Genomic DNA, 115,343 nt, shown 5'->3' on the forward strand with positions numbered 1-115,343 from the left:
ACGCCGAATTCCAGCAGTGGTTAAGCCAGTAATGGGTGTTCAAGGCCGCATCGAATGTCCAAGCATGCCGATGGTGTAGCTGATCAGCGCATCGGCATCGGGTAGATCCGTGGCCTTTTGATCCGGCTGGCGGGCCTCCATGATCACGCCATGCAGTGCACCACGCAGAAAGTAAGCGGTCATAACCGGATCGGCCACGCGCTCTGGGCTCAGGCTTCCGTCAGCGATGCCCTGTTGCAATACCTCCACCATCAACTGCATGACCTGATTGCCGCAGCCCTGCAGCGCCTGGCTTTGATCGTCCTCGTCAAGCAAGTGCGGAAACGTGCCTGATTGGGTCAGCACGTCAAAATAATCAGGTTCCTCGCAGCTGAACGCATAATAAGCCGCGCCCAGTGCTCCGACCTTCTCTATACCCACGGCATCGGACTGGGCTACCGCGACGAATCTGTCACGCAGCGCCTGCACTGAGCGCAACATGATGCCGCGCATGATCGCGGTTTTGTCTTTGAAGTACACATACAGCAATGCGCGGCTGAGCTGCGCTGTGCGGGCAATTTCATCCATTGAGCATTTGTCGAAGCCTTTACTGAAGAAGGCCTTCTCGGCGGCGTCGAGAATGCTGTCCCGGCGCTCCTGTTTTTCCTGCTCACGACGTTGATCTAGGCTCATAGGTGTTCTTTTCAATCCTGTTCTGTTCTCTTTCATGCTACCTGAGGCGCTCTGAAATACGGCACTCCCGATTTGTTTTACTAGTTTGTTGACAAAGTGTCAATTAATGACAATATGTAAAGCATAGGGTTCCCCTGCGGCCGATATTTTGGAGTACATCATGTCAACGGCAACGGTTAAAGCTAATGCTCTCATACTCGCTCTGCTTACTTCCGTCGTTTTTCTGAACGGTTGCGGGCCTGCTGGCAGCGCGGATGCGGCGGTCGGGGAGCAGCCACATGTGGTGCCGGTACGGGCGGTGGAAGTCACCGGTAGTGTCGCCGCGGAGCCACTGCGCTTTGCCGGCTCGGTGCGCGCCAGAGATCGCGCCAGCCTGACCTTTCAGGTGGGTGGCGTGCTGCGTTCAAGGCAGGTGGAAATAGGCCAGCAGGTGCAGGCCGGCGAAGTGTTGGCCGCGCTTTACAATCCAGAACTGGTGCCTGCGCGTGACGCCGCGCGCGCCCGATTGAATGAATTAAAGGCGCAGGCAGAGCAGGCGCGTCGTGAACAGCAGCGTGGTGAGCAACTGTTCGAGCGCGGCGTGCTATCGACCCAGGAGCTGGAACAGCAGAGCGCCCGATTGGCGGCATTGGATGCTAGCGTTAGCAGTGCCAGGGCCGCGTTGAAACAGAGCGAACAATTGAGTGCAGAAAGCCAATTGCGGGCGCCCTTTAGTGGCCGGGTAGAGGCGCTGCTGGTGGAACCAGGGGAGTTTGTCGCGCCTGGTCAGGCGGTCATGCGGCTGGCTTCATCCAACGGGCTGGAAGTCGAGGTCAGAGTACCTGCGCATCTGATAGGCGATCTGGTGGTAGGTCAAACGTTGCCGGTCTGGTCTAGCCTGACCGGGTCTAGCCTGACTGGGTCGAGCCTGACCGGTTCGCAGGCGGACGGGCGGCAGGCTGTAGGGCGGTTGCTGGAGTTGGGGCAGGGTGCTTCGCAAGCGGGGGTTCTGTACCCGATGGTGGTCAGCCTTGACTCGACTCAGTTCCGCTCCGGCGACGCCGTGGAGGTCGGCATCGAGCGCAAGATGGGCGATGCTTTACGGGTGCCGCTGTCAGCGGTGATGCGCTCCGCCGATGGGTTGGCGGTATTTCAGGTCACCGAGGAGGGCAGGGTCAAGCGCGTAGCGGTCAGCGTGAGCGCAATGCAGGGCGAACAGGCGATTTTAAGTAACAGCCCGCTAAAGCAGGGTGACCAGGTTGTATATGCGGGGCTGACACGCTTGGCCGATGGCGATGCCGTGGAGCTGCTGCCATGAATCTTCTCGGGCTGGTACGCCCGCGGCTGATCAGTCTGGTGGTGGTCATGCTGTGCCTGCTCGGCATAGCCTCATACCTGACCATGGCCCGCCAGGAAGACCCGAGCTTTCCGCACCGTGCCGGGCTAATTACGGTGGTTTACCCCGGCGCGACGGCTGAAGCAGTAGAGCGGCTGGTGCTTGAGCCGTTATCAGATGAGCTATCCCAGGTTGAGGAGCTGGAATATTTTACCGCCACCGCGCGCACGGGTGTGGCGCTCATCAGCCTCAATCTCGAAGATGCGATCTACGATACCGACTCCGCCTGGGATCGGGTGCGCCAGGCAATGACGCGCGCCGAACTGGAGTTTCCCGGCGGTGTGGCGCAGATCTCCCTTGACGATCGCATGATCGATATCCCCGCCGTGGTGTTGGCCGTGCGCGGCGATGCCTCGCTGGTGCATCTGGGGCTGGAGGCGGAACGCCTCAAACGCGCGATGCTGGATATTCCCGGTTTGTCGCGTATTGATCTGGAAGGCAAGGCCGACGAGCAGGTCACCATCGCCCTGCGTGATGCGCAGATGAGCCGCCTAGGCATTTCCCCTGCCTATCTGGCATCGATCCTGGCGCAGCGCAACCAGGTTATTCCCGGTGGCTTTGTGGTCTCCGGTGACAAGCGCATGGGCCTGCTACCCAATAGCGAATTTGTCAGTATTGATGCCCTGCGCGGTACTCAGATTCCCTTGCCGGAGGGCGGCGAAATACCGCTGGAGGCCATCGCCGATATCTGGCGAGGCCCTCTGGAGCCTGCCCAGCCGAAAGCCTGGTTCGACGGCGAGCAAGCGGTCATCGTCAGCCTGACAGCGGTCAGGGGTCAGCTCGATGCGATCCGTTTCGGGGAGCAGGTGCGTGAACGCCTCGAGCAGTTGCGGCCCGAGTTTGCGCCGTTGCATATAGAAGAGATGTTCTTTCAGCCGGATCAGGTAAAGGAGCGGCTGGACGGGCTGGAGTGGAACCTGCTCGGCAGTGTGCTGATCATCGTGCTGGTGGTGTTTGTCGGCATGGGCTGGCGCATGGGCATTCTGGTCGCCACCATGCTGCCGATGGTCGCCCTTATCAGCCTGGGCATTTACGATCTGGGCGGCGGCATACTGCATCAGATTGCGGTAATCGGTATGGTCATTTCGCTGGGCATTCTGATTGATAACGCCATCGTCATGGTCGAGAACGTGCAGGATCGGCTCAACCGTGGCGAATCGCGCGCTCAGGCCGTTCGCCATGCCATCGCTGAGCTGGCCGGGCCTTTGGGCGCCTCGACAGCGACAACCCTGGCAGCTTTTACGCCCTTGCTCCTGGCCAAGGGTGGCACAGCCGATTTTACCCGGGGCATTCCGGTGATGATCATGCTGACGCTGACGGTCAGTTACCTTCTGGCGATAGGCGTTGCACCCTTGCTCGCCGGCCGTTTTCTCAAGCCAACGCAAACACGCTCTAGCCGGGTGATGGAAAATATAGGCAATGGCCTTGCCCGACTCAGTACCGGCTCGCCGGTGTGGATGATCCTGCTTGGCGCGGTTATGGTTTGCCTGAGCCTGGCTTTGCTGCCGCAGTTGAAACTGCAATTTTTCCCCAATGCCGATCGGCCGTTGGTGGTGGTCGAACTGTATATGCCGGAAGGCACCGATCAGCAGCGTACTGAACAAGTGGCCGCTGAGCTGGAGAGTCGGATACGTCAACGGCCCCAGGTGACGCAGGTGCATCGGTTCGCCGGGTCTGCCGGTCCGAGCTTCTATTACAACCTGACGCGTGCACCCCAGGCGCCTAACCGGGCGCGCATTGTTATTCATACCGAGGATCTGGCCGCCACTAACGGCATCATCCACTGGGTCCGCGAGCATGTGGCCAATAGCATGCCGGAGCTGGATGTGGTCGCCAGTACCCTGGGCCAGGGTCCGCCGCGGGCGGCGCCGGTCGAGGTGCGGCTCTATCACCCTGACGACAACGTGCGCATAGCCGCCGCCGAACAGGTGTTTGCGCTGCTCAAGGGCAGCGTGGGCGCGGTGGATGTGCGGCATGATATCGATCTGGGTGTGCCAATGTTGCGCGTTGACGTGGACGATGCCCTGGCGGCGCGTTACGGCCTGACCCGGGCTGATGTTGCCCAGGCATTGAATACTCGCAGCCTGGGTCTGACCGTTGAGCAGTATCGCCAGGAGCGCGACCCGCTGCCGCTGGTGCTGCGCTCGCCAGAGGGCACGCGGCAGTCGCTGGAGCGCTTGATGTCAGCCAGCGTATTCAATGACGAGGGCGAGTCGATTCCGTTGACGGCATTGGCGCGTATCCAGCCGGGCTGGCAGCCAGCGGGCATCCGCCAACGCAACGGGGTGCGGGTGTATACCGTTACCGCGGGCCTGGAGGACGGTTACAGTTTCAGTCAGGTGCTTGATCAGATGTATAGCGGGCTGGCCGAAACACCGCTGCCAGCCGGCGTGCGGCTGGAGCTGGGCGGTGACAGCGAGGGCTCCGGTGATGCCAACAGCGCGATCTTCACCACCGCGCCCGTGGGTATGCTGTTACTGCTGTTTTTCCTGCTACTGCAGTTCAACTCCTTTCGCCGTGTCGGCATCATTTTGCTCACTGTACCCCTGGCTGCAGTGGGGGTGTTTCCGGGTCTGGTATTCTCCGGTTCACCGTTCGGCTTCCAGTCGGTACTGGGAATTATCGCGCTGGTGGGGATTGTGGTGAACAATGCCATTGTGCTGATCGATGTGGTGGATCAACGTCTGGCAGAGGGTATGGATATCAAAGAAGCGGTCTACGAGGCGATAGTGCGTCGTACGCGCCCGATCCTGTTGACCACGGCTACGACCATCGCCGGGTTGCTGCCGCTGGCATTCTCCTCCTCCACATTATGGCCGCCGATGGCCTGGGCAATTATTTCCGGTTTGCTGGCCTCTACGGTACTCACCTTGCTGGTTATTCCGGCGGTATGCCGCCTGGTATTGAAGGCGCCCGCGAGTTCGTCATTAGCGATTGAGAGCCATGCTCAGACATCGAATGAATAACTGCGCTAACTGCTTGACTGGCTTCGCAGAATGTTTACAATGCGCGCCTGTTCAGACGGACGGGTTAGATTGAATTGGCGCTTGCGCCAGCCAATTGACCTCAGCCGCTGTACCGATGCGCAGCGGTAGTTCAGTTGGTTAGAATACCGGCCTGTCACGCCGGGGGTCGCGGGTTCGAGTCCCGTCCGCTGCGCCATCTTGTAGAAGCCCCGAGTAGCGATACTCGGGGCTTTTTTTCGTCTTGCCATAAGCCCTCGGGACCCGCCTGGGTATGCATCCGCTAATCCGCAGGCGTAGACTCGTCTGACCTGTCCCCGTGCGAGTGATGCATTGCAAAGCCTTTATATTCTTCAGCTCACAGCAGTTAGCTTCCTGTTCGCCTGGCGCCACTTGCCCGAGCCGTACTTGGGATGGTTGTTGCTGCCGGTCTGGGCGGTGGCTGGCTACTTGATCTTTGCGTCAAGCATCGAAGCCGCACGCCTGCGCCGCAGCGCCTGGTTGAACCAATACCTGATGGCTGATTCGCTATGGCATGTGCGGCTGCGTGGTGGTTGGCTGCTGAGTGGCTGGCATCTGCTGCTGTCATCGGTACTGGCGCTGTTCATGCTGGTCAAGCTGCTGTGGCTGAGCCCCTGGTTATGGCTGATGTTGCTGCTCAGCCTGCCACTGCTGTGGTGGCTGGACATCAACCTCCGACGCCGGCTGCAAAGCCATGTAAAGCCCCCGCTACTTGATGCCGTGAGTCGCCGCCTGCTGGTACCGCTGGGTGCTGCGCTGCTGTTGTGCGGTTATCTGTTGGTGTCGCTCAGTCTCTCGCAGCCGAATATGCAGGGCATGGGCTGGATTGATGCGCTGGGCAGGCATATGCAGGATACCCAGAGCAGTCTGCCGCTGCTCGCGCTCAGTGAAAGAGGCCACCAGGTACTGGAGCTGAGCGTGCAGTGGGCGCTGCAGAATACCCTGGGTGATGCTGATAACAGCGGTATCCTGGGTGTGCTGGCGTGGAGTTTGCTGTTGATCAGTGGTAGCGCCTTCATCTGGGCCTGGATGCGTATGCTTACTGGCATTGCCACGCTTCGCAGCAAGCCCGCTGGCGTGTTGGATGCTGATAACCAAGCCAGCCATAGGCAGGCCGCAACAACGCAGGAGCGAGGGTGAAACGTCTTTCTGCAAGCCGTTGGGTCAAACCGCTGGCCATGCTGGTGATGGTGGCGTTGCTGTTCGCCGGCTTGACTGCGGGCGTGCGTTTGCTGCAGGAGCGGGCCAGCGACAATCAGCTGTTTGCGGTGCTGATCAACGATCAGCAACTGGTCCTCGACGGTGCAACGCTGAGCCGGTTCAACGCCGACCTGTCGCGCCTCAGCACTCAGCAACGCCGCCATGCGGACAGGTATATTCAGCAGTGGCTGGACCGCTGGCTGGATGACAGTTTCGCGTTGGCACATCAGGCGTTGCCCGGTTATCTCGACTGGTATTATTCGATGCCCGGTTCCTACAGTCGTCTTTACTATGCGCTGAGTGGGGATCTGGATGACTATCTGCAACGGCGCCTGAACACTCACTTACTGAAGCAGTCGGGATTGGACGCCAGGCTAGCGGCGCTGGAGTCCGAACTCGATACCGAGCTTTCCCGGGTGTTGGCGGAGCAGGCAGACGTAGTGCGCCGACAGTTGCTGGTTATCTATGCCCAGCAGCAGCCTGCTGCGCCTGCCAGAGAAAGGGCGATTGAGTTTAATCTTAACGTCGATGCTGCGTTGCAGCGTGGCTTCAGCCCTACAGAGGCGGACCGCCAACGCTGGCGAGTCAGTTCCCAGGCGTCCATGGTGACTGGTACCGGCGCCTTTGTATTGCTGGCGCGTCGCGCGCTGGTGCCGAGGCTGATGGCGCTTTCATCCATGCAGGCGGCCCGTCGCGTATTGGCGGGCTTTGCCGTGCGGTTGGCGCCGCGTATGGCCTTGGCGATTACGGCTGGCGGTAGCGCGGCGGCGGTTACTGCGCCTACTGGTCCCGGAGCGCTGGTGGCCGGTGGGGTGGCTTTTGTCACGGCCGCAGGCACCATTGTGATAACCGATTTTGCCCTGCTCAAGGCTGAAGAGATGCTGTTGCGCGATGAGAAGCAGCAACAGATCAGTGATGAGTTGCTCGCCAGTCAGGTAGCACTGCGTGAACAGCTGCGCGCACAACTGGAAGAGGCGGGCAGCGCTTCGCAGGCATTTATTCAGCAGACTCTGGCGCGCAGTTACGATCAGTCCGGTGTCGAACAGCGCTTTCATATTCTCGGTCGTCCCGCCCCGGGCTCCGCCGCCGATCGCTGACAGACCCGAAACCGATACCTCTTCTTTTGGTCCCTTCTTCAGGCATGAAAATTGCCTTGTTTAACCTGAGGTCTTAGCAGCTTAACCGCGTCATCTGGAGGGCAGACATGGCGAGTGCGTTGGATTTCATGCTCGCCGCCCGGCGTAGCGAGATGCAGGGTCTACGCAGTCTGGAGCTGACCTGCGAACTGGTCGGCTGCATCGGCCGTTTGATCCATGCACTGCAACGCGAGCGCGGCTTCTCGAATATTTATCTGGGCAGCCACGAGGAACGTTATCGCGCTGGCCTCGACGACCTGACCGCAGATAGCCAGCGCATGCAGCAACAGGTAGTTGAGTGCTTCGCCCGTATTGATCTGGAGTCTGGCTGCGGGGCTGACAAGGCGCGGCTGTTCAACCATATCGCTTATGTACTGCACTATTTCGAGAGTTTTGCGGAATTACGCCGGCGGATTCGCTTGCAGCAGATTCTGCCCATGGACGCGACCCGCGCCTTTAGCCGGCCTATAAAGGGGCTGTTGAATGTGGTGTTCGAGGCAGCCGATACGGCCGTCGATCCGCAAATTACCCGCCATCTGGTCGCGCTATTCAACTTTATGCAGGGCAAGGAGCTGGCTGGGCAGGAGCGGGCGGCGGGGGTCGCCGGGTTCACGCTGGGCTATTTCGATCCTGCAGCGCAGGCGCATCTGGGCTTTCTGGAGGACGCGCAAAAACGCTGCTTCGAGATTTTCAATGACTATGCAGAGCCGGGTCTGCGCCGGCTATGGCGCAACTTATGCGCCGATCAGACGGTCGTCGAGCTGGGTAAGTTGAGGCAGATTGCTCTGCGCTCTTCGCAGGCTTCTCCCATTGCCCCTGCGCTGGCGGAGATCTGGTTTGAGCTGGCCAGCCAGCGCATTGATGTGATGAAACAACTCGAAGATCAAATGACCGAGCACCTGCACAGCCAGTGTCAGCGCAAGATCCTTCAAGCCCAATCGGATCTGGATAACCATCGGGCGTTGTTGAAACGCCTGGCTAGCCTTGATGAAGACGCCAGCCTCCTGGCCACCCGGGTTTTCAACCTGCAGTCGACCGATCTGGATGCGTCAGACACTCTGGGAGGCCAGCTCAATCGCTCGGTGATGGATGTGTTGCATGCCCAGAACCTGCGTTTGCAGGCGTTAGGCGTCGAGCTAGAAGAAGCTCGCCGGTCGTTGAACGAGCGCAAGCTGATTGATCGCGCCAAGGCGCTGTTGATGAAGCAGCACGGGCTCACCGAAGACGCGGCCTACCGCATGTTGCAGAACGCGGCCATGGAGCGCAGCCAGCGACTTGCTGATGTGGCGCAGCATCTGCTCAATTACGCCGAGCTGCTGCAGGGCAAAGCGAAGCTCTGATTGCAGGTGCTCCCCGCCACCGAAACGCACCTGCTCAGCGCATTCGCAACCCGCTCGCCCCGTTACTGTGCGAGCGACCCGGCACTTTCCGCGATTAGCCCAGGCACTAACCTCTTCGATAACCAGAAGTCTTTGTTTTTGCAATGATTCAGTTTTTTGGCACGCATTCTGCTTTGTACCGGTAGGCCTGAGTTATCGACACTGGCCTCTACATATGAATATGGGCAACGGCGTCCACCCGAGTTTCGAGCTATTTATCGAAACCTGCGTGTACGCCGTTTTTTTTGTGCTTTTTTCAGGGGATTGAGCAATGGATGACAACACCACCAAGGACGCCAAAGGCGCTCCGAGCATGATCAAGCGTCGGGACTTTCTCAAGTACTCCATAGCGGCTGTCAGTGGTGCTGCGCTGTTCAGTTCCTTGCCGCCGGGCATGCGCACAGCGGCTTGGGCCGCCGGCAGCGATGGGGTGGAAACCACCAAGGCGAAATTGGGCTTTATTGCTCTGACCGACGCGGCGCCGCTGTTTGTAGCCGATGAAAAAGGCTTCTTCGCCAAGCACGGCATGACCGATGTAGAGGTGCTCAAGCAGTCTTCCTGGGGTACCACGCGAGACAATCTGGTGCTGGGCTCTGCGCGTAACGGCATCGACGGCGCACACATCCTCACGCCCATGCCGTATCTGATCACCACCGGGGCGATGACCGCGAACAATATCCCCACGCCCATGTATATTCTCGCCCGCCTGAATCTGGGCGGGCAGTGCATATCGGTAGGGCAGGAATACGCAGACCTGAAGCTGGGCGTGGACAGCCAGCCATTCAAGGCGGCTCTGGAGGCTAAGAAGGCCACCGGCAAGCCGGTCAGCGCGGCAATGACCTTCCCCGGGGGAACCCATGATCTGTGGATGCGCTATTGGCTGGCTGCCGGCGGCATCGATCCGAACAGCGACATTTCCACCATCGTCGTGCCCCCAGCGCAGATGGTCGCCAACATGAAAGTTGGCAGCATGGATACCTTCTGCGTCTGCGAGCCGTGGAACGAGCAGTTGATCAACCAGAAGATCGGCTATACCGCGCTGACCACCAGCGAGTTGTGGCATAACCACCCGGAAAAGGCGCTGGGCATGCGCGCCGACTGGGTAGATGCCAACCCCAATGCCGCCCAGGCATTGCTCAAGGCGGTCATGGAAGCGCAGATGTTCTGCGAAGACCCGGCCAACCGCGAAGAAGTGGCGAAGATCTGCTCCAAGCGCCGCTGGATCAATGCACCGTTTAACGACGTGGTTGAACGCATGAAGGGCAACTTCGACTACGGCAACGGCAAGGTGGTCGAGAACAGCGACAACCAGATGCGTTACTGGAAAGACAACGCCTCCTATCCGTACAAGAGCCATGACAAGTGGTTCATCACTGAAGATATCCGCTGGGGTTATCTGCCCCAGGATCTGGACATGGACGCGCTGGTCGACAAGGTCAACCGCGAAGACCTCTGGCGCGCAGCCGCGACCAGTCTGGGGGTGCCGGCGGAGCAGATTCCCACCTCGACCTCGCGCGGCGTTGAAACCTTCTTCGACGGCAAGACCTTCGACCCGGAAAACCCCATGGCCTACCTCGATAGCCTGGCTATCAAGGCCATGAGCTGAACATGACGTCAGATTCAATGAGGGGCTTGCCCATGAACGCCAATGTAAAGATTGATGCTGCTAATGCGCTGGAGCTAAAGCCAGACCCGCGGCATAACGTCGAATTGCCGGCCTGGCTGCAACATTACGGTGGGATTTTCATGCGCCAGGTGTTGCCACCGCTGATCTTCACTGCGGTTCTGCTGATCATCTGGCAGATGCTTTGTTCCATGGAAGGCAGCGCGTTGCCGCCGCCCACGCAGGTGGTGACGGATACCTGGGAGCTGATCATCGACCCGTTCTATGACAATGGCGGCAACGATGTGGGCATGGCCTGGCAGATTCTCGCCAGCCTCGAGCGGGTAGCCTACGGCTATATGCTCGCGGTGGTGGTGGGCATCAGCCTGGGTGTGCTGGTCGGGCAGTCGACCTGGGCCATGCGCGGTCTGGATCCGGTGTTCCAGGTGCTGCGTACCGTGCCGCCGCTGGCCTGGCTGCCGTTGTCATTGGCGGGTTTTCAGGATAGTAACCCCTCGGCGATCTTCGTCATCTTCATTACCGCGATCTGGCCGATCATCATCAATACCTCGGTGGGCGTGCGCAATATTCCCGAGGACTATCGCAACGTTGCGCGGGTACTGCGGCTCAACGGTGCCGAGTACTTCGCCAAGATCATGCTGCCCGCCGCTGCGCCGTACATCTTCTCCGGCCTGCGTATCGGCGTCGGCCTGTCCTGGCTGGCGATCGTCGCCGCGGAGATGCTGATCGGCGGTGTGGGCATTGGTTTCTTCATCTGGGATGCGTGGAACGCGTCACTGATCAGCGACATCATCCTGGCATTGATCTACGTCGGTGTGGTGGGTTTCTTCCTGGATCGCCTGGTGGCCTGGATTGGCCGTCTGGTAACCCGTGGCACCTCTGCCGGTTAAGGAGCAGCATATGAGCCGTTATCTGAATATCGAGAAAGTCTCCAAGACCTTCACCGCCGGCAAGATGTCCACGGAGGTGCTGGTGGACATCAACCTGAGTGTGGCGCGGGGCGAATACATTTCCATCATCGGCCACTCCGGCTGCGGCAAGTCGACAGTGCTGAATATCGTGGCCGGCCTGATTGATTCCACCTCTGGCGGGGTGATTCTGGATGGCAAGGAAGTCAGCGATCCAGGCCCGGACCGCAGCATGGTGTTCCAGAACCATTCGCTGCTGCCCTGGCTGACGGTGTACCAGAACGTCGCTATCGCGGTGAACAAGGTCTGGCGCAGCAAGAATGCCAAGGAGAAGGACGAGTGGGTGCGGCACAATCTGAACATGGTGCATATGAGTCACGCGCTGGACAAACTGCCGAGCGAAATCTCCGGCGGCATGAAGCAGCGTGTGGGTATCGCCCGGGCGTTGGCCATGGAACCCAAGGTGCTGCTGCTGGATGAGCCCTTCGGCGCACTGGATGCATTGACCCGCGCACACCTGCAGGACGAAGTCATGCGCATTCAGAACGATCTGAAAAATACCGTGATCATGATCACGCATGATGTGGACGAGGCGGTGCTGTTGTCCGACCGCATCGTGATGATGACCAACGGGCCGTCGGCAACTATCGGCGAGATTCTGGATATTGATCTGCCGCGTCCGCGGGACCGGATCGCGCTGGCAGACGATCCAAAGTACAACCAGTATCGCCAGGCAGTGCTGCGCTTTTTGTATGAAAAACAGCGCAAGGTCGAGGCGGCTGTCTCGGCTTGATCTGGCAACTGTTGGACAGATACAGGGCGAGAAACGTTGACGCTTTGTTACAAAATCACTAATCTTCACCCCGCTTCAGGTGCCCGCTGATACCTCATCAGCGGGTGAAACTGGGAAGCCGGTGCGTCTGCCAGTTGCAGACAATTCCGGCGCTGCCCCCGCAACGGTAAGCGAGCGTCAGTCGATGTGAATCGGCTGGCACGTCACCGCCATACACCACTGTGCCAACGGCATGGGAAGGTGCGGTGACGGGATCATTGTATCCGCTCGCAAGCCCGGAGACCGGCCTGACGCATATCACAGCAGAGCGGCGGGCTTTGCGGGTGTGCGGTCTCCTGCTGTGCCGGATCCGTCTGCCTTTTTGCTTCGCCGACTGCTACCTCTTAGCAGTGTCGTACGGGTAGGTACGACGGAGCCAAAATTCGCATGACCAGTAACCGTATCAATACCTTTTTTTCCGCTTCTGTAGCGGTGGCCTGCATGGGCCTGTCCTCGTTTTGCCTCGCCAATTCCGTCAACTTGAATGATCAGGTGGTCACCGCCACGCGCTCGTCCTTGTCTGCCAGCCAGGGCATCGCCTCGGTCAGCGTGATTGAGCGCGCGGAGATTGAGCGCTTGCAAGCGACCAGCGTGGCGCAATTGCTGCGCCGGGTGCCGGGCATCAACATCACCAATACCGGCGGCCATGGCAAGAACGAGGCGCTGGGTATTCGCGGTACCAACAGCAATCATGTGCTGGTGTTGATCGACGGCATTCGCCTGGGCTCGGCGACCACGGGCGATGTGGCCATGCAAAATCTGCCGGTGGAGCAGATCGAACGCATCGAGGTGGTGCGCGGCCCGCGCTCCAGCCTGTATGGCTCCGAAGCCATAGGCGGGGTGATTCAGATCTTTACCCGTCGCGGTGAGCAACAGGGCGCCAAGCCCTGGGTTTCGGCAACCGCCGGTAGCCGCAATTATCACGCGGGTAGCGCCGGGGTGTCCGGTGGGCTGGGCAACGCCTGGTACAACCTGGGCGTGACCAGCATGGGTACACGTGGAATCGACGCGCGGCCGCGCGCACCATCTCCTGAGCCGGATAACGACGGCTATCGCGAGTGGTCGGCGAACATGACCGCCGGGTATCGCTTCGATAATGGCCTGGAGCTGGACGGCCATGTGATCGAGGTGCGCTCGCACAATGATTACGACTCCGGCTTCAAGGCCAACGCTGACAATCTGCTGCGTACCCACGGCCTGCGCGCGCGCTTTACCCCGACTGATCCCTGGCTGGTGACCCTGCAGGCAGGCCGCAGCGAAGACAAGGTCGATACCTTCAACGGCAATGTATTCAACACGCGGATTGATACCCGCCGCGACAGCTTCAGCTGGCAGAACGATGTTCAGCTCAAGCCCGGGCAGGTGCTGACACTGGGCTATGACCTGCTGCAGGACTCGGTCAACGGCAGCACTGACTTTGCCGAAGACAGCCGCGATAACCACGGAGCCTACGCCCAGTACCTGGCGCAAACGGGGCGGCACGAACTGCAGCTCAGCGCTCGCCATGACGACAACGAGCAGCATGGCACCTACAACACCGGCAGCATCGGCTATGGCTACAGCATCAGCGATAGCCTGCGTGCCAGTGCCAGCTATGGCAGCGCCTTCAAGGCGCCGACCTTCAACCAGCTCTACCATCCCAGCTTTGGCAATCCGGATATTTCCGAGGAAACCTCGCGCAGCCTGGAACTGGGTCTGGATGGCGCGCACGTCTGGGGCAGCTGGGCGGTAGCGGTGTACCGCAACGAGATCGACGATCTGATCGCCTACTTCAATCAAGGCGCTGGTTTGCGTGCGCAGAATATCGACAAGGCGGTGATCAACGGCGTCGAGCTGTCTCTGGTCAGCCAACTGCTGGGCTGGGATCTGAGCAGCAATCTCACCCTGCAGGACCCGGCCAACGAATCAAACCGAGCAGGCCAGGGCGAGCTGCTGCCGCGGCGGGCCGAGCAGATATTCAATCTGGATCTGGACCGCCGGTTCGGCCGAGTCGGCTTGGGCGCTAGCCTGCACGTGGAGGGCCGGCGCTGGGATAACGCCGCCAATACCACCGAGTTGTCCGGCTACAACACCGTCGATCTGCGCTCGGAATATCAGTTGAGTGATACCTGGCGCCTGCAGGCGCGCATCAGCAACCTGTTCGACACCGACTACGAGACCGCCGCGACGTACCAGCAACAGGGTAGGGCGGGCTATCTGACTTTGCGTTACCAGGCGCTTTAAAGCGCCTGTTTCTTAAAAACCATCCAAGGAGGATGACCCATGTTAGAACTGTCCAGACGTAGCCAGGTGGCTATCGGTATCGTACTTGTGTTGCTGGTCGCCATGACCCGTGGCAGCCATTTCAGCCTGGTCAATCTGCCCAGCGCGTCCTGGGCGGTGTTCTTTCTCGCCGGTGTGTTGCTCAAGCCGCGCTGGGTCTTTCCGCTACTGTTTTTGCAAACCACCTTTATGGATATCATGAGCGTAGGCTGGACCAACGCCGGTCACCACTGCATGACCGTCGCCTATTGGATGCTGTTGCCAGCCTATGCTGCGCTGTGGTTCGGTGGCCGCCTGTACGCGCGCTGGCACCGTGAGCAGCTGAGCTCATTGCTGGTGCTGATACCGACCGTGCTGACCAGCGCGCTGGTGTGCCAGCTGTTTTCCAGCGGCGGCTTCTATTTCTTTTCCGGCCGTTACGACAACCCGACCTTTCCCGGCATGCTTGAGCGCATCGTGACCTACTATCCGCAATACCTGAGCAGTATGGCGCTGTATGTGGGCGCGGCTACGGTGATCTATATCGTTCTGCGGGTTTATGCATTGCGTGAGGCGCAGCAAGGCCGCCAGGCATGAGCGATAGCGCTGAGCGCGACGAACGTCATCGGCTGCGTATGCAGCGCAAGAAGGCGATTGTCGACGAGAAAATTGCCCAGGCTCAGGAAGAGCACGGCTTGCTGCTGGTGCTGACTGGCAACGGCAAGGGCAAGAGCAGTTCGGCCTTCGGTATGGCGGCGCGCAGTCTGGGTCACGGCTTGCAGGTGGGCATCGTGCAGTTCATCAAGGGCGCGCGCAGCACCGGCGAGGAAACCTTCTTTCGGCGCTTTCCCGAACAGGTCCGCTACCACGTCATGGGCGCCGGTTTTACCTGGGAGACCCAGGACCGCCAGGACGATATCGCCAAGGCGCAAGCCGCCTGGGCGGTGGCGGTGGAGTTGATGAGCGATCCAGCGGTGGCGCTGGTGGTGCTGGATGAACTGAATATTGCGCTGAAATACGGGTACCTGTCGCTGGATCAGGTATTACAGGATATCGGCTCGCGGCCCATGGCCCAGCATGTGGTGGTTACCGGGCGTGGCGCGCCACCGGCTCTGATAGACGCTGCCGATACCGTGACCGAGATGGGCGTGGTCAAGCATGCATTCAAATCCGGCATCAAGGCGCAGAAAGGAGTGGAGTTTTGACTGAGTCCAACAGCGCAGAACAGCAATGCCCGGCACTGTTGATCGCCGCCCCGGCCTCGGGCCAGGGCAAGACCACCATCACCGCGGCCCTAGCCCGGCTGCATAGCCGGCAGGGCAAACGGGTGCAGGTATTCAAGTGCGGGCCGGACTTTCTCGATCCCATGATCTTGCAGCGCGCCAGTGGCAGACCGGTCTACCAGATTGATCTGTGGATGATTGGTGAGCAGGAGAGCCGGCGTTTGCTCAGCGCGGCGGCGGCGGAGTGCGACCTGATTCTGATCGAAGGGGTCATGGGGCTGTTTGACGGTACGCCCTCAGCGGCGGATCTAGCGCGCTGCTTTGGCGTGCCGGTGCTGGCGGTGATCGATGGCTCTGGCATGGCCCAAACCTTTGGCGCCATGGCCCACGGCCTGGCCAGCTATCAGGCGGGCTTGCCTTTTGCGGGGGTGCTGGCCAACAAGGTTGGCAGTGCCCGGCATGGCGAGATACTGCGGGACTGCCTGCCTGAGGGTTGTGCCTGGTTCGGCGCGCTGCCGCGCAGTGAAGCCATTGGCTTGCCGAGCCGCCATCTGGGCCTGGTGCAGGCGGACGAGCTGGCGGATCTGGATGCCCGGCTGGATGCGGCGGCTGACGCGCTGCTGGCCAGTGCCGATACTCAGTTACCAGTGCCGATTCGCTTCAGCGCGCCTGAGACTGCTTTAGTCGGCACATCAAGCGCAGCGCTGGCGGGAGTACGTATCGGTGTTGCGCGTGACGCCGCCTTTGCCTTTATCTATCAAGCCAACCTGGATCTGCTGACGCGGCTGGGTGCGGAGCTGCTGTTCTTCTCGCCGCTGAGCGATACGCAGTTGCCCGAGATCGACAGCCTGTATTTGCCGGGCGGTTATCCCGAACTGCATCTGGCCGAGTTGAGCGGCAACCAGGCGATGCAGGCTGCTATCCGCGAGCACCATGATGCTGGCAAGCCGATTCACGCCGAATGCGGCGGCATGCTCTATCTGTGCGAATCACTGACGGATGCCGAAGGGCGGAGCGCCGAGCTGGTCGGCCTGTTGCCGGGCCGCGCGACCATGCAGAAGCGCCTGACTGCGTTAGCGTTGCAGGAAGTCGCGCTGCCGGAAGGCATCTTGCGCGGGCATACCTTTCATCATTCCTCCCTCGAATGTGAGCTGGATCCGCTGGTGCGCGGCGAGTGCCCGAATTACAAGCGCACCGCCGAGGCAGTCTGGCGGATCGGGCGGCTGACAGCGTCTTATATCCACCTGTATCTGCCGGGCAACCCCCAGGCGGCAGCGGCCCTGTTTTGCCCATGAACGGCATGCGCCCATGAGTGCAGCGGATTTCTCCGACGCCGAGCGTGCGGCGGTGTACCGGGCGATTCGAGAACGGCGGGATATGCGCCATTTCAGCGGCGGTGAGGTGCCTGCTGAGCAGTTGTCACGCCTGCTGGAAGCCGCCCATCAGGCGCCCAGTGTCGGGCTGATGCAGCCCTGGCGCTTTGTACGCATTACCCAGCCGGGTTTACGCACCGCCATTCATAAGCTGGTTGAGGAAGAGCGGCAGCGCACCGCACAAGCATTGGGTGAGCGTGCCGAGGATTTTATGCGGCTCAAGGTCGAAGGCATTCTTGACTGCGCCGAGTTGCTGGTCGCCGCCTTGCCGGAGGGCCGCGAGCAACATGTGTTTGGCCGCCGGACCCTGCCGGAAATGGATCTGGCCTCGGTCGCCTGCGCGATTCAGAATCTGTGGCTGGCTGCCCGTGCTGAAGGGCTTGGTCTGGGTTGGGTTTCGTTGTTCGATCCGCGGGCGCTGGCAGATCTGCTCGGCATGCCGGCGGATGCAAAACCGGTGGCGGTGCTGTGCTTGGGTCCAGTTGAGGCGTTCTACGCCGAGCCGATGCTGGTCGAGCAAGGCTGGACCAACCCCAGGCCACTGTCCGAACTGTTATTTACCGATCAATGGGAGCTGTGATGAAAGGCCCGCAACGCATTGTCTGCCTGTCCACCGAAACCTGCGAAGTGCTGTATCGCTTGGGCGAACAGGATCGCATTGTGGGTATTTCCGGGTTTACCGTCCACCCGCCGCAGGCCCGCAAGGAAAAGCCCAAGGTCTCGGCCTTTATCAGTGCCAAGACCGAAAAGATTCTCGCACTCAAGCCGGACCTGGTGCTGGGCTACTGTGATCTGCAGGCCGATATGGCCGCGGAGCTGGCCCGTGAGGGGCTGGAAGTTCACCTGTTCAATCAGCGCGATATCGCCGGCATCCTGCGCATGATCGAAACTCTGGGTGCGTTGGTGCACGCCAGTGATAAAGCCGAGGCTTTGGTAGCTGAGTTGCAGCTGGGCATGGACCGGGTGCGAAAGCAGGCAACGCAATTGTCGCGTCGACCCAAGGTGTATTTCGAGGAGTGGGATGGCCCGTTGATTTCCGGCATTCGCTGGGTCAGCGAGCTGATCGAACTGGCCGGCGGGGAAGACTGCTTTGCCGAGCTCAGCCACCACCCGAAAGCCAAACAGCGCTATATCACTGACCCGCAGGAAGTGGTGCGCCGCGCGCCGGATCTGATTATCGGCTCCTGGTGCGGCAAGCGCTTTCGGCCTGAACATCTGTTTGACCGGCCCGGCTGGCCCAAGATTCCGGCGCTAAGCAATGAGCAGCTGTTCGAAATAAAATCGCCGGATATTCTGCAGCCCGGCATCTCCGCACTGACCATCGGGCTGGAGCAGTTGCATGAGTTGATCCGCCATTGGGATCAGCGTCAGTGCTGAGCGCCGCCGTGTTGAGCGCCCCTTGGCTGATCGGTGCGCTGCTGCTTGATCACGTTCTGGGTGAACCGAAACGCTGGCACCCGCTGGTCGGCTTCGGTCGTTTTGCCGATTACCTGGAAGCCACCTTGAACCGCGATAGCGCGCGGCGTGGTCGCGGGTTGCTGGCCTGGGCCCTGGCGGTGCTGCCGCTGACGCTGGGCGCCTGGGCGCTGGCGAGCTTGCCGATCATTGGCTGGGTTTTCTCATTGCTGCTGCTGTACTTGGCCATCGGACTGCGCAGCTTGGCTGAGCATGCCGAACCGGTCAGTAAGGCGTTGCGCGAGGGTGATTTGGGGGAGGCGCGATTGCGCGTGAGCTATATCGTCAGCCGCCAGACCGATGAGCTGGACGAGGAGGGCATAGCCCGTGCCACTACCGAGTCGGTATTGGAAAACGGCAGCGACGCAGTATTTGCCGCGCTGTTCTGGTTCGCCCTGCTCGGCGCGCCGGGTGTGGTGCTGTACCGCTTGAGCAATACGCTGGACGCGATGTGGGGCTACCGCAATGCGCGGTTTCGCCAGTTTGGCTGGGCCGCGGCGCGGCTGGATGATTCGCTCAATTATCTGCCGGCCAGGCTGGTTGCTCTGACCTATGCCCTGTGCGGGCGTACACGCCAGGCATTGCATTGTTGGCGCATCCAGGCGCCGGCCTGGGACAGCCCCAACGCCGGTCCGGTGATGGCTGCCGGGGCCGGGGCGTTGAATGTCAGCCTGGGTGGGCCGGCAATTTATCAGGGCGAGCTGCACCAGCGGCCCACTTTGGGCGCCGGGCCGCAGGCAAAGGCTGAGGATATTGATCGCGCCGTAAAGCTGGTCCGCCAGGGTGTAGTGCTCTGGTTACTGACACTCGCGGTGCTCTGGGGGCTTTTGTATGCTTGAACACGGCGGTCGGTTACGCCAGGCCGCAGCGCACTACGGTATTGCCGTCGAGGGCTGGCTCGACCTGTCCACCGGGTTGGCGCCTTATGTATGGCCGTTGCCTGCCTTTAGCCACGCCGTCTGGGCACGGTTGCCGGAGGAGAGTGATGGCCTGGAGGCGATTGCCGCGAACTATTATGGTGCCGCCCAAGCGCTGCCGGTGGCAGGCTCACAGGCCGCGATTCAAGCGTTACCTCAGCTGTTTGCATCCGCTCGCGTGGGTTTTATCGAGCCCTGCTATGCGGAACATCGCCACGCTTGGGAGAGAGCAGGGCACGAGACCATCGGTATGGATCAGGCTGACGTAGCCAGCCATCTGGAACGACTTGATGTGCTGGTAGTGGTCAATCCGAATAATCCAACCGGCACTCAGATCGATGTCGAAACGCTGCTGGAGTGGCACGAGCGGTTACACCGACGCGGCGGGTGCCTGATTGTCGATGAAGCCTTTGCGGATATCTCGCCGGAATACAGTCTCGCTGCATTCAGCGACCGTCCTGGGCTGATTGTGCTGCGCTCGCTGGGTAAGTTCTTCGGCCTCGCCGGGGTGCGATTAGGCTTTGTGTTAGGCGAACCGGGAATGCTGGTTGCGTTGCAGCGGCAACTTGGGCCCTGGAGCGTCAGCGGACCCGCTCGGGCAGTTGGCAAGGCTGTGTTGGCCGATCACACAACGCAGACCTTGTGGCGGGCACGTTTGCGGCGTGACGCTCAGCGTCTGACCGATCTGCTCGCCGAGTACGGGCTAAGCCCGGCGGGCGGTTGCGCATTGTTCCAGTGGGTGCCGCATCCCCAGGCCGCGGATATTCATGCGGCGCTGGCCCGCCAGGGCATTCTGCTCAGATTGTTCGACCAGCCAGCGGCGTTGCGTATCGGTCTGCCTGGCAGTGAATCCGCCTGGCAGCGGCTGCATACGGCATTGGCGGACATTCGTTTCAGCACGCCTGCGAGAGCTGACGCATGAGTACGCTGATGATTCAGGGCACCACCTCGGATGCCGGCAAGAGCACGCTGGTCACCGCCTTGTGCCGTTGGCTGCGTCATCAGGACGTCAAGGTGGCACCGTTCAAACCGCAGAATATGGCACTGAACGCAGCGGTAACGGTCGATGGCGGTGAGATCGGCCGCGCCCAGGCGGTGCAGGCCCAGGCAGCGCACCTGGAGCCGCATACCGATATGAACCCGGTGCTGCTCAAACCCAATACCGATGTGGGCGCCCAGGTGATTATTCATGGCCATGCGATTGGCTGCATGGATGCGGTGGCCTATCACGCCTACAAGCCCACGGCGTTGCGCGCGGTGCTGGCGTCTCACCAACGTTTGCTCGCCAGCTACGACACCATAGTGGTCGAGGGTGCAGGCTCGCCGGCAGAGATCAATTTGCGGGCAGGTGATATCGCCAATATGGGCTTTGCCGAGGCGGTGGATTGCCCGGTGATTCTGATTGCCGATATCGACAAGGGCGGGGTGTTTGCCCACCTGGTCGGTACGCTGGCATTGCTCTCGGAGAGCGAGCAAGCGCGGATCAAGGGCTTTGTCATCAATCGTTTTCGCGGCGATATCGCTTTATTGCAGCCCGGCCTGGATTGGTTGGAGGCGCATACCGGCAAGCCGGTGTTGGGCGTATTGCCTTACTTGCATGATCTGCATCTGGAGGCCGAGGATGCGGTCAACGCCCATCAGGGCGCCAAGGCCCTTGATGCGCTGCGGGTGGTGGTGCCGGTACTGCCGCGCATCAGCAATCACACGGATTTTGATCCATTACGTCTGCACCCGCAGGTCGACCTGCAATTCATTGGCCCGGGCCAGCCGATTCCGCCGGCGCATCTGATCATTCTGCCGGGTTCCAAAAGTGTCAGTGCTGATCTGGCTTTTTTGCGCCAGTACGGCTGGGATCAGGCAATTACCCGCCATCTGCGTTATGGCGGCAAGTTGCTGGGAATTTGTGGTGGCCTGCAGATGCTCGGTCAGCGCATTGATGACCCGTTGGGCCTGGAGGGGCCAGCGGGTAGTCAGGCGGCGTTGGGCTTGCTGAACTTTGTCACTACCCTGCAGGCACAGAAGCGGCTCACACGGGTATCGGGGCATTTGCAGCTGGATCAGGCCAGGGTCGGCGGCTATGAAATCCACGCGGGACGCAGTGCAGGGCCGGCGCTGGAGCGCCCGCTACTGTACCTAGACAGCGGCGAAGCCGACGGTGCTCTCAGTGAAGATGGGCAGATTGCCGGGACCTATCTGCACGGCCTGTTCGAATCGCCACAGGCCAGTCAGGCACTACTGCAGTGGGCGGGGCTGGCGCAGGCGCAGGCTCTGGATTACGCTGCGCTGCGTGAACGGGATATCGAGCGTCTGGCACAGAGTGTCGAAGCCCATCTGGATACTGAATTGCTACGGCAATTGTGTGGAGTTCCTGCATGCAAGAATTGATTCTGGGCGGCGCACGTTCCGGCAAGAGCCGGCTGGCCGAACAACTGGCCAAGGACAGCGGTTGGCCGGTGACCTACATTGCTACCAGTCAGGCGCTGGATGGCGAGATGAGCGAGCGCATTCGCCAACACCAGCAAAGTCGCCCGGCCGACTGGGCATTGGTAGAAGAGCCGTTGGCACTGGCTGACGTATTACGCCGCGAGGCCGCCCCCGGGCGTTGCCTGCTGGTCGATTGCCTGACGCTGTGGCTGACCAATCTGCTGCTATGTGAGGACCAATCCCGGCTGGAGACCGAGCGTGAGGCGCTGTTCGATTGCCTCGGTGCGCTGCCGGGCCGGATTATTCTGGTCAGTAATGAAACCGGACTGGGCGTAGTACCCATGGGCGAGCTGAGCCGGCGTTATGTGGACGCGGCGGGCTGGCTGCATCAGGCCCTGGCGCAGCGCTGTGAACGTGTATTGTTTTGCATCGCCGGTTTACCGATGGCCTTGAAGGGGGCCTTACCATGAGCCGGCCATGGTGGAGCGCAGCAGTGGCGCAACTGGATCGGGACGCGATGCTCGAAGCGCAGCAACGTCAGAGCGAATTGACCAAGCCAACAGGTTCTCTCGGGCAATTGGAGGCTTTGGCTGTGCAACTGGCGGCCATGCAAGGCTCGGATCAGCCAGCCATCGAAGCGCCCTGGATCACTATTTTTGCTGCTGATCATGGCGTAATGGCCGAGAACGTGTCTGCCTATCCGCAGTCGGTAACGGGCGAAATGTTGCGCAATTTCTCCCAGGGTGGTGCCGCTATCTGTGTGCTGGCCCGGCACCTGGGCGCGACGCTGAAAGTCATGGATCTGGGCCTGGCAGTGCCGATTCGCTCTTTGAGCAATGTGGAACATCGCTTTATTGCGCCGGGCACCGCCAACTTCTGCCGTGCCCCGGCAATGACGACCGAGCAGTGCCTCGAGGCCATAAACGTCGGCCAGGAGGCAGTGTTGGCAATCAACAAGGCCGACCTGTTTATCGGCGGAGAAATGGGCATTGGTAACAGCACCAGCGCCTGTGCGCTGGCCAGTGCTCTGCTGGGCCGGCCTGCGGCCTTGCTGGTAGGGCCGGGGACCGGCCTGAACAAGTCGGGAATGGAACATAAACTGCGGGTCATCCAGCGTGGATTGTTACGCCACGCGGCGCATCTGCGTGATCCACTTGCGGCGCTGTCACGGCTGGGCGGGCTGGAAATTGCCGCGCTCACGGGCGCGTACCTGGCTGCCGCGCAGCGCGGCATGCCGATGCTGATCGATGGCTATATCAGTTCAGTCGCGGCCCTCTGTGCTACCCGGCTGAATCCCGGCTGCCGCGAATGGATGCTGTTCAGTCACCGCAGTGCCGAGCCCGGGCATACGTTGGTGCTTCAAGCCTTGCAGGCATCGCCGTTACTGGACCTGGGCATGCGCCTGGGCGAGGGTAGCGGCGCAGCGGTGGCAGTACCCTTGCTACGCGCAGCCTGCGCATTGCATAACCAGATGGCGACTTTCGCGCAAGCGGACGTCTCTGATCGTCAGCCGTGCTGATCGAACTGCTGCGCCATGGTGAGACAGCCCTGGCCGGCAGCTTGCGCGGCAGCCTGGATGACGAACTGACGCCCGCCGGCTGGCAACAGATGCACCAGGCCTGTCAGACCCCCGGTGCCTGGCAGCACATCATCAGTTCGCCGCTGCGTCGTTGCGCGGCCTTTGCCGCCGAGCTAGGCGCGCGGCTTAACACGCCGGTAAGCCTGGAGCCCGGTCTCTGCGAGCTGCACTTCGGCGAATGGGAGGGCCAGTACCCGGCTGATCTGATGCGGGAACATGCGGACACCCTGGCGGCTTTCTGGCGGGATCCCTATGCCTGCACACCCCCCGGCGGCGAGTCGGTATTGACGTTTGAGCAGCGGGTGCTGGCAAGTCTGGATGATCTGGCGCTGCGGCATGCCGGCGACAAGGTACTGGTGATAACCCATGGTGGCGTGATGCGGTTGTTGCTGGCCCGGGCGCAGGGCTTGCCGCGCGAACAACTGCTGCAGGTGCAGGTGGCACTGGCCGAACGAGTGCTGCTGCGCCGTCATCCTGATGGTGATTTGGAGCAGTTATGAAATTCCCGCTGGCGCTGATGATTGCCCTGCAATTTCTTACACGCCTCCCGGTGCGCCTGCCTTCTCTTCCTACGGCGCAGGATAATGGCCGCTCGCTGTTGTGGTATCCGCTGGTTGGCGCGCTGATCGGGCTGGTATTGCTATTGGTCCATTGGTTGCTGATGTCGGCTGCGCCCTTGCTGCAGGCCGCGATCATCCTCAGTCTCTGGGTCTGGATCAGCGGTGCGCTGCATCTGGATGGCCTGGCAGATAGCGCCGACGCCTGGGTCGGTGGGCATGGTGATCGCGACCGCACTCTGGCGATCATGAAAGACCCGGCCTGCGGCCCGATCGGTGTGGTGGCTCTGGTGCTGGTGTTACTGCTCAAGTTCGCTGCGCTGGTCAGCTTGCTGGAAAATCAGGCGTGGCTGGCACTATTGCTGGCGCCCTGGATCGGCCGGTTGCTGCTGCCGGCGCTGCTGATCAGTACTCCATACGCACGTCCCGGCGGCCTGGGCGCAGAGTTGGCAACCCACGCACCCGCTTCGCTGAAACCTGCATTACTCGGTCATGCACTGGTGATTGCGCTGTTGGCCCTGCTGGCATGGGGACCAGCCGGCTTACTGCCATTGTTCGGCGTGGTACTTTTTACCTTCTACTGGCGCCGGGTGATAATCAGGCGCCTGGGTGGCACCACCGGAGATACCGCCGGCGCCCTGCTGGAAATGGCTGAAGCCCTGCTGCTGGTCGCTCTCAGCGTAATTTTCTGAACTTTTTTATTTCTGCTTCATCTGACTGTCATACGCGACCTATAGCGTCGGGTAGTGAGCCAGTTGGCTCGACAACAAAAAGAGGAAGCAACAATGAACGACTATGTAGAAGAACTGATGGACAAGCGCGCCCAGGAATGGGATCAGGATGCAGAAGACGCCGAAGAGATGTAACCGCTTCGGCTTTCTTCTGCGGTACCCCTTTCACAGTCACCTCAAGCCGCAACACTCAGCAGTAGCTATTAGCAATAACCCCCTCGCTTGGCCCTTTGGTAATTCCCTTTGCTCCTTTCAGTATTTAACTTCAGCTTGCCGCTCTGCGCTGCTGACGCCTGAATTGTCCCGGCGGTTGCCCGGTCCAACGCTTGAAAGCTCTCTGAAATGCCTCCGGCGACGAAAAGCCCAGCAAAAATGCAATCTCCCCCAACGCCAGCTCCGTATCGCGAATGTAACTCACGGCCAGATCCTGTCGGGTTTCATCGATGATGTCCTGAAACCGCGTCTGCTCTTCCTGCTGCAGGCGGCGGCGAAGGGTCCAGGAGGGTAAGCCCAGCTTGCGCGCGACCTCCGGCAACGAGGGTAAACGCTGGTGCAGTTGTGGCGACAATATCTCCTCGACCTTTTCCCGCAGGCCCCGGTGCCGGTTGAGGTCATGCAACTGGGCTTTGCACAGCGATTGCAGATGAAAAAAACTCGCCGGAGCAGATTGCTCCAACGGCAGATTCAGGCTCGCCGGTTCCCAGAGTAGCTGGTTGTGCTCCTGCTCAAAGAGTACCGGGCAATCGAAGACGCTTTCGTAACGGTCTGCATACGCGGGTGCGGGAAACTCGATATGCACCGCCGAGAGTACCGCCTTGCCGCCGGTCAGGTGGCGGCCAAGTTGCGCGCGGGAGGCCAGGGCCGAGTCGACCACAAACAGGTTGAAGGCGTTGTACGGGCTGATCGAATAGAAGCGCAGCGCAGGTGCGTCAAAGCTGGAGTGGCCACGGTAGTTCTGGCTGGACAAACGCTCGAAGCGCACCAGCGTCTCGAACGCCTGACCCAGATCGGCGGCACATTGGGCGGTCATACCGGCCAAACCCAGATGACTGGCGTGGCTACAACGCCCCATCAACAAGCCGATATCGGCACGGCCGGTCAGTTGGATGGCGGCATTGCCGAGCCGCATAAAGCGCGGAATGCTGATGCGTGCCTGCGGCGTGGCGAGCAAATCGCTGCTGATGCGAAAGCGCTGGAACAGCGGCAGCGGGTCATGACCCAGGCTGAGCAGGGCGGTTTGCAAGCTGTACAGGTAACCGACCGAGATATCGCCGAGCTTCAAGGGTTGAGCTTCATTCAAAGCACTCGCACTTATGGAGAAACACAACTGTAATTCAAAGTTATAAATATGTCATTTCAGGTGATTGAGCGTTGCTCGTCGCGGGCCTATTGTCTTGCCATAGCATTTACCGGGCATGTATCCGGTAAAGACCCTGATGAAGTGATAACCGGAGCAGTCCATGAGCGAAACCTCTCTCTATCCACATTTGTTGGCCCCGTTGGATCTGGGTTTTACCACTCTGCGCAATCGCACCCTGATGGGTTCGATGCACACGGGTCTGGAGGAGAGGCCGCATGGCTTTGAGCGCATGGCTGCCTACTTTGCCGAGCGCGCTCGCGGTGGTGTGGGTCTCATCGTCACCGGCGGGATCGGGCCGAACGAGGAGGGCAGTGTGGCCGCCGGGGCGGCGAAGATGACCACAGCGGAAGAAGCCGAGCACCACAAGGTGGTGACCCGTGCGGTACACGAGGCGGGTGGCAAGATCTGTATGCAGATTCTGCATGCCGGTCGCTACGCCTACAGCCCCAAGCAGGTGTCCGCCAGTGCGGTGAAGGCGCCGATCAACCCCTTCACGCCGAAAGAGCTGGATGAGGACGGTATAGAGAAGCAGATCAACGACTTTGTTACCTGCTCGCAGCTGGCCCAGAGCGCTGGTTATGACGGTGTCGAAATAATGGGTTCGGAAGGTTATTTCATTAACCAGTTTCTGGTCAGCCATGTAAACAAGCGCACCGACCGCTGGGGCGGCAGCTACGAAAACCGCATGCGTTTGCCTGTAGAAATTGTCCGCCGTGTACGTGAGGGCGTAGGCCGGAACTTTATCATCATCTATCGCCTGTCCATGCTCGACCTGATTGAAGGCGGCAGCACCTGGGATGAGGTGGTGATGCTGGCGAAAGCGATTGAAAACGCTGGTGCGACCATCATCAACACCGGCATCGGCTGGCACGAAGCGCGGATTCCAACCATTGCTACCAAAGTGCCGCGCGCTGCGTTCACTAAAGTCACCGCGAAGCTCAAGGGTGAGGTCAGCATCCCGCTGGTCACTACCAACCGGATCAACACTCCAGAAGTAGCAGAGCAGGTGTTGGCAGAGGGCGACGCAGACATGGTCTCCATGGCCCGGCCGTTCCTGGCCGATGCCGACTTCGTCAATAAAGCAGCTGCCGGCAAGGCCGATGAAATCAATACCTGTATTGGTTGTAACCAGGCCTGCCTGGATCACACCTTCGGCGGCAAGCTGACCAGTTGCCTGGTCAACCCGCGCGCCTGTCACGAAACCGAACTGAACTATATTCCGACCGCAGCAGTGAAGAAGATCGCAGTGGTTGGCGCCGGCCCTGCCGGTCTGGCAGCATCTACCGTGGCGGCGCAGCGCGGGCATGAGGTGACGTTGTTCGACTCGGCGGCGGAAATTGGCGGCCAGTTCAATATCGCCAAGCAGGTTCCCGGCAAGGAAGAGTTTTTCGAAACCCTGCGCTACTTTGGCAAGATGATCGACAAGTACGGGGTCAAGCTGGTGCTGAACAAGCGCGTCGAGGCGGCAGATCTGACTGAGTTCGATGAGGTGATTCTGGCTACCGGGATCAAGCCGCGCACGCCGGATATCCCCGGCATTGATCATCCCAAGGTGGTCAGCTATATCGATACCATCCTCAATCACAAGCCGCTGGGTAACAAGGTGGCAGTGATGGGCGCGGGCGGGATCGGCTTCGATGTGTCCGAGTACATTACCCATCAGGGCGGCAACCCGAGCCTGGATACCCAACTGTTCTGGAAAGAATGGGGTATTGATCTGAATATCGAAGCCCGCGGCGGCATCGCCGGTATCACCCCGCAGTCGCATCCGCCAGCGCGTGAGGTCTATCTGCTGCAGCGCAAGACCAGCAAGGTAGGGGATGGCCTGGGCAAGACCACTGGCTGGATTCATCGCACTGGGCTTAAGAACAAGCAGGTTCAGATGCTCAATTCGGTGCAGTACCTCAAGGTTGACGACGCTGGCTTGCATATCCAGATTGGAGAGGGCGAGCCACAGGTCCTGGCGGTCGACAATATTGTTATCTGCGCCGGGCAAGAGCCGCTGCGTGAATTGCAGGCGGGCTTGGAAGCCGCGGGTAAAACCCTGCATCTGATCGGCGGCGCTGATGTGGCAGCCGAGCTGGATGCCAAGCGCGCGATCGACCAGGGGTCACGTCTGGCCGCAGCTATCTGAATTTGCTCTGCACCAGGAGAGCCCGCCCCAGCCAGAGGCTGCGGCGGGCTTTTGCGTAGTTGGGTGGTACGAAAGCGCAGCAGAGGTTGTGCCAAGTGCATCACAGTCCTCAATGGCACTTTTCTCTACACTTGCGCTCCAAAGTGCAATTGCCATAAAAAAGCGTAGGATCATGTTGATCTGGACAAGGCTGGATGGACCCGGCGGGAGCAAGTGATGAATACAGTACGAAAGCCGCTGCTGACCGAAGCGGTGATGTTTTTTTCCGAGCGAGGTATCGCCAAGGAAATGCTCTATCCGGAATTCGAGGCGCTGCTCGACGGCATGGTGTCGTCCCCGGAATTCGCCGATGAAACGGTGGAGGCGGTATTTCTGCAGATCAGCAATCGGCTGCATGTCAGAGGCGCGGTGTTTTTCACTATCGACTTCGATCTGGATGGCAACATCAATAGCCTGTGGAATATGCCCCTGCGCACCATGGCTGAAAAGGCCGGGCGTGGTCCGGATATGGGAGGAGGGCCGATTCGCCTGGTATGTCTGGGCTTTTCCGCCAATCCGAAGTTTCGACCGCACCTGTGGAAGCCCGGCCAACGTGAGGGGCGCTCCGATCTGTTGATGATCAAGGAAGCGGTAACCCGCAACACCCTGGGTATTCTGGGGGATGACGAAGAAGCGCTGACGGTGCTGCAGACGGACCGCCTGCAGATGGCGGCGGAAGATGCCTGGTATGGCGGCAGCAACGTCGTGTCTATCGACTCGTCCAGCGCAGCAGCCAGTGAGAAATCCAGGGCCGTGGCAGAGATGGGTGAGCAGGAGCGTGCCGCACAAGCTGCTCAAATTGCCGAACTGCACGAGCAGATTGATCAATTGGTGCAGCAAAAGCATGCCGAGCTGATCGCCTTGCGTCAGCAACACGAGGATCACCTGGCGATCATTCAAGGAGAGTTAGGCGATATCAAGAACGAGTTGGCCCAACAGCAGAAGCTCAATGCCGCGTTGAAACGGGACATGTCGAAGCTTCAGAGCCGCACGCCGACCGACGTCGAATAACATCCGCCTCACAGGTTTTTACCGGCCTGACACTCCTCTTAACCTCTCCCATTTGCCAGCATCGTGCTGGCTGCGGATAATCATGCTATTCGAATAGTTCAGCATCCGGCTGGGCGGCGTTGTCGCTGCCAGTTGGCTGCAAGAGTGAGGTGGTATGGAGCAGTTCCGTAATGTTGGATTAATCGGACGTCTGGGTAGCGGCAAGGTGGTCGATACCCTCAAACGCCTCAAGCGGTTTCTGCTGGATAATGGCCATAGCGTGATCCTGGAAGATGCGGTGGCTGATCTGTTGCCGGGGCACCAGTTGCAGGTCTGTTCCCGCAAGATGATGGGCGAAATCTGCGATCTGGTCATCGTCGTCGGCGGCGACGGCAGTTTGCTGGGTGCCGCGCGCGCTCTGTGCCGCTACAACGTTCCGGTACTGGGCGTTAACCGCGGTGGGCTCGGGTTTCTTACTGATATTTCCCCTGACGAGCTGGAAAGCCGGGTGGGTGAAGTGCTGGCAGGCCAACACAGTGTAGAGAAGCGCTTCTTGCTGGACGTATTTGTGCGGCGCGGCGATGAGCAACTAGGCACAAGTGAGGCACTGAACGACGTGGTGCTGCACCCTGGCAAATCAGCGCGGATGATCGAGTTTGAGCTGTATATCGACGGCCAGTTCGTCTACAGCCAGAAGTCCGACGGTTTGATCGTTGCTACGCCGACCGGTTCGACCGCCTACTCACTGTCTGCCGGTGGGCCGATCATGCACCCGAAGCTGGATGCCATGGTGCTGGTGCCAATGTTTCCGCACACCTTGTCCAGTCGGCCGATCGTGGTAGATGCCAACAGCGAACTGAAAATCATCATCTCCAAGCAGAACGGCATTTATCCGCAGGTCAGTTGCGATGGCCAGGTGCATATTGCCTGTGCGCCGGGTGACAGCCTGACGATTCGCAAGAAGCCGCAGAAGCTGCGTCTGCTGCACCCACTGGATCACAATTTCTACGCGATTTGTCGCAGCAAGCTCGGCTGGTCAAGTCGTCTGACGGATCAATAATGCTCCCCGGCGATCTTCAAGGTTATGACGTTATTGGCGATGTGCACGGATGTGCGCAGACGCTGACGCAGCTATTGGCTCGTATGGGCTATGCAAAACAGGCAGGGGTGTGGCGGCACCCGACCCGCAAGGCGTTGTTCCTGGGCGATATCATTGATCGGGGGCCGCGTATCCGCGAGGCGCTGCACCTGGTGCATGACATGGTCGAAGCCGGCGCGGCCAGCTGCATCATGGGTAATCACGAAATCAATGCTCTGGCCTGGAGCACGCCGGCTCCGGCGGGTAGCGGCAGGCAGTATATTCGCGAACACACCGAGCGTAACCGGCGGCAGATCCAGGATACGCTCGAGCAGTTCGCCGCTTGGCCTGAAGAGTGGGAATACTTTCTTGACTGGTTTTATACGCTGCCGCTGTTTATGGATATGGGCGAGATTCGCCTGGTACACGCCTGCTGGGACGACAACCTGATCAAACCATTTGCCGCGCAGTACCAGAACGGCTGTATTGATCGGGAGTTTCTTGAAGCCGCCACTGACCATGAGAGCTTTGCCTCCCAGGTGCTGGAACGGCTGCTGCGCGGCATCGATATGCGTTTGCCGCACGGTCAGATCATGACTGGCAGGGACGGCCTGACGCGCCGGGCCTTTCGAACCAAATTCTGGGAAGAACAACCGCAAACCTACGGCGATATTGTTTTTCAGCCCGACGCTTTACCTGATGAGGTTGCCGCTCGTCCTCTGAGTGATGATCAAAAGGCCGAGTTGCTGCTCTATGATACGGATCAGCCGATACTGTTTGTCGGGCACTATTGGCAGCAGGGCAATCCGCACCCGATCAGACCGAATCTTGCCTGCCTGGATTACAGTGCGGTGAAGTATGGCAAACTGGTCGCTTATCGCTGGGAAGGTGAGCACCGCCTGCACCGCGATCATTTTGTCTGGGTCGATGTACCCAGGCTCGCCTGAGGTAAGCATGTACCGCGCATTACAATGTTCTCTGGATGAAGACCTGAGTCGCTTTACCCACTTCCTGCGCAGCCGGGGGGTAGTGCATCGCATTACCGAGGAAGACGGCAAGCAGGTGATCTGGACTCATGACGAAGCCGGAGCGCAGATCGTGCAGGCATTTTACGCCGAAGGCATTCCGGATCAGGCGTTTGACTCGGCCGAGAACGCCAGCCCAGCCGCCGGGAGTTCCAACTGGCCGTTGGTCTGGCGGCGTATCCCGGTCACCCTTATCGTGCTGGCGCTGACCGGTGTCGTTGCGCTGCTGACCGGGATGGGCAGTCGGCCTGAGACTATTGGCCTGTTCACCTTCGTGCCGGTCGACGCCAATGGCTATTTTTCGAGCGAAATGGATCTGAGCCAGTGGTGGCGTCTGGTTGCACCTATATTCCTGCATTTCGGCCTGATGCATCTGGCCTTCAACTCCTTGTGGTACTGGGAGCTGGGGCGGCGCATTGAAATGCGTTCCGGCGGCCTCTGGCTGTTGGGCCTGACACTGCTGTTCGCACTGATTTCCAACACTGCCCAGTGGTGGGTAAGCGGCCATGCGCTCTTTGGTGGCCTTTCGGGTGTGCTTTATGGCTTGCTGGGCTATTGCTGGCTGTATCAATGGCTCGCTCCCAACGTGCATTTCGCCCTGCCCAAGGGGGTAGTGGTACTGATGCTGGTTTGGCTGGCGCTGTGTCTTTCCGGGCTGATTACCATGCTGGGATTCGGTGCCATAGCCAATACCGCGCATGTTAGCGGCTTGCTGGCGGGGTGTGCGGTAGGCCTTGCCGCAGGTGGGCTGGAACGTGCTCGGCGCGGCCGGCAAGAGTGAATAGAATTGAACCAATGACATCGTTTTTTCTGGAGACATCATGACCAGTTTTGCCGAAATGCTGCGCAATATTACCCCCGACGTTTATGCCAGCCTGAAAACGGCGGTCGAGATCGGCAAATGGTCCGATGGGCGCAAGTTGACCCAGGAGCAGAAAGAACTGTGTCTGCAGGCGATGATTGCCTGGGAGCAGGATAATCTGCCAGAAGAGCAGCGCACCGGCTATATGGGCCCGCAGAGCTGCAAATCCGAGGCGAAAACAGTCCCTAAGATCCTCTTTTCCACTGGCTCGGAGACCCTGCACTGATGCCTTATCTGCAAGGCACAGGCAGTATCAGCAAGTTGAAAACGGCGCTGGATTCGCCGGTCAGCTACCATCTGCCGATTGGCGAATCGCGACTACCGTTGAACGAGTGCCTGGGCAAGACCCTACGCCTTGAGTCGCTCGGTCTGATTCATTGCAGCCATTGCGGTCGCCGCACGAAAAAGAGTTACAGCCAGGGCTACTGTTATCCCTGCATGATCAAGCTGGCGTCCTGCGATACCTGTATCATGAGTCCTGAACGGTGCCACCATCACCTGGGTACCTGCCGCGAGCCGGCCTGGGGCGAGCAGTTCTGCATGACCGATCATATTGTCTATCTGGCCAATTCATCCGGCCTCAAGGTGGGGATTACGCGCGCCAGTCAGGTGCCGACTCGCTGGATAGACCAGGGTGCAAGCCAGGCGTTGCCGATCATGCGGGTTTCCACTCGGCTGCAGTCCGGGCTGGTGGAAGATCTGCTGCGCCAGCAGGTGGCAGACAAGACCAATTGGCGCGCGCTGCTCAAGGGTGAGCCGGAACCAGTGGATATGCTCGCCGCGCGTGACCGTCTGCTGGACGGTGCCGCGACAGGCATTATGGCGCTACAGCAACAACATGGTCTGCAAGCCATTCAGCCGCTGCACGCCGACGTCACCGAAATCCGCTACCCGGTGCTGCAATACAGCGCCAAACCGCAATCCGCCAACCTGGACAAGGAACCGGTCCTTGAAGGTACCCTGCTGGGTATCAAGGGCCAGTATCTGATACTCGATACCGGCGTCATCAATATTCGTAAATATACCGCCTATACACTGTCAGTCAGTGTGTCCTGAGGAGAACGCCATGCGTACCGAACAGCCGAAGACCATTTACCTCAAGGACTATGAGCAACCCGATTACTGGATCAGCGAAACCCACCTGACCTTTGATCTGCACGACGATCATGCGCTGGTGCACAGCCGTCTGAGCGTGCAACTGAATGCCGACAAGCACGGGCAGGCGCTGCCGGCGCTGGTACTTGATGGACAGAATCTGGAATTGTTGTCGGTCGCCCTTGATGATCAGACGCTGGAAAGCAGTGATTATCAAGTCGACGCCCACAGCTTGCGCCTGCAACCCGCCTCAGCCTCATTTGACCTGGCGGTTACCACGCGGATCAAACCGCGGGAAAATACCGCACTGGAGGGCCTGTACCAGTCTGGCGCGATGTTCTGTACCCAGTGCGAGGCCGAAGGCTTCCGCAAGATCACCTATTACCTCGACCGTCCGGATGTGATGAGCCGTTTCACCACCACGGTAATCGCCGAGCGTGGCGATTACCCGGTGCTGCTGTCCAACGGCAATCCCGTGGCGTCGGGTGAGCATGAAGGTGGACGGCATTGGGTGACCTGGGAAGATCCCTTCCCCAAACCGGCCTATCTGTTTGCGCTGGTGGCCGGTGATCTGTGTCTGATTCAGGACAGCTTCACTACCATGAGCGGGCGCGAGATTGATCTGCGCATCTATGTTGAACCGGAAAATCGCGAGCAGTGTGCGCACGCGATGGACAGCCTCAAGCGTTCAATGCGCTGGGACGAGGAGGTCTATGGTCGCGAATACGACCTGGATATCTTCATGATCGTTGCGGTCAACGATTTCAATATGGGCGCGATGGAAAACAAGGGGTTGAACATCTTCAACTCCAGCTGTGTGCTGGCGCATGCCGATACCGCTACCGATCTGGCGTTCCAGCGCGTCGAGGCGGTGGTTGCACACGAATACTTTCATAACTGGTCTGGCAACCGGGTGACCTGTCGAGACTGGTTCCAGCTATCGCTCAAGGAAGGTTTCACGGTACTGCGAGACTCGCAGTTTTCCGCTGACATGAATTCAGAGACGGTCAACCGCATAGAGGGCGTGACCTTTTTACGTGCCAATCAATTTGCTGAGGATGCGGGCCCGATGGCCCATCCGGTACGGCCGGATTCTTTTATTGAAATCAGCAACTTCTATACTTTGACTGTGTATGAGAAGGGCGCCGAGGTCGTGCGTATGCTGCATACCCTACTGGGTGCTGAGGGGTTCCGGAAGGGCACGGATCTGTATTTTGATCGACACGATGGCCAGGCGGTGACCTGCGATGATTTCGTCAAGGCTCTGGAAGATGCCAATGGCGCGGATTTCACTCAATTCAAGCGTTGGTATAGTCAGGCGGGCACCCCGCGCCTGGCCGTAGAAGGCACCTACGATGCGTCGGCTCGGACTTTCAGTCTGCTGTTCCGTCAGAGCTGCCCGCCGACGCCGGGGCAGAGCGAGAAGAAGCCGCAGGTGATTCCCGTGCGTATGGCGCTGCTGGATGCCCAGGGGCAGGAAATGCCGCTGCAGTTGTCCGATGAAAGCCGGGCGGAGGGCACCGAGCGGGTTCTGGCGGTGACTGAAGCCGAGCAGATATTTACCTTTACCGGTGTTGCCGAAGAGCCGCTGCCATCGTTGCTGCGTGGTTTTTCTGCGCCGGTGAAGATGACCTATCCCTACAGCCGCGATGACCGGGTCTTTCTGGCCAAGCATGATCCCGACGGGTTCAACCGCTGGGAGGCTTCCCAGGCATTGGCGGTAGAGATTCTTCAAGGCTTGGTCGGGATTCATCGAGCCGGCCGGCCGTTGATGCTCGATCAACGCCTGCTTGATGTGTATCGTACGCTTTTGGCCGACAGCACGCTCGACCCGGCGATGGTCGCGGAGATGTTGCGGCTGCCGTCAGAGGCCTATCTGGTCGAGCTGGCGGATGTGGCCGATATAGACGCCATTCACTACGTGCGGGACTGGGTGCGTCAAGAGTTGGCAGTGGCTCTGGAAGCCGAGATGTGGCCGCTTTACCAAGCGCTCAATGACCAGGTGCCCTACAGCCCTTCGGCTGCCGCCGTAGCGCGCCGTAGCCTGAAAAACACCCTGCTGGGTTATTTGATGCTGTGCCCGTCGGGCAAGGCACTGGATATCTGCGTGCGCCAGTTTGTCGAAGCGAACAACATGACTGACCGTCAGGCGGCGTTGGTCGCCTTGGTCAACTCTTCCCATGAGGAGCAGAAACGGGCTGCGCTGAGTGATTTTGCCGAACGCTGGCAGAGTTTCCCGCTGGTAATGGATCAGTGGTTCAGCATTCAAGCGGCCGCCAGCCAGCCAGGCGCGCTGCAGCGCGTGCAGGAGTTGATGCAGCATCCGGCGTTCAGCATGCGCAACCCGAACAAGATCCGCTCACTGATAGGCGCGTTCGCCAATCAGAATCTGGTCAATTTCCATTTGGCAGACGGCTCCGGCTATCGCTTCCTGGCCGATCGTATCCTGCAGCTGGATCCGCTCAACCCGCAGATCGCTGCGCGACTGCTGACGCCGCTGACACGCTGGCGGAAATATGACGAAGCCCGCCAAGCGCTGATGAAGGCGGAGTTGTCACGCATTATCGCTGCGGAAAACCTGTCGCCTGATGTCTACGAGGTGGTGAGTAAGTCACTGGTTTGATGCGAAGGGTTCCGCTCTGCAATATCACTGCAATGCAGAGCGGAACATCACCACAAGCATGCTTCACAAAAGATAACCATGAACTATTAGTCTAGAGCGTCCATCGACTGTAATATCAGCCGATACGTCATGCGAGCATGGCGCCGAATAACAATAATAGAGGTTGATGTATGGGGACGCCATCTGTCTGGCATGCTTCGTCCGGTTGTTGTGCCAGCCCGTTTGTTCGGGCTATAAGCACTGCTCTCAAGATGTTTTCTTCGGTTTTTCTGCAACTTCCTTCAGGTAGCTATCCTGCCCTGAGTGGGATTTTGCGCCTGGTCGCACGCCCGGTTTCCGGCGCAGGTTTGACCCTTACCCCAGAGTTCTGTCCGTTGCTGGCGGGCAAAAGAAAGTCAGCGCCAAACCTAACAATAAATGATAGATGGCTTGTAGGCCGGGAGAGTCGGGATGTCGAATAATATTCACGAAGCCGAAACCTTTATGGAACGGCTGGTATTCAACAACCGCTTGTTGGTTGTTGCGATATTTGTAGTGATCACCATTTTTCTGGGCTGGCAGGCGTCGCAGATCCGCCCGGATACCAGCTTTGCCAAGATGATCCCGCTTGAGCACCCCTATATTGTCAATATGATCGAACACCAGGATGACCTGGCCGGTCTGGGTAACTCGATCCGTATCGCCGTGTCGATCAAGGATGGCGATATTTTCTCCAGCGAGTACATGGAGACCCTCAAGCGTGTGAACGATGAGGTTTTCTTCCTGCCCGGCGTCAACCGGTCAGGTTTGCGCTCACTGTGGACGCCCAACGTGCGTTGGACCGAAGTAACCGAATACGGCTTTGATGGCGGCCCGGTGGCCAACCATCCTTCCTACGTCGATGAAGGTCAGCTGGAAGATTTGCGCGTCAACGTGCTTAAATCCGGCGAAATTGGTCGTCTGGTGGCCAACAACTTCAAGTCCAGCATCATTGAAGTGCCGCTGCAGGAGTTCTATCCCAACCCGGAGGATCAGTCAGAGCTGATCGCGCTGGACTACGGTGATTTTTCCACCTTGCTGGAAGAAAAAATCCGGGATCAGTTCCAAAACGAAAACCCCAATATCGAGATCCACATCGTCGGCTTTGCGAAAAAAGTGGGTGATCTGATCGAAGGCCTGACCGCAGTGGTTGCCTTCTTCGGTATTGCGTTGTTGATCACACTGGTTCTGCTGTACTGGTTCACCTGGTGCATCCGCAGCACACTCTCGGTTTTGATGACCACGTTGATTGCGGTGGTCTGGCAGCTTGGCCTGATCAATCTGATCGGTTTCGGGTTAGATCCGTATTCCATGCTGGTACCGTTCCTGATTTTCGCCATCGGTATTTCCCATGGCGTGCAGAAGATCAACGGTATTGCATTGCAATCCGGTGAGGCGGACAACGCCCTGATCGCTGCCCGACGCACCTTCCGTCAGCTGTTCCTGCCGGGCATGATCGCGATTCTGGCTGACGCGGTTGGTTTTATCACCCTGCTGGTTATCGATATTGGCGTTATTCACGAACTGGCTATCGGCGCATCTGTAGGTGTAGCGGTCATCGTGTTCACCAACCTGATCATGTTGCCGGTAACCATTTCCTACCTGGGTATCAGCAAAAAGGCTATCGAGCGTAGCAAGCGTGATGCGGTACGTGAGCATCCTTTCTGGCGCGCGCTGTCTTATACCGCGCACCCGAAGCTGGCGCCGGTGCTGGTGCTTATGGCTGTAGTAGGCGGTACAGGTGCGTTCTTCTACCAGAAAGCCAACTTGCAGGTGGGTGACCTGGATCCGGGTGCGCCGGAACTGCGTCCGGATTCGCGTTACAACCTGGACAATGACTTTATTATCTCCAACTACTCGACCAGCTCGGACGTGTTGGTGGTCATGGTCGAGACCGGCCCGGAAATGTGCTCCTCCTATGAAACCATGGCGGCCATCGATCAGCTCGAATGGCACATGGCTAATGTACCTGGTGTGCAATCGGCGGTATCGCTGGTGACCGTGGCCAAACAGGTGTTGATGGGTAATAACGAAGGCAACCTGAAATGGCAGACCCTGTCGCGCAACCAGGACAACCTGAACAGCGCAGTGAGTCGCGCTCCTGAAGGGATGTTCAACAATACCTGTTCGTTGGCTCCGGTGATGATCTTCCTCAACGATCACAAGGCAGAGACCCTGAAGACCGCCACAGCGGCTGTTGAAGAGTTTGCTGCCGAGTACAACACCGAGGATATGAAATTCCTGCTGGCGGCCGGTAATGCCGGTATCGAAGCGGCGACCAACGAAGAGATCGCCAGCTCCGAGCTGTTGATTCTGGTGCTGGTATACACCTGGGTGGGCGTGATGTGTTACTTCACCTTCCGCTCGCTCGCCGCCACCATCTGCGTCGTGCTGCCGCTGGTATTGACGTCGGTACTGGGTAACGCGCTGATGGCCTATCTGGGGATTGGCATGAAGGTAGCAACGCTGCCGGTGATTGCGCTGGGTGTAGGTGTCGGCGTGGATTACGGCATCTATGTGTACAGCCGCCTGGAAACCTTCCTGCGCGCTGGCATGCCTCTGCAGGAAGCCTACTACGAGACGCTGCGCTCTACAGGTAAAGCGGTTCTGTTTACCGGCCTGTGTCTTGCTATCGGTGTGGCTACCTGGGTGTTCTCGGCGATCAAGTTCCAGGCCGATATGGGTCTGATGCTGACCTTTATGTTCCTGGTTAACATGATTGGTGCATTGTTGCTGCTTCCCGCTCTGGCGCGCTTCCTGATCAATCCGGCGAAGATGGCCGACAAGCCGGCGAGCAAGCTTACCCACTGATGTGCAACGGCAAGCCAGCCGGTTTTCGGTTGGCTTGCCGAGGTGGTGAAAGGGTGGTTAAAAGCAGCCTTTTCAGCCCCCTGCATATCATTGTGGTGATTAACAAAAGATAACCGTGGCCGGTTGGCAGGCTCTGTCAAAGGCCGGTACTATTGATTGACCGCTATCGGCGGTTGCCCTGCCTGTACTAATACAGGCACCTATAAGAATAAGGGGGAATGGTGTATGCGTAAGCCCATCGAGCGGCGCGCTTTACTTCTTTGCCAAGCCGGTACTGAAAGCAAACCGGCAGCCAAGAGTCGCAAACAATCTTTGTCTCGTCAGATCCTGACTGCGCTAGGGCTGTCCGCTGCCTTGACCTGTTTGCCTGTTGCTACCGCTATGGCTCAAGGCAGTATTGCTGGCGACGCAAAACCTGCAGTCATCTCCTTCAAGGCCAGCGAAGTACTGTTGCTGGATGTAGAAAAGGTCGGTGATCGGCTGGTGGCTGTCGGCAGCCGTGGCCACATCGTCTATTCCGATGATCAGGGCCTTACCTGGATTCAGGCTCCGGTTCCTACCCGTCAGTTGCTCACAGCTGTGCACTTCGCCGATGAGAAGAATGGCTGGGCTGTGGGTCATGACTCGCTGATTCTGCACACCGCTGATGCCGGTGAGACCTGGGAGCAGCAATACCGTGATCCGGCTCTGGAAGAATCCCGAGACGAGCAGGAAGGCGGTCTTCTGGAGCGTCCGCTGATGGACGTCTGGTTCCGTGATGCCAATACCGGTTTTGCTGCAGGCGCCTATGGTTTGTTCCTGCGTACCGACGACGGTGGCAAGACCTGGGAAGATCTGACTTTCGATGTCGATAACGAAAACGGCTACCACTACAACGCGATCACTGAAGTCGCCGATACCGGCCTGTTCATGGTTGGCGAACTCGGCACCATGTATCGCTCGCCTGATTATGGCGATACCTGGGAAACCCTGACTGACTTGCCCTATGACGGTTCCTTCTTCGGCGCTACCGGTACCGGTGAAGCCGGTGTGGTTCTGGCGTGGGGTCTGCGTGGCAACATGTTCCGTTCGGAAGACTTCGGTGACACCTGGGAACAGGTGAGTCTGGATACGCCGAATAACGGTCCTCTGGAGTCCACCTTGTCCAGCGGTAGCCTGTCGGAAGATGGTCAGATCGTAGTGGTGGGTATCGGCGGAGTAGTGTTGACCAGCGATGATCGCGGCCGCACTTTCAATGTCGCTATTCGCTCAGATCGCGTAGCACTGTCTACCGGTACCTTCCTGGACGATGGCAGCGTTCTCCTCATTGGCCAGCGTGGCGCGGTCAAGGCGGGTGAAAACGGTCTCACAGCCGCTCCCTGAGCGGCTGTATCCGGAATAAAATAAAGCTCCAGGAGAAACTGGATGTCGAAACAGCATCAGCAAACCGCACCATTGATCGAGCGGTTGATCTTCAACAACCGCATGATTGTCTTGCTTATCTTCGCCGTGATAACCGCACTGTTGGGTTATCAGGCCGCACAGGTAAAGCCCGATACCAGCTTCGAGAAGATGATTCCTCTGAAGCATCCCTACATCGTCAATATGATGGAGCATCAAGACGACCTGGCCAACCTGGGTAACTCGATACGTATCGCTGTCGCTATTGAGGATGGTGATATTTTTTCTACCGAGTACATGGAAACCCTCAAGCGCATTAACGACGAGGTGTTCTTCCTTCCTGGTGTTGACCGTTCCAACCTCCGCTCGCTGTGGACCCCAAACGTACGTTGGACTGCGGTGACCGAGTACGGTTTTGATGGTGGGCCCGTTGCCAACCGTCCCGCCTATCTGAACGAGCAGGATCTTGAGCAGTTGCGCGAGAACGTGCTGAAGTCCGGTGAGATCGGCCGCCTGGTGGCGAATAACTTCAAGTCGACGATCATCGAAGTTCCGCTTCAGGAGTACTACCCCAATCCGGATGATCAAGGCGAGCTGCTGCGTCTGGATTACGGGGATTTTTCCCGGCAACTGGAAGAAAAGGTCCGTTCCGAGTTTCAGGCGGAAAACCCGAATATCAGCATTCACATTGTCGGCTTCGCCAAGAAGGTAGGCGATCTGATCGAAGGCATCATGCTGGTCGTGATGTTCTTTGGCGGCGCGCTGGCGATCACTTTTGTGCTGCTGATGATCTTTACCCGCTGCCTGAAGAGCTCACTGACCACTCTGGTGTGCTCGGTCATTGCGGTCATCTGGCAGCTGGGGTTGCTGCGTAGCCTGGGCTTCGGTCTGGATCCCTATTCGATCCTCGTCCCTTTCCTGGTCTTCGCCATTGGTATTTCCCACGGCGTACAGATCATCAATGGCATGGCCATCGAATACGCCCATGCCGATGATGCCAATACCGCTGCCCGGCGGGCATTCCGCTCCTTGTATATTCCGGGCATTGTCGCGCTGATTTCCGACGCGGTGGGCTTCATTACGCTGCTGCTGATCGAGATCGAAGTGATTCGTGAGCTGGGTATTGCGGCTTCGATCGGTGTGGGTGTGATCATTCTCACCAACCTGATGCTGCTGCCGATCCTGATGTCTTACATTGGTATCAGCAAGCGCGCCGTTGAGCGTAACCGTGACATGTCCTCACGGCCGCAGAAGCTGTGGCTGGCTGTGGCCAAATTCGCGCATCCCAAGGTTGCACCCGTGTCGATCGTGCTCGCGGTCATTGCCTTCGGTTTCGGTATTTACCACGGCAAGAACGTCGAGATCGGCGATCTGGATCCGGGTGCTCCGGAGCTGCGGCCGGACTCGCGTTATAACCTGGACAATGACTTCATCATCAGCAACTACTCGACCAGTTCGGACGTGCTGGTGGTGATGGTCAGCACGCCGCCGGAAATGTGTTCGGCCTACGGCACCATGGAAGCCATTGATCAGCTGGAATGGCGCATGCAGAACGTGCCGGGTGTCCAGTCGGCGGTGTCCATGGTGACGGTGGCCAAGCAGGTGATCATGGGCAACAACGAGGGTAACCTCCGTTGGCAAACCCTGTCGCGCAACCAGGATAACCTGAACAACGCGATCAGCCGCGCACCTACCGGCATGTTCAACGCCGCATGTTCCCTGGCGCCCGTCATGTTGTATCTGGAGGACCACAAAGCCGACACATTGTCCCGCGTCACCGCGGAGGTGGAGGAGTTTGCCGCCGAATACAATACTGATGAGCTGGAATTCAAGCTGGCTGCGGGTAACGCCGGTATTGAGGCCGCTACCAACGTGGTGATCGAGGCGTCGCAAACCAAGATGCTGTTGACGGTCTACGCGGTGGTGATTCTGATGTGCCTCGTCACTTTCCGGTCGATCCGCGCGGTGATGTGTATCATCATTCCGCTGGCTTTGACGTCGGTATTGGCCAACGCGCTGATGGCCTTCCTCGGCATTGGCGTCAAGGTCGCAACCTTGCCGGTGATCGCGCTGGGTGTAGGCATCGGGGTCGACTATGGCATCTATATCTACAGTCGGCTGGAGACTTACCTGCGTCAGGGCTTGCCGTTGCAGGAAGCCTACTATGAGACGCTGAAAACCACAGGTAAGGCAGTGACCTTCACTGGCTTCACTCTGGCTATCGGTGTTGCCACCTGGATATTCTCGGCCATCAAGTTCCAGGCCGACATGGGTATCCTGCTGACCTTCATGTTCCTGTGGAACATGTTCGGTGCACTCTGGTTGCTACCGGCTCTGGCGCGCTTCCTGATTCGTCCGGAAAAGTTGCGTGAGTAAGCCTGGCTGCTCTGCAGCTATAACGAGTCAGTTATAGCGAACGCAGTAACAGCGATGTAATCAAGCCGCCCTTCGGGGCGGCTTTTTTATGTCAGCTAGATGAGCGTGGAAGGGGAGGATCTTGTTTGGACGCCAGACCTGTGCTCCCCCGCAGCCTTTTGTCTACCACCTCAGACGTGGGGGTAGAGTGACTCGAGGGTGGTGCTTTCATCCGGGGCTTGGCGTTTCTGGCTTTGCACGACCATTCGCACGGCACGCCAGAGTGGTTTGCCGCGCCAATGGCTCTCGCTTTGCCCAAAAAGGCTGGCATTAAGATCATCCAGAGCCTCGGTCAGCTCGGGGTAGCGCTGAATCACCCCGATCAGACCTTCGGGGTCCTGCTGCCTGGCCCAGCTTTCCAGCGCCTTGCGCGCTTCGGCCGGATGGTTGGCGCGGCAGGCGGTTTGCAGATCCGCCAAGGGATTGCCTTGCACTACGGTATCGAAGATCTCTTCATCGGTTTCCGGTTGGCCGAGCCGTTCCAGGCGCTGCCGCAGGCGGTAAAGCATTAGCAAGCAACCCGCCAGAGCCAAGCTCAGCAGGGCGGTTGCCAATTGCCAGGGCCAGAGCAGCGGCATATCCGCCGCAACCAGGTCACTCGCTTCGGCTGTCTCGGTAGGGGTAGCTCCGGCAGGGAAGCTGTCGCTGCTGATGACATTCAGCGCGGTGGCTTCCAGCTCGATCTGCTGCAGCGCATCTGCCTGGGTGTCCCACCAATACAGCGTCTGCGCAGGGAGCTGGAACTCGCCGGCTTTCTGCACCAGCAACGCGGCGCTGTCCTGACGGACCCCGCGCACACCATTCTCATCAATAACGTTTTCGAGTTTGGGTTGGTCGGCATACTGGCGCAGGCCCTCCACCGGTAGGCCGTCCAGGCTGCCTAGAGCAGGCAACTGACTGGCACTCAAGCCATTCGCTTCCAGGCTTAAAGAGCGGGTCAAGGATTCACCACTGACCAATTCTGTATCCGGCTCGGGTTGCCAGGTTTGCGTCAATGTCACCGATTTGGCCGGTATCCAGGGGGCGTCAGCGGGATAAGTCTCGGGAATCGGCTGCACTTCAAGGCGGATACTCGGCGAGCGCACCTGCACCAGGCGGCCGGTGCGGGCAGAGAAGCGCGACGAGGCGTCACGCGGCTGCAGGATGGTGGCACTGAACAATTGCGAGGGAATTTCCAGATCGCCACTGCGCTGTGGAAACAGGGCGTAGCGCACTTCTATGACGCCATGCCGGACGCCATTGATCACCCGCTCGTACTGCCTGGGGGCGCCCAGGCTCTCAACACGCGCGTCGGGAATATCCAGGCCGGTCAGGTTCGAGTCGTCATACAGCGAGACCGAATGGTAGATGCGTAACGTCATCAGCACCTGAGCCTGCACATAGGGTGTTTCGGTGTCCATTTCCGTATCAATGAACACCGGGGCCATCTGCACGTTGTTGTCACGTGCGGCTTCTTCGGCTGAGAGCACATGCAGGCTGATAGGCTCGGACCGGGCTTCATCCAGCGCAATCGGCGGGATCACCACGTAACCTGTGCGTTTGGGTACGAGGGTGATGACCCAGCGGGTAATAGGTTGGCTGCGGCCATTGAGCTGGCTGACCAGGCTGAGCTGGCGGGTACCCTGCATGACGAAATGTTCTTCCAGCACGCCCAGTTCGGGACTGCTGAAGCGGTTCGTGGCGCCACTTTCCAGCGTCAACTCCAGCGTTTCACCCTCCACCAGTCGCGTGCGGTCTACGCTGGCTTGGATGTCCGCCAGGGCAGGGCTGCCGAGCAGCAGGCATAAACAGATCAAAAGGCATCGCATCATTGAGATAGGTCTTCCAGTTGCTGCAGACGCTGGTACAGGAACTTGCGTTTCAGCAGCTCGGCGGGGTCATCGGGGATATCCTGTAGCCATTGCTGCAGCGCTGCTTGCTGTTCATTGTTGCGGGTCCTGGCGCTGCTGTCATCCGCATCAGAACCACCAGGTGGGTTATCTGTGACCGGCTTATCAGCATTGGCGTTAGCCTCAGCCGCCGGGTCATCGCCTTCTGCCTCGCCATCGCCGCCATCGCCAGACGTGTCGTCGTTGCGCGCAGCGGCGGCCTGCTCGCTGTTGCCTGGCGCTTCCTCCTGTCGGTCGGTGGGAGCAGTCGGGTTGGCGTTACTGTCGTCTTCTGTTCGCGAGCGGTTGCTCGAGTCGGTGGCAGATCCGCTGTCGTCATCGCTGTCGTCAGGTTCGCCGGATGCTTGCTCTTGAGCCTGTTCCTGCTGTTTGGCCAGCTCTTTCAACAAGGCTTCTATTCGCTCGCGATTGTGCCGCGCTGGTTGATGCTCCGGCGCTCTGGTCAGCGTCTGCTCGTAGGCCTCCAGGGCGGCCTGATATTCGCCCGCCATCGCCAGCGCGGTACCGTGATTGAAATGATGCTCGGGATTGTCCGGCTGGGCGCTCAGAAGCGCCTCGTAAGCTTTCACCGCAGCCGGGTAGTCACCCGCCTGATAGTAGGCCCAGGCGCGCCACTGCGGATCCTCGAAGCGTTCTGCCGCGGCTGCCGGCTGCTGACGTTGCAGTTGCTGCATGGCTTGCTGATCGGGGCGCTGCCATAGATCCTGCCAAACAGAGGCATCCGCCGGCAGAGGGAGCAGGGCTGCGCACAATACCAGCCCCAGCCAGCCACGGCGGGCACCCATAGCGGCCAGCGGCAGTAACAAAAGAATCAGCCAATGCCCATGATCGCTTCTGCTCGGGCCGGCCTCCTGCTCAGTCTCGGCCAGGCTTTGGTTAGTTGGAACCAGGCTATTGAGATCATGATCACTGAGCCTTATTTGCTGATAACGCGCGCCAGTGCTGCGGGCGATTGCGGTCAGACTTTTGTTGTTGAGCCTGGGCAGCAGAATGCCGCCCTGGGCGTCCCGCATAAAACCACCCTCCAGCAGCGGAACCGGCGAGCCTTCGGTAGTGCCCACGCCGAGGATGGAGAGCCGGTCACCCAGGTCGCGGGCCTGTTGGCGCAATGCATCCAGCTGGGTGCCTTCAACGCCGCTGGTAATAACCAGTACCCGGCTATTGGCCGGGGGCAGATCAGCGATCATTTGGCGAGCAAGCTGCAGGCCAGCCTCCAGATTCTGACCGTCCTCGGGCATCACGCTGGGTTGTAGTGCCACCAGCAGATTGGTCAGCGTTTGCATGTCGTTACTCAATGGTGTCACCGGATGGGCGGTGCCGGCGTAAGCGATCAATGCCAGTTGGCTATCCGAGTGCAACTGCATCAAGTCACGGATTTTCAGTCGCGCCCGCTCCAGGCGGTTGGGCTGCAGGTCGGTAGCCAGCATATTGCGTGACACGTCCCAGACTATCACCAGCGCGGATTGATTGGTTTGTGTGGCGGGTAGCGGTGAATCCAGAACCGGGCCGGCCAAAGCGAGGATGCCGGTCAGCCAGGCCCCGGCTAGAAACAGGAAGCGTCCAGCGTGCTTGCCCCCGGCCTGGCGTTGCAACAGCGCCAGACGTATTGGCGCCGGCAGCAGTTTATCCCAGACCGAGCGCTGATTGACCTGACGGTAAAGCAACCAACAGCACAGGCCGGCCACGGGTAGCAGCAGTAGCGCCCAGGGGCGTGCGAAAGCCAGACCCTGGAGCGCTTCAATCTGCATGGCGCGGCGCTCTGTGCAGCACATTCAAGCGCAGGCAGGTGAGCAGCAGACTGAGTAGCAGCGCTAAACCCAACGGCCAGGGATAAAGCGGCTGGGCCTGACGCTGGGGACGTCCGTCGCGCAGGGCCGGTTCGAGCTGGTCGATCCGTTGGTAGATCTGCTGAAAACTGTCTGCGTCCCGAGCGCGGAAATATTCACCTCCGGTAGCCAGCGCGACATCGGTTAGCGTGCCTTCGTCCAGTTCAACCGAGGGGTCGCGGTCCATGGCCAGAGTACCGGACAACTCCGCCTGAGTGATGCTCTCGGCACCCACGCCAATGGTGAAAATGCGGATTTTTTCCTGGGCGGCCAGCCGCGCTGCCTGTAACGGGTTGATCTCGCCAGCGTTATTTGCGCCGTCCGTAATCAGAATCAGCACGCGACTTTCCGCCGGCTCGTCGGTAAGGCGCTTTACCGCCAGCCCGATGGCATTGCCAATGGCAGTCTGGCGGCCGGCCAAGCCGATAAAGGCTTCATCAAGCCAGACCCTGACGCTGTTCAGATCATGCGTCAGTGGTGCCTGTACATAGGCATTGGAGCCAAACAGGATGAGGCCGATCCGGTCGCCCTGACGCTGGGCGATAAACTGGCTCAGCAAGGTTTTGACCAGCGTTAGCCGATCGACAACCTCGTCTTCATGCTGCATGTCGGCATACTCCATGCTGCCTGACAGGTCCACGGCGATCATCATATCGCGACCGCTGATATTGATCGGTAAAGGTTCGCCTAGCCATTGCGGACGCATGCAGGCAAACACCAGTAACAACCAGATCAGTATGTAGCGCCAGCGGGCAGGGGCGGCCGGCTGGCCGGCACCTTCCTCCTGGAGCGTCTGCAGACGCGGCAGAAAGGCGACTTGCAGCGCAGCGGTGCGGTTGGTGGCCGGGGGTAGAAGCCGGCGTAACACCCAGGGTAGTGGGAGCAACAGAATCGCGGCGGGCCAGGCGAGATCAAACATGGTTATGCCTTAGCCAACGGCGCAATTCACGTTGTAGTTCCCGGCGTTGTTGCGGCGTCAGTTCAGCGGTTTGCCGGTAGAGTTCAGCCGCCAGAGGCTTGAGGCTGCGCCGCTGTGGCCGGGGATAGTGAGCGCATAGATAATCCAGCCATTGCTCGCCATACAAACGGGTGGCCGCTGTGTCACCACGCTGTTTAAGCAAGCGCTTGAGCAGTGTATTGACCTCGGTGAGCCATTGCTGATCGGTCAGTGTGGTTGGAATGTCGCGCAACGCTTGCTGTGCGCGCAGCTTGATCGCCGACCTGCGCCGCCAGCGCAGCACCAGCCAGGGCGTTAACATGGCCAGCAGCAACAATACGCCGAGCACCAGCCACCAGCCGGGTGCGGGTGGCCACCAAGGAATGGGCGGAGGCGCAGCAGGATGCACCAGCGAGGCATACAAGCCCTCGCTTAGCGCTGTGCTTGGGTCTTCGCTCACTGGGTACTCCGATGCTTGTGGCTGCTGAGCATGTCGCGCAGCTGGTCGACCGCGCTGCTGCCCGTATGCAGGCTGAACAGGGAACAGGAGAAGCGTCGGGAAAGGCGCTGCCAGGCCTGTTGCTGGGCGATAAACTGGTCGGCGTAGGCATTTCGCAGAGCGGCATCCGCGGTGTTAAGCGTCAGACGGTCGTCGGCCTGCATGAACGCCAGAGAGGTCTGCGCGGGTAACTGGCTTTCCATGACGTCGTACACGGGTAACAGCACCAGATCATTGTGGACGGCCAGATTGATCAGCAACGTCTGGTTCAGATGATCGATAGCCGCATGGTCACAGAGCAAGTATAGAATGCTGCCTGGCTTGACCACTTCGCGGCTGTGGCGCAAGGCGAGGTTGAGTGGCTCGGAGGGCATGTCGCTGATGGCTTTGCTGGCCGGCTGCAGGGCGTTGTTCGCCTCCTTCAACAGACTGAACAAGCGCAGGATCGCCCGGCGATTACGTTGCGGACGCACTTCATGGCATTCGGAGCCAAAGATGACCCCGCCGACACGATCATTATGGGCCAGAGCGGTCCAGGCGATCAGGCTGGCAGCATCCGCCGCCAGTACCGATTTCATGCAGGTCTGGCTACCGAAGAACATGCGGTCGCTTTGTTCGCACATCAAAAATACCGGACGCTCGCGCTCTTCATTGAATACTTTGGTGTGAACCTTGCCGCTGCGCGCCGTCACCCGCCAATCAATGCTGCGGATATCGTCACCAGGCTGATAACTGCGCACCTGGTCGAAGTCGACGCCGCGCCCGCGCAGGCGGGTAAATTGCTGGCCCAGTTGGCGACTGGCGCGCACTGGCCCGCGAAACAGCGGCAGGCGTTGGCAATGCTGCCGGCTGTTGAGCAAATCATCCAGGCTGATATACACACGGCTCTGCGCCACCGGGGCCTTCACCGTCAGACCACCGCTACCGATTCGACCAGCAGATTGATCGCCTTGTCGGCATCAATGCCGGCGGCCTCCGCTTCAAAGCTGAGCATCAGCCGATGCCGCAGCACATCATGCACAATAGCCTGCACGTCCTCGGGACTGACGAAGTCGCGGCCGGCCATCCAGGCATGCGCCCGCGCGCAGCGATCCAGTGCGATAGTGCCGCGCGGGCTGGCGCCGAGCTGCAACCACTCCGCCAACTGCGGGCTATACAGTTCCGGGCGCCGCGTCGCCATGATCAGCTGGATCATGTATTCCTCCACCGCGTCGGCCATGAACAGGCTCAATACTTCCTGGCGGGCGGCGAGAATGGATGCCTGGCTGATGCGCTGACTGATACGCGCGTTTACCCCCTGGGCTTCCCCGCGAGCAAGATGCAGAATCTGCCGCTCCAGGGCCGCATCGGGAAAGCCGATGCGAACATGCATCAGAAAGCGATCCAGCTGCGCCTCTGGCAGTGGATAGGTACCTTCCTGTTCGATCGGGTTCTGGGTAGCCATGACCATGAACAGCTCGGGCAGGTGATAGGTCTCGCGGCCGATACTCACTTGCCGCTCCGCCATCGCTTCCAGCAACGCAGATTGGACCTTGGCCGGCGCGCGGTTGATCTCGTCAGCCAGCACCAGGTGATGGAATATCGGCCCCTGCTGGAAGCTGAAACTGGCGGTTTCCGGGCGGTAGACTTCGGTACCGGTGATATCTGCGGGCAGCAGATCAGGGGTGAACTGGATGCGGTGAAAGTCGGCTTCGATGGCCTCGGAAAGTGTTTTGATCGCCTTGGTCTTGGCCAGGCCCGGAGCTCCTTCGACCAACACGTGACCGCCGGCGAGCAGGCAGATCAACATCCGATCGATCAGTTGTTCCTGACCGAAAATCTGGCTCGTCATCCAACTGCGCAGTTGTTGGATGGATTCATTGTGGGTCATTTCTGTTCTATCCCTGTAGTGTCGTGCTCGGTAGTGTCGTGTCCATGCACGAAACTGTCACTGTAACGAAAGGTCTATGGTCTAGACTGATTATTATGCCTTTTTAAGGCCGGTTTTAGTGACCGGGCCGCGTGCATTTTCTTCACATTTCCATGACCCATGAAGGGTCAGCCCGCAAACGGGTCCTCCGGAGGCAGCATGGCATTTATCATGGCCAGCAACAGAAAAGAATTTCTCAACATCCTGCAACAACGTTTAAGTGAATTTGTCGAGCAAAGCGAACAGGACATTCTCCTGCGCTTTACCGTGCAGTTCTTCGGCATAGTCCCTCTAGGGGAACTGCTGGCCAGGCATGACACCGACCTGTTCGGCTGCACGCTGTCCTACTGGCGTTTTTTCAAGAATTACGATGGCGAAGCTGAAAAGCTCCGCGTGTTCAATCCTGACATTCAGCAACACGGCTGGCAATCCACGCATTCGATCGTGGAGATTGTGCATAGGGACTCACCTTTTCTGGTGGATTCGGTGCGCATGGAGTTGAACCGTGCCGGTTATGCCATTCATACATTGCAGAACAGCGTCATGGCGGTTGAGCGCGATGAGAAGGGCCAGCTAAAGGCGCTGTATAGCCGCGACAAGGCTCCCGCCAAAGCGACCTACGAGTCGGTGATGTATATTGAGGTGGACCGCTGTTCGAGCGCTGGAGAGCTGAAGCGCTTGAGTAACCGGTTGAAAACGGTGCTGTCGCATGTGCGCGCGGCAGTCGGTGATTTTGCCGCGATGCAGGCCCAGGCTAAGGGCTTGATCGAGGCGTTGAAGAGCAAATCCAAGAGCTTCAGTTATTACCAGGACGAAGACCGCAGTGAGTGCCAGGCCTTTCTGAAATGGCTCCTGGACAACCACTTTACCTTCCTCGGTTATGAACGCTTCAGCGTGGCTACTGGCCTGAAAAACATGCAGTTGGGCATCGATACGGATGCCTGTCTGGGCGTATTGAGCCTCACTCGGCGTGATGAATCGCTGAAGGGCTTGCCGGACAAGGTGCTTGATTATCTGCAATCCCCGGTGCTGCTGTCATTCGCCAAGGCCTCTGATTTCAGCAAGGTGCATCGGCCGGCGTACCCGGATTACGTATCCATTCGCGAGGTTGACGCCAAGGGCAAGGTGTTGGTGGAGCACCGCTTCATGGGGCTTTATACCTCACGCGTTTACTCCGACGTGGTCGAGCATATTCCGCATTTGCGCCGCAAGGTTGATGCCGTACGTGCGGCATCTGGATTTACCGCGCATAGCCATCTGGGCAAGGAACTGGATCAAGTGCTGCAGGTATTGCCGCGCGATGATCTGTTTCAGATGTCCGAGCAGCAATTAAGTGAGACAGCACTGAGTATTGTGCAGATCCAGGAGCGCAACCAGATTCGCGTGTTCCTGCGCAGCGGCAATTACGGTCGCTTTTATTACTGCCTGGCCTATATCCCACGGGATGTTTACTCCACGGATATCCGGTTGAAGATAGAAAAGGTGCTGATGGAGCGTCTGCAGGCGACCGAATGCGAGTTCTGGACCTATTTCTCCGAATCGGTACTGGCGCGAACACAATTTATCCTCAGTGTTGATCCGAAGAAGGACCTGGATGTGGACCCCATCAAGATCGAGCAGGATGTAATACAGATTTGCCGCAACTGGAAGGATGATTTCCGTGATCGTCTGCTGGAGACGCTGGGTGAAGCCAAAGCCACCGAAGCGCTGGAGCAGTTTGCCGGCAGTTTTCCTGCCGGTTATGTGGAGCGTTTTACCCCTGCCAGCGGTGTGGTCGATTTGCAGCACATGCTCAGTCTGAGCAGTGAGCAGCAACTGGCAATGAGTTTCTATCAACCGCTGTCGCAGAAAACCGGGGTATTGCATTGCAAGCTTTACCACCTGCATGAGCCGCTACCGCTCTCGGACATCCTGCCGATTCTGGAAAACCTCGGTTTGCGCGTGATGGGCGAGTTTCCGTTCTGCTTCGAGCGCAGTGACGGTACCCGCTTCTGGATCCACGACTTCGAATTTACCTATGCGCTCGACAGCAGTCTGGATATACAGGAAGTCAACGAACTGTTCCGTGATGCCTTCGTGCAGGTTTGGCGCGGACTGGCCGAAAACGACGGTTTCAACCGGCTGGTTTTGCTCGCGCGCATGTCCTGGCGCGATGTGGCGCTGCTGCGTGCTTATGCCCGTTACCTGAAGCAGATCCGTCTGGGCTTTGAGTTGCCCTACATCGCCAATACGCTGGTGACCCATGCGGATATCGCCCGAGAGCTGGTACGTCTGTTCAAGACGCGGTTCTATCTGGCGCGCAAACTGTCTGCCGACGATCTGGAAGACATGCAGCAGCGCCTGGATCAGGTCATCATTGGCGCACTGGACGGGGTTGCGGTGCTGAACGAGGATCGCATCCTGCGGCGTTATCTGGACCTGGTCAAAGCGACGCTGCGAACCAACTTTTATCAGAATGACGAAAACGGTGCGGTAAAGGATTACATCAGCCTGAAGTTCAATCCTCGGGCGATTCCCGAGCTGCCTTTGCCACGGCCGATGTACGAGATATTCGTCTACTCGCCGCGTTTTGAAGGCGTTCATTTGCGTGGTGGCAAGGTCGCCCGGGGCGGCTTGCGCTGGTCTGATCGTGAGGAAGACTATCGCACCGAGGTGCTGGGTCTGGTCAAGGCCCAGCAGGTCAAAAACGCGGTTATCGTTCCGGTCGGTGCGAAAGGCGGCTTTGTTCCGCGGCGCCTGCCCTTGGGCGGCACACGCGATGAAGTGCAGCAGGAGGCAATCGCCTGTTACCGTTTATTTATCAAAGGCTTGCTAGATATTACCGATAACCTGCATGAAGGTAATGTGCTGCCGCCGGCTCAGGTTGTACGCCACGATGAGGACGATCCTTACCTGGTTGTGGCGGCAGACAAGGGCACAGCGACCTTCTCGGATATCGCCAACGGCATTGCCGCTGAATACGATTTCTGGCTCGGCGATGCGTTCGCTTCCGGCGGTTCCGCTGGCTACGATCACAAGAAGATGGGTATCACTGCCAAGGGTGCCTGGGTGTCAGTGCAGCGGCACTTCCGCGAGCTGGGTTTGAACGTGCAGACCGACCCGGTGACCGTGCTTGGCATCGGTGATATGGCCGGCGACGTATTCGGCAACGGCATGCTGCTGTCACGAAGCCTGAAGCTGGTGGCGGCGTTCAACCACCAGCATATTTTCATCGATCCTGATCCGGATCCCGAGGCCAGCTTCAATGAGCGCCAGCGTTTGTTTGATTTGCCGCGCTCGAATTGGGCCGACTATGATCAGAAGCTGATCTCGGCGGGTGGCGGACTTTTTGAGCGCAGCCTCAAACAGATCACCTTGACCCCGCAGATGCGCAAGCTGTTTGATATAGATGCCGACAAACTGACGCCCAATGAACTGATCCACCGTTTGCTCAAGGCCCCGGTTGATCTGCTGTGGAATGGCGGCATTGGGACCTATGTCAAAGGCAGCGCTGAAAGCCATGCGGACGTCGGTGACAAAGCCAATGACATTCTCCGGGTCGATGGCCGCGACCTGCGCTGCAAGGTGATCGGCGAGGGCGGCAATCTGGGCATGACTCAGCTGGGCCGCGTGGAATTCTGCCTGAAGGGCGGCGCGCTGAATACCGACTTTATCGACAACGCCGGCGGGGTCGATTGCTCGGACCATGAAGTCAATATCAAGATTCTGCTCAACGAGGTGGTGACCGCGCAGGACATGACCGGCAAGCAGCGCAACAAGCTGTTGGCCAGCATGACCGATGCGGTGGCTGACCTGGTGCTGGCCAACAACTACAAGCAGACCCAGGCCATCAGTCTGGCGCAGCGTCAGGCTGCGAAAACCATGACCGAATACCGGCGTTTTATTAGCGCGATGGAGGCCAGCGGCAAGCTCAGCCGTTCGTTGGAATACATCCCCGAGGATGATCAGTTGGCCGAGCGCACAGCGCAAGGGCGCGGCCTGACCCGTCCCGAGTTGTCGGTGTTGATCTCCTACTCCAAGGGTGACCTCAAGGAAGCGCTGGTCGCTACCGATGTGCCTGAAGACCCCTATCTGGCGCGTGAGGTGGAAACCGCGTTCCCCGCCGTTCTGGCGAAAAAGTATGCGCCCGCTCTACGTAATCACCGCTTGCGTCGCGAGATTATCTCGACGCAGTTGGCCAACGATCTGGTCAACCATATGGGTATCACCTTCCTGCGGCGCCTTGAGCAATCCACCGGCGCTTTTGCCGGCGATATTGTGCGCGCCTATGTCGTTGCGCGGGACGTGTTCAGTCTGCCCACGCATTTTGCCGCTATCGAAGCGCTGGATTATCAGGTACCTGCCGAAGTGCAGCTCGAGCTGATGGACGACCTGATGCGCCTGGGCCGCCGGGCAACCCGCTGGTTTATTCGCAACCGTCGTGGCGAGCTGAATCCAGAGCGGGAAGTGGCGCATTTTGCGCCGCGTATCGAGGCGCTGGCTCGGCAGTTCGACAGCTTGTTTGAAGGCCCGGTACGTGCGGTATGGGAAAACAAGTTCAATGGCTATGTGGAAGCCGGCGTGCCGGACCAGATAGCCCGGCTGGTGGCCGGTACCGGGCACTTCTATACCTTGCTCGGCATCATCGAGGCGGCAGACGCTACTGGCCAGTCTTCTGAACTGGTGGCGCAACTGTTCTTCGCGCTGGGCTCTGAACTGCAGTTGCCCTGGTTCGCCCAGCAGGTGAACAATCTGCCGGTGGAGAACCACTGGCAGGCGTTGGCGCGCGAAAGCTATCGGGATGATCTGGACTGGCAGACTCGAACCATGACCATTGCGGTGCTGCAACTGGCCAGTGAAGGCGACACGGTGGAGCAACTGGTGCAGAAGTGGACCGCGTTGAATCCCTTCCTAGTACAGCGCTGGCGTGCGATGTTGACCGACTTGAAGAGTGCCGGCGCGGGAGACTATCCGATGGTTGCTGTCGCTATGCGCGAGTTGCTGGACCTTGCCCAGGCGGCGCGACACAGCGGCGTTGAAACTGAAAACGGCAGCGCGCAAGCGGCGCCAGTGGAAGAGGAAAGCTGATTGAGTCAGGAGCAGCTGATTGTTGATGTGGCGCTGCCCGCGGAACGTTATCTGGCCTGGTATAGAGGCCAGGCGGGCAGGGTGCTGATGGTCAGCCGGGATGGCCGGAGGGTGAGTTTGCCGGCGCATCACCTACGCGCTTTTCTTACCCATGAAGGCGTCTATGGCAGCTTTCTGATGCGTTTTACCGCGGACGGCAAGCTGCTTTCACTGGAGCGTTTGGGTGGAGAAGGGCCGTGCAGTGCCCCCAGCTTCTGACAGAGCAGGTATACTCTGCCCCAGATTTTTCCCTCTGCAAGGTACTTGTCCATGTATTCCATGATGCGCTCGCTGCTTTTTCGGCTGCCCGCCGAAACCTCCCATGACCTGGCTCTGGACATGATAGGCGCCGCCGGCCGTACCGGGCTGGCGCGTAAGCTGGTCAGGCCGCTGGCGCCTGATCCCGTCGAGGTCATGGGGCTGACGTTTGATAACCCGGTTGGCCTGGCAGCTGGGCTGGATAAGAACGGCCTGGCAGTTGACGGTCTCGGCGCGATGGGCTTCGGCTTTCTCGAGGTGGGTACGGTGACGCCACTAGCCCAGCCGGGCAACCCGAAGCCGCGGATGTTTCGTCTGCCCGAGCAGAACGCGATCATCAACCGGCTGGGGTTTAATAACCTGGGAGTGGATGCGCTGCTGGCGCGCCTGGATGCGGTGCGGTATCAGGGTGTGCTGGGGATCAATATCGGCAAGAACGCAGTTACTCCGGTAGACAATGCGGTGGATGATTACCTCACCTGCCTGCGCAAGGTCTACAGCCGGGCCAGTTATGTGACGGTAAATCTGTCGTCGCCGAATACACCCGGGTTGCGGACCTTGCAGTACGGAGATGCACTCAAGCAACTGCTGGGGCAGATCAAGACCTGCCAGGGCGAGCTGGCCACTCAATACGGCCGTTACGTGCCTATCGCTATCAAGATTGCACCTGACATGCTGGCCGAGGATCTGGCTCTGGTTGCCGACTCGCTGGTCGAGGCGGGTATGGACGCGGTGATCGCGACCAATACCACGCTGGAACGCACCGCGGTGATCGGGCTTGAGCACGCCGATGAGGCGGGCGGGCTTTCTGGCGGGCCGCTTACCGATGTGTCTACCGAGGTCATCCGACTGCTGGCCGACGAGCTCAAAGGACGTATGCCGATCATCGGCGTAGGCGGCATCCTTCAGGGCGCTGACGCGGTAGAAAAGCTCAAGGCCGGCGCCAGTCTGGTGCAGATTTACAGTGGCTTTATTTATCGCGGTCCGGAGCTGGTCCGTGAGTGTGTAGATGCGGTGGCGGCGTACCGCGCTGCACTCTGATCAGCCCGCTGAAATGAAAGGCCCCCGCATTGCGGGGGCCGATGGGCCGTTTCAAAGGCCCGGCGCTTTAGTGAAGCGCCATGGGAAAATAAACTTGATCGGGGAGTTAACCTACCGCGCGCATCTCATTAAGTCGGTGCACGCCAGAAATGCCGGTAAATCCGTCCCAGTGATCGGCCCGGCCCTCGCGCCACCCATTGATCCAGGTCTGTCGGGCGGTGGGGCTATTGAAGGGGCAAGTATCCTGGGATTTACCATGAACACCATGTTGATAACCGCGCAAAAATGCTCGTTCCATCGGGTCACGCTTGAGTCTTCTCATAAAGTAGAGCCCTCATTTGAAGTACAAACCCGGCTCGCAGTTTGCGAGGCCGGGAGCAAGGTGCACAGGGTTGTCCTGCGGCACCGTGGGGGCTTGCCGATGAGCTTGCCCCCAAATAGGTTTTCCCGTACTCAAGAGTTACTGTTGTACCCTACGGATTGCCGCCAACCCAAAGATCGATTTGGCATACCTGGGATGCCCCTTAGCCGGGTACGCAATAACCCGGCACTCATTCTGTCACTGTGTTCTGGAAATCAATTAGATGCGTGAAACTCTTGAATTATTTGTCACCTGCCCACGTGGTATCGAAGGCCTGCTACTCGACGAAATGAAAGCCCTCGGTGCACAGTCGCCACGGGAGACACATTCAGGCGTCAGCCTGCAGGGTGACATGCAATTGGCCTATCGCATCTGCCTCTGGTCGCGCTTGGCCAATCGCGTGCTATTAATACTCGAGCGCTTTCCGGTGGCTGACGCTCAAGGTCTTTACGAAGGTGTGGCGGGTATCGACTGGTCGCAGCATCTGTTGCCTGAAGGTAGCCTGGCGGTAGATTTCGGCGGGATTCTGCCGGGGGTCGACAACACCCACTTCGGCGCGCTGAAAGTAAAGGATGCCATCGTCGATGGTCTGCGCAAGGCCGACGGTAGTCGCCCCAGCGTTGATCGGGTCAATCCTGATCTGCGTATCAATGTGCATTGCCGCAGTAACGAAGCGCAGTTGGCGATCGATCTGTCGGGTCACAGCCTGCACCAGCGCGGCTATCGATTGCAGCAGGGCGCCGCGCCCCTGAAGGAAAATCTCGCCGCGGCGATTCTGCTTCGCGCAGGCTGGCCGCAGTTGGCTGAAACCCAGGGCGCGCTGGCGGATCCGATGTGCGGCTCTGGTACTTTTCTGGTTGAAGCGGCGATGATGGCCGCTGATATGGCACCCAATCTCCAGCGCGAGCAGTGGGGCTTCAGTCATTGGCTGCAACATGATCCGGCACTCTGGGAGACGGTCCGCGCCGAGGCTAAGCAGCGTGCGGAAGCGGGCCTGGCCCGTGAGCCGCTTTGGATACGCGGTTACGAGGCTGATCCGCGGCTGCTGCAACCGCTGCGCAACAACATCCAGCGTGCCGGTCTGGGCAACTGGGTCAAGGTATACCAGGGCGAGCTGGCGACCTTCGCACCTAGCCCGGACAAGGGCCAGAAAGGCCTGATCGTCTGTAACCCGCCCTATGGCGAGCGGCTCGGCGAGGCGGCCAGCCTGGTGTATCTGTACCAGAAGCTGGGCGAAGTGCTGCGTCAGCAGTGTGAGGGTTGGCAGGCGGCGATCTTCACCGGCAATCCCGACCTGGGCAAGCGCATGGGCATCCGCAGCCATAAGCAATACGCTCTGTTCAACGGCGCGCTACCCTGCAAACTGCTACTGATGGATCTGCAGCCAGAGCGCTACGTTACGGGCTCGGCCAAGCCAATGCAGGAGCGCAGCAACCAGTCAGCGGCCCAGCCTGAACAACAGGCGGATTCAAGACAGCCGTCGGCGCCGCCAGTAACTGACGCACCACAGACCAACGCCCGGCTCAGCGAGTCGGCGCAGATGTTTGCCAATCGACTGAAAAAGAATCTGAAAAATCTGGGTAAATGGGCGCGACAGCAGGACATCAGCTGTTACCGCGTTTATGACGCCGACATGCCCGAATTCGCCGTGGCCATCGATCTCTATGGTGACTGGGCCCACGTTCAGGAGTATCAGGCGCCGGAGACTATCAGTGAAGACAAGGCCCGGGCCCGCTTGCAGGATGTGCTGGTCGCTTTGCCCGGGGTGTTGGGGATTCCTCCAGCTCAAGTGGTGCTCAAGCAGCGCTTGCGCCAAAGTGGCAGTGCCCAGTACCAGCGCATGGACCGCAAGGGCGAGTTTCTTACCATTAACGAAGGCCAGGTAAAGCTGTTGGTCAATCTGACCGATTATCTGGACACCGGGGTGTTTCTCGACCACCGTCCGCTGCGTTTGCGCCTGGCCGCTGAGGCACGCAACAAGCGCTTTCTGAATCTGTTCTGCTACACCGCCAGTGCAACCGTGCACGCTGCCGTCGGCGGTGCTCGCAGCACCACCAGTGTCGATCTGTCGCGGACTTACCTGGACTGGGCCAGACGTAATCTATCGCTCAATGGCCTGTCCGACCTGCACCAGTTGGTCCATGCCGATGTGATGCAGTGGCTGGAAGAGGATCGCGGCGAATATGATCTGATCTTTATCGATCCGCCGACATTCTCCAATTCCAAACGGCTGGACGATGTGTTTGATGTGCAGCGCGATCACGTCCGTCTGATTGAAATGGCGATGGACCGTTTGGCTACAGGGGGTGTGGCTTACTTCTCCAACAACTTCCGGCGGTTCCGGCTGGATGCGGCATTGCAGGACAAGTACGAGGTCAGTGATATTTCCGCGCAGACGCTGGACAAGGACTTTCAGCGCAATACACGGATTCACCGTACCTGGCGCATCAGCCGTCGCTGATGCGCCTTAGGGCCACCCGGATTTACTGGTTAGTGGCCATTTCGGTGCTGGAGCGCCGATGCACATCGGTCAGCACGCGGTCCAGTGCCTGACGGCTTGAGCCAGCGGCAGGATGGTTAACGATGGCAGCGACGGCCCAGCTCTTGCCATTGGCATCCTGGGTAATACCGGCAATCGCGCGTACGCTGCGCAAGCTGCCGGTTTTGATGTGCGCTCGCCCGGCCACCGGGGTATTGAGCATGCGCCGGCGCATGGTGCCGTCCATCGCTGCCAGCGGCATGGAAGCGATAAACTCAGCGGCGTAAGGGCTTTTCCAGGCATGCTCCAGCAGCATTGCCAAGTCGCGTGCGGTCATGCGCTCCACTCGCGATAGCCCCGAGCCGTTCTCCAATACCAGGCCTTTGGGTCGCATTCCCTTGCGGCTCATCCATTCATCAATGCTGCGGACCGCCGCCTGGTAGTCATCCACATCGCCCGGGGCACGCTGGTCGCGGCCAATTGCCAGGAACAGCTGGCGGGCCATGGTGTTGTTGCTGAACTTGTTGATGTCGCGAATGATGCTGACCAGATCGGCAGAATCGTTATAAGCCAGTTGCTGTGCACCGCTGGGCATGTAACCGACGCGTGTGGTGCCGCTGATCTTGCCACCCATCTCCTCCCACAACGAGCGCAACGCGCTGCCGGTATAGGTGGCCGCATTCAACGCAGACATATAGCGCTGTACCGAACAACCTTCATGCAGGGCCCCGGTCAAGGTGACCTGCGCCTGGGTGCCCTGGTCCTTGATTGCATAGGCGATGTTGGGCCATGGGCAGGAACTGACCTTTGGCAGCAACTTGAGCTGGTTGTCGATGGTCACTTCGGGGAGCGCCGGTTCGAGATGAATGCGCACGCCACCGCGCTCGCCATAGCTGCTCAGTGTCAGCACCTTGAGGTTGGTCAGCAGTGGGTCGGGCTCCACCAGAAAGGGCTTGCTGGGGTCGTTGCCGTCATCCGGGAAGGGTTGCGCATTCAATGGCATGCGCATATCAGCCGGCTGCAGAACCAGATCACCGCGCACTTCCTTCACCCCTGCCGCGCGCAGATCACGCAGCAGTGTCCACATGCGCTCAAGGGTTACCTTCGGATCGCCGCTGCTGCGGTACACCAGGTCGCCTTGAAGGACGCCATTTTCTATTGGCCCGGTACCGTGCAATGAGGTGCGCCACTGGTAAGTGGGGCCGAGCAGTTCCAGCGCAGCATAGGTGGTAACCAGTTTCATCGTCGAAGCCGGGTTTACTTCCTGGTCAGCGTTCACATATTGGGCTACGCCCTGACCCTCAAGCGGGATAATCGCCAGCGACATTGCGCTGGCTGGAATGCGGGCACTGTCCAGCGAGTTTCTTACTTGGTTCGGCAGGCTACTCAAGTCGGCGGCGAGCACCGTGGTGCTCAGCAGCAGGGCAGTGGCAGGTAACAGGCGGCGCAATGAATAGCGCAGTGAAAGGCACATAATTAGCGGTTACTCCAGGGTGTCATATGGCCTGCTCTAATACGCTGGCAAGGCTCAAAAAAGCAGTCTTAGCCATCATCACCCAATTGCAGACGAAGTCCAAGGGGCCCAGGTCATTTAGTCATACGCGCCGTCGCGTTAACCGCGTAATAAATAACCAGGCGAGAGGCAGAAGCACCAGGCTGGCGATCAAGGTGATCCATACACTGTATCGGCGTATGCGGTAGGCCTCGGCCAATAGCTCGCGCTCGGGGACCAGGATTGCCAGGTAGGTTTCCGGTAGCCCGGCAAGGTCTATGCGGCTCTGTGACAGGGTCCAGCGTTGGCCTTCCAGTACCATACTCGTCAGCCGTTCTTGGTTATAGCCGTCTTCGGCCAGGCGGGCCAGCAGCGTGCTGCCCAGTTCATTGAAGCCTTTGAGACGCAGCGCTGTGCCCTGGGCTACGTTGAGAATGCGGGCGACATCATGGTAAGCGATGACCGTGCCCTCTGGATCATAGAGCAACAGCTGTGAATGTGCGGTCAGCTGCAGTTTGGCCAGGGTGTGCGAAAGCTGGCCGAGCGTGAGATCCGCGCCGAGTACGCTGCCGCTGGTTGTAGGCCGGGCCAGAGTAGTGCCGAATTCGCTGGTGGAGAAGAAGATGTAGGGCGTGGTGATGATCTGCGCGCCGCTACCGCGCGCCTGGCTGTACCACAGACGTTGGCGGGGATCGTAACCGTCGTTGAACAGCTCGCGTTGCTCTAGTACCTGCAGCTGCTGGTCATAAAACAAGTGCACCGCCTTGCTTGCTTCCGGATCCATCTGGATATGCCATACCATCCAGACCGCGTCAGAGGGGGCGTTGAAACGCGTGCGCAAGCTCGGTGTGCGCAACGGTCTGAGCATCAGATAGTCGCCGGTCGGCCAGCCCTGGTACAGCGAATTCAGCTGAGGATTGTCTACCAGTACCTGGGCCAGCTGGGGCAAATAGTTCAGCCGCTGCTCCAGCGAAATTGTGCTTGAAAGATCGCTCAGGGCCAACAGATTGAGGGCCTGGGCCGGTGGCTGATAAAGGCGCAGAAGTTCTGTTTCAAGTTGCTGGCTGATATGGCGGAAGAGCGTCTCGCCGGTATTGAGAATGACCTTGCTCTGCTGCTGGTAGTGAAAGATCGCCAGACCAACCCCGAGAGTCAGGGCGACCAGTGTGCTGATTGCCAACAGCACCCAGGCAGAGGGAACCAACGCAGAGGAGGTATGTCGAGCCATCTAGGCAACCTGACCAGGAAATGCTACTCACAGCGTAGCGGACTTTAGCTGGTTTGCAGGTTGTTGTTCGCGGGCAAGTCGAAAAAAGTACGAGCGCACTGGGTAGTATGCTCGGCAAGTTGCTCTAGTGTCTCCCCACGGCAACTGGCCACCAGGCCGGCTACTTCGAGAAGAAAAGCCGGTTCGTTGCGGCCCTTTTTTGGCTTGGGTCGCAGTGTGCGCGGTAACAGCCAGGGAGCGTCCGTTTCCAGCATCAGACGCCCGGCAGGGATGCTGGCGACCAACTGTTGCAGATGCGTGCCACGTCGTTCGTCACAGATCCAGCCAGTGATGCCGATGTGCAGATCCAGGTCCAGATAGGCGTGCAGTGCAGGCTTTTCGCCGGTAAAGCAGTGCACTACAGCTGCCGGCAAATGATCGCGGTAATCCTTGAGTATCTCAGCCAATACCGTGCTGGCGTCGCGCTCATGCAGGAACACCGGTAGTCGCAGCTCTACAGCTAGTTGCAGCTGCTGCTCCAATGCCTTGACCTGTTGAGGCCGTGGAGAAAAATCACGATTGTAATCCAGGCCGCACTCGCCAATCGCTTTCATGCAGTCAGCTTGCGCCAGTCGACGTATTTCGCCGGCCAATTCGTCGGTCCAGTCGCGGGCTTGATGCGGATGCACACCGGCTGTACAAAACAACCTTGAGGGAAGATCGTTGCAGAGTTGTTGCACCTGATGGCTGGTCGCCAGCGAAGTGGCGGTCAGTATCATCTGGCTTATATCGGCTTGCCAAGCCCTGTCCAACACGGCCTGTCGATCATGATCGAAGGTCGTGTCAGTCAGGTTGACGCCAATATCAATCCATTCCATGCCTGCGGCTATCAGCTAGCCGGGCGTGGTTTGGCAGCGCGCGGCTTGCTTGGGAATTCCTTGCGCGGCTTGGGTCGGGCAGGGCGCTCGACTTCACCAGGTGGCAAGGGCCAGGCACGGATCTGCAGGGCAACGCCATTGATTTCCACGCTGGTCAGCTTGGCAATAGTTGCCTCGTTGAGCTCGGGAAGATACACGCCAGTATGCTCGGTGAACATCTTGATATGACCAATCTGTTGGCGTTGCAGGCCGCCAAAGCGGCACAGTGCATCGACCAGCGGCTTGGGCATCAGCCCATTGGAGCGGCCACCCTTGACCTTGTAACGTACCAAGCCGCTGTCGCGTTCGGCGAAACCGTCGCGAGCGCTGTTAGCTGCAGGCGCGGAAGGCAAGTCCTTGACCGGGTCGACCAGCGTCTTGGCACTGGGCATGATCGCCAGCAACGTGGCCGCCAGCTCTTCCGGTGTCAGGTTGGTAAGCTCCAACAGGTCACTGGCGAGTTTTTCATGCAACGCGCCAGTATTTTCCCGTGCGGTGTTGATCTTGGTTGCCAGCTTGGTCAAACGACCGCTACGTACGGCATCCGCACTGGGCAGTGCCTGGGTCAGAATTTTCTGGCCGGTGGCTTTTTCCAGCTGGTGCAGCAAGCGACGCTCACGCGGCGTGGCGAACAGGATCGCGGTGCCGGAGCGACCGGCACGGCCAGTACGGCCGATACGGTGAACGTAGGATTCGCTATCGTGCGGCACGTCGTAGTTGAGTACGTGGGAAATACGTTCCACGTCCAGACCACGCGCGGCCACATCCGTCGCGACGACGATATCCAGCAGGCCACGCTTGAGGCGGTCAACCACCTGTTCACGCAACTGTTGGCTGAGATCGCCATTCAGGGCTGCTGCAGCAAAACCACGGGCTTCCAGACGCTCGGCAATTTCCATGCTGGCAGTCTTGGTGCGTACAAAAACGATCATCGCCTCGACCGGCTCGACTTCGAGCAGACGGGTCATGGCATCGAGTTTGTGGTGGTTGGACACCTCCCAAACGATCTGGGTAATGGTATCCAGGCTGCTGCTCACGCCGCTGTGCAGGCGGATTTCCTTGGGCTCGCGCATATGCTTGCGGGCCACGGTACGCACGCCGGCAGGCATGGTCGCGGAGAACAGAGCTTTCTGGGTGTTCGTCGGTACTTTTTCGAATACCGCATCCAGGTCGTCGGCAAAGCCCATCTTGAGCATTTCGTCGGCTTCATCAAGCACCAGAAAACGCATGTTTTCAAACTTGATGCTGCCACGACGCATATGGTCAGTCAGGCGGCCAGGGGTCGCTACGACCACGTGGGCGCCGCGTTCCAATGCCTTGAACTGCGGGGCAAAAGCCGAGCCGCCGTACAGAGCCAGCACGGAAAAACCGCGCATGTTCTGAGCGTAACGCTGGAAGGCTTCAGCCACCTGCAATGCCAGCTCGCGGGTGGGAGTCAGAATCAGGGCCTGAGTGGCGCGGATGCTGACGTCAATGCCAGCAAGCACGGGCAGGGCGAATGCGGCTGTTTTGCCGGTACCCGTCTGAGCCAAGCCAAGCAGGTCGTCACCGGCCAGAAGGGTAGGGATTGCCTCGGCTTGAATCGCGGAGGGTGTTTCATATCCGAGGCTGGTCAGAGCCTCGAGAAGCGGTGCAGGCAGGCCTAAATCGGCGAACTGCGGTGCCGCCGGAGCGGTATCGGACATACTTGGAGTGAACCTTGGGGGATAAATAGATCGAATAGTATACGCGCATTTGAGGAAAATTGCCGCAAGGTTTTTCAATCACTGGCCAGGGCAGGGCGCATGCTGTCAGGCTATCGACACTTTCAGTTAAGGAGTACGCGCTATGGGCAGGCTGGTAAACGGGACCTGGCATGATGAGTGGTACGACACCAAAAGCACCGATGGTGAGTTCGTGCGTGAGGACGCCGGATTTCGCGGTGCAGTAGAAAAGGGCGGGCGCTTTGCGCCTGAATCGGGCCGTTATCACCTGTACGTGTCGCTGGCGTGCCCCTGGGCGCACCGGACGCTGATCATGCGCAAGCTCAAGGGGTTGGAGTCGCATATCGATGTCTCCGTAGTCGAGCCGCATATGCTTGAGGAAGGCTGGACCTACAACCCCCCTGAGCCCTTGTACGGTTATACCCGCCACCATCAGCTGTATACCCACGCCAAATCCGATTACACCGGCCGCGTTACCGTTCCGGTGCTCTGGGACAAGCAGGAAGAAACCATCGTCAATAATGAATCGGCCGAGATCATCCGCCTGTTCAACAGGGCCTTCAATGACCTGACAGGTGACACCCAGGACTTCTATCCAGAAGCCTTGCGTGAGGAAATCGATCGGATCAACACGCGCGTCTACGACGAGATTAACAACGGCGTATACAAGAGCGGTTTTGCCACCACCCAGAAAGCCTATGAGAAAGCCTGCCGGACGCTGTTCGAAGCGTTGGACTGGGTGGAAGGCTTATTGGCGGAGCGGCGTTATCTGGCAGGCGAGCAGATAACCGAAGCCGATTGGCGGCTGTTTACCACGCTGGTGCGCTTTGACCCGGTGTATCACGGCCATTTCAAGTGCAATATCCGGCGGATTGAAGACTACCCGCATATGGCTGGCTACCTGCGTGAGCTCTACCAATGGCCGGGCGTTGCCGAGACGGTCGATTTCGAGCATATCAAACAGCATTACTACTACAGCCACGAGACCATTAATCCGACGCGTATCGTGCCGCTAGGCGACGGTCTGGATTTGAATTTGCCACACGGCCGGGGTTGATCCGAACGGCCTAGCTGTCGGCCTTGCGGCTGGCGAGCAGCTCGGCAAGACTGCCCAGAGCTTTGTGTGTGGCTCGGGTGGTTTTTGGCGTAGCGGTAGAGCTCTCGCCGAAATACTGTTGGTCGGTATAGCGGGCGTGTTCGTTATCGTGACAATACAGGCAGAGTAGCTCCCAGTTCGAACCGTCCTCGGGATTATTGTCGTGATTGTGGTCGCGGTGATGCACGGTCAGCTCGCTGACGCGTTTGCCACTGAACTCCCGGGCACAGCGCCCACAGACCCAGGGATACATCTTCAGCGCCTTTTCCCGGTAGCCGGTTTCACGCCGCTGTTGGGCCTCGGCGAGAATCTTGTCCAACTTGTTGGTGCTCGCGGATTTTTCGCTGCTACTCATAAGGGCATCCTGGGCATGACTGACTCGGGTGGACGAAGCGGACCCGCAATCTCACGGGCGGCTAAACTCAGAATAGTCTATTTCATTCAGGCTTCGTCAGTCTGGCTGTTTACCGCACTGATGACGCGATTGCGCCCGCTTTCCTTGGCTTGATACAGCGCCTTGTCAGCCCTGGCCAGGGTGTCGTCGGTAGTCTCTCCCGCCTGAAATTCTGCCAGGCCGATGGAAACGGTAATGCTGATGTCCGCCGGCAGATCATCAAAGCGCAGCGTTTCAATGCTCGAACGGATGCGCTCGGCTTTGATCTCGGCGCCAGCCAGTGTGGTTTGCGGCAGGATTAGCAGAAACTCCTCACCACCATAGCGACCAAAACTGTCGATTACGCGTAGATCGGCAGTCACGCTGCTGGCCAGTTGTCGCAGAATCTTGTCCCCGGCCTGATGGCCATGGGTATCGTTGATCTGCTTGAAGAAGTCCACGTCGAGAATGCCCACACTGAACGCGCCTGGAGCACGTCGGTAGCGGTTGGATTCTTCATTCAGCACCTGAAAAATGCGCCGGCGATTATAGATGCCGGTGAGCTCATCGATATTGACCAGCTCCTGTATACGGCCCATCGCATTTTTCAGCTCGCGGTTGCGCAGCCGCAACTTGCCGCGCAACCCGCTGATAAAACCGCCAATCAGCGCCACCTCGGCCAGTACCAGCACAAAGGCGAAACTCTGAATCAGCTCCAGCTCGGTGTTCATCACCTGTGGGCGATATAGCCACAGGGCGAGGTGCAGCGCGCTGTACTGAATCAGAAAGCCGATGCTGACCAGAATGAAATTTCGTACGTTCAAGGCAAGGATGCCGTAGAGCGCCGGCACTATGGTAATCAGCAGGAAGATCGCTCGGGCTTGGCCCGCTTCGAGGAAAAACATCACCCACAGAGCCGGCCATTGGCAGATGATCATCTGCAGGGCAGTCATGCTTGGGTCCCTGAAGCGCAGATTGATATTGCTGTGTATCAGCAGCCAGAGTCCGGCGTTTACAACCAGGCTGAACAGCGCGAAATGCCCAGCTACTCTAAGCGGGATCATTTGCTGATAGCAGAAGAACAACACCACGGTGAAGGTGACGGTGTACGACGCGAAAGACATGCCCAGGCGCCGCTTGCGCAGGCGTTGCTCCAGGCTGATGGTGTCGCGGTCCTTGCTGACGGTGCGTGACTGAGGTTGCTCTGTGTCGGGGAGCGAAGTCGTATCCATGGGCATACCGTTATTATTATTTTCAGAGTCACGCAATCGGGATTGCCCGAAAGAGTGCCAGCCGATATTAGCGGCATTTGACTGCAAAGCCAGAGCGAGTCAGGAACAAAACGAATTTCTGTGATCTGACTCTAATCTGGTAGAAAAGTTATGTCACTGGGCCAGTATAGTTGATGGCGGTGATCCAGTAATGTTTTTCCCCGGCGGGGGCTTGCAGACTGATTTCGTCATCCAGGGATTTGCCCAGCAGCGCGCGCGCCATGGGGCTATCGATGCTGATGTGGCGGAGCTGGGTATCTATTTCGTCGGGCCCGACTATACGCAGATGCAGCGCTTGCCCCTCATCATCCTCCAGTTCAACCCAGGCGCTGAAAAACACCTTTGAACAGTCCGATGGTTGCTGGGTAATGACCTTAAGGTTCTCCAGGCGTTTGCGCAAAAAGCGAACCCGGCTGTCTATCTCGCGTAGCATTTTTTTGCCGTAGATATACTCGGCGTTCTCCGAGCGGTCGCCGAGCGCGGCGGCTTCGCTGACCGCCTGGGTCACCGCAGGCCGTCGTACTTGCCAAAGCTCATGCAGCTCATCGCGCAGGCGTTGCGCACCCTCGGCGGTGATCAAGGGGGTGCCAGCGCTGCGCGGTGGGCGGTAGCGGCTCATGCTCAGGCGCCCCGGTTGATCAGGCGCATCGGGCTTTCACGCACCACGGCACGTGTGCCCAGTGCGCCAGCACAGCCGATCAGCAGGGCACCGCTCAGTGGAACCACTAGCCACAGCAGATAGTGCGGGCTCCATTCCAGATTCAGCGCAAAGCGGTACAGCAACAGGGTGATCAGCTCGGCCGCGACGATCGCCATAACCCCGGCGAGCGCGCCAAGCAATGCGAACTCCATCAGGTTGGCCTGACGCAGCAGCGGGCGGCGAGCGCCGAGAGTGCGCAGCAGGGCGCCTTCATACAGACGATTGTCGAGCGTGGATTGCAGCGCTGCAAACAGGACGGTAAAGCCGGCCAGTAGCACGAAGGCCAATACGTACTCCACCGCGAGGGTCACCTGAGCGAGAATGTCACGTATCTGCGCGAGGATCGCTTCCACCTCGAGCAATGTCATCGCCGGAAATTCCCGTGTCAGCTCGCGTAACGCGTCCCGTTGCTCGACCGGCAGACTGAAGCTGGTAAGGATGGTGGTAGGCATGTTGTCCAACGTGCCGGGCGAAAAGATCATATAGAAATTGGGGGTAAAGTTATCCCAATTCACTTCGCGAAAACTGCTGACGCGCGCCTCAACAATCTGCCCGCCAATCACAAAGGTCAGCAGGTCATCCAGCTCCAGGCCCAGACTCTCGGCCAGCTCCGCTTCCACCGACACCAGGGCGGCATCGGCGGCCAGATCAGCCGGCCACCACTGGCCAGCGCTGAGGGCGTTGTCAGATGCCATTTCGGCGGATGACGTCAGGCTCAGGTCGCGACTGATAGCCCGCTCACCTTGACTGTCCTTGGTGACGATGTCGCGCACAGGTTGATTGTTGATTTCGTTCAGGCGGCCTGGGGTCACCGGATAGAGCGGGGCCGCCGCGGCGCCAATGCGCTCCAGTGCAGCCGCAAACGCATCGGCTTCGGTGGGCAGAATATTCAGTGCAAAGTGATTGGGGGTATCTGCCGGAAGCTGATCTTGCCAGGTGTCGAGCAACTCGGTACGCATGATCAATACCACGACCATCGACATCAAAATCAGGCCGAAGGCCAGAATCTGCCCGGCTGCCGCCGCGGGTTGTTTCAATAACTGGCCACTGCCTAGGCGCCACGCCAGGCTGGCATTGCGCAGCCTGCTGCCGGTCAGGCGCAGCAGTGCCAAGGCAAGCAAGCCGAGCAGCAGTGCAGCCAGCGCGCCGCCGAAGACCACCGCAAGGGTAATGCGCAGGTTGCCGGTAAACTGCCACATCAGCAGGCTCAGGCTGCCGAGTGCCAGCCCGTAAATCAGCCAGCCACTGCTGGGCAGCGGCGCCAGGTCGCGGCGCAGCACCCGTAACGGGGCAACCTGGCCCAGCCGCAGCAGCGGTGGCAAGGCAAAGCCAGCCAGCGCGATCAGACCAGTAGCCGCGCCTACGAGCAGTGGCTTTAGCCCGACGTCAGGCAGGTTGGGCGGCAGCAGGTCGCGTAGCAGGTGTACCAGCCCCCATTGCATCAACCAGCCCAGCACCAAGCCGATCAGTGTGGCGATCAGACCCAGACAGGCCAACTGAATAATGAAAATCCACATCACCTTGCGCCGGCTCGCGCCCAGGCAGCGCAGCAACGCACTGGTGTCAAAATGTCGGGTGGCGAATCGACTCGCGGACAACGCCACGGCGACACCGGCCAGTACCACAGCAGCGATACTGGCGAGGCCCAGGAACTGCCCGGCACGATCCAGCGCGCCGCCAATCTGCTGATTGTCATCGGCTACCGTGGTCAGCCGCTGGTTGTCTTGCAGCTGGGGCTCCAGCCATTGGGCATAGCTTTGCAGCACATTCTCGTCGCCGCTGAGCAGCAGGCTGTAGCGCACCCGGCTACCGGGCTGAACTACGTTGGTTGCCTGCAGATCGGCCATGTTCATTAGCACGCGCGGCGTGAGGCTGTAAAAATCACCTGCCCGATCAGGTTCATGGGTCAGTAGCGCGCCGACTTCCAGATTGCTGACGCCGACGTCCAGACGCGATCCCGCATTCAGCTCAAGGTAGGACGCCAGACGCGGTTCGATCCATAGCTGGCCAGGCGGCGGCACGCCGTCGGCAGGCTGTTCCTCGCCAAACAATTCGCTAGCGATGCGCACTTCACCGCGTAATGGATAGCCCTCCGACACCGCCTTGACGCTGGATAGCTGCATGTCGTCAGCGCCGGACATCATGCTGGAGAACTCGACCACTTCGACGGAATTCAGCCCCCTTTCGGTTGCCTGCGTCAGGAACTCGGGAGGTAATGCCGAGCGTGAGGAGATGACCATGTCTGCGCCGAGAAACTCGGCGGCCCGGCTAACCATGCCGCGTTGCAGTCGGTCGGTAAAAAAGCTGATCGCGGTGCTTACTAGCACGGCGATAATCAGTGCCATGACCAGTACTCGCAGTTCCCCAGCGCGCCATTCGCGAGTCAGCAGCCGGGCTGCCAGGGGCAGGGTGCTGTTACGCATCGACGGGCTCCAGCAGACGGCCCGCATCAAGCTGCAAGGCGTTCTGGCAGCGTTCGGCCAGCCGCTGATCATGCGTGACCAGAACCAGGGTAGTGCCCTGTTCACGGTTCAACTCGAATAGCAGTTCGGTAATGCGCTGGCCCGTCACGGCATCGAGGTTGCCGGTAGGCTCGTCGGCAAAAAGAATATCCGGCTCGCTGGCAAACGCTCTGGCAATGGCGACGCGCTGTTGCTCGCCACCCGAGAGCTGGCGCGGGTAGTGCGTTACCCGTGCGGCCAGGCCAACGCGGCCGAGTAGCTCCTCGGCACGCAAACGCGCGTCTCTGCGGCCGTGCAACTCCAGCGGCAACATGACGTTCTCCAGTGCAGTCAGGCTGTCGAGCAATTGAAAGGACTGGAACACAAAGCCGACATGCTCGGCGCGCAGAGCAGCACGCTGGTCTTCATCCAACTGGCTGAGCGCCTTGCCGGCGAGGTGAACCTCGCCGCTGCTGGGCAGGTCCAGGCCAGCGAGCAAACTGAGCAGCGTGGATTTGCCCGAGCCGGAAGCGCCGACAATGGCTACGCTGCTGCTGCGTTCGATTTGCAGGCTGACATTGTCGAGAATGGTCAGGTCCGCTTCCGAGCTGCGGACGACTTTGCTAAGGTGGCTGGCAACGATCACGCTGTCTGACATGGAATCTGCCCTTGAGAGAAGTAAAGAGAATTGCTTTGTTGTGCTTGCTGATGATGGTGCCGGTGTTGCCCGCCAGCGCGCAGGGAATACTGATTGTTGGCGATAGTATCAGTGCCGCTTTCGGTCTGGAAATCGATCAGGGCTGGACGGCCCTGCTGGAGGAGCGTCTGGAGGAGGAAGGGGCCGACATTGAGGTGATGAATGCATCCGTCAGTGGCGACACCACTGCAGGGGGGCTGGCCCGCTTGCCACGCCTGCTGGAGCAACATAATCCCGACCTGGTAGTGATAGAATTAGGTGGTAATGATGGCCTACGCGGGATGCCGCCAACCAATATGCAACAGAATCTTTCGGCGATGGTAGAACAGTCGCAGGAGGCTGGTGCTGAGGTGCTTTTATTGGGTATGCGGATTCCACCCAACTACGGCGTGCGGTATACCCAGGCGTTTGAGCAGGTCTTTGCCGACATCAGCGAAAAATACGATGTAGCGCTCTTGCCCTTTGTGCTGGACGGCATTGCCGGAGAAGCTGATCAGAGTCTCATGCAGTCAGATGGAATTCATCCAACCGCTGAAGGCCAGCCACTGATCCTGGATAACGTTTGGCCCTATATCGAGACCTGGCTTCAGCGCTGAAGCAGTCGATTTTCTGGAGAAATAACGCGTGAGTGTAGCGTGGCTGGCCAGGCGGTGGTGCGTGGTCGAACAGGACGAGCAGCAGGACCTGTTTGTTGCAGATCCCTGGCATGTGCATATGGTAGACATCAACTTGCGTCTGGATAACCCGGTAGAACGGACTCTGTGCGGTGACTTGTTGCCTGCGCGACCGGTTTATCGGGAGCTGCTCCGCGCAGCTATGCCCGCGCTCTGCCCGCAATGTCTGGATCAAGCGCGCTCACACAAGCGCGGTGGCAGCAACGGACCCTCAGCATCTACCGCACGCAAGCGACCTGAAGCCGCTGAAGCGTTGACCGCCGTGCAACAGATAGAACTCTATGCGCAGGGTCGGCACTGAGATGAGCTTACGTAGAGTGTTATCAAGCTTACTGCTGATCACGCCAGCCCTGGCGGCTAACGAGTACCCCCTGTTGCTGCCCGAGCAGCAGATCGTTGGCGAAACCTTCGCTATCCACGCGGCCTATGAAGACACCCTTGACGATCTGGGTGAAGAATATGGCTATGGTTACCTGGAAATGCTCGCAGCCAACCCCGGGGTGGATCCGTGGCTGCCAGGTGAGGGCGCGCGGGTCATGTTACCCGGTGAGCACATTCTGCCGGAAGCCCCGCGCAAGGGCATCGTCATCAACCTGCCTGAATACCGGTTGTACTATTACCCCCCTGAAGGTGATCGGGTGATTACTTATCCCGTGGGTATCGGTCGCGAGGGGTGGTCCTCGCCGCTGGGTGAGACGCAGGTGGCGCGCAAGCAGGCGAATCCGTCCTGGTATCCTCCGCAATCGATCCGCGACGAACATGCTGCCGAGGGGGATTTTCTACCCGAGGTGGTACCGCCAGGGCCGGACAATCCGATGGGCCCGTTCAAGATGAATCTGGCGATGGGCGCCTACGTGATTCACGGTACCAACAAGCAGTTCGGCATTGGAATGCGCGTGAGTCACGGCTGTTTCCGCATGCGCAACGAGGATATCAGTGCACTGTTTCCACAAATTCCTGCGGGTACGCCGGTACGTATCATCAACCAGCCTTACAAGCTTGCCCTGCGTGACGGACAGCTGTTGCTGGAGGTCCACACCCCGCTGGACGAGCACGGTTTGCCTTCGACCATAGATCGTCAAGCGGCTATCCAGCAACTGCTGGCCGAACAGACGCCACACCTTGTTGACCTGCACCTGGACTGGAAGAAAATCAGGGATGCGGCTTTTGAAGAAAACGGTCTGCCTACCGTCATAGGGCGGGTGGGTGAGGGGTGAAGATGCCGGCCCTGGCGGGTCGGCATCATCAGCAGGCAAGCAGTATCTGACAGTAACCTTTACTTGCGGCTTGCCTTGTCGAGCATGCGCATGGCGCGCTCGTTGGCCTCATCAGCGCTTTGTTGTGCGCGCATGGCGGCGGCCATTGCTTCTTCGGCCTTGCGATAAGCTTCATCAGCGCGCGCTTGCGCGCGGGCTGCCGAGGTTTCTGCTGCCGAGAGCCTGCTGGTAGTTTCTTCTTGAAACTGGGTATGACTGCTGCAGCCAGCAACCAGCACGGCTGCCAACGCAACGGCTGAGACGTTCAGAATCTGTTTCATGTGAATCCCCTTTTTATCCAGTACATGCCAAGCATCCCAATAAGCTGGCGAAAAGAGTTTAGCAGCTGATCACCGTAGTGGAATTGATGAGGATCATAAATCATCGGGTATTCAGCATATCGAGCGGCTCTGATGCATATTGTATTGTCTCGCTGCTGAGGTATTGTGATGCGAGTAATATCAATAAATATAAGGAATAAGCTCAATGCTGGGGAATCTGGGACTGTTGGTGGGGCTGGCGCTGCTGATCTATATGGCCATGCGCGGCATCAATATTTTTGTCGCTTCGCTTCTTTGTTCGTTGGTAGTGGCGCTGACCAACGGTTTGCTGATTCCGCGGACGTTACTTGAGTACTATCCATCCGGTTCATTAGGCGCATTCAGTTTCGCCGGACGCTTCTTCCTGCTGTTCCTCTGCGGCGCCATTTTCGGTAAGGCCATGGCAACCAGCCAGGCCGCCAAGGCTATTGCCTTGGCCATTACCCGCGGTTTGGGCGTCAAACACACTTTGTTGGTGGGCATGATCGTTTGTGCCTTGCTGACCTACGGCGGTGTGGTGGTGTTTGTCGTGGTGTTCACCATGTACCCGCTGGGCATCACCTTGATGCGTGAAGCGAATCTACCCAAGCGACTCTGGGCTGCTGCGACCTCGGTGGGTGCGGGTACCTTTACCATGACCGCGATGCCCGGCACTCCGTCTATTCACAACGTGATTTCGGCCAGCTCATTGGGCACCGACTTGTTCGCCGGTGGTTGGATTGGTCTGTTTGCCGCGGTCATCATGGCGGGCCTGGGTATGTGGTACGTGGAGCGTGGCTGGCGGCTGGCCAGGGCCAATGGCGAGGGTTTCAGCGAAAACGCGCAGGACCGTCGCATGGAACAGTTGGCTGGCGACCCGAACGATGTCCCCTCCTGGAAGCTGGCACTGATCCCCATGGTCGTGGTACTCGGCGTGATCATGCTGCCGCGGCTGGTGATTGGTCTGGGTGATTGGTCACAGAGCGACAGTGGGCTTGCATCACTGCTGGCCTTCAGTCAGGCGCAACCGATCATCTGGCCGAGCATGGCATTGATCCTCGGCTCGCTGACCTGCGTGGTGTTGTTCCCAAGCATGCGCCGCAAGATTGTTGAGGTTTTCGGCCAGGGTGCGGAAGACTCGATCATGCCGCTGATCAACACGGCTGCGGTTATCGGTTTTGGCGGCGTGGTTACACAAACGGCGGGGTTCAGTCAGTTTGCCCAGTGGATGCTTAACGCGGATCTACCACCGCTTATTTCGGTGTTTGCCTCTGCCAGTGTGGTGTCCGCGATTGTTGGCTCGTCTTCGGGCGGGTTGCAGATCTTTATGCAGACGCTCGCACCTAGCTACCTGGAAATGGGTATCGAACCGGAAATTCTCCACCGTATTGCCGCTATCGCCTCCGGTGGTCTGGATTCTCTGCCACACTGCGGGGCGGTCATTGCGACCTTCATGATCATGGGTTTGACCCACAAGGAAGCCTATAAGGACATGTTCATGGTCACGGTCGCCATTCCGGTAATTGCCTGCCTGGCTTCCATCGCGCTGTTGATGGCGCTGGGGATCGGCGTCAATCCGGTTGGCTGAGAATATAATTCGCGACCTCGGGAATTATTTTCCAGGTCGCATGTCAACGTTAATTGAGCAGTACTTTTTCACGAGAAAGGTTCTGCAAGGCGATTGCTGGTGGGGAGATTGGCATGGATCTGAACGCACCGATTCAGCACGATACTGAAGACAAGCAGTTCTATGTTGCCATTGACGGTGCAAGGGCTTACCTGGCTTATATGGATCTTGGCAAGAAGACCCTGGATATCTACCGAACCTATGTGCCCAACGCTTTGCGTGGCAAGGGCTTGGCTGCCCAGCTGACAGCCCATGCGCTGCAGTTTGCCGAAGAGCGGGGCTACACCGTTATCCCGTCCTGTTCCTATGTGGAGCGTTATATGCTCCGCCAGGAAAAGCTGCGGCAGCGTCAGCACTAGAATTGGTATTCAACCCATAAAAAACCCGCCGAATGGCGGGTTTTTTTATAAGCGTGCCAATCAGCCGCGCTGACGTTTCGGCAACACATCCCGCAATTTGGCGTGCATGCTGCGGATGCTGGTGACCGTGGTGTCCCAGTCGATACAGGCATCGGTTACCGACACGCCGTACTGCAGCTGTGACAAATCTTTGGGGATAGACTGATTGCCCCAACCGATATGGCTTTCCACCATCAGTCCTATGATCGAGTTGTTACCTTCCAGGATCTGGTTGGCGACATTGTCCATCACCAGCGGCTGCAGGCCGGGATCCTTGTTCGAATTGGCGTGGCTGCAATCGACCATGATGTTGGGTGCGATGCCGGCTTTTTCCAGGTCCTTTTCACACAGTGAAACGCTGACCGAATCATAGTTGGGCTTGCCGTTGCCACCGCGCAGTACCACATGGCCGTACTGATTGCCTTTGGTGGTCACGATGGACACCTGGCCGTCCTGGTTGATGCCCAGGAAGCGGTGGGGGCTGGAGACCGACTGCAGGGCATTGATCGCAACGGTCAGGCTGCCATCGGTGCCGTTTTTGAAACCCACTGCGGAGGACAAGCCGGAGGACATTTCGCGGTGAGTCTGGGATTCGGTCGTGCGTGCGCCGATCGCTGACCAGGAAATCAGATCCTGCAAATACTGCGGCGAAATCGGGTCCAGCGCTTCGGTGGCGGTGGGCAGGCCCATTGCAGTCAAATCGCTGAGCAGTTGCCGACCAATATGCAGGCCATCTTCTACCTTGAACGAGTCGTCCAGGTAGGGATCGTTGATCAAGCCTTTCCAGCCAACGGTGGTACGCGGCTTCTCGAAATACACGCGCATGACCAGATACAGAGTGTCGCCCACTTCCTCGGCCAGCTTCTTCAGGCGCGCGGCGTAGTCCTTGGCGGCTTCCAGATCATGAATCGAGCAAGGGCCGATCACGATAAACAGGCGGTGATCCTTGCCATCGAGAATGTCACGAATCACTTGCCGGCTTTGTACCACCGTAGCTTCGGACGCCGCGCTCATGGGTATCTTAGCCTTGAGCTGGGCAGGGGTTATCAGTACCTCATTGGAGGCAACGTTCAGATCATCAATAGGTAAGTCGGCCATCATCTATCCCGGCAGGTCAGTTAGGCAGTCAATCGGCTACCTTTAATTAGTTGTGCACAGCTTAATCAAGGAACGTCAGCACGGCTACCCCGGTATGTCGTATCGGTGCGATTAAGCTGCTCAATTGCCAGGAAAAAAGCCGAATGTTTCCAGCTTTGTCGCATGGCTGACTGTCTCCCTGGGTCCCGCGCGATTACCATGAGCGCAATTAGTTGATTCAGACATGTAAAAGAGGGGTTCTCATGCAGCAGACAAAACCGCGGGTTGGCATTATTGGTACCGGGGCGATCGGTGGCTTCTATGGGCTGATGCTGGCGGAAGCCGGCCACGACGTGCATTTTTTGCTGCGCAGCGAATATGACGCTGTGGTCAAGAATGGCATCACGGTGGATAGCATGGTGCATGGCAGCATGACCCTCAACCCGGTGCAGGCGTACGACGATGTGGCCAAGATGCCACCTTGCGACTGGCTGCTGGTGGGCACCAAGGCCACGGGGAATGCGGATCTGGCGCCGATCATCGCCGCTGCCGCTGCAGAGAACGCCAAGGTGGTGCTGTTTCAGAATGGCTTGAACAACGAAACCTACCTGCGGCCGCTGCTGCCTGATCATATCCACCTGATCGGCGGGCTCTGCTACGTGTGTCTTTACCGCGAGGGTCCTGGCCAGGTGAAGCATCAGGCCAACGGGCTGGTAGATCTGGGCTATCACTCGGGTCCGGCATCTGGGGATGACGCCGCGCAGATCATCTCCGCTGCAGCCGAGCTGTTCCGCAGCTCCGGAATCGAGGCGCGGGAAATGGGCAATATCGATGCTGCGCGCTGGCAAAAGCTGGTGTGGAACGCTTCCTTCAACGGCGTTTCGGTTCTCCTCGACGCGGGTACCGAGTCGCTGCTCAAGAGCGCCGCGAGCCGGCAATTGATCGGTGATCTGATGAGTGAAGTGGTCGCGGCTGCCAAGGCCTGTGGTCACGAGATGCCGGAAGACTACGCGGCCAAACTGCTCAAGGTCACCCGGCATATGCCCGATTACTATCCGAGCATGTACCACGACTGGCTGCACAAGCGCCCCATGGAACTCGACAGCCTCTATCGCGAAGCGCTAAAGCTGGCGGCCCAGGCCGGTTGCAGCATGCCGAAAACCGAGGCATTGTTGAACATGCTGGAATTCATTCAAGACAGCTATCTGCAACCCGAGTAAAGGACGCATCATGCCGGTCAGGCTTGGCGATAAACTGGTCGTAGCGATTTCCTCCAGAGCACTGTTTGATCTGGATGATAGTCATCAGGTTTACGAGCAGGAAGGCCTGGAAGCCTACCGGCAGTACCAGATTGCCCGCGAGGATACGCCGCTGGAGCCGGGCGAGGCTTTTGGGCTGGTGCAGAAGCTGCTGCGTATCAATAGTATGCTGGAAGGCGACAGTCGCGTGGAGGTAGTCCTGCTGTCGCGTAACAGCGCTGATACCGGGCTGCGGGTGTTCAATTCGATTCAGCATTACGGCCTGGGCATCACCCGCGCGGCTTTTGCTGGCGGTCGCAGTCCGTTTCAGTATATCCCCGCATTTGGCACGCAGCTGTTTTTGTCGACCCACGCCGAGGATGTGCGCAGTACCCTCGAAGCCGGCTTCGCCGCAGCGACCATTCTGCCGTCTAACCAGCCAAGGGAAATGCGTGATGAACTGCGCATCGCCTTTGATGGCGATGCGGTGCTGTTCTCTGACGAATCCGAGCAGGTGTTCCAGCGTGACGGTCTTGAGGCTTTTCAGGCCAGCGAACTGGCCTCGGCTCGTGATCCCTTGGGCGGCGGGCCCTTCAAGGCGTTTCTCGCGGCGTTGAACCGGATCCAGACCGAATTCGCTGCGGGCGAGTGCCCGATTCGCACGGCGCTTTTTACCGCACGCAGTGCACCGGCGCATGAAAGGGTGATACGCACGCTGCGTGAGTGGGACATCCGCCTGGATGAATCATTATTTTTGGGTGGCATGGACAAGTCAGAGTTTCTCCGCGCTTTTGGCGCCGATCTGTTCTTCGATGACCAGGAAGGCCACTGTCGCAGTGCGGTGGGCGTGGTCCCTACCGGCCATGTGCCGCATGGCATCAGTAACAGGCTGCTCAAACCCTGAGCTGCGCCGGTTTAACCAGTTGTCGGAATATTTCACTCCTGTTGCAGTCATTCCCGATTTTTATGGTCTAACCTGATTGGTATATACGCTAATATGGTTATAAAGCACCGGGAATGGGTGTTGTACGACACTACAGGGGAAGTCACTGATGAAACTGCAGCAGCTCCGCTATATATGGGAAGTGGCGCACCATGATCTGAATGTCTCCGCTACAGCGCAGAGCCTGTACACCTCACAGCCCGGCATCAGCAAACAGATACGTTTGCTTGAGGATGAACTGGGCGTCGAAGTCTTCTCCCGTAGCGGCAAGCATCTCACGCGTATTACCCCCGCTGGCGAACGCATTATCCAGACGGCTGGCGAGATTTTGCGCAAGGTCGATAGCATCAAACAGATCGCTCAGGAATTCAGCAATGAACGCAAGGGCAATCTCACGCTGGCGACCACTCATACCCAGGCACGCTATGCTTTGCCCCCGATTATCAGCAAGTTTATTCAACGCTACCCGGACGTGTCGCTGCACATGCACCAGGGCACGCCCATCCAGATTTGCGAGATGACGGTCGACGGCACTGCCGACTTTGCCATTGCCACCGAGGCGCTGGAGCTGTTTGCGGATCTGGTGATGATGCCTTGTTACCGTTGGAACCGCTGCGTGATCGTGCCCAAGGGCCACCCGTTGACGCAGGTAAAGGATTTGTCCCTGGAAGCTCTGGCCGAGCATCCATTGGTTACTTATGTGTTCGGTTTTACCGGTCGCTCGAAGCTGGATGAGGCCTTCAGTAACCGCGGGCTGTCGCCGAAGGTGGTGTTTACTGCGGCGGATGCCGACGTAATCAAGACCTACGTGCGCCTGGGGCTGGGGGTCGGTATCGTCGCCAAGATGGCGATTGATCCGGTGCTTGATTCTGATCTGGTGATGATTGATGCCGGACATCTGTTTGAAGCCAGTATCACCAAGATAGGTTTCCGTCGCGGGACCTTTATGCGGGGATTCATGTACGATTTCATGCAGGAGTTTGCTCCACACCTGAACCGCGACAGAGTAGAAAAAGCCTTGCAGTGTCATACCAAGGCTGAGCTGGACGAAGTCTTCGAGGGCGTCGACCTGCCGGTGCACTGACGCCTTTGGCGTCAGTGGCAAGCTTCAAGCAGCAAGCTACAAGCTGTAGCAGCTTGTCCACATAATTGGGGTTTTCTGCCGCTTGACGCTTGCAGCTACTTTAGCCCTTGGCAATCAGATTGCCGGCGTGCAATCCGCATTCTTTCTGCGTTGCTTCCTCCCACCACCAGCGACCCTCGCGCTCATGCTGGTTAGGAAGTATTGGGCGGGTGCACGGCTCGCAACCGATGCTGACAAAGCCGCGTTCATGCAGGCTGTTGTAAGGGATCTCGAGCATGCGAATATAATTCCACACGTCCTCGCTGGTGTAGTTCGCCAGGGGGTTGAACTTGATCAGTTCACGGCCGGGACCGCTGAATCCGCCATCTACTTCGATCACGGGTACGTGGCTGCGGGTGCCGGGGCTTTGATCCTTGCGCTGCCCGGTGATCCAGGCGTCCACGCCGGCAAGCTTGCGCCTTAGCGGTGCAATCTTGCGCACACCGCAGCACTCGCCATGGCCGCTTTCATAGAAGTCGAACAGACCTTTTTCTTTTACGTAAGCTTCCAAGGCCTGCTGGTCGGGGGAGAGTATTTCCAGCTGAATGCCGTAGTGCTTCCTGACCTTCTCCAGAAACTGATAGGTTTCAGGGTGCAGGCGGCCAGTGTCGAGTGTGAATACCTTGATCTGCGGGTTGATCTTCCAGGCCATATCCAGCACCACGATGTCATCCGCGCCGCTGAAGGATAACCAGAGGTCGTCATACTGGTCCAAGGCCAATTTGAGGATCTGCTGCGGCGATTTGCCGGCATATTCTTCGGCCAGTTTAGGAACATCAAAAACGTCAAGAGCCATGGGTTTCTCCGGATCAGGGGCGCCCGTCTATGCAGGCTGCCGTATCGCGGAGAGTCTAGCAAAGGCGTCTTAGTCCATCCTCTTTTATTTAGTTATACTTTTATGCTTTATCGGTATGACGCCGGCGCAGCCATTGCGTCGTGGCAGCCCAACCGGTAGATTGTGCGCCAATTCAAATTGCCTATCAGGAGTCACCTGTGGAAATCGCCTGCCTTGATCTTGAAGGGGTTCTGGTCCCGGAAATCTGGATCGCCTTTGCTGAGAAAACCGGTATCGCCGAACTCAAGGCCACCACCCGGGATATTCCTGATTACGATGTGCTGATGAAGCAGCGCTTGCGGATTCTGGACGAGCACGGCCTGAAGCTGGGCGATATTCAAGAGGTGATCGCTACCTTGAGTCCGCTGGACGGCGCAGCAGAATTTGTTGACTGGCTGCGTGAACGCTTCCAGGTCGTTATTCTGTCCGATACCTTCTATGAGTTCTCGCAACCACTGATGCGCCAATTGGGCTTCCCGACGCTGCTTTGCCATCGTCTGATTACCGACGAAACCGACAGAGTCGTGGACTACCAACTGCGCCAGAAAGACCCCAAGCGTCAGTCGGTGCTGGCGTTCAAGAGCTTGTACTATCGCGTGATCGCGGCGGGCGACTCCTACAATGACACCACCATGTTGTCTGAAGCACACGCTGGAATCCTGTTTCATGCACCGGACAATGTTATCGCCGAATTCCCGCAATTCCCGGCGGTGCATACGTTCACGGAACTGAAGCAGGAATTTATCAAGGCGTCGAATCGACCGCTCAGCCTTTAAATCGGAGCGGCAAGCTGCAAGTTAAAAGCAGTGGCAGTGGCGAAGGTTCCTGGTCATGCTGGAATAAAAGGGTGAACCAGGGGCGACGTAACGCCGAACTGATTAAGCTTGCAGCTCAGCCCGCCAGGGCGTCCATCAACACCCGCACCTTGGCCAGGGTTTCCTGGTATTCCGACTCGCCTTCCGAGTCGGCCACGATACCGCCGCCACCCCAGCAGTACATTCGCTCGTCCTGGTGCACCAGGCTGCGTATGGCGATGTTCAAGTCCATCTGACCCTCGCAACCGATATAGCCAATACTGCCGCAGTAGAGGCTGCGGCGCACAGGCTCGAGCTCCTCAATGATCTGCATCGCGCGAATTTTTGGTGCCCCAGTAATGGAGCCGCCGGGAAAGGCGCCTGCCAGTAGATCCAGCGCATCACGGCCCTCGGCCAATCTGCCGGTTACGCTGCTCACCAGGTGATGCACATTCGGGTAGCTTTCCAGCTTGAATAGTTCCGGCACCTTGACGCTGCCTGCTGCGCAGGACCGGCTGAGATCGTTGCGCAGCAGGTCGACGATCATCAGGTTCTCTGCTCGGTCTTTGAGGCTGGTTTGCAGGTCCGCCGCCAGGTGGGCGTCCTGCTGCGCGGTGGCGCCGCGGGCCCGCGTACCTTTGATCGGACGGGTTTCAACTTCACCCTGGGACACGCTGAGGAAGCGCTCTGGGGATAGACACAACAAGCTGTAGTCGTCGCTTTCAATATAGGCAGCAAAGGGTACGGGGCAGGCTTTGCGCAAGCGCTGATAAGCGCTCAGTGGGTCACCGCTGCAGCCGGCGCTGAACCGCTGGGAAAGATTGATCTGGTAACAGTCGCCAGCATGAATGTAATTCTGGACCCGTTCGAATGACGCCTGATAATCGGCGCGCGTCTGTTCTGGTTGAAAAGGCGCTGTCAGCGCAAAGGGGCGGGGAGCGCTGGGCTGTTCCTGCAGGCGGGTCAGTAGCGCTTGCTGCTCGGCCTCGGGCAAGGCCGGATGGCAGACCAGCCAGCTTTGACGGCGACTGCGGTCGTTGACGATGCTCCACAGGTAGATCCCCATCTTCAGACTGGGCAAGCGAACGTCCGCATCTGCCAATGCCGGCAGCGTTTCCAGCAGACGGCCGAAATCGTAACTGAGGTAGCCCAGCGCGCCAGCGCCAAAGGGCAGGCTGATCTGGTCCGGCCAGCGGGCGGCAGGGAAATGCGATAGTGCATCACGCAGACGAGTGAGTGTCTGCAGGCCGGTTTCATTGGCGAGTGGTTCGATCAGCGTTTGGGGGCCGGCGGCGAGGATGCTGTAGCGTGCAAAGCGCTCGATACCGGCAGCGGAATCGAGCAGTACGCTATGACCCAGGTCGCGCACAAGCCGCAGGCGCGGGAGCGGATCCGCCTGATACGGAAGCTCGACAAGCCGATAGTGCTCGGCCTCCGGTGTGCTCATGCTGCGGTGCCGGGCTCCTCGGCTGGCTTTTCGGTGCGTGAGACCGGCTGACCGAAATGCTTCTGGGCGTAGGCCACCCGATCCGCCACTGACTCAGTACGTCCGGTTTTTTTCAGCGCCGCGAGATGGCGCTCGACCATATGGCAGCGCGCAGTCAGACCGGCATCATTGGCGATCTGGATGTTCAGGCCGGGGCGGGCGTTGAGTTCCAGAATCAGCGGGCCCTTTTCCTCATCCAGCACCAGGTCCACACCGATGTAACCCAGTCCGGATAGTTCATAGCAGGACGCTGCCAGATTCATAAAGCCGTCCCAGTCGGGCAGCTGCACGCCATCGACCTGGTTGGTGGTGTCAGGGTGCTTGGCGATCTTCTTGTTCAGCCAGGTGCCTTTGAGGGTCTGACCGGTGGCCAGATCGACGCCGACGCCAATGGCGCCCTGGTGCAGGTTGGCCTTGCCGCCGGATTGCCGGGTGGGCAGGCGCACCATGCCCATCACCGGATAACCCATCAGCAGGATGATACGGATATCCGGCACACCTTCGTAACTGATGCTCTTGAACAAGGGATCGGGACTGACGCGATATTCGATCAGTACCCGGTCGCGATGCCCACCAAGTGAGTACAGGCCGGACAGAATGCTGGAAATATGATGGCCGATTTCGTCGCGGCTGATGATCTTGCCGGACACGGTCTTGAACATGCCTTCAAAGCGGTCAGCGATAACGATGATGCCGTCACCACCAGCCCCCTGGGCTGGCTTGATAACGAAATCACGGTGCTTTTCGACGATCGCATCGAACAGGTCGATGTCCTTCTCGGTTTCAATCACGCCGTAGAGCTCCGGCACGTCGATGCCAACCGCAATCGCGCGTTCCTTGGTCAGAATCTTGTCATCAACTATCGGATACAGATTCCGCTTGTTGTACTTGAGTACATAGTCGGCATTCCGGCGGTTGATGCCCATGACCCCGGCGTCGCTCAAGGTTTTCCAGGTTTTCCACAAAAACATGGTGTCTCCTCAGCCCTTGGTCATCAGTGCTTTGAAGCGCACCAGTTCGGTCAGGCGGTAACCGCGGTAGCGACCCATGGCCAGCATGAAGCCCACCAGGATCAGCAGCACGGCCGGGAAGGTGAAGACGAAGTAGGCCAGCTCCGGCACGCTCATCAACAGGTGAGCCAGGGTCGCGGCAAACAGTGTGCCGAGAGCGACCTTGAATGAGTGTCCGCCGCCACGCTCTTCCCAGGTGATGGACAGGCGCTCAATGGTCATGGTCAGAATCACCATCGGGAACAGTGAAACAGACAGGGCCTTCTCCATGCCCAGCTTGTGACCCAGCAGGGTGATACCGGCAATGATCACAACCACAAAAGTCAGGACCACAGAGAGACGAGGCAGCATCTGCAGCTTCAGGTGCTCAAGATAGGAGCGCAGCGACAGACCCAGTGCGGTGATCAGCGTGAACAGCACAATACCCCAGCCAATGTCGGTCTCGCGGAAGGCCAGCGAGATCAGCACCGGGGTAAAGGTACCCAATGTCTGAATGCCGATGATATTACGCAGGATCAGAATTACCAGAACCCCGATAGGGATCATGATCATCACGCGATATACCTGCTGAGCATGCAGCGGCAGGCCATAGAGCGAGTATTCCAGCAGCGCTGAAGAGGTGTTCTCGGTAGTCATCTCCGCCAAGCGCAGCGCATTCATCTCGCTGTTATTCAAGGTGATGGTGACGCGGCCCTGGCGGCCGCCTTCCAGGTTGTACAGCGGGGCGTTGCCGCTCCACCAGACCAGGCGATTCTCCGGAATGCCCTGTTGGCCAGTTTCCGGATGAAAGTACAACCAGCGCTCGCCATTATGGCTGCGCAACCAGAGCTCGGGCTCCTGATTGGGCGTGCTCTCCAGCCGCACGGTATGCACCAGCTCAAGAGGAATACGCGCATTGGAAAGAAGCACATCAAGCACGCGTGCCTTGCCCAGCGGCGAGGTGTCTTCACCCAGCAACAGCTTGACGTTGTCATCGGTGATGTCGTTCACACGGCGGATAGCCTCGCTGACGAAGGTTTCAATGTCCGCTGAGGTTTGACGAATAGGGCGAATCAGTGCATCGGCAGCAACTTCTTCGGCGCCTTCGAGCTTAATGGGTTGGCGCGGCGCGGGCGCTGGATCTTCAATCGCCTCGGGGCTGTAGCGCTGGGTCAGTACCAGGCGGTAATACAGGGACTGGTTGCCGCTGGCGCGACGTGCCGACCAGGTTACCCGGCGATTGCCGTCGGTCTGGTTGATGCTGACGCCATAATTGTTTGAGATGAAGCTCTCGTTGAGGCTGATGTAATTCTGATCCAGCGGGGGGATGAACATCTGCGCCTTGACCGGCGTTCCTGCCACGGCTTGAAACTCGAGTCGGGCATCGAGGCTCCAAATATCGTCGGTTTCATCCTGGGTGACAGGAATATCCAGTACATAAATTTGGTAAGCGGTTATGGCCAAACCCAGGCTGACCAAGATGGCGATCAGGACTTTCAGGTGCAGATTGATCGATTGCATAGTCTTCTCAACGAGCTATAGGAATTGCTGCTTCGGCAGGCACCGCAACAACGACAGGCGGCATCTTAGCATGGACGTTGATCTGCTCGTAGCGCCTTTGTGATGCTTTGTTAATAGCGTAGACCAGAATGCTCAATCCAGGATTGTTGACAATGCTGATACGTAAAGCGCAAAATTCGCCAATCAAACCGGTAAATATCAACGCTTTGTAGACAAGGCGGGTAATGATGGCTGAAGCAGAACAGGATTTGCCTACTCTGACGCTTTCTGATGGCGCTTTTCAGCGTATTCAGACGGCGATCGTCAAAGGCGAGATTGCACCAGGCACACGGATCAGTGAGCAGTACCTGTCGACTACCTTTGGTATTGGTCGTGGCCCGCTACGCGAGGCTATCCGCCGGCTTGAAGGCCGACGGCTAGTGGTACGCATTCCGCACGCCGGTGTGCGCGTGGTATCGCTGAGCTACGCTGAATTGATCGAGCTGTATCACGTGCGTGAAGCGCTGGAAGGGATGGCATGCCGTCAGGCTGCGGAGAACATGACCGAGGCCGAGATAGCCGGGCTGCGCGAGGTGCTGGCCACTCACGAGAAGCACAGTGGGTTGAAGGCCAACGAGTCCTACTACCAGCAAGAAGGTGATCTGGATATCCATTACCTGATCATCCATGGCAGCAAGAACCGCACTCTGGCCGATATGCTCTGCGGCGACCTTTATCATCTGGTGCGCATGTACCGCTACCGTTTCTCTACCACACCCAAACGTCCGCAACAGGCGTTTGCCGAGCACCACCGCATTATCGAGGCCATTGCTGATCGCGATGGCGAACTCGCGGAAATGCTGATGCGCCGTCATATCAGCGCCTCACGCCGCAACATTGAGCGTCGCATGCAAGAGCAAAGCGCCGCGCCTACATCCTCAGGAGGGATAGTCTGATGTCGAAAACCCCGGGCCAACGTTTCCGCGATGCGGTTGCCGAAGAACATCCACTGCAGGTAGTCGGCGCAATCAACGCCAACCATGCGCTGCTGGCCAAGCGTGCCGGTTTCAAGGCCATTTACCTCTCCGGTGGCGGAGTGGCGGCAGGCTCGCTTGGCCTGCCGGACCTGGGCATTACCGGGCTGGATGATGTGCTGACTGACGTACGGCGTATTACCGATGTGTGTGATCTGCCGCTGCTGGTCGATGTGGACACCGGTTTTGGTTCCAGCGCCTTCAACGTCGCGCGTACCGTCAAGTCGATGATCAAGTTTGGCGCCGCCGCCATGCATATCGAGGATCAGGTCGGCGCCAAGCGCTGCGGCCATCGTCCCAACAAGGAAATCGTCAGCCAGCAGGAAATGGTTGATCGCATCAAAGCGGCGGTCGATGCACGTACCGATGACAGCTTTGTGATCATGGCGCGTACCGATGCGCTGGCGGTAGAAGGCCTGGAGTCGGCACTGGATCGCGCAGCAGCCTGTATCGAAGCCGGGGCGGACATGATCTTCCCCGAGGCGATTACTGAGCTGGATATGTACAAACTCTTCGCCTCCAAGGTCAAAGCGCCGATCCTGGCGAATATCACCGAGTTTGGTGCAACCCCTTTATATACCACCGACGAGCTGGCCTCGGCCGACGTCTCTCTGGTGCTCTATCCGCTGTCGGCCTTCCGCGCGATGAACAAGGCGGCGGAAAATGTCTATACCGCCATACGCCGCGACGGCACGCAACAGAATGTCATCGATACCATGCAGACTCGTATGGAGCTGTATGACCGTATCGATTACCACGTCTTCGAGCAGAAGCTCGATGCACTGTTCGCGCAGAAAAAATCCTGAACCGGCAGTAAGACACCCGGTACCAACAAGAAGGAGCAAAATCATGGCTGAAGCAAAAAAGTTGAGTGGCGCAGGTCTGCGTGGTCAGGTCGCCGGCAAGACCGCGCTGTCCACTGTCGGGCAAACCGGTTCGGGCCTGACCTACCGTGGTTATGATGTGAAAGACCTGGCAGCCCATTGCCAGTTCGAAGAAGTAGCTCACCTGATTCTCAAGGGCGAGCTGCCCAACCAGGCTGAACTGGACGCTTACAAAGCCCGGCTCAAGGATCTGCGCAGCTTGCCCCAGGCACTGAAAGACGTACTTGAGCTGATTCCCAAAGATGCCCATCCGATGGATGTGATGCGCACCGGCTGCTCGATGCTGGGTAACCTGGAAACCGAGGAAGACTTTGGGCAGCAGCAGGACGCCACTGACCGCCTGCTCGCCGCATTCCCATCGATTATCTGCTACTGGTATCGCTTCAGCCACGATGGCGTGCGGATTGACGAGAACACCGATGACGATTCGGTAGGCGCGCACTTCCTGCACATGCTCCGCGGTGAAAAGCCCAGCACGCTGCATGAACAGACCATGAACGTGTCGCTGATTCTGTACGCTGAGCACGAATTCAACGCCTCGACCTTTACCGCTCGCGTCTGCGCCTCGACCCTGTCGGATATGCACAGCTGCGTTACTGCGGCGATCGGTTCGCTGCGCGGCCCGCTGCATGGCGGTGCCAATGAAGCGGCAATGGATATGATCGAGCGCTTCACCAGCGCCGATCACGCGGAGAAGGAAATGCTCGGCATGCTCGAGCGCAAGGAAAAGATCATGGGCTTTGGTCACGCGATCTATGCCACCAGCGATCCGCGCAACGAGATCATCAAGCAATGGTCCGAGAAACTGGCCAAGGACGTTGGCGATACCGTGCTGTATCCGGTGTCGGTGCGCTGTGAAGAAGTGATGTGGCGCGAGAAGAAGCTGTTCTGCAACGCCGACTTCTTCCATGCCTCTGCCTACCACTTCATGGGTATCCCGACCAAATTGTTCACGCCGATCTTTGTCATGAGCCGCCTGACGGGCTGGGCAGCACACGTGATGGAACAGCGTGCGGACAACCGCATTATTCGCCCGAGCGCCGAGTATGTGGGTGTAGCACCGCGCACGGTCGAGCCGATAGAGAGCCGTTGATATGAATAGCCAATACCGCAAGTCGCTGCCTGGTACGCAGCTGGATTACTTCGATACCCGTGAAGCGGTCGATGCGATCGAGCCGGGCGCTTACGCCAAGCTGCCCTATACCTCGCGCATTCACGCGGAAAACCTGGTGCGTCGCTGCGAGCCGTCGATGCTGACCGAGTCGCTCAAGCAGTTTATCGAGCGCCGCCGTGATCTGGATTTCCCGTGGTTTCCGGCGCGGGTCGTCTGTCACGATATTCTCGGCCAGACCGCGCTGGTCGATCTGGCCGGCCTGCGTGATGCGATTGCCGAGAAGGGTGGTGATCCGGCCAAGGTCAATCCGGTGGTGCCGACGCAGTTGATCGTCGACCATTCGCTGGCCGTCGAGCACGCCGGCTTCGAGAAGGATGCCTTCGAGAAGAACCGCGCAATCGAAGATCGCCGCAATGATGATCGCTTCCACTTTATCAACTGGACCAAGACTGCGTTCAAGAACGTCGACGTGATCCCACCCGGTAACGGCATCATGCACCAGATCAATCTGGAGAAAATGTCACCGGTGGTGCAGGTCGTTGATGGCGTGGCCTTCCCGGATACCTGCGTGGGTACCGACAGTCACACGCCCATGGTCGATGCGCTGGGCGTGATCTCCGTTGGTGTCGGCGGGCTAGAGGCGGAAAGCGTGATGCTCGGTCGCGCCTCCTGGATGCGCCTGCCGGATATCATCGGTGTAGAACTGACTGGCAAGCTACAGCCTGGCATTACCAGCACCGATCTGGTGTTGGCACTCACTGCGTTCCTGCGCAAGGAGCGGGTAGTCGGTGCTTATCTGGAGTTCTATGGCGAGGGTGCGTCGAATCTGACGGTAGGCGACCGCGCGACCATTTCCAACATGACGCCGGAATACGGCGCCACGGCGGCGATGTTCTATATCGATGAGCAGACCATCGAATATCTCAAGCTGACCGGCCGTGAAGACGATCAGGTCAAGCTGGTGGAGCAATATGCCCGGGAAGCCGGCCTGTGGGCGGACACCCTGACCAATGCCGAGTACGAACGGGTATTGCGTTTCGACCTGACCAGCGTGCCACGCACCCTGGCCGGTCCGTCGAATCCGCACGCCTTACTGCCCACTTCTGAGCTGGCCGCGCGTGGTATCAGCGGTGTGGTCGAAAATGAAGAAGGCAAGATGCCCGATGGCGCAGTGATCATCGCGGCGATTACCAGCTGCACCAATACCAGTAACCCGCGCAACATGATTGCAGCAGGCCTGATTGCGCGGAATGCCAACAAGTTGGGCCTGACCCGCAAGCCCTGGGTGAAGTCTTCGCTGGCACCGGGCTCCAAGACGGTCAAGATGTACCTGGAAGAAGCAGACCTGCTGGGTGAGCTGGAGAATCTGGGTTTTGGTGTGGTCGCCTTTGCCTGCACAACCTGTAACGGCATGAGCGGCGCGCTGGATCCGGTGATTCAGCAGGAAGTGGTCGAGCGCGACCTGTATGCCACCGCGGTGTTGTCGGGCAACCGCAACTTCGATGGTCGCATTCATCCCTACGCCAAACAGGCGTTTCTGGCCTCACCACCGCTGGTGGTAGCCTACGCCATTGCCGGTACCATCCGTTTCGATATCGAAAAGGACGTGCTCGGCCATGACCAGCAGGGCAATCCGATCATGCTCAAGGACATCTGGCCCAGTGACGAGGAGATCAATGCCATCGTCAAGGCGAGCGTCAAGCCGGAGCAGTATCGCGAAGTCTATATTCCGATGTTCGATATCACCCGCGAAGCGCAGAACATCAATCCGCTGTACGAGTGGCGGCCGCAGAGCACCTATATCCGTCGCCCGCCATACTGGGAAGGTGCGCTGGCTGGAGAGCGCTCCCTGACCGGGATGCGTGCGCTGGCGGTACTAGGTGACAACATCACTACCGACCACCTGTCTCCGTCCAACGCGATCATGCTCGACAGCGCCGCGGGTGCTTATCTGCACAAGATGGGCGTACCGGAAGTCGACTTCAACTCGTACGCAACCCATCGCGGTGATCACTTGACCGCCCAACGCGCGACCTTTGCCAACCCGAAACTGCTGAACGAAATGGTGCTGGAAAACGGCCAGATCAAGCAGGGTTCTCTGGCGCGGATCGAGCCGGAAGGCAAAGTCACACGCATGTGGGAAGCGATTGAAACCTATATGGAGCGCAAGCAGCCACTGATCATCATTGCCGGCGCCGATTACGGTCAGGGTTCGTCCCGCGACTGGGCGGCCAAGGGCGTGCGTCTGGCGGGTGTGGAGGCTATTGCCGCCGAAGGCTTCGAACGCATTCACCGTACCAACCTGCTGGGTATGGGCGTGTTGCCGCTGGAGTTCCTGCCGGGCACGACGCGCAAGACATTGAATATCGACGGGACCGAAACCTTCGACGTCACCGGTGACATCAAGCCGCGCGGCCGCATGACGCTGGTGATCAATCGCCGTAATGGTGAGCGGGTAGAGGTGCCGGTGACCTGCCGCCTGGATACTCAGGAAGAAGTGTCGATTTTTGATGCGGGCGGCATATTGCAGCGTTTTGCTCAGGATTTTCTTGAAGCAGCGCCAGCGGTTTAATGAGTTCTTTGTTCCAGGATGCTCAGAAAAGGAGCGAAAGCATGGCCCATAGGCCCCAGATTAGAATTCCTGCTACCTACATGCGTGGTGGTACCAGCAAGGGGGTGTTTTTCCGCTTGCAGGACCTGCCGGAAGCAGCTCAGCAACCAGGCGCTGCGCGTGACAGCCTGTTGCTACGCGTTATCGGCAGTCCCGACCCCTACGGCAAGCAGACGGACGGCATGGGCGGTGCGACGTCCAGTACCAGCAAGACGGTTATTCTGGCGAAAAGCACGCAGCCTGAGCACGACGTGGATTATCTGTTCGGACAGGTCTCGATCGATACTGCATTCGTGGATTGGAGCGGCAACTGCGGCAACCTCTCTGCGGCGGTGGGCGCATTTGCTATCGCCGGCGGTCTGGTGGATCCCCAGCGCGTGCCGCAGGATGGCTTCGCTGTAGTGCGTATCTGGCAGAGCAATATCGGCAAAACCATCATCGCACACGTGCCAATGACCAACGGTGAAGTACAGGAGACCGGTGATTTCGAACTGGACGGCGTGACCTTCCCGGCGGCGGAAGTGCAGGTCGAGTTTCTGGACCCGGCTGACGACGGTGATGGCGAAGGCGGCGGCGCGATGTTCCCGACCGGCAATCTGGTCGATGAGCTGGATGTACCAGGTGTTGGCAAGCTGCAGGCAACCATGATTAACGCCGGGATTCCGACGATATTTATCAACGCGCAAGACGTTGGCTACAAGGGTACCGAACTGCAGGAAGCCATCAATGGGGATCCTGCTGCTCTACTGAAATTCGAAACCATCCGCGCCCATGGCGCCGTGCGCATGGGGCTGATCAAGCATGTGGATGAAGCGGCCAGCCGCCAACATACGCCCAAGGTCGCTTTCGTCGCCAAACCGGCGGATTATGTGTCGTCCAGCGGCAAGCAGGTAACAGCTGCAGATACCGACTTGCTGGTGCGTGCGTTGTCCATGGGCAAGCTGCACCATGCGATGATGGGAACGGCAGCAGTCGCCATTGGCACCGCAGCGGCGATACCCGGCACGCTGGTCAATCTAGCCGCCGGTGGCGGCGACCGGGCTGCCGTGGTTTTCGGTCATCCTTCAGGTACCTTGCGCGTCGGCGCTGAAGCCAAACAGATTGACGGTGAGTGGACGGTGAAAAAGGCCGTTATGAGTCGCAGTGCTCGGGTGCTGATGGAAGGATGGGTGCGAGTCCCGGGCGATTGTTTTTAGGGCCGTGTTTAGTAGATGCTTTAGCAAAAGGGAGCGTGTTGATGAATCTGGATCTTTCGGGAAAGCGTGCGCTGGTATGTGGCGCGAGCCAGGGCCTTGGTGAAGCTTGTGCGCGGCAGTTGGCGGAGCAGGGCGCTGAAGTGATCCTGCTGGCCCGCAATGAGGCAAATTTGTTGAAAGTGCAGCAAAGCCTGTCGGTGGACCAGGGGCAGCAGCACAGCGTAATCGCTGTGGATGCGTCTGACGTGGCCGCGCTCAGCGCCGCCGTTGCGGCGCAGTTGCAGCGCGGCCCTGTGCATATCTGGGTCAACAATACTGGTGGGCCTGCGCCAGGACCTGCCAATGCCGCAGAGCCGGAAGCCTTTGCATCAGCGTTCAATCAGCATCTGGTCAGCGCCCAGCATCTGTTGCAGCTGTTGTTGCCGGGTATGCGCGAGGCCGGCTATGGCCGCATTCTCAATGTCTTGTCTACGTCGGTTAAAGCGCCCATTGCCAACCTTGGCGTGTCCAACAGCATTCGAGCTGCAATGGCCAATTGGGCGAAAACGTTGGCGGGGGAGTTGGGCAGTCAGGGGATAACGGTTAATAACGTACTGCCCGGATTGACCAAAACCGCACGGCTGGACAGCCTCATCGGGCGCATCGCTCAGTCGAGCGGTCGAACGGTTGAGCAGGTGGCGGAGGGGATGAAGGCAACCATTCCAGTCCGGCGTTTCGCCGAACCGGAAGAGTTCGCCAATGCGGTGGGCTTTCTTGCTTCACCTGCCGCGGCCTATATCAATGGCATCAACGTGCCGGTCGATGGCGGCAGCACCGCCAGCTTGTAACCGCCGGATCGTGCGGGTACCTCAGGGATGCAGGTACTCGCAGGCATAAAGCGTATTTTCCAGCAGACAGGCGCGGGTCATCGGGCCTACGCCACCCGGCACCGGGGTAATCCAGCCAGCGCGTTCCGCTGCCGGGCCGAATTCCACATCGCCAGTCAGCCGGCCGTCGTCGGTACGATTGATGCCGACATCAATCACGATAGCGCCAGGTTTTACCCACTCACCTTTGACAATACCCGGCTTGCCTACCGCCACGACCAGCAGGTCAGCGCGGCCGACATGTTCAGCCAGATTCTTGGTAAAGCGGTGGGCTACGGTAGTCGTGCAGCCGCCCAGCAGTAACTCCAACGCCATAGGGCGGCCAACGATATTCGAGGCGCCTACCACCAACGCATTCATGCCATACAGGTCCGCACCGGTGCTCTGCAGCAGCCGCATAATGCCGAAGGGCGTGCACGGGCGCAGCAGTGGCATGCGCTGTGCCAGGCGGCCAATGTTGAACGGGTGGAAACCATCCACATCCTTGTCTGGACGAATCCGCTCCAGCAGCAGAGATGAGTCCAGATGCGCCGGTAACGGCAGCTGTACGAGGATGCCATCAATGGACGGATCGTCATTCAGCGTGTCGATCAGCTCCAGGAGGGTGTCCTGCTGGGTATCAGCAGGCAGGTCGTACGAATGGGAGACAAAGCCCACTTCCTCGCAATCCTTGCGTTTATGGCTGACATAGACCTGGGAGGCGGGGTCCTGGCCAACCAGGATCACCGCAAGACCGGGAAGCCTGAGGCCGTGTTCCTTGCGTTCGGCGACTTTCAGCGCGATATTCTGTCGAATGGAGGCAGCGATCTGCTTGCCGTCGATGAGTTTGGCGTTCATGGGCTTCCTGACACAAACAAAATTGTGGCGCGATTGTCGCACGGGAGCGACGGCGGCAAAAGACTCATCTGATTGAACCCGGCGATGTTCTCTGGTGTAGAGCATAAGCTGCTAAAATAATTAAAAAATTGTCCTGCAGGCGTTGACGTGGGAAAGGTGGCTGAGTATGATTCGCCCCGCTTCACAAACACAGCGAAAGCGGTTTGGAAGGCGATCAAGCTCCTCCATTTCACTGGCTTCTTGCCGCTGATTTGGGCATGCTCAGATACTCCCAAGGGGTACTGTACGGTGCGTAAGGCGCCCGTAGCTCAGCTGGATAGAGCACCCGCCTTCTAAGCGGGTGGCCGCAGGTTCGAGTCCTGCCGGGCGTACCATCGCACTGCGGTCTGGATGCTTGAAGCGAGCGGTAGTGGTAGCAACAGAAGTAAAGAAGTAATGGTGGGCGTAGCTCAGTTGGTAGAGCACAGGATTGTGACTCCTGTTGTCGTGGGTTCGAAACCCATCGTCCACCCCATTTTCGAAAACGCCAGGCCCCGGCCTGGCGTTGTTGTTTGAAGCCTTGTTATGCGGACGTGGTGGAATTGGTAGACACACCAGATTTAGGTTCTGGCGCCGCGAGGTGTGAGAGTTCGAGTCTCTCCGTCCGCACCATCTTTTAATAGGCTGCCATATCGGCAGCCTCATCTATACTTTCTCTCCAGATTTTTTCTGCGTTGCCGTCTGTCGGCATGTCGTGTTATTTCAGATAAGCCATCTTGTAAAACTCAATGCGTCTACGCGATATTGGCCTGGTGCCATTACCCTGTTTCTGTTTTGAGCTGTCCAGCCCGCATCCGCTGTCAGCGCGAGGCAGAGCTGCAGGGCTCGCATTAGCAGTACTGCGTAATGGCAACATAACAAGAAGGAGTGATCTTGAGTGTCTGACGAGCCGGTTGCCTGTTAACCGCGCCTGAGCATCGCATGCTCCTGTCTTCAAAAGGTTGTGCTGGTGGCGCGCTCCGGTTCAGGGGTGTCGGCGCGCTTTAGAGTGGTCCTTTATGCAGGTCACTGGAAAATGGAAGATTTGCCGCGCGCTACCATGGATAAGGTTGTTTACCGGTTATGTTTCGAGTTCATCTGCTTCCTCAAAGATCATATTCCCGAGTCGTTACACTACCAATGGCGCTATTTCCGCGCGCACGGGCGCCTCTGCAACTTCCAGAACCCACGTCGATTTTCAGAAAAAATCTATCATCGCATGCGCTTCCCCCTCCCGGATTTTTCCCGGTTGGCGGACAAGGTTGTGGTGCGTGACTATATCCGTGACACGGTTGGCGATCAGTTCAATGTGCCGCTTTACATCGCTGTGACCAAGGTGGTGCCGGAGCTATTTGATGCTTTGCCGAGTGCTTTTGTCATGAAGTGCAACAATGCCTGCGGCGCCACGCGAGTGGTGCTGGATAAGGCATCGGAGGACATCCAGTCTCTGGTAGACCTGGCCAATAGTTGGCTGCAACGGGATTTTTCCCGCTGTAATGGTGAGAGGCACTACCGCAGCATTGCGCCACAGATTCTGTTCGAAAAGGCTCTGCTGATTGATGGTCGTCCGGCTGCTGATTACAAGGTCCACGTGTTTAATCCTGCCGAAGGCGACGCCTATTGCTTTATGCAGGTCATAGGTGATCGATTTGGCCAGATCACGCAAAATCTGTATTCGACAGACTGGATGGGCACTGCCTTCAAACTAGGTGGAAGTTTGCCGCCGAGCACCTGCCCCAGTATTACCCTGCCTCCTGACCAGCTGCCGCAGATGCTGGACGCGGCAAAGCGTCTGGCTAAGCCGTTTGGCTACTGCCGGGTGGACTTCTACGTTCATGATGGCGGCGTCTATGTGGGAGAGCTGACATTTACCCCGGGGGCCGGCAGATGCGTTTTTCATCCGGTGCAGTGGGATCAGATGTTGGGCGCGAAGTTCCGCTGGCCAGAGACGCTGGAAATGCCGTCTCCCTCAAGCGGCATACCCATGTCTGGGGTGCCCGGCGGGCAATCAAGCGGTGATCAGCAACTGGCATGAAGATGCCAGGCGCAACAGCGCGGCTGTTGGTCAGTCTTCGTGGTCGTACCATGCGCTCGGTGGCGACCTTGTTGGCAGGTGCTGCGGCGGGCCAGCTGATTACGTTGATAACGGTGCCTTTGTTGACCCGGATATTCAGCCCTGCGGTTTTCGGTGAAGCGGGAACGCTGCTGGCTGCGGCATCGGTGGTCATGCCTGTGGCTGGATTTTGCTTGCCATTGGCGATAGTGCTGGCCACGGACGATGATGAGGCTCGGGCGCTGGGTCGGGCTTCACTCTCAATCAGTGTGTTACTCGCAGCAGTGATGGCGTTTGGTATCGTCTTTTGGTCTTCTCTGTCAGATGCCCCTTGGGGAATGAGTAGCGGGTTGCTGATGTTTATTCCGCTGCTGATGTGCCTGGCAACCGCGGTCAGTGTTTTAGAGCAATGGGCACACCGCCGGTCCTGTTATACGGCATCAGCAAAAGTGTCCGTAGGCAAATCCTTGATAGGTAATGGCGGCAAGGTTCTTGGTGGGCTTATGGCGCCGGTATCAATGACCTTGGTGTTTATGACCGCAGTGGCGGAGGCGGTCGCAGCGATGCTGTATCTGGGATGGTTGCGCGGCAGTGTCACGCCGGATAGGACCACACCCCTGAAATGGTGGGCCTTGGTTGTCAAATACCGACAGTTTCCGCTTTTTCGCGCGCCCCAGGTGTTGGTCAGTTGTCTCTCGCTCGCTGTACCGGTGCTGTTGCTGGGCGCCTGGTATGAACCTGCGATCGTGGGCTTTTTCGTGCTGGCCAGAAGTGTGGTGGCTGCACCCTCAATGTTGCTTGGCAAGGCTATAGGTGACGTGATTTACCCGCGTCTGGCGAGAGCGGCTCAGGACGGTTTGCCGTTGTTGCCCCTGCAGTTGAAAGCGGTAACCCTGTTGGGTGTAGTGGGTTTGCTTCCGTTGATTCCGATTCTGCTGGCCGCGCCACTTATTTTCGGCCTGCTCTTCGGTGAGCCTTGGCAGATGGCTGGGGAGCATGCACGGTGGATGGCGCTGTGGTTCTACTTCACCCTGGTGGGCGTGCCCTGCATCAGCTCAATGCCCGTCCTGCAAGTCCAGCGCCTGCATCTCACCTACACGTGCTTCACCGCTGTAATCAGGGTTGGGCTAATGTACTGGGCTTGCGCGATTGCGCAGCTGGCCTCGAGCACGAGTGTTGCTCTGTATTGTATTTCCGGGGCGCTGCTGAATGCCGGGTTGATGGTGTGGATACTTTTACTGTCGGCACATCGTGATCGGCTAATGGCCTAGTGCTGTGAAAGCTTGGCAAGGGGCGGCCGTTTTGCTACTTATGCCGCCAGAGGATGACTTATCCGTGCCGAGGGACTAGAATATCGTCCCTTTAGAATTTGTCCAATTACACTGTTCGTTCAACGAGGACTCTCCATGCAAGTTTCGGTAGAAACCATCTCCGGCCTTGAGCGCCGCATGACCGTAGGCATTCCTGCTGATCGCATCGAATCAGAGGTCAACAAGCGCCTGCAACAGACTGCCAGCCGCGCCAAGGTTGATGGATTTCGTCCCGGCAAGGTGCCGATGAGCGTTATTCGCAAGCGTTTTGGCGGCTCCGCCCGTCAGGAAGTCATGGGTGAGATGATCCAGTCCTCCTTCTATGAAGCCGTGATGCAGGAAAAACTCAACCCTGCCGGTATGCCCAGCGTCGAGCCGAAAGATCTGGCCGAAGGCAAGGATTTTGAGTACATCGCTACATTTGAAGTTTATCCGGAAGTCACTCTGGGTGATTTCAGCGCTATCAAGGTTGAGCGCGTGGAGTCTGAAGTGACCGACGCCGATCTGGACAAGATGCTCGACATCCTGCGTGGCCAGAACAAGCGTTTCGATGAAGTGGATCGTGCTGCGGAGAATGGCGATCAGTTGAAAGTCGACTTCGTTGGCAAGGTTGATGGCGAACCCTTCCAGGGCGGTACTGCCAGCAATACTCAGATCGAACTGGGTTCGGGCCGCATGATTCCTGGCTTCGAAGATGGTCTGGTTGGCGCCAAGGCTGGCGATTCCGTGGTGCTCAAGGTGACCTTCCCTGAGGACTATCAGAACCTCGAGCTGGCCGGCAAAGATGCCGAGTTCGACGTTATTGTGCACAGTGTATCCGCTGCGGTTCTGCCGGAGCTGGACGATGAGTTCTTCGCCAAGTTCGGCGTGGAAGAGGGCGGTATCGACGCTTTCCGCTCTGAAGTGCGCAAGAACATGGAGCGCGAACTGCGCCAGGCGATCAAGACCAAGGTCAAGACTCAGGTTATGGATGGCTTGCTGGAAACCAACAGCATTGAAGTGCCGAAGGCCCTGGTTGCTACCGAAATTGATCGTCTGCGCGCGCAAGCTGTGCAGCAGTTTGGTGGTGCCAACATCAAGCCTGAGCAGTTGCCTGCCGAGCTTTTTGAAGAGCAGGCCAAGCGCCGCGTCAGCCTTGGGCTGATTGTTGCTGAAGTGGTCAAGCAGCATGAAATCAAGCCTGATACCGATCGTGTTCGCGCGATGGTTGAAGATCTTGCTTCTGCTTATCAAGAGCCAGAACAGGTCGTGAACTGGTATTACCAGAATGAGCAACAATTGGCAGAAATTCAGTCGGTTGTGCTGGAAGAGCAAGTGGTGGATACTGTTTTGCAGAAGGCTCAGGTAACCGACAAAGCGGTTCCTTATGAGGATGCTGTTAAGCCCGCCCAGCCAGCTCAGAACCTTGAAGCTGACAAGGCCGAGGCCAGCGCTGACGAGTAATATCGTCATCCACTCAATGCAATGCGTGAGCCAGCCATAGTGCTGGCTTTCGTTTTTTCGCAAAAGGCTCAATCGGAGTGATATCAATCCATGACGCATAACAGCTTCAGTCAGTTTCCGCCGGATATTCAGGCCGCAGGTGGTCTGGTCCCCATGGTTGTCGAGCAGTCCGCCCGCGGCGAGCGCTCCTATGACATCTATTCACGCCTGCTCAAGGAACGCGTCATCTTCCTGGTTGGTCAGGTTGAAGATTACATGGCCAATCTGGTTGTGGCTCAGTTGTTGTTTCTGGAGTCGGAGAATCCTGACAAGGATATCCACCTCTACATCAACTCGCCTGGCGGTTCTGTGACCGCGGGTATGGCGATCTACGACACCATGCAGTTCATCAAGCCACATGTCAGCACCTTGTGCATTGGCCAGGCTTGCAGCATGGGTTCTTTCCTGTTGGCCGGTGGTGAGGCGGGTAAGCGCTTTGCGTTGCCGCATGCGCGTATGATGATTCATCAGCCGCTGGGTGGTTTTCAGGGCCAGGCGTCCGACTTCGAGATCCATGCGCGTGAAATTCTCAACATCAGAGAAAAACTCAACGCCATTCTGGCCCATCACACTGGCCAGTCGCTGGATGTGATCGCCCGCGATACAGACCGTGACCGCTTTATGAGCGCCAGCGAATCTGTTGAATATGGCCTGATCGACAAGGTGCTGGATCGCCGGGTTGTTGCCGAATAACGCCGTTTAGATGGTATTTCAGTTGAACGGGTTCGGTAGTTTACCGGACCTGACTTTTTCGCCGCCCCCTGTGGCGTGCGGGCATGCATTGACAGGGTCGCGCTTGCAAAGTGGCGTTATTGCCTGCATCTTTGCGGATAAGCGTGAACGTAAGTAGGGGTTTTAAATGACCGATATAACTGGGAAGGGTGACGACAACGGCAAGCTGCTGTATTGCTCCTTCTGCGGCAAAAGCCAGCATGAAGTGCGCAAGCTGATTGCCGGCCCCTCCGTATTTATCTGTGATGAATGCGTAGATCTGTGTAACGACATCATCCGTGAAGAAGTGCAGGAAAGTCAGTCCGAAAGCGCTGGCCAGAAACTGCCTTCGCCCAAGGAAATCTGCGGCATTCTTGATCAGTACGTGATTGGCCAGGAACGTGCGAAGAAGGTGCTGTCAGTGGCGGTGTATAACCACTACAAGCGTCTGAATCAGCGTGAAGGCAAAGACGACGTCGAGTTGGGCAAGAGCAATATTTTGATGATCGGGCCGACCGGCTCGGGTAAGACGCTGCTGGCCGAAACCTTGGCTCGCCTGCTGAATGTTCCCTTTACCATCGCCGACGCCACCACCCTGACTGAAGCGGGTTATGTTGGTGAGGATGTCGAGAACATCATTCAGAAGCTGTTGCAGAAGTGCGATTACGATGTAGAGAAGGCCCAGATGGGTATTGTCTATATCGACGAGATCGACAAGATTTCACGCAAATCCGATAACCCGTCCATCACCCGTGATGTTTCCGGTGAAGGCGTGCAGCAGGCGCTGTTGAAGCTGATTGAAGGTACTGTGGCTTCGGTTCCGCCGCAGGGCGGTCGTAAGCATCCGCAGCAGGAATTTCTGCAGGTGGATACGCGTAACATCCTGTTTATCTGTGGTGGTGCCTTCTCCGGTCTGGAGAAGGTTATCCGTGATCGCTCAGAGAAGAGTGGTATTGGTTTCAACGCCTCGGTACGTAGTCAGGACGTCGGCAAGAAGGTCGGGCAGACCCTCAAGGGCGTGGAGCCCGAAGATCTGGTGCGTTTTGGTCTGATCCCTGAGTTCGTTGGTCGCTTGCCCGTCATCGCTACTCTTGATGAGCTCGATGAAGCTGCGTTGATCCAGATTCTGACCGAACCAAAGAATGCGCTGACCAAGCAATATGCGCGTCTGTTCGAGATGGAAGGCGTTGAGCTGGAGTTCCGTACCGATGCACTGACGGCGATCGCTAGCCGTGCTCTGGAACGCAAAACCGGTGCCCGTGGCCTGCGCTCCATTCTGGAGAACGTGCTACTGGAAACCATGTATGAAATTCCCTCTGCCGAGCATGTCAGCAAGGTAGTAATCGACGAAAACGTGATCAGTGGCGACTCTCAGCCGTTGCTGATTTACGAATCCGCCGAGAAGCCATCCAAGGCCATGCCGGAGGATTGATTCCGGCAGACCCGACGCCCGGACGTTCGTCAGAACGCCCGGGCGTTTTTGTTCGTGTGGTACAAGCTTGGCATTCTCTTGTGTTGCAGTATGTGAACCACCTTGTTTTTTTACTGCAATGCCCCCATCTTGAAACCATAGACATTTCTTATTCCGGGGCCAGCCGTTGGTTGCTCCCCCCAGCAAGCGAGCCTCAGCCATGACGACTCTTAGCGAATTTCCGCTCCTGCCGCTACGCGATGTAGTGGTGTACCCCCACATGGTCATCCCCCTGTTTGTAGGCCGCGACAAGTCCATTGAGGCCTTGGAAGCCGCCATGGCCGGTAACAAGCAAGTATTGCTGGTGGCCCAGCGCGACCCTGGTGAAGATGATCCGGGCCGTGATGGCCTGTATGGTCTGGGCACCGTGGCAACCATTCTGCAACTGCTCAAGCTGCCTGACGGCACCGTTAAGGTATTGGTCGAAGGTGAGCAGCGCGCCCGCATTGACCAGGTCGATGAATTGGGTACCTACCAGGTCGCCAAAGCCGAATGGCTGGATGAAAGCACTCTGGATGAGCGTGAAGCCGAAGTGCTGATACGCAGCCTCATGAGCCAGTTCGAGCAATTCGTACAGCTGGGTAAGAAAGTACCGGCTGAAGTGCTCTCGTCCTTGTCCAGCATTGATGATCCCAGTCGCCTGGTTGATACCATGGCTGCGCACCTGACACTCAAACTGGACCAGAAGCAGGCGATCCTTGAAATTTTGCCGCTGCGTGAGCGGGTCGAGCATGTGCTCGGCGTGCTGGATAGCGAGATCGATCTGCTGCAGGTCGAAAAGCGCATCCGTGGGCGGGTCAAGAAGCAGATGGAGCGCAGCCAGCGCGAGTATTATCTGAACGAACAGATGAAGGCCATCCAGAAAGAGATGGGCGGTCTGGATGAGGGTCACAGCGAGCTGGACGACCTGAAAACCAAGATCGATGACGCTGGCATGAGCAAAGAAGCGCACGCCAAGGCGACCGCTGAACTGAATAAGTTAAAAATGATGTCGCCGATGTCTGCCGAGGCGACCGTAGTGCGTTCTTATATCGACTGGCTGACCAGTGTGCCTTGGCAGAAAGCCAGCAAGGTGCGGCATGATCTGAAAAAAGCCGAAGAGGTTCTGGACGCCGATCACTATGGTCTGGAAGAGGTCAAGGAGCGGATTCTTGAATACCTCGCGGTTCAGAAGCGCGTGCGCAAATTGAAGGGGCCGGTACTCTGTCTGGTTGGGCCGCCCGGGGTGGGCAAGACCTCGCTGGGTGAGTCGCTGGCGCGCGCAACCAACCGCAAATTTGTTCGTATGGCTTTGGGTGGTGTGCGCGATGAAGCCGAGATTCGCGGTCATCGACGCACCTACATCGGTTCCCTGCCAGGTAAACTGATTCAAAAGATGTCCAAAGCGGGTGTCCGTAACCCATTGTTTTTGTTGGATGAAATAGACAAGATGGGTCAGGATATGCGTGGTGATCCATCATCGGCGCTGCTGGAAGTGCTGGATCCAGAGCAGAACCACAACTTCAACGATCACTACCTTGAAGTCGATTACGACCTCTCGGATGTGATGTTTATCTGCACCGCCAACTCGATGAATATTCCTGCGCCGCTGCTGGATCGCATGGAGGTTATTCGCATTCCCGGTTACACCGAGGATGAGAAAATCAACATCGCCCAGCGCTACCTGGTGGCCAAGCAGATCAAGAACAATGGCTTGAAAAAAGACGAGCTGACCTTCACCCATGACTCCCTGCGCGACATCATTCGTTACTACACTCGCGAAGCGGGTGTGCGTGGCCTGGAGCGTCAGATTGCCAAATTGTGCCGTAAGGTAGTTCGTGAACAGGTTGGCAAAAGCGGCAAAAATACTGTCGTGGTCGACGGCGAACTGCTCGAGAATCTGCTGGGGGTGCGCAAGTTCAAGTACGGTTTGGCCGAAGAAGCCGATCAGGTTGGTCAGGTAACCGGCCTGGCCTGGACCCAAGTGGGCGGTGAATTGCTCAGTCTTGAGGCGGTTGTGGTGCCCGGCAAGGGTCGGCAGATCAAAACCGGCTCGCTTGGCGACGTCATGCAGGAGTCAATCAGTGCTGCCTTGACGGTGGTTCGCAGCCGCGCTGCGAGCCTTGGCATAGCCGCCGATTTTCACGAAAAGCATGACATCCATATCCACGTGCCTGAAGGCGCGACTCCCAAGGACGGACCGAGTGCCGGCGTGGGCATGTGTACCGCTCTGGTGTCCGCATTGACCCGTATTCCGGTGCGTGCAGACGTGGCGATGACCGGCGAGATCACGCTCAGAGGCCAGGTGTTGCCGATTGGCGGGCTCAAGGAAAAGCTGCTCGCGGCGCATCGTGGAGGGATCAAAACGGTGATCATTCCACACGACAACGTCCGTGATCTGAAAGAAATTCCGGACAAGATCAAACAGGATATTGACGTCAAACCTGTGAAATGGATTGACGAAGTGTTGCAGATTGCGCTGCAATACATGCCGGAGCCCTTGCAAGAAGGGGTTGAAGAGATGGTTGCAAAGGATGACAATCACGGGGCCGATGCAAAAAAGCGCATTAGCACTCACTGAGGTGTCAGCGGTCTGGACGTGTGATATCACCCATTTGGGTGAGTGCTTAGCGATCAGACCGGCGATACCACAGGCATTCCTTGACACGGTTTTTGACCGCTTGCTATAAAGCGTGCTTCGACCTAAGCAGGTATGCTGACTGGCCACGGCTTTGCTAAGACCACAAGCTTACATAACGACTAACAACTCACTGAAATTTATAAGGGGACTTAGAGTGAACAAGTCTGAATTGATTGATGCCATCGCCGCCTCCGCCGATATTCCTAAAGCTGCTGCCGGTCGTGCTCTTGACGCCGTCATCGAGTCCATCACTGGTGCTCTGAAGGCTGGTGATTCGGTTGTGCTGGTAGGTTTCGGTACTTTTGCTGTTAAAGATCGCGCTGCCCGTACTGGTCGCAACCCCCAGACTGGCAAGCCGATTGAAATCAGCGCTGCCAAGATCCCTGGCTTCAAAGCCGGTAAAGCACTGAAGGACGCCGTTAACTGATAGCGTCCTGTAACTGATTGTTGTATTGGAGCCCTCGGGCTTCGGTATGGACTTCGAATCATCAGCGTTTATGGCTATCGCTGCATAGGCAGACACCCACCGATGGTTCGGTCAGTTTCCCGAAAGGCGCATCATCTTCGATGCGCCTTTTTTGTTTTAGCGAAACATACAAATGTCAGGCAGGTGCGGGACGCCTGGCATAAGCCAGCCACTAACCAGGTGCGCGGCAGATAACAGTTTTTTTGGGGGCAAGATGCTGCAAAAAATGAGGGAAAATGCACAGAGCTGGATCGCCAAGGTGATCGTCGGCGTCATTGTGTTGATTTTCGCTTTGACTGGTTGGGAGTCGATCAGCAGTTTCAACAGCAACGCACAGAATGCTGCTGCGGTGAATGACGCGGAAATTACCCGTACGGAGCTTGATCAGGCTGTGGCCATGCAGCGCCGCCAACTGATTCAACAGATGCAGCAACTTAACGACAGCTTTGATCCGGGCATGATCAACGACAATCTGCTGCGCGAGTCGGTGCTTGAAGATCTGATTGATCGCGCCGTCCTGTTTGATGGAGCGCAAGCAGCAGACCTGCGTGTGTCCGAGCAGATGATCGATCAACTGATCCTCTCTACCCCGGACTTCCAGGTAGATGGGCAGTTTGACGCCAACCGTTTTGATATTGTCATCCGCAATATGGGCCTTGCCTCGCGTCTGGCTTTCCGTGATCTGGTCCGCCAGGAGCTGATGATCAATCAATTGCGCAGCGCCTACGTCACCAGCGCCTTTGCGACCCCCACCGAACGTCTGCAACTGGCTCGTTTGGAAGAGCAGAGTCGGGATTTCGCCACTATCGAACTGGACGTTGATAACGATGCGGTCACGGTCGAAGAGGACGAGGTCAGCGACTATTACACCGCCAACGCAGAACAGTTCATGACCGAGGAACAGGTCGTGCTGGAAGTGCTGACTCTTTCACGCAGCGACTTTTTCGACCAGGTCGAAGTGGACGAGACCGAGCTGCAGGCAATGTATGAGCAGGAAATCGGTAATCTGGAAGAGCAGCGCCGTGTCTCGCACATCCTCATCGAAGTGCCTGAGGGTGATGCTGAAGCTGACGCAGCTGCTCTTGAACAGGCCCAAGCGATCAGTGAGCGCCTGGAGCAGGGCGAGGATTTTGCCGACATCGCGCAGGAACTGTCGGATGACACCGGTAGCGCCAGTGGCGGCGGCGATCTGGGCTATGCCGTGCGCGGCAGCTACGATCCGGCCTTCGAAGAAGCTTTGTTCAATCTGGAAGAAGGTCAGGTCTCTGAACCGGTACGCACCAGTTTTGGTTACCACCTGGTTAAATTGACTGGGCTGCTGGCACCTGAGGTGCCTTCGCTGGAGTCAATGCGGCCTGAAATTGAACGTGAGCTGAAGGCCGAGCAGGTCGAGCGACGCTTTGTTGAAGTGTCCCGTGAGTTGGCGAACCTGGCCTACGAATCGGAAGACCTGTCCGAACCTGCGCGTGCGCTTGATCTGGAAGTCGAAACCATTGGTCCGGTAGGTCGTCAGGGCGACGAAGGCCTGACTGCCAATCCACGCGTGATGGCTGCAGCTTTCAATGAAGAAGTACTGGCTGACGGTTTGAACAGTGAGCTGTTGGAGCTGGATGCTGATACTGCTGTAGTCCTGCGGGTAAAAGAGCACCTGCGTGCCACTCAGCGTCCTCTGGAAGAGGTTCGCGACGAGATCGTCGACACGCTTCGCTTTGAGCGGGCGGTAGAGCAGGCAGAGAGCAAGGCGGCCGAGCATGTTGCGGCATTGCGCGAGGGCGATCTTGAGGCGGCTGCGCTTGCCGAACAGCTCGGTCAAAGCTGGGAAACACATGAAGCTATTCGTCGTTCCAGCAACGATCTGCCGGCGGCCTTGCTGCGCAATGTCTTTGCAATGCCCCGTCCGGACGCTGAGGGCGCCGTCTACGGTCATTTCCGTCAACCTGATGGAAGTCAGTGGATCGTTCAGCTGAACGGCGTAGCTACGCCCCAGAGCCTTGAGGAAGCGGTAGATGGCGACATGTACCAGAGCTTTATCTCCGGTCAGGCCGGGCAGCAGGATTTCAGCGCTTTGCAGCAGCGTTTGAAGGAACAGGCTGATATCGAACGCTTCTGATCTATCTGGAGCCTGAGATTCAGGCTCCAGACTGACTATTGAGCAGGCACAAAAAAACCGCAAAGCTGCGGTTTTTTTGTGCCTGCTAGGTGTCGAGCTCAGTCTTCGAGGTTGCCCATTGCGGTTATATTGAAGCCACCGTCAACATACATGATCTCGCCCGAGACGCCTGAAGCCAGGTCGGAGCATAAAAAGGCGCCGGCATTACCCACTTCATCAATGGTCACGTTACGACGCATTGGCGTCTGCTTCTCGTTATGCGAAAGCATTTTACGGAAACTCTTGATGCCTGAAGCCGCCAGGGTGCGGATAGGGCCTGCAGAAATGGCGTTCACGCGAGTGCCTTCTGGGCCCAGGCTGGTAGCCAGGTAGCGTACGCCAGCTTCCAGGCTGGCCTTGGCCATGCCCATCACGTTGTAATTGGGCATGGTGCGTTCCGCGCCCAGGTAAGACAAGGTCAGCAGGCTGCCATTGCGACCCTGCATCAGTTCACGGCCGGCCTTGGCCAATGCGACGAAGCTGTAGGCACTGATATCGTGAGCGATACGGAAGCCTTCACGGGTGGTGACCGCAGTAAAGTCGCCATCCAGCTGGTCGCCCGGGGCAAAGCCGACGGAGTGAACGATGCAATCCAGACCGTCCCACTTTTTTGCCAGCTCGGCAAACGCCTGCTCGATCTGCGCGTCATCCGCGACATCACAGGGGAAGCACAGCTCTGGCCCGGAGCCCCATTCAGCGGCAAAGCCCTCAACGCGGGCCTTGAGTTTGTCGTTCTGATAGGTAAAGGCCAGCTCGGCACCTTCCCGGTGCATCGCGGCAGCGATGCCGGATGCAATGGATAGTTTGCTGGCTACGCCAACGATAAGTACGCGCTTTCCGCTGAGAAATCCCATGCTTGCTTCCTGTTTTACTAGGCCACTGTTGTCGGGGCCTTGTTGACGGATACCGGGTGGGCAAATGCTGCCTCTAGCAACTGACGAGTATAGTCGTGTTGCGGCGAGGCAAATATCGCACTTGCCGACCCCTGTTCTACTATGTGTCCCTGGCGTATTACCATCAGCTCGTGACTCAAAGCTCTGACCACCGCCAGGTCGTGGCTAATAAACAGATAACTCAAATTGTGCCTGTCTTGCAGATCGCGTAGCAACTCCACCACCTGACCTTGAACCGTACGATCCAGTGCTGAGGTGGGTTCATCCAGCAGGATCAGCGATGGCTTGAGCACCAGGGCCCTGGCAATGGCAATACGCTGCCGTTGGCCGCCGGAAAACTCGTGCGGATAACGGTGCCGGGTAGCCGGGTCCAGGCCTACTTCCTGCAGCACCTGAATAACCATCTGCTCGCGTTCCTGCTCGTCGCCGATCTTGTGGATCTCCAGCCCTTCGCTGATGATCTGCGCCACCGACATACGCGGGCTCAAACTGCCAAAGGGGTCCTGAAAAACCACCTGGAACTGCCGCCGCATGGGCCTGACGTCGTCCTGACTGAGCCCGTCCAGACGCTGACCATTGCATTCAATCAGACCCTGGCTTTCCACCAGCCTGAGCAACGCCAGACCTAGTGTGGTTTTGCCCGATCCGCTCTCGCCAACAATGCCCAGCGTATGACCTTGCTTGAGCGTAAAGCTGGCATCGGTGACCGCTTTTACATGGTCTACAGTCCGGCGCAGTACGCCCTGGCGTATCGGAAACCAGACCTTGAGCTGCTCCACACGCATGATCTGCGGCGCGTCCACTTTGACCTGCACCGGGCTGCCGGACGGGTCGGCGGCAATCAGCCGCTGGGTGTATTCATGCCTTGGATCTGCGAACAGTGTTGCACAATCATTCTCTTCGACGACGCGACCCTGATACATGACACATACCCGATGGGCAATTCTGCGCACCAGATTCAAATCGTGGCTGATCAGCAGCAGCGCCATGCCGAGTTTTTCCTGCAGCGATTTCAGCAGCTCGAGAATCTTCAGCTGCACGGTAACGTCCAGCGCTGTGGTTGGCTCGTCGGCAATCAGCAACTCGGGCTCATTGGCCAGCGCCATGGCGATCATCACTCGCTGCCGCTGGCCGCCAGAGAGCTCATGCGGGTAGGCAGTCAAGCGCTTGGCCGGCTCGGGTATGCCAACCAGTTCGAGCAGTTCCAGAGTACGCGCCCGGGCGGCCTTTTTATCCAGGCCCTTGTGCAGAAACAGCACCTCGTTGATTTGCCGCTCGACACTGTGGAGCGGGTTCAACGAGCTCATTGGCTCCTGAAAGATCATTGAAATACGATTGCCGCGTACCTGACGCAGGCGCTTTTCATTGGCCTTCAGCAGATCTTCGCCCTTGTACAGGATTTGACCGCTGGGGTGGCGTGACTGCGGGTGGGGCAGCAGGCGCAGAATCGAGTGCGCAGTCACCGATTTGCCCGAGCCGCTTTCACCGACCAGCGCCAGGGTTTCGCCTGCGCGGATGTCCAGGCTCACACCGCGCACCGCCATGACTTCCTCGGTCTCGCTGCGGAAGGCCACGCTCAGATTGTCGATCCGTATCAACGGCTGATCAGACATGTCATTTCCTCGGGTCGAAGGCATCACGCAACGCCTCGCCAATAAATACCAGCAGGCTGAGCATCAGCGACAGCACAACGAAGGCGGTGACGCCGAGCCAGGGCGCTTGCAGGTTGGCCTTGCCTTGGGCAATCAACTCGCCCAATGAGGGCGAGCCAGCCGGCAAGCCGAAGCCGAGAAAGTCCAGTGAGGTCAGTGTGATAACGCCTCCGGTAAGAATGAACGGGAAAAACGTCAGGGTCGCAACCATGGCATTGGGCAGAATGTGGCGAAACATAATGATGCGATTGTTGGCGCCCAGCGCACGTGCCGCGCGCACATATTCCAGATTCCGACCACGCAGGAACTCCGCCCGGACCACATCTACCAGAGCCATCCACGAGAACAGCAGCATGATGCCGAGCAACCACCAGAAGTTTGGTTGCACGAAGCTGGCCAGAATAATCAGCAGATAAAGTACCGGCAGTCCTGACCAGATTTCGATAAAACGCTGGCCGAACAGATCCATTTTGCCGCCGTAGAACCCCTGCACCGCGCCAATGATCACACCGATGATCGAGCTGAGAATGGTCAGTGTCAGCGCAAAGAGCACGGAAATACGGAAGCCGTAGATCACCCGTGAACTGACGTCCCGGGCCTGGTCATCCGTGCCCAGCCAGTTGTCGGCGGAAGGCGGGGCAGGGGCGGGCAGTTCCAGGTCGTAATTGATGGTGTCGTAATAAAACGGGATCGGCGGCCAAAGCATCCAGCCGTCGCCTTGCTCTTCAATCAACTGCTGAACATAGGGGCTACGGTAATCCGCAGCAATTGGAAATTCGCCACCAAATTCGGTTTCCGCGTAGCGCTTGAAGACCGGGAAGTAGTAGCTGTTTTCGTATTTGACCAGCAGCGGCTTGTCATTGGCGACCATCTCCGCGCCCAGACTGAGCACGAACAGCACCATGAAGATATGCAGTGACCACCAACCGCGCTTGTTCGCCTTGAACAGCGCAAAGCGCCGGCGGTTGAGGGGGGAGAGTTTGAAATTCAGCGCCATGCTCAGCCCTCCCTGCTTTCGAAGTCGATCCGCGGATCGACCAGGGTGTAGGTGATATCACCGATCAATTTCACCACCAGGCCGAGCAGGGTGAAGATGTACAGCGTGCCGAACATGACCGGGTAATCACGGTTGATCGCCGCCTCGAAGCCCAGCAGGCCCAAACCATCGAGCGAGAAGATCACCTCAATCAGCAGTGCGCCGGTGAAGAACACGCTGATCAGCGCTGACGGAAAACCAGCGATAATCAACAGCATCGCATTACGGAATACGTGGCCGTACAGCACTCGCCCGGCAGACAGGCCCTTGGCTTTGGCGGTGACCACGTACTGTTTGCCGATCTCATCCAGAAAACAGTTCTTGGTCAGCATCGTCAGCGTCGCGAAACTGCCGATAACCATTGCAGTAATGGGCAGCACCAGATGCCAGGCGTAATCCTTGGCCTTTTCCCAGTCGCTCAGCTCCTCCCAGTTGTTGGAGGTCAGCCCGCGTAGCGGGAACCAGTCCAGGTAGCTACCACCGGCAAACACCACAATCAGCAGGATCGCCAACAGGAATCCGGGGATCGCATAGCCGACAATAATTAACGAGCTGGTCCAGATATCAAAAGTCGAGCCGTGGCGCACCGCCTTGCGAATGCCCAGCGGAATGGAAATCAGATAGGTCAGCAAGGTAGTCCACAGGCCCAGCGATATGGAAACCGGCATTTTCTCAAGAATCAGATTAATAACGCTTTCATCCCGGAAGAAGCTGTCACCAAAGTCAAAGGTCATATATCCCTTGATCATCAGCCAGAAGCGCTCGGGAGCGCTCTTGTCAAAGCCGTACATGCGTTCGATTTCGGCGATGATATCCGGGTCCAGGCCTTGCGCACCGCGGTAACTGCCGCCACTGGCGACCTCACCCTGCATGCTGCCGGAAATCCGGCTGGTAGCGCCTTCAAATCCTTCCAGATTGGCGATCATCTGTTCGACCGGGCCGCCTGGCGCGGCCTGGATAATCAGGAAATTGATCAGCAGAATGCCGAACAGGGTAGGGATGATCAGTAGCAGACGGCGGACAATATAAGCCAGCATGCTTAGTTTTCCTGTTGTTCTATCAGCGCCGGAGCCTCTTTCAATTCGGCCTCTTTGGCCGGATCAACCCACCAGGTATATAGCCCCAGATCATAGCGAGGGGAGGTTTCCGGGTGGGAGAATTTGTCCCAGTAGGCGACGCGGTAGACCTTGGTATGGAAGTTCGGCACCAGATAGTGACCGACGCGTAATACCCGATCCAGCGCGCGGGTGTGGGTTACTAACGATTCGCGCGAGTCGGCCTGAATCAGCCCTTCTACCAGCGCGTCCACAACTGGGTCGCGCAGGCCCATCAGGTTGCGGCTGCCGGGGTTGTCGGCACTCGATGAATGCCAGTACTCGCGCTGCTCATTGCCTGGCGAGTTGGACTGGCCGAAACCAGAGACGACCATGTCGAAGTCGCGTGAACGCAGGCGATTGATGTATTGCGAGGTGTCGACGCGGCGCAGGGTCAGTTCGATACCCAGTGACGCCAGATTGCGCTTGAACGGCAGCACCACGCGCTCAAAGTCGGCCTGCACGATCAGAAACTCAAAGCTCAGCTGATTGCCTTCGGCATCGACCAGACGGTCATCGACGATCTTCCAGCCAGCTTCCTGCAGCAGCGCATAAGCATCGCGCATCTGGTCGCGAATGATCCCGCTGCCGTCGGTTACCGGTGGGCTGTAGGCCGGGCCAAACACCTCCTCGGATAACTGATCACGCCATGGCTCCAGCAGCGCCAGTTCGGCCTCGTCCGGGGTGCCAGTGGCGCCCAATTCGGAGTTGTCGAAAAAGCTCTCGGTACGGGTGTAGGCGTCGTGGAACAGCCTGCCATTGGACCATTCGAAGTCGAACAGCAGGCTGATCGCCTTACGCACTCGCACATCGGCAAAGTAGCTGCGGCGGGTGTTGAAGACAAAGCCCTGCATGCCCTGAGTGTTGAGGTTGGGGATCTCTTCCTTGATGATACTGCCGTCGCGCAGGGGCGGGCTGTCGTAGCCGGTCGCCCAGTTCTTTGCACTGACTTCCTGGTTGACATCGAAGCGACCCGCCTTGAATGCTTCCAGGGCCACACCGGTGTCCCGGTAATAATCGATGACGACATGGTCGAAATTGTAGAAGCCGCGCTGTACCGGCAAGTCCGCAGCCCAGTAATCCTTGACCCGCTCATAGGTGATGCTGCGCCCGGCACTGACGTTGCTGATTTGATAGGGTCCGCTACCCAAGGGTGGTTCCAGCGTGGTTCGGCTGAAGTCTCGCTCCGCCCAGTAATGCTCAGGGAACACCGGCAGTTGGCCGATAACCAGCGGCAGTTCACGGTTTCCGCCGTCACGGAAGCGAAACAGCACACTGTGTTCGTTCTCCGCGACCACCTCTGTCACATCAGCGTAATAGGCTTTGTAGAAAGGTGCACCCTGTTCGATCAAGGTATTGAAGGTGAAAACAACGTCACTGGCTGTCACGGGTTCGCCATCATGAAAGCGTGCTTCCGGGCGCAGGTAAAAGCGTACCCAGGTGCCGTCTTCGGCCCGCTCTATGCGCTCAGCCAAGAGCCCGTATTCGGTAAAGGGTTCATCCAGCGAATGAAACGTCAGGGTGTCGTAAATAAGCGACAGCTCGGAGGCGCTGTTGCCGCGCGTGATGAAACCATTCAACGAATCGAAACTGCCAAAGCCGGACTGCCGCAAGGTACCGCCTTTAGGAGCGTCCGGGTTGACGTAGTCGAAATGCTTGAAATCCGCCGAGTAGGCCGGCGGTTCGCCGTACAGGGTTAGTGCGTGGCTACCCGCCGAGGGCTGCGGCGCCGGTTGTGCGTGAGCAAGACCGGTGACAGTGATCAAGGCGCATCCGCAGAGCGTTTTGAGTATAGGGTGCATCCAGTGACCTTGTTTTTGTAGACGGTTTTAAACAGTGTTTCTATTCAGTGTCCGGCATCTTCCACCAGGTGCGTATCGCCAGCGAGTAGGGCGGCGTCGCGGTGGATTTAAGCCATTCCCGGTGGGCTATGCGATGGTAATCAATATACCAGTTCGGAATTGTATAGTGTTCCCATAATAGTACCCGGTCCAACGCCTTCGCTGCGGCTATCTGCTGGTCGCGGTTGCCTGCGGCCAGGAGTTTCTCGATCAGGTCATCGACCACCGGGTTGTCGATTCCGGCATAGTTGCGGCTGCCTTTGACGTTGCGCTGGCTGGAATGAAAATAACCGTGCTGCTCCAGGCCAGGTGACAGACTTTGCGGCAAGGTCGCGAGGATCATGTCGTAATCGAACTGATCCAGCCGCGATTTGTATTGCGCCCGGTCAACCGTACGTATGCGCATGTCGATGCCCAGGCGGGCTAAATTGGTTCGGTAGGGTTGGATGATGCGTTCCAGGCTGGGATTGACCAGCAATACCTCGAATATCAGCTGATCGCCATCGGCGTTCTGCAGGCGGCCATTGCGCAGCGTCCAGCCGGCCTGTTCAAACAACTCCACCGCTCGGCGCAGGCTGTCCCGGGAAATGCCGCGGCCGTCAGTGGTGGGCAGACGGAAGGGTTCGAAGAAAAGCTCCCGGGGCAGCTCTTCACGGTGCTCGCTCAGATACAAGAACTCCTGCCCGGCCGGTAGCCCGGTCGCGCTGAAGGGGCTGTTGGGGTAGTAGCTCTCGGAGCGGCGGTAGGCGTCGTAGAACAACACCCGATTGGACCACTCGAAATCAAACAGCATGCCCAGCGCTTCGCGCATGCTGCGCTGATCAAAAGGCGTGCGCCGGGTGTTGAAGAACATGGCTTGGGTCGCGCTGGGGATCTGGTGCTTTACCTCGCGCTTGTCTACTTCGCCGTCACGCACTGCCGGGAAGTCGTAGGCATTGGCCCAGTTACTGGCTTTGTGATCAAAATAGAAGTCAAATTCGCCCGCCTTGAAGGCTTCAAAGGCAACATTGTTATCGCGGTAGAACTCGGCTTCAAGCCGGTCAAAGTTGTATTTCCCGCGGTTGATCGGCAGATCCTTGCCCCAGTAATCCTTGACGCGCTCAAAGGACAGACGACGCCCCGGGGCGACATCGGTAATCCGATACGGTCCGCTGTTCAGTCCGGGCTCAAAGGTGGTTTCTCCGAAATCGCGATCGCGCCAGTAATGCGCAGGCAGTATCGGCAGCTCGCCCAGGCGCAGAATCATCAGCGGGTTATCGGCGCGGCTGAACACGAAGCGAATGCGGTGTTTGCCCAGCACATCCACGCGCTCTACATCCTGCAGCATCGAGCGATAATTCGGGTGACCCTTTTCACTCAGCAACCGGTAACTGAAGGCAACATCTTCAGCGGTGATGCCATGCCCATCGTGGAAGCGAGCCTCTTCACGCAGGTTGAACACCACCCAGCTGCGGTCGTCGGAAAATTCCAGGGTTTCGGCAATCAGGCCATAGGAAGAGTAGGGCTCATCGCCAGACGGGTCATACAAGCCGCTACCGACCATCAGGGTTTCGTTCAGTTCGGTCACGCCGTAATGCACGAAGTTGCCGGTATTGACCGGGCTGGTGCCCTTCAAGGTATAGGGGTTGAGGGTGTCAAAGGTGCCGGTGCCCATAACCCGCAGCGTGCCGCCCTTGGGCGCGTCCGGGTTGACGTAGTCCAGGTGCTCGAAATCGGCGGGGTAACGTGGTTGGCCATACAGGGCGTACCCATGCTGACGGTATACCGCTGCGCCAGCATCGGTCCAGATGAACAATATCAACAGTGATGTGAATAATAACCTGAAGTTCATAGCAGCTCTGGATGGGGCGTGACAGGCTATCACGCTAACATTACCGCCAGGCCGGTGAAAGCCTCACAGGGGTGTAGCGTAACAGCCTCAGCGTAACAGTAAAGTGAGCTGTTGCCCCGGCCGCAAATGACTGCCCAAGGGGTTTTCTTTACGAATGCGGTCAATGCTTATATTGAACTGTCGGGCAATACTGTATAGCGAATCTCCGGCTTTGACGGTATAGACCATCGAACGGGGACTGGAAGAACCGGCGGTGTTTGCACTAGCCGTGCTGCGGTTGCCCGGTATGCGCAGGCTCTGACCTACGCTCAGCGAATGATTGGCGTCGATACTATTGTGCTCACGTAGCGCGCTGATACTGACGCCGTGCGCCCGGGAAATATTCCACAGGCTGTCGCCGGCTTTGACGCGATACACCGATTGGCTTGCCACTACTTGCGCCGCAGGCTGACGGGGCGCGGCTGGGCCTGCACCCATCTGCGGCAAAATAAGGGTCTGGCCGATATTGATCACATTGCCGCTGAGCTGGTTGGCATCGCGGATGGCCGGGACGCTCAACTGGTGACGGCGGGCAATCTGCGACAGGGTGTCGCCCGAGCGCACCTGATAGTGCAGATAACTGACCCGCTCGCTTTCCGGTAGCCGCGCCAGGGCGGTGCTGAACTGCTCAGCCCGGTCCACCGGCACCAGCAAGCGGTAGATGCCCTGGGGAGAGGTCATGCGTTGTTTGAACGCGGGGTTGAGCAACATGAAATCTTCAGTGGGCATGTCGGCCAGTTCGGCGGCCTTGTGCAGGTCCAGCTGACGCTTGATCTCGATTTCAGTGAAGTACGGCGTATCGGCCAGCTCCGGCAGCACCAGGCCATGCAGGCCCGGGCGATCGATGATCTGCGACATCGCCAACAGCTTGGGCACGTAGTTCATGGTTTCCTGCGGCAGTTGCAGGTTCCAGTAGTCGGTAGGCAGGCCAAGCTGTTGGTTACGTTTGATGGCCCGTCCTACACAGCCCTCACCACAGTTATAGGCGGCAATCGCCAGCAACCAATCGCCGCCGAACATGTCGGACAGCTTGCTCAGGTAATCGAGAGCTGCCTGAGTAGAGGCGGTGATGTCACGGCGCCCGTCGTACCACCAATCCTGGCGCAGGGAGAAGACTTCGCCGGTGGAGGGGATAAACTGCCAGATGCCGGCCGCGCTGCTGCTGGACATCGCCATGGGGTTGTAGCCGCTTTCCACAAAGGGCAGCAAAGCCAGTTCCAGGGGCATCTGCCGGGCATCCAACTGCTCCACGAC

Annotated in this window: 93 protein-coding genes, 4 tRNA genes and 1 riboswitch (2 of these 98 cut by a window edge); of the genes, 65 read left to right on the forward strand and 32 right to left on the reverse strand. The window is 58.4% G+C overall.

Annotated elements, in window-relative coordinates:
* A protein-coding gene (locus DT594_RS13740) for a D-serine ammonia-lyase (RefSeq protein ID WP_149333212.1) crosses the window boundary here: on the forward strand, nt 1-32 show its end. 1,225 nt of this gene lie to the left of the window's left edge; 32 of the gene's 1,257 nt are visible here — the last part of the coding sequence; the start codon falls outside the window, past its left edge; it ends in the stop codon at nt 30-32.
* A gap of 7 nt (nt 33-39) precedes the next feature.
* On the opposite strand, the gene DT594_RS13745 is transcribed toward DT594_RS13740, so the two are convergent.
* On the reverse strand, nt 40-672 hold the full coding sequence (locus tag DT594_RS13745; protein WP_096344819.1) for a TetR/AcrR family transcriptional regulator: 633 nt from the start codon (nt 670-672) through the stop codon (nt 40-42).
* Between the two features lie 160 nt (nt 673-832).
* On the opposite strand from DT594_RS13745, the gene DT594_RS13750 reads away from it, so the two are divergent.
* From DT594_RS13750 to DT594_RS13855, 22 genes are all read left to right on the forward strand, one after another.
* Complete coding sequence (locus DT594_RS13750) at nt 833-1,969, forward strand: efflux RND transporter periplasmic adaptor subunit (RefSeq protein WP_149333213.1); 1,137 nt, start codon at nt 833-835, stop codon at nt 1,967-1,969.
* A complete protein-coding gene (locus tag DT594_RS13755; RefSeq protein WP_149333214.1) occupies nt 1,966-5,013 on the forward strand; it encodes an efflux RND transporter permease subunit in 3,048 nt (1,015 codons plus the stop codon). Before DT594_RS13750 ends, DT594_RS13755 begins: the two co-directional genes overlap by 4 nt.
* Before the next feature lie 119 nt (nt 5,014-5,132).
* A tRNA-Asp gene (locus DT594_RS13760) sits at nt 5,133-5,209 on the forward strand.
* 194 nt (nt 5,210-5,403) lie between these two features.
* Entirely contained in the window at nt 5,404-6,171 is a 768-nt protein-coding gene (locus DT594_RS13765) for a hypothetical protein (protein WP_149333215.1), read from the forward strand.
* Nucleotides 6,168-7,328, forward strand: a complete 1,161-nt coding sequence (locus DT594_RS13770) for a hypothetical protein (protein ID WP_149333216.1) — start codon at nt 6,168-6,170, stop codon at nt 7,326-7,328. Before DT594_RS13765 ends, DT594_RS13770 begins: the two co-directional genes overlap by 4 nt.
* 107 nt (nt 7,329-7,435) lie before the next feature.
* Nucleotides 7,436-8,707, forward strand: coding sequence for a nitrate regulatory protein (locus tag DT594_RS13775; RefSeq protein ID WP_149333217.1), 1,272 nt, complete (start codon nt 7,436-7,438; stop codon nt 8,705-8,707).
* Between the two features lie 310 nt (nt 8,708-9,017).
* The gene (locus tag DT594_RS13780) at nt 9,018-10,352 is read left to right on the forward strand and encodes a CmpA/NrtA family ABC transporter substrate-binding protein (RefSeq protein WP_149333218.1); all 1,335 of its coding nucleotides are present in this window, start codon (nt 9,018-9,020) and stop codon (nt 10,350-10,352) included.
* Between the two features lie 140 nt (nt 10,353-10,492).
* Complete coding sequence (gene ntrB, locus DT594_RS13785; RefSeq protein WP_218574534.1) at nt 10,493-11,260, forward strand: nitrate ABC transporter permease; 768 nt, start codon at nt 10,493-10,495, stop codon at nt 11,258-11,260.
* A gap of 10 nt (nt 11,261-11,270) precedes the next feature.
* Nucleotides 11,271-12,071 carry an ABC transporter ATP-binding protein gene (locus DT594_RS13790; RefSeq protein ID WP_149333220.1) on the forward strand — a complete coding sequence of 267 codons (801 nt, stop codon included), beginning with the start codon at nt 11,271-11,273 and terminating at the stop codon, nt 12,069-12,071.
* A 60-nt stretch (nt 12,072-12,131) separates the two neighbouring features.
* Nucleotides 12,132-12,376: riboswitch (cobalamin riboswitch) on the forward strand.
* Between the two features lie 136 nt (nt 12,377-12,512).
* Entirely contained in the window at nt 12,513-14,333 is a 1,821-nt protein-coding gene (gene btuB / locus DT594_RS13795) for a TonB-dependent vitamin B12 receptor (protein WP_425460565.1), read from the forward strand.
* 39 nt (nt 14,334-14,372) lie between these two features.
* A complete protein-coding gene (locus DT594_RS13800) occupies nt 14,373-14,948 on the forward strand; it encodes a hypothetical protein (protein ID WP_149333222.1) in 576 nt (191 codons plus the stop codon).
* A complete protein-coding gene (gene cobO / locus DT594_RS13805; RefSeq protein WP_149333223.1) occupies nt 14,945-15,556 on the forward strand; it encodes a cob(I)yrinic acid a,c-diamide adenosyltransferase in 612 nt (203 codons plus the stop codon). The genes DT594_RS13800 and cobO overlap by 4 nt, the downstream gene beginning before the upstream one ends.
* The gene (locus DT594_RS13810) at nt 15,553-16,869 is read left to right on the forward strand and encodes a cobyrinic acid a,c-diamide synthase CobB (RefSeq protein WP_246164643.1); all 1,317 of its coding nucleotides are present in this window, start codon (nt 15,553-15,555) and stop codon (nt 16,867-16,869) included. Before cobO ends, DT594_RS13810 begins: the two co-directional genes overlap by 4 nt.
* Before the next feature lie 13 nt (nt 16,870-16,882).
* The gene (bluB, locus tag DT594_RS13815) at nt 16,883-17,527 is read left to right on the forward strand and encodes a 5,6-dimethylbenzimidazole synthase (protein WP_149333224.1); all 645 of its coding nucleotides are present in this window, start codon (nt 16,883-16,885) and stop codon (nt 17,525-17,527) included.
* On the forward strand, nt 17,524-18,324 hold the full coding sequence (locus DT594_RS13820) for a cobalamin-binding protein (protein WP_149333225.1): 801 nt from the start codon (nt 17,524-17,526) through the stop codon (nt 18,322-18,324). The genes bluB and DT594_RS13820 overlap by 4 nt, the downstream gene beginning before the upstream one ends.
* Nucleotides 18,321-19,241, forward strand: a complete 921-nt coding sequence (gene cbiB, locus DT594_RS13825; protein ID WP_149333358.1) for an adenosylcobinamide-phosphate synthase CbiB — start codon at nt 18,321-18,323, stop codon at nt 19,239-19,241. Before DT594_RS13820 ends, cbiB begins: the two co-directional genes overlap by 4 nt.
* Nucleotides 19,234-20,241, forward strand: coding sequence for a threonine-phosphate decarboxylase CobD (gene cobD, locus DT594_RS13830; protein ID WP_149333226.1), 1,008 nt, complete (start codon nt 19,234-19,236; stop codon nt 20,239-20,241). The genes cbiB and cobD overlap by 8 nt, the downstream gene beginning before the upstream one ends.
* Nucleotides 20,238-21,704 carry a cobyric acid synthase gene (locus DT594_RS13835; RefSeq protein ID WP_149333227.1) on the forward strand — a complete coding sequence of 489 codons (1,467 nt, stop codon included), beginning with the start codon at nt 20,238-20,240 and terminating at the stop codon, nt 21,702-21,704. The genes cobD and DT594_RS13835 overlap by 4 nt, the downstream gene beginning before the upstream one ends.
* Nucleotides 21,692-22,213 (forward strand): bifunctional adenosylcobinamide kinase/adenosylcobinamide-phosphate guanylyltransferase, encoded by a 522-nt coding sequence (cobU, locus tag DT594_RS13840; protein ID WP_149333228.1) that lies wholly within the window; start codon nt 21,692-21,694, stop codon nt 22,211-22,213. The genes DT594_RS13835 and cobU overlap by 13 nt, the downstream gene beginning before the upstream one ends.
* Nucleotides 22,210-23,262: a nicotinate-nucleotide--dimethylbenzimidazole phosphoribosyltransferase gene (cobT, locus tag DT594_RS13845; protein WP_149333229.1), complete on the forward strand. Its 1,053-nt coding sequence runs from the start codon at nt 22,210-22,212 to the stop codon at nt 23,260-23,262. The genes cobU and cobT overlap by 4 nt, the downstream gene beginning before the upstream one ends.
* Nucleotides 23,256-23,822: an alpha-ribazole phosphatase family protein gene (gene cobC / locus DT594_RS13850; protein WP_149333230.1), complete on the forward strand. Its 567-nt coding sequence runs from the start codon at nt 23,256-23,258 to the stop codon at nt 23,820-23,822. Before cobT ends, cobC begins: the two co-directional genes overlap by 7 nt.
* Nucleotides 23,819-24,571 carry an adenosylcobinamide-GDP ribazoletransferase gene (locus DT594_RS13855; RefSeq protein ID WP_149333231.1) on the forward strand — a complete coding sequence of 251 codons (753 nt, stop codon included), beginning with the start codon at nt 23,819-23,821 and terminating at the stop codon, nt 24,569-24,571. The genes cobC and DT594_RS13855 overlap by 4 nt, the downstream gene beginning before the upstream one ends.
* Before the next feature lie 304 nt (nt 24,572-24,875).
* Here the strand turns inward: DT594_RS13855 and DT594_RS13860 are convergent, their stop codons facing one another.
* On the reverse strand, nt 24,876-25,910 hold the full coding sequence (locus DT594_RS13860) for an AraC family transcriptional regulator (protein ID WP_246164644.1): 1,035 nt from the start codon (nt 25,908-25,910) through the stop codon (nt 24,876-24,878).
* A gap of 160 nt (nt 25,911-26,070) precedes the next feature.
* Here DT594_RS13860 and DT594_RS13865 point away from each other — a divergent pair, with 160 nt between their 5' ends.
* From DT594_RS13865 to DT594_RS13915, 11 genes are all read left to right on the forward strand, one after another.
* On the forward strand, nt 26,071-28,104 hold the full coding sequence (locus DT594_RS13865) for an NADPH-dependent 2,4-dienoyl-CoA reductase (RefSeq protein WP_149333232.1): 2,034 nt from the start codon (nt 26,071-26,073) through the stop codon (nt 28,102-28,104).
* Nucleotides 28,105-28,320: 216 nt separating this feature from the next.
* Nucleotides 28,321-29,154 (forward strand): hypothetical protein, encoded by an 834-nt coding sequence (locus DT594_RS13870; RefSeq protein WP_149333233.1) that lies wholly within the window; start codon nt 28,321-28,323, stop codon nt 29,152-29,154.
* Between the two features lie 154 nt (nt 29,155-29,308).
* On the forward strand, nt 29,309-30,193 hold the full coding sequence (locus DT594_RS13875; RefSeq protein WP_149333234.1) for an NAD(+) kinase: 885 nt from the start codon (nt 29,309-29,311) through the stop codon (nt 30,191-30,193).
* Nucleotides 30,193-31,158, forward strand: a complete 966-nt coding sequence (locus DT594_RS13880) for a metallophosphoesterase (RefSeq protein ID WP_149333235.1) — start codon at nt 30,193-30,195, stop codon at nt 31,156-31,158. The genes DT594_RS13875 and DT594_RS13880 overlap by 1 nt, the downstream gene beginning before the upstream one ends.
* Before the next feature lie 7 nt (nt 31,159-31,165).
* Nucleotides 31,166-32,017: a rhomboid family intramembrane serine protease gene (locus DT594_RS13885; protein WP_149333236.1), complete on the forward strand. Its 852-nt coding sequence runs from the start codon at nt 31,166-31,168 to the stop codon at nt 32,015-32,017.
* A 40-nt stretch (nt 32,018-32,057) separates the two neighbouring features.
* A complete protein-coding gene (locus DT594_RS13890) occupies nt 32,058-32,324 on the forward strand; it encodes a YeaC family protein (protein ID WP_149333237.1) in 267 nt (88 codons plus the stop codon).
* On the forward strand, nt 32,324-33,154 hold the full coding sequence (locus tag DT594_RS13895; protein ID WP_149333238.1) for a DUF2797 domain-containing protein: 831 nt from the start codon (nt 32,324-32,326) through the stop codon (nt 33,152-33,154). The genes DT594_RS13890 and DT594_RS13895 overlap by 1 nt, the downstream gene beginning before the upstream one ends.
* Before the next feature lie 10 nt (nt 33,155-33,164).
* A complete protein-coding gene (pepN, locus tag DT594_RS13900) occupies nt 33,165-35,816 on the forward strand; it encodes an aminopeptidase N (protein WP_149333239.1) in 2,652 nt (883 codons plus the stop codon).
* A gap of 450 nt (nt 35,817-36,266) precedes the next feature.
* Nucleotides 36,267-38,645, forward strand: a complete 2,379-nt coding sequence (locus DT594_RS13905; RefSeq protein ID WP_149333240.1) for an efflux RND transporter permease subunit — start codon at nt 36,267-36,269, stop codon at nt 38,643-38,645.
* 225 nt (nt 38,646-38,870) lie between these two features.
* Nucleotides 38,871-40,007, forward strand: coding sequence for a YCF48-related protein (locus tag DT594_RS13910; RefSeq protein ID WP_149333241.1), 1,137 nt, complete (start codon nt 38,871-38,873; stop codon nt 40,005-40,007).
* 42 nt (nt 40,008-40,049) lie between these two features.
* A complete protein-coding gene (locus DT594_RS13915; RefSeq protein WP_149333242.1) occupies nt 40,050-42,401 on the forward strand; it encodes an efflux RND transporter permease subunit in 2,352 nt (783 codons plus the stop codon).
* Between the two features lie 170 nt (nt 42,402-42,571).
* Here DT594_RS13915 and DT594_RS13920 read toward each other — a convergent pair whose 3' ends face one another.
* From DT594_RS13920 to DT594_RS13945, 6 genes are read right to left on the reverse strand one after another with little or no spacing between them, the layout of a single operon-like run.
* On the reverse strand, nt 42,572-44,251 hold the full coding sequence (locus DT594_RS13920) for a BatD family protein (RefSeq protein WP_149333243.1): 1,680 nt from the start codon (nt 44,249-44,251) through the stop codon (nt 42,572-42,574).
* Complete coding sequence (locus DT594_RS13925; protein ID WP_178091528.1) at nt 44,248-46,077, reverse strand: VWA domain-containing protein; 1,830 nt, start codon at nt 46,075-46,077, stop codon at nt 44,248-44,250. Before DT594_RS13925 ends, DT594_RS13920 begins: the two co-directional genes overlap by 4 nt.
* Entirely contained in the window at nt 46,067-47,074 is a 1,008-nt protein-coding gene (locus tag DT594_RS13930; protein ID WP_149333245.1) for a vWA domain-containing protein, read from the reverse strand. Before DT594_RS13930 ends, DT594_RS13925 begins: the two co-directional genes overlap by 11 nt.
* Nucleotides 47,067-47,552, reverse strand: coding sequence for a DUF4381 family protein (locus DT594_RS13935; protein WP_178091529.1), 486 nt, complete (start codon nt 47,550-47,552; stop codon nt 47,067-47,069). Before DT594_RS13935 ends, DT594_RS13930 begins: the two co-directional genes overlap by 8 nt.
* Nucleotides 47,549-48,499, reverse strand: coding sequence for a DUF58 domain-containing protein (locus tag DT594_RS13940; RefSeq protein ID WP_178091530.1), 951 nt, complete (start codon nt 48,497-48,499; stop codon nt 47,549-47,551). The genes DT594_RS13935 and DT594_RS13940 overlap by 4 nt, the downstream gene beginning before the upstream one ends.
* A 2-nt stretch (nt 48,500-48,501) precedes the next feature.
* Nucleotides 48,502-49,461, reverse strand: a complete 960-nt coding sequence (locus DT594_RS13945; protein WP_096344778.1) for an AAA family ATPase — start codon at nt 49,459-49,461, stop codon at nt 48,502-48,504.
* 198 nt (nt 49,462-49,659) lie between these two features.
* Between DT594_RS13945 and DT594_RS13950 the strand changes: the two genes are divergently transcribed.
* The 3 genes from DT594_RS13950 to DT594_RS13960 are packed head-to-tail and all read left to right on the forward strand — an operon-like array spanning nt 49,660 to nt 55,905.
* On the forward strand, nt 49,660-54,567 hold the full coding sequence (locus tag DT594_RS13950; RefSeq protein WP_149333248.1) for an NAD-glutamate dehydrogenase: 4,908 nt from the start codon (nt 49,660-49,662) through the stop codon (nt 54,565-54,567).
* Entirely contained in the window at nt 54,568-54,825 is a 258-nt protein-coding gene (locus tag DT594_RS13955; protein ID WP_246164645.1) for a DUF2835 domain-containing protein, read from the forward strand.
* A gap of 51 nt (nt 54,826-54,876) precedes the next feature.
* Entirely contained in the window at nt 54,877-55,905 is a 1,029-nt protein-coding gene (locus tag DT594_RS13960) for a quinone-dependent dihydroorotate dehydrogenase (protein ID WP_149333249.1), read from the forward strand.
* Nucleotides 55,906-56,011: 106 nt separating this feature from the next.
* Here the strand turns inward: DT594_RS13960 and rmf are convergent, their stop codons facing one another.
* Complete coding sequence (gene rmf, locus DT594_RS13965) at nt 56,012-56,227, reverse strand: ribosome modulation factor (RefSeq protein WP_096344775.1); 216 nt, start codon at nt 56,225-56,227, stop codon at nt 56,012-56,014.
* Nucleotides 56,228-56,489: 262 nt separating this feature from the next.
* Here rmf and rlmKL point away from each other — a divergent pair, with 262 nt between their 5' ends.
* On the forward strand, nt 56,490-58,727 hold the full coding sequence (gene rlmKL / locus DT594_RS13970; RefSeq protein ID WP_149333250.1) for a bifunctional 23S rRNA (guanine(2069)-N(7))-methyltransferase RlmK/23S rRNA (guanine(2445)-N(2))-methyltransferase RlmL: 2,238 nt from the start codon (nt 56,490-56,492) through the stop codon (nt 58,725-58,727).
* A gap of 22 nt (nt 58,728-58,749) precedes the next feature.
* Here rlmKL and dacB read toward each other — a convergent pair whose 3' ends face one another.
* From dacB to DT594_RS13990, 4 genes are all read right to left on the reverse strand, one after another.
* A complete protein-coding gene (gene dacB / locus DT594_RS13975; protein ID WP_246164646.1) occupies nt 58,750-60,219 on the reverse strand; it encodes a D-alanyl-D-alanine carboxypeptidase/D-alanyl-D-alanine endopeptidase in 1,470 nt (489 codons plus the stop codon).
* 121 nt (nt 60,220-60,340) lie between these two features.
* Nucleotides 60,341-61,465, reverse strand: a complete 1,125-nt coding sequence (locus DT594_RS13980; RefSeq protein WP_149333251.1) for a cache domain-containing protein — start codon at nt 61,463-61,465, stop codon at nt 60,341-60,343.
* Nucleotides 61,466-61,509: 44 nt separating this feature from the next.
* Nucleotides 61,510-62,322: a TatD family hydrolase gene (locus tag DT594_RS13985; protein WP_149333252.1), complete on the reverse strand. Its 813-nt coding sequence runs from the start codon at nt 62,320-62,322 to the stop codon at nt 61,510-61,512.
* An 11-nt stretch (nt 62,323-62,333) separates the two neighbouring features.
* Complete coding sequence (locus DT594_RS13990) at nt 62,334-64,046, reverse strand: DEAD/DEAH box helicase (protein WP_149333253.1); 1,713 nt, start codon at nt 64,044-64,046, stop codon at nt 62,334-62,336.
* A 142-nt stretch (nt 64,047-64,188) separates the two neighbouring features.
* Between DT594_RS13990 and DT594_RS13995 the strand changes: the two genes are divergently transcribed.
* On the forward strand, nt 64,189-65,121 hold the full coding sequence (locus DT594_RS13995) for a glutathione S-transferase family protein (protein ID WP_149333254.1): 933 nt from the start codon (nt 64,189-64,191) through the stop codon (nt 65,119-65,121).
* A 10-nt stretch (nt 65,122-65,131) separates the two neighbouring features.
* Here DT594_RS13995 and DT594_RS14000 read toward each other — a convergent pair whose 3' ends face one another.
* From DT594_RS14000 to DT594_RS14020, 5 genes are all read right to left on the reverse strand, one after another.
* On the reverse strand, nt 65,132-65,515 hold the full coding sequence (locus DT594_RS14000; RefSeq protein WP_149333255.1) for a YajD family HNH nuclease: 384 nt from the start codon (nt 65,513-65,515) through the stop codon (nt 65,132-65,134).
* Nucleotides 65,516-65,601: 86 nt separating this feature from the next.
* On the reverse strand, nt 65,602-66,765 hold the full coding sequence (locus DT594_RS14005; protein ID WP_178091531.1) for a GGDEF domain-containing protein: 1,164 nt from the start codon (nt 66,763-66,765) through the stop codon (nt 65,602-65,604).
* Nucleotides 66,766-66,913: 148 nt separating this feature from the next.
* A complete protein-coding gene (gene greB / locus DT594_RS14010) occupies nt 66,914-67,423 on the reverse strand; it encodes a transcription elongation factor GreB (protein ID WP_149333257.1) in 510 nt (169 codons plus the stop codon).
* Between the two features lie 2 nt (nt 67,424-67,425).
* On the reverse strand, nt 67,426-69,927 hold the full coding sequence (locus DT594_RS14015) for an ABC transporter permease (protein ID WP_149333258.1): 2,502 nt from the start codon (nt 69,925-69,927) through the stop codon (nt 67,426-67,428).
* Nucleotides 69,920-70,603, reverse strand: coding sequence for an ABC transporter ATP-binding protein (locus tag DT594_RS14020; protein ID WP_149333259.1), 684 nt, complete (start codon nt 70,601-70,603; stop codon nt 69,920-69,922). Before DT594_RS14020 ends, DT594_RS14015 begins: the two co-directional genes overlap by 8 nt.
* Nucleotides 70,604-70,653: 50 nt before the next feature.
* On the opposite strand from DT594_RS14020, the gene DT594_RS14025 reads away from it, so the two are divergent.
* Genes DT594_RS14025 through DT594_RS14035 form a run of 3 tightly spaced genes read left to right on the forward strand, consistent with a single transcriptional unit; the run spans nt 70,654 to nt 72,533 of the window.
* Nucleotides 70,654-71,238, forward strand: a complete 585-nt coding sequence (locus tag DT594_RS14025; protein ID WP_149333362.1) for an arylesterase — start codon at nt 70,654-70,656, stop codon at nt 71,236-71,238.
* A gap of 28 nt (nt 71,239-71,266) precedes the next feature.
* The gene (locus tag DT594_RS14030; RefSeq protein WP_149333260.1) at nt 71,267-71,617 is read left to right on the forward strand and encodes a hypothetical protein; all 351 of its coding nucleotides are present in this window, start codon (nt 71,267-71,269) and stop codon (nt 71,615-71,617) included.
* 1 nt (nt 71,618) lies between these two features.
* Nucleotides 71,619-72,533, forward strand: a complete 915-nt coding sequence (locus DT594_RS14035) for a L,D-transpeptidase family protein (protein WP_149333261.1) — start codon at nt 71,619-71,621, stop codon at nt 72,531-72,533.
* Nucleotides 72,534-72,592: 59 nt separating this feature from the next.
* Here the strand turns inward: DT594_RS14035 and DT594_RS14040 are convergent, their stop codons facing one another.
* A complete protein-coding gene (locus DT594_RS14040; RefSeq protein WP_149333262.1) occupies nt 72,593-72,853 on the reverse strand; it encodes an Lpp/OprI family alanine-zipper lipoprotein in 261 nt (86 codons plus the stop codon).
* Nucleotides 72,854-73,058: 205 nt separating this feature from the next.
* On the opposite strand from DT594_RS14040, the gene DT594_RS14045 reads away from it, so the two are divergent.
* Complete coding sequence (locus DT594_RS14045) at nt 73,059-74,459, forward strand: GntP family permease (protein ID WP_149333263.1); 1,401 nt, start codon at nt 73,059-73,061, stop codon at nt 74,457-74,459.
* Nucleotides 74,460-74,572: 113 nt separating this feature from the next.
* Nucleotides 74,573-74,857, forward strand: coding sequence for a GNAT family N-acetyltransferase (locus DT594_RS14050; protein ID WP_096344851.1), 285 nt, complete (start codon nt 74,573-74,575; stop codon nt 74,855-74,857).
* A 60-nt stretch (nt 74,858-74,917) separates the two neighbouring features.
* On the opposite strand, the gene DT594_RS14055 is transcribed toward DT594_RS14050, so the two are convergent.
* On the reverse strand, nt 74,918-75,994 hold the full coding sequence (locus tag DT594_RS14055) for a 3-deoxy-7-phosphoheptulonate synthase (protein ID WP_149333264.1): 1,077 nt from the start codon (nt 75,992-75,994) through the stop codon (nt 74,918-74,920).
* 242 nt (nt 75,995-76,236) lie between these two features.
* On the opposite strand from DT594_RS14055, the gene DT594_RS14060 reads away from it, so the two are divergent.
* From DT594_RS14060 to cysB, 3 genes are all read left to right on the forward strand, one after another.
* Nucleotides 76,237-77,193 (forward strand): putative 2-dehydropantoate 2-reductase, encoded by a 957-nt coding sequence (locus DT594_RS14060; protein ID WP_149333265.1) that lies wholly within the window; start codon nt 76,237-76,239, stop codon nt 77,191-77,193.
* Nucleotides 77,194-77,203: 10 nt separating this feature from the next.
* The gene (locus DT594_RS14065) at nt 77,204-78,115 is read left to right on the forward strand and encodes a 5'-nucleotidase (protein WP_149333266.1); all 912 of its coding nucleotides are present in this window, start codon (nt 77,204-77,206) and stop codon (nt 78,113-78,115) included.
* A 148-nt stretch (nt 78,116-78,263) separates the two neighbouring features.
* Nucleotides 78,264-79,238, forward strand: coding sequence for an HTH-type transcriptional regulator CysB (gene cysB, locus DT594_RS14070; protein ID WP_096344758.1), 975 nt, complete (start codon nt 78,264-78,266; stop codon nt 79,236-79,238).
* Between the two features lie 100 nt (nt 79,239-79,338).
* On the opposite strand, the gene DT594_RS14075 is transcribed toward cysB, so the two are convergent.
* Nucleotides 79,339-80,073 (reverse strand): phosphoadenylyl-sulfate reductase, encoded by a 735-nt coding sequence (locus DT594_RS14075; protein ID WP_149333267.1) that lies wholly within the window; start codon nt 80,071-80,073, stop codon nt 79,339-79,341.
* A gap of 197 nt (nt 80,074-80,270) precedes the next feature.
* Here DT594_RS14075 and thrH point away from each other — a divergent pair, with 197 nt between their 5' ends.
* A complete protein-coding gene (gene thrH / locus DT594_RS14080; protein ID WP_149333268.1) occupies nt 80,271-80,888 on the forward strand; it encodes a bifunctional phosphoserine phosphatase/homoserine phosphotransferase ThrH in 618 nt (205 codons plus the stop codon).
* A 115-nt stretch (nt 80,889-81,003) separates the two neighbouring features.
* Here thrH and pabB read toward each other — a convergent pair whose 3' ends face one another.
* The 3 genes from pabB to rloB are packed head-to-tail and all read right to left on the reverse strand — an operon-like array spanning nt 81,004 to nt 84,902.
* Entirely contained in the window at nt 81,004-82,353 is a 1,350-nt protein-coding gene (pabB, locus tag DT594_RS14085) for an aminodeoxychorismate synthase component I (RefSeq protein ID WP_149333269.1), read from the reverse strand.
* Nucleotides 82,350-83,363, reverse strand: coding sequence for an alpha-L-glutamate ligase-like protein (locus DT594_RS14090; RefSeq protein WP_149333270.1), 1,014 nt, complete (start codon nt 83,361-83,363; stop codon nt 82,350-82,352). The genes pabB and DT594_RS14090 overlap by 4 nt, the downstream gene beginning before the upstream one ends.
* A gap of 9 nt (nt 83,364-83,372) precedes the next feature.
* Entirely contained in the window at nt 83,373-84,902 is a 1,530-nt protein-coding gene (gene rloB / locus DT594_RS14095) for an osmotic stress tolerance membrane protein RloB (RefSeq protein ID WP_149333271.1), read from the reverse strand.
* A 227-nt stretch (nt 84,903-85,129) separates the two neighbouring features.
* On the opposite strand from rloB, the gene DT594_RS14100 reads away from it, so the two are divergent.
* Genes DT594_RS14100 through DT594_RS14125 form a run of 6 tightly spaced genes read left to right on the forward strand, consistent with a single transcriptional unit; the run spans nt 85,130 to nt 92,547 of the window.
* Entirely contained in the window at nt 85,130-85,837 is a 708-nt protein-coding gene (locus tag DT594_RS14100; protein WP_246164647.1) for a GntR family transcriptional regulator, read from the forward strand.
* Nucleotides 85,837-86,721, forward strand: a complete 885-nt coding sequence (gene prpB, locus DT594_RS14105; protein WP_096344751.1) for a methylisocitrate lyase — start codon at nt 85,837-85,839, stop codon at nt 86,719-86,721. Before DT594_RS14100 ends, prpB begins: the two co-directional genes overlap by 1 nt.
* Nucleotides 86,722-86,764: 43 nt before the next feature.
* Complete coding sequence (gene prpC, locus DT594_RS14110) at nt 86,765-87,892, forward strand: bifunctional 2-methylcitrate synthase/citrate synthase (protein WP_149333273.1); 1,128 nt, start codon at nt 86,765-86,767, stop codon at nt 87,890-87,892.
* 1 nt (nt 87,893) lies between these two features.
* On the forward strand, nt 87,894-90,485 hold the full coding sequence (acnD, locus tag DT594_RS14115) for a Fe/S-dependent 2-methylisocitrate dehydratase AcnD (protein ID WP_149333274.1): 2,592 nt from the start codon (nt 87,894-87,896) through the stop codon (nt 90,483-90,485).
* A gap of 41 nt (nt 90,486-90,526) precedes the next feature.
* Nucleotides 90,527-91,720, forward strand: coding sequence for a 2-methylaconitate cis-trans isomerase PrpF (gene prpF, locus DT594_RS14120; RefSeq protein WP_149333275.1), 1,194 nt, complete (start codon nt 90,527-90,529; stop codon nt 91,718-91,720).
* Between the two features lie 41 nt (nt 91,721-91,761).
* Nucleotides 91,762-92,547, forward strand: a complete 786-nt coding sequence (locus tag DT594_RS14125) for an SDR family oxidoreductase (protein WP_149333276.1) — start codon at nt 91,762-91,764, stop codon at nt 92,545-92,547.
* A 21-nt stretch (nt 92,548-92,568) separates the two neighbouring features.
* Here the strand turns inward: DT594_RS14125 and folD are convergent, their stop codons facing one another.
* Nucleotides 92,569-93,423 (reverse strand): bifunctional methylenetetrahydrofolate dehydrogenase/methenyltetrahydrofolate cyclohydrolase FolD, encoded by an 855-nt coding sequence (gene folD, locus DT594_RS14130; protein ID WP_149333277.1) that lies wholly within the window; start codon nt 93,421-93,423, stop codon nt 92,569-92,571.
* A gap of 297 nt (nt 93,424-93,720) precedes the next feature.
* Between folD and DT594_RS14135 the strand changes: the two genes are divergently transcribed.
* The 11 genes from DT594_RS14135 to DT594_RS14185 all read left to right on the forward strand — a co-directional run bounded on the left by DT594_RS14135 (nt 93,721) and on the right by DT594_RS14185 (nt 105,664).
* Nucleotides 93,721-93,797: transfer RNA gene (locus tag DT594_RS14135), tRNA-Arg, on the forward strand.
* Nucleotides 93,798-93,861: 64 nt separating this feature from the next.
* Nucleotides 93,862-93,937: transfer RNA gene (locus DT594_RS14140), tRNA-His, on the forward strand.
* A gap of 52 nt (nt 93,938-93,989) precedes the next feature.
* A tRNA-Leu gene (locus tag DT594_RS14145) sits at nt 93,990-94,074 on the forward strand.
* A 403-nt stretch (nt 94,075-94,477) separates the two neighbouring features.
* Complete coding sequence (locus tag DT594_RS14150) at nt 94,478-95,476, forward strand: ATP-grasp fold amidoligase family protein (RefSeq protein WP_149333278.1); 999 nt, start codon at nt 94,478-94,480, stop codon at nt 95,474-95,476.
* On the forward strand, nt 95,473-96,765 hold the full coding sequence (locus DT594_RS14155; protein ID WP_149333279.1) for a lipopolysaccharide biosynthesis protein: 1,293 nt from the start codon (nt 95,473-95,475) through the stop codon (nt 96,763-96,765). Before DT594_RS14150 ends, DT594_RS14155 begins: the two co-directional genes overlap by 4 nt.
* 135 nt (nt 96,766-96,900) lie before the next feature.
* Nucleotides 96,901-98,247, forward strand: coding sequence for a trigger factor (tig, locus tag DT594_RS14160; RefSeq protein WP_149333280.1), 1,347 nt, complete (start codon nt 96,901-96,903; stop codon nt 98,245-98,247).
* Nucleotides 98,248-98,337: 90 nt separating this feature from the next.
* On the forward strand, nt 98,338-98,979 hold the full coding sequence (gene clpP / locus DT594_RS14165) for an ATP-dependent Clp endopeptidase proteolytic subunit ClpP (protein WP_096344742.1): 642 nt from the start codon (nt 98,338-98,340) through the stop codon (nt 98,977-98,979).
* Nucleotides 98,980-99,145: 166 nt separating this feature from the next.
* On the forward strand, nt 99,146-100,429 hold the full coding sequence (clpX, locus tag DT594_RS14170; RefSeq protein WP_149333281.1) for an ATP-dependent Clp protease ATP-binding subunit ClpX: 1,284 nt from the start codon (nt 99,146-99,148) through the stop codon (nt 100,427-100,429).
* A 199-nt stretch (nt 100,430-100,628) separates the two neighbouring features.
* On the forward strand, nt 100,629-103,028 hold the full coding sequence (lon, locus tag DT594_RS14175; protein ID WP_149333282.1) for an endopeptidase La: 2,400 nt from the start codon (nt 100,629-100,631) through the stop codon (nt 103,026-103,028).
* A gap of 214 nt (nt 103,029-103,242) precedes the next feature.
* Nucleotides 103,243-103,515 (forward strand): HU family DNA-binding protein, encoded by a 273-nt coding sequence (locus tag DT594_RS14180; RefSeq protein ID WP_096344739.1) that lies wholly within the window; start codon nt 103,243-103,245, stop codon nt 103,513-103,515.
* A gap of 265 nt (nt 103,516-103,780) precedes the next feature.
* Entirely contained in the window at nt 103,781-105,664 is a 1,884-nt protein-coding gene (locus DT594_RS14185) for a SurA N-terminal domain-containing protein (RefSeq protein ID WP_246164648.1), read from the forward strand.
* 98 nt (nt 105,665-105,762) lie between these two features.
* Here DT594_RS14185 and fabI read toward each other — a convergent pair whose 3' ends face one another.
* The 7 genes from fabI to DT594_RS14220 all read right to left on the reverse strand — a co-directional run.
* Nucleotides 105,763-106,557 (reverse strand): enoyl-ACP reductase FabI, encoded by a 795-nt coding sequence (gene fabI, locus DT594_RS14190; protein WP_096347377.1) that lies wholly within the window; start codon nt 106,555-106,557, stop codon nt 105,763-105,765.
* 17 nt (nt 106,558-106,574) lie between these two features.
* Entirely contained in the window at nt 106,575-108,209 is a 1,635-nt protein-coding gene (locus DT594_RS14195) for an ABC transporter ATP-binding protein (protein ID WP_096347378.1), read from the reverse strand.
* 1 nt (nt 108,210) lies between these two features.
* Entirely contained in the window at nt 108,211-109,245 is a 1,035-nt protein-coding gene (locus tag DT594_RS14200) for an ABC transporter permease (protein WP_149333284.1), read from the reverse strand.
* Nucleotides 109,246-109,247: 2 nt separating this feature from the next.
* Nucleotides 109,248-110,321, reverse strand: a complete 1,074-nt coding sequence (locus DT594_RS14205; protein ID WP_096347380.1) for a microcin C ABC transporter permease YejB — start codon at nt 110,319-110,321, stop codon at nt 109,248-109,250.
* A gap of 2 nt (nt 110,322-110,323) precedes the next feature.
* Nucleotides 110,324-112,180 carry an extracellular solute-binding protein gene (locus DT594_RS14210; RefSeq protein WP_149333285.1) on the reverse strand — a complete coding sequence of 619 codons (1,857 nt, stop codon included), beginning with the start codon at nt 112,178-112,180 and terminating at the stop codon, nt 110,324-110,326.
* 40 nt (nt 112,181-112,220) lie between these two features.
* On the reverse strand, nt 112,221-114,050 hold the full coding sequence (locus DT594_RS14215; RefSeq protein ID WP_149333286.1) for an extracellular solute-binding protein: 1,830 nt from the start codon (nt 114,048-114,050) through the stop codon (nt 112,221-112,223).
* 87 nt (nt 114,051-114,137) lie between these two features.
* On the reverse strand, nt 114,138-115,343 hold the 3' portion of the coding sequence (locus DT594_RS14220) for a LysM peptidoglycan-binding domain-containing protein (RefSeq protein ID WP_149333287.1). Its footprint extends 363 nt past the window's final position; the window shows 1,206 of its 1,569 coding nt (coding positions 364-1,569); its start codon lies beyond the right edge, outside the window — the gene reads right to left on this strand; its stop codon occupies nt 114,138-114,140.

It is taken from the genome of Halopseudomonas laoshanensis, assembly GCF_008365385.1.
Classification (GTDB): Bacteria; Pseudomonadota; Gammaproteobacteria; order Pseudomonadales; family Pseudomonadaceae; genus Halopseudomonas; species Halopseudomonas laoshanensis.

Bases quoted from the DNA above. Each gene is read 5' to 3' on its own strand.
- clpX (WP_149333281.1), top strand. From the start codon at position 99,146: ATGACCGATATAACTGGGAAGGGTGACGACAACGGCAAGCTGCTGTAT.
- DT594_RS13780 (WP_149333218.1), top strand. From the start codon at position 9,018: ATGGATGACAACACCACCAAGGACGCCAAAGGCGCTCCGAGCATGATC.
- DT594_RS13745 (WP_096344819.1), bottom strand. From the start codon at position 672: ATGAGCCTAGATCAACGTCGTGAGCAGGAAAAACAGGAGCGCCGGGAC.
- fabI (WP_096347377.1), bottom strand. From the start codon at position 106,557: ATGGGATTTCTCAGCGGAAAGCGCGTACTTATCGTTGGCGTAGCCAGC.
- folD (WP_149333277.1), bottom strand. From the start codon at position 93,423: ATGAACGCCAAACTCATCGACGGCAAGCAGATCGCTGCCTCCATTCGA.
- DT594_RS14200 (WP_149333284.1), bottom strand. From the start codon at position 109,245: ATGGCGCTGAATTTCAAACTCTCCCCCCTCAACCGCCGGCGCTTTGCG.
- DT594_RS14005 (WP_178091531.1), bottom strand. From the start codon at position 66,765: ATGGATACGACTTCGCTCCCCGACACAGAGCAACCTCAGTCACGCACC.
- DT594_RS13775 (WP_149333217.1), top strand. From the start codon at position 7,436: ATGGCGAGTGCGTTGGATTTCATGCTCGCCGCCCGGCGTAGCGAGATG.
- cobU (WP_149333228.1), top strand. From the start codon at position 21,692: ATGCAAGAATTGATTCTGGGCGGCGCACGTTCCGGCAAGAGCCGGCTG.
- DT594_RS13945 (WP_096344778.1), bottom strand. From the start codon at position 49,461: ATGACCCACAATGAATCCATCCAACAACTGCGCAGTTGGATGACGAGC.
- DT594_RS13755 (WP_149333214.1), top strand. From the start codon at position 1,966: ATGAATCTTCTCGGGCTGGTACGCCCGCGGCTGATCAGTCTGGTGGTG.
- DT594_RS13995 (WP_149333254.1), top strand. From the start codon at position 64,189: ATGGGCAGGCTGGTAAACGGGACCTGGCATGATGAGTGGTACGACACC.
- DT594_RS14205 (WP_096347380.1), bottom strand. From the start codon at position 110,321: ATGCTGGCTTATATTGTCCGCCGTCTGCTACTGATCATCCCTACCCTG.
- DT594_RS14025 (WP_149333362.1), top strand. From the start codon at position 70,654: ATGATGGTGCCGGTGTTGCCCGCCAGCGCGCAGGGAATACTGATTGTT.
- clpP (WP_096344742.1), top strand. From the start codon at position 98,338: ATGACGCATAACAGCTTCAGTCAGTTTCCGCCGGATATTCAGGCCGCA.
- prpB (WP_096344751.1), top strand. From the start codon at position 85,837: ATGTCGAAAACCCCGGGCCAACGTTTCCGCGATGCGGTTGCCGAAGAA.
- tig (WP_149333280.1), top strand. From the start codon at position 96,901: ATGCAAGTTTCGGTAGAAACCATCTCCGGCCTTGAGCGCCGCATGACC.
- DT594_RS13895 (WP_149333238.1), top strand. From the start codon at position 32,324: ATGCCTTATCTGCAAGGCACAGGCAGTATCAGCAAGTTGAAAACGGCG.
- DT594_RS13750 (WP_149333213.1), top strand. From the start codon at position 833: ATGTCAACGGCAACGGTTAAAGCTAATGCTCTCATACTCGCTCTGCTT.
- DT594_RS14090 (WP_149333270.1), bottom strand. From the start codon at position 83,363: ATGTTTTTGTGGAAAACCTGGAAAACCTTGAGCGACGCCGGGGTCATG.
- DT594_RS13915 (WP_149333242.1), top strand. From the start codon at position 40,050: ATGTCGAAACAGCATCAGCAAACCGCACCATTGATCGAGCGGTTGATC.
- DT594_RS14185 (WP_246164648.1), top strand. From the start codon at position 103,781: ATGAGGGAAAATGCACAGAGCTGGATCGCCAAGGTGATCGTCGGCGTC.
- DT594_RS13980 (WP_149333251.1), bottom strand. From the start codon at position 61,465: ATGGCTCGACATACCTCCTCTGCGTTGGTTCCCTCTGCCTGGGTGCTG.
- DT594_RS14125 (WP_149333276.1), top strand. From the start codon at position 91,762: ATGAATCTGGATCTTTCGGGAAAGCGTGCGCTGGTATGTGGCGCGAGC.
- pabB (WP_149333269.1), bottom strand. From the start codon at position 82,353: ATGAGCACACCGGAGGCCGAGCACTATCGGCTTGTCGAGCTTCCGTAT.
- DT594_RS13950 (WP_149333248.1), top strand. From the start codon at position 49,660: ATGGCATTTATCATGGCCAGCAACAGAAAAGAATTTCTCAACATCCTG.
- DT594_RS13855 (WP_149333231.1), top strand. From the start codon at position 23,819: ATGAAATTCCCGCTGGCGCTGATGATTGCCCTGCAATTTCTTACACGC.
- rloB (WP_149333271.1), bottom strand. From the start codon at position 84,902: ATGCAATCGATCAATCTGCACCTGAAAGTCCTGATCGCCATCTTGGTC.
- DT594_RS14040 (WP_149333262.1), bottom strand. From the start codon at position 72,853: ATGAAACAGATTCTGAACGTCTCAGCCGTTGCGTTGGCAGCCGTGCTG.
- rlmKL (WP_149333250.1), top strand. From the start codon at position 56,490: ATGCGTGAAACTCTTGAATTATTTGTCACCTGCCCACGTGGTATCGAA.
- acnD (WP_149333274.1), top strand. From the start codon at position 87,894: ATGAATAGCCAATACCGCAAGTCGCTGCCTGGTACGCAGCTGGATTAC.
- DT594_RS13930 (WP_149333245.1), bottom strand. From the start codon at position 47,074: ATGTTTGATCTCGCCTGGCCCGCCGCGATTCTGTTGCTCCCACTACCC.
- cysB (WP_096344758.1), top strand. From the start codon at position 78,264: ATGAAACTGCAGCAGCTCCGCTATATATGGGAAGTGGCGCACCATGAT.
- DT594_RS14045 (WP_149333263.1), top strand. From the start codon at position 73,059: ATGCTGGGGAATCTGGGACTGTTGGTGGGGCTGGCGCTGCTGATCTAT.
- DT594_RS13790 (WP_149333220.1), top strand. From the start codon at position 11,271: ATGAGCCGTTATCTGAATATCGAGAAAGTCTCCAAGACCTTCACCGCC.
- DT594_RS13875 (WP_149333234.1), top strand. From the start codon at position 29,309: ATGGAGCAGTTCCGTAATGTTGGATTAATCGGACGTCTGGGTAGCGGC.
- DT594_RS13865 (WP_149333232.1), top strand. From the start codon at position 26,071: ATGAGCGAAACCTCTCTCTATCCACATTTGTTGGCCCCGTTGGATCTG.
- DT594_RS13920 (WP_149333243.1), bottom strand. From the start codon at position 44,251: ATGATGCGATGCCTTTTGATCTGTTTATGCCTGCTGCTCGGCAGCCCT.
- DT594_RS13835 (WP_149333227.1), top strand. From the start codon at position 20,238: ATGAGTACGCTGATGATTCAGGGCACCACCTCGGATGCCGGCAAGAGC.
- dacB (WP_246164646.1), bottom strand. From the start codon at position 60,219: ATGTGCCTTTCACTGCGCTATTCATTGCGCCGCCTGTTACCTGCCACT.
- pepN (WP_149333239.1), top strand. From the start codon at position 33,165: ATGCGTACCGAACAGCCGAAGACCATTTACCTCAAGGACTATGAGCAA.
- greB (WP_149333257.1), bottom strand. From the start codon at position 67,423: ATGAGCCGCTACCGCCCACCGCGCAGCGCTGGCACCCCCTTGATCACC.
- DT594_RS14155 (WP_149333279.1), top strand. From the start codon at position 95,473: ATGAAGATGCCAGGCGCAACAGCGCGGCTGTTGGTCAGTCTTCGTGGT.
- prpF (WP_149333275.1), top strand. From the start codon at position 90,527: ATGGCCCATAGGCCCCAGATTAGAATTCCTGCTACCTACATGCGTGGT.
- ntrB (WP_218574534.1), top strand. From the start codon at position 10,493: ATGCGCCAGGTGTTGCCACCGCTGATCTTCACTGCGGTTCTGCTGATC.
- DT594_RS14015 (WP_149333258.1), bottom strand. From the start codon at position 69,927: ATGCGTAACAGCACCCTGCCCCTGGCAGCCCGGCTGCTGACTCGCGAA.
- DT594_RS14195 (WP_096347378.1), bottom strand. From the start codon at position 108,209: ATGTCTGATCAGCCGTTGATACGGATCGACAATCTGAGCGTGGCCTTC.
- cobO (WP_149333223.1), top strand. From the start codon at position 14,945: ATGAGCGATAGCGCTGAGCGCGACGAACGTCATCGGCTGCGTATGCAG.
- DT594_RS13985 (WP_149333252.1), bottom strand. From the start codon at position 62,322: ATGGAATGGATTGATATTGGCGTCAACCTGACTGACACGACCTTCGAT.
- DT594_RS13925 (WP_178091528.1), bottom strand. From the start codon at position 46,077: ATGCAGATTGAAGCGCTCCAGGGTCTGGCTTTCGCACGCCCCTGGGCG.
- DT594_RS14055 (WP_149333264.1), bottom strand. From the start codon at position 75,994: ATGGCCGACTTACCTATTGATGATCTGAACGTTGCCTCCAATGAGGTA.
- cobD (WP_149333226.1), top strand. From the start codon at position 19,234: ATGCTTGAACACGGCGGTCGGTTACGCCAGGCCGCAGCGCACTACGGT.
- DT594_RS14020 (WP_149333259.1), bottom strand. From the start codon at position 70,603: ATGTCAGACAGCGTGATCGTTGCCAGCCACCTTAGCAAAGTCGTCCGC.
- DT594_RS14210 (WP_149333285.1), bottom strand. From the start codon at position 112,180: ATGCACCCTATACTCAAAACGCTCTGCGGATGCGCCTTGATCACTGTC.
- DT594_RS14075 (WP_149333267.1), bottom strand. From the start codon at position 80,073: ATGGCTCTTGACGTTTTTGATGTTCCTAAACTGGCCGAAGAATATGCC.
- DT594_RS13905 (WP_149333240.1), top strand. From the start codon at position 36,267: ATGTCGAATAATATTCACGAAGCCGAAACCTTTATGGAACGGCTGGTA.
- DT594_RS14150 (WP_149333278.1), top strand. From the start codon at position 94,478: ATGGAAGATTTGCCGCGCGCTACCATGGATAAGGTTGTTTACCGGTTA.
- cobT (WP_149333229.1), top strand. From the start codon at position 22,210: ATGAGCCGGCCATGGTGGAGCGCAGCAGTGGCGCAACTGGATCGGGAC.
- rmf (WP_096344775.1), bottom strand. From the start codon at position 56,227: ATGAGAAGACTCAAGCGTGACCCGATGGAACGAGCATTTTTGCGCGGT.
- DT594_RS14060 (WP_149333265.1), top strand. From the start codon at position 76,237: ATGCAGCAGACAAAACCGCGGGTTGGCATTATTGGTACCGGGGCGATC.
- lon (WP_149333282.1), top strand. From the start codon at position 100,629: ATGACGACTCTTAGCGAATTTCCGCTCCTGCCGCTACGCGATGTAGTG.
- prpC (WP_149333273.1), top strand. From the start codon at position 86,765: ATGGCTGAAGCAAAAAAGTTGAGTGGCGCAGGTCTGCGTGGTCAGGTC.
- bluB (WP_149333224.1), top strand. From the start codon at position 16,883: ATGAGTGCAGCGGATTTCTCCGACGCCGAGCGTGCGGCGGTGTACCGG.
- DT594_RS13880 (WP_149333235.1), top strand. From the start codon at position 30,193: ATGCTCCCCGGCGATCTTCAAGGTTATGACGTTATTGGCGATGTGCAC.
- DT594_RS14100 (WP_246164647.1), top strand. From the start codon at position 85,130: ATGGCTGAAGCAGAACAGGATTTGCCTACTCTGACGCTTTCTGATGGC.
- DT594_RS14065 (WP_149333266.1), top strand. From the start codon at position 77,204: ATGCCGGTCAGGCTTGGCGATAAACTGGTCGTAGCGATTTCCTCCAGA.
- DT594_RS13910 (WP_149333241.1), top strand. From the start codon at position 38,871: ATGCGTAAGCCCATCGAGCGGCGCGCTTTACTTCTTTGCCAAGCCGGT.
- DT594_RS13960 (WP_149333249.1), top strand. From the start codon at position 54,877: ATGTATTCCATGATGCGCTCGCTGCTTTTTCGGCTGCCCGCCGAAACC.
- DT594_RS14050 (WP_096344851.1), top strand. From the start codon at position 74,573: ATGGATCTGAACGCACCGATTCAGCACGATACTGAAGACAAGCAGTTC.
- DT594_RS14215 (WP_149333286.1), bottom strand. From the start codon at position 114,050: ATGAACTTCAGGTTATTATTCACATCACTGTTGATATTGTTCATCTGG.
- DT594_RS14035 (WP_149333261.1), top strand. From the start codon at position 71,619: ATGAGCTTACGTAGAGTGTTATCAAGCTTACTGCTGATCACGCCAGCC.
- DT594_RS13800 (WP_149333222.1), top strand. From the start codon at position 14,373: ATGTTAGAACTGTCCAGACGTAGCCAGGTGGCTATCGGTATCGTACTT.
- DT594_RS13890 (WP_149333237.1), top strand. From the start codon at position 32,058: ATGACCAGTTTTGCCGAAATGCTGCGCAATATTACCCCCGACGTTTAT.
- DT594_RS14000 (WP_149333255.1), bottom strand. From the start codon at position 65,515: ATGAGTAGCAGCGAAAAATCCGCGAGCACCAACAAGTTGGACAAGATT.
- DT594_RS13870 (WP_149333233.1), top strand. From the start codon at position 28,321: ATGAATACAGTACGAAAGCCGCTGCTGACCGAAGCGGTGATGTTTTTT.
- DT594_RS13990 (WP_149333253.1), bottom strand. From the start codon at position 64,046: ATGTCCGATACCGCTCCGGCGGCACCGCAGTTCGCCGATTTAGGCCTG.
- DT594_RS13885 (WP_149333236.1), top strand. From the start codon at position 31,166: ATGTACCGCGCATTACAATGTTCTCTGGATGAAGACCTGAGTCGCTTT.